Raw genomic sequence first — 115,343 nt, forward strand, 5'->3', positions numbered from 1 at the left:
TCAATGGTGAATCTTACACAGTCTGCATTGAGCAGGCAGATTATGTCACTGGAAAAAGAATTAGGCTGCAGCCTTTTTGAGAGAAATAAACGCAATGTAAAACTTACTCCTGCTGGACTTTTTTTGAAAGAGAAGTGGTCAGTTTTATTAGATGATCTCAATTACGTTCATGTCTTTGCCAAAAATATTGGAGCGGGAGAAAATGGGATTGTCAGAATAGTGCATCCTGATTCTGTATCATATTCTCTTATACCTACAGTTTTATTTCATATCTCACAGGATTATCCGGACTTATCCATAGAACTTATCCAATTGCTCCACGAGAATGCACAGGAATCGTTGAGAGATTATAAAATAGATATTGCATTTACCCGCCAAGTTAATATTTTATCAGGTATAAGTTCATTTAAAATAAAAAGTGAACCTGTTGCCTTTTTTGTTCAGACGACACATCCCTATATGAATTTTAGTGATATTACAGCAGAGAACTTAGCAAAACAGAAATTTATAATGCCAGTAGAAGATCGCAAAAGCAGTTACTTTTTCTTAGTGCAACAAATTTTCATCTCTTATGGAGTAGTGCCACGTTCTCAGTATCAGTCTGATTTTGGTTCCAGTATACTAGGCTTAGTATCTAAAGGCTTGGGTATAGCTCTGCTGCCATTAGGATTTGCCAAACATAATATAGAAGGAGTAAGATATTTTGAAACACCTTTTATGACTGATCTTTATATTAACTGGCGTACTAATGAAAATAGCCCTGCTGTACTTAATGTATTAAAGGCGATCCAAGGCAAATCCGGTTATTAAAGATTTCATAAAGAGCATTTAGACGCTGTTAGCCCTTTTGAAGGAGGTTACGTAAATGGTCATAACGAAATAAGAGAATATTGGACGAGACAATGGACTGAAATTAATGGAATTGTTGAGCCAATAACTATTATTGAAATATATAAACAAAAATGAAGTTACACTTCATCAATTAGTGAAAGATTTACAAGGAAAAATTTTATTTGACGGAATAATTAAACATATTTTTACAGTTAAAGATAATTTACTTTCAAGAATGGACATTGAACTTGAATAAATAATAATTAACTTTAGCTAAACCTAAAAAGAAAAAACAAGACCGCTAACGGCTTGGCAAGATTGCGAATTTTGTAGTAAATTCACGTTTGAGTTTCGTGAAAAAAAAATAATCTTTAGTGGAAAATAAACGGTTACGAAGTTCTCGACCTCGCCAACAGTCGGGAAAACATCGTTGCTCTCGCACGACGTTCTCCCAACCGCTAACAGCGGTTTTGCGCTATTGCTGCTTTAAGTTATGAACCTACGTTCAGAATTCTTGACTTCGTTTTGTCCATCCGAGAGAACTCATTTCCAATTGCGCAACAGGCGTTAGCACTGTTTTGTAGGTAAAAAGAAATATAAAAGATTATTATCCTTTAAAATATTGTTTACTTGGTATTTCCTGTACTGCTAAAATTAGAAGGAATCCACTTGTAAGCGTCACCATCTTTTTTTAATCTGCCAAATCCAGGAAATGCAATATGATCGGCTGCTATAAGATAATTTTCAGTAGAAGCCTCATTATATATCTTTTCTCGCTGCTCTATTGCTTTAATTTTATCGAAATCAAATTCGTCGGACAGCGTAGGTGCTCGGAACTGAACTGCACCAATATGTACTAAGTCCCCAATAAAGACAAGTTTTTCATGATTACTTTTTAGTACATATACACAATGCCCGTAAGTATGCCCGTAATAAGGAGCAGAACTAATGCCTGGAAATAGTTCTGTAGCTCCTTGAAATGTCTTAACACTACCTTTATCTATATAAGGCTTCAAAGCTAAAAAGGCTGAGCGATTTGCGGTGTATCCTGCAGGTTCATCAACAGCAGGTTTTTCGTGTTGTAACCAGAAGTCTATTTCGTTTTTATCAACATGCACAACGGCATTAGGGAACTGAATATTTCCTTTGACTGTCAATCCTCCCGAATGGTCCAAATGGATATGTGTAAGGAGTACATCTGTTATTTGTTCAGGCTTGTAGCCTGCATTTTCAATACTTTCAATTAAATTTCCAGTTACAGGATTTTTAAAAAGTTCTCCTGCACCGGCATCAACAAGTATAAGCCTTTGCGGCGTTTTAATTAAATAGGCGTTTATAGACGTTTCGACAGGATTATTTATAAACGACTCGTCTAGTAGTTGATCTACTTGTTTCTTATAGCTGGAGACCAATAATTTGTTAGCATCTACAGGTACAGTCCCATCAAGTAATGCAGTAACTGTAAATTCTCCAACTTTGATGACATAATAACCGGCAGTATAATTTTTTTGCTGAGCAGATACACCTACACAACCAGTTACGAGAATTAGAATATTAAAAAAAAGATTTTTCATTTTATCAGATTTTAAATTAGTAATACAAAGAGACTAAAAATAGTTTATTTTTGTAACCATAATGTATCAATACTGGTAACCTAAAAGTAACCACTTATGAATAAAGATTTTTTTGTCTGCAGCAACTGTCCTATGACAAGGACAATGGCAACTATAGGATCTAAATGGAAACCCATTATTATTTATGCACTTGGAGAGCGTACCCTTCGTTTTGGACAGATATTGGTACGTATCGAAATAATTTCAAAGAAAGTTTTAACTGACCAGCTTAAAGAGCTTGAACAAGACGGTATAATTCAGCGGACGGCTTACAAAGAAATTCCTCCCAGAGTAGAATATCATTTAACTCCAAAAGGTTTAGATCTTTTACCTATACTAAACCTAATGACTGTATGGAATACGAAACATTCTGAAGCAAAATAACGGTAATAAAATCGTGTCTGGGATTTAAAAGGCTGTAGTTATTCACTGCTATTATATAACATAACCCTACTTTATTACCTTAATTCAATTTCCTTTTTTGCCAGTAATTGCAAGCTTTATTACTTGATCATAAATAATATACTGCAGAGACTGCTGCAATTTTATTTTAATTACAAGAAAAGTTTAAGCTTTTTAAAACATAATTATTACTTGGCGTGACAAGAAATACAGAACCTCCAAAAGGAGTAGATACATAACGACGGGTAGTATTTTCATAGTTCACTCTCTGCACTGTTGGAAATCCTTCAGCATCATAATCATACGAATAGTCAATTTTGGTAGTGTCGCGGGTATTATAACGATACGCTATGATTTCAATATTTTTAAGCATCTTATTTTCTAAAGAGGTCTCTCGGGCGTAAAATAACTGATAACTGCTTTCATCAGCGAGATACTGCAGCGATTGTTTATTTGTTAAATCTGAAATAAAAAGTAATCCGATTGGTCCTTCGAAATAAGTTTTTATTTTATTTTCCTTGTCAAGGAAGTAAGTATAGCTATAATCTGCATTATAATATTCCTGTGAATCCAGGTCGTAAAGATTTTGGATGGATTTTTTTATTAAAATACCATTCTCATATTGATATTCACATGTCACATCTGCAGAGGTATTTTCGTTATGTGTTATTATACCTGTCAATACGCCTTTACCATCATATTGTGCTGTAGTGTATGCTGTTAAGACTCCCGTGGCATTGAACTGGGATTGCTTTATTAACTTACCGCTGGAATTATATTCCAGTTTGTATTGCGATTCCTCATGATTGTCGATAGATTTGGATATTTTCTCAGCATTTCCCTGGGCATTATACTCTATTGTGTAAACTCTCTTCATAGGAGGCTCCTTTGGGCCAGCAGGATTAAAAACCGTTGTGATTATCTTTATGGGCTTGTCCTGCGCATTATAAATTATTTCACTGTTATCGCGTCCAAAATCAATTTTGCCAGGCCTCTTTTTACATGCAGTTGTATTTACGGCTTCAGCATCTTCTTGGGCAGAATTATCACTGCTGCAGGAAGAAAATAAGATTAAAAGCAGCGCAATGCTGCAAAATAGATGAAACGGATTATTTTTTTGTATTTGATTTGAAAGGTTTGATGCAATATTCTTAAGTACTGTTTTTTTCATAATTTATTTTAAATTAGTAAGGCTGGTATCCAATTTTATTAAGGCTTTGATAGTAAAATGTAATGTTTCAATATAATAAACTTCGTAACAAAACCAATTTGTGCTACGCAAATTATAGGAACCAGTCACAGTTTTGAAGATCTATGAGACGATGCCATAGCAGTGACTGGTCGCCAGAATGAATTATTTAGCAGGCCTTGCGAGCGGTTCACCCTTCGCAACGATGTAAGTTACCACCACCTTAAGCGGTACGCTTCCAGTAGGCTTGGCCCGGTGGACCGTACCCGCCGGGATCGCAAAGCTGTCACCAGCTCTAATAGTGCGTGATGGCTGTCCCTCTACCTCGAGTTCAGACTCACCCTCGAGAACGTAACCAATCTCATTTTCCGCGTGACTATGTTTCTCGGCTGGTGTGCCAGGCTGAATCACCGCAACGCCGATGCTTTCTTCCTTCGAGGGATCGGAAGCCAGCGGCAGCTTCTCTAGCTCTTTCCAGACTATTCCCTTAATGTCGGTGCCGCCCGAAGCCATTTCAGCTGCAGGTGTTTCGGATGTGCTAGCTGAATCGGCTGCAATTACCGTGCTGCCAGCAATATCTGTTGCACTTTCAGAATTGTTTTTGCAGGACTGCATCGCTATGGATGCAGAGATTGCTAATAGATAAATTATTTTTTTCATATCTGTGTTGGTTTAATTGTTACAACGATCTTAAAAGCATTGGATGTGTAAAAATTTCTATCCAGGTATGCTTCATATCGTCATGATTTACATCTAAAGAATCCATATTGATTCAAAAAAACTAAAATCATTTTATAGAAATTTCTTGGTTTATCAATTATTTTACGACAGTAGCTTCTATTTCTACTTTCAATGACTCAATGAAGAGTCCTTTTACTTCGAGCATCGTGCTTGCCTGTTTCACATCGTGCTTAGCTGCCCAGTCAGTAAAGATCTTCCAGCAAGCAAGTAATTCCGGAACTGATGTCGTATAAAAATTCAGCCTTACAATATCCTTACTATTATACCCCGATTTAGCAATGACTGTTTCCAGATTTTCGAGAGACTGCGCCAGTTGGCTCGGCATATCGGCCGAACTAGGCTGTCCTTCTGCATTCAATGCAGCCTGCCCTGCACAGTACAAGGTTCCTTGTTGGTTGTTAACTTCAACTGCCTGAACGTATCCAAAATTGTCCTGATAATCCCAAGGATTAATAATTCGTTTTTCCATAATTTGTTTTTTTTTGTTATTGACCGCAGTTGCTGTGCTGTCGGAATTGTTTGTTGAACTTTCAGAATTGTCTTTGCACGACTGCATAGCTATGGATGCAGAGATTGCTAAGAGATAAATTAATTTTTTCATATTTATTTCGGTTTAATTGTTAGAACGATAGTGAAAGTATATGGGGTAGGCTTAAGTTGCTATTCGTATAGAGCTGCAAACCTTCATATCGTTATGATTTATATTTAAATAATTCCAATTGATAAAAAGATTCTAAAAAAATAATTATATCTGTCAGCAGGGCCGACGTGTGTTAATCTTCGGTTTTATTTTGCTTTGAGCTGCATCAGAAGTCCCAGAGTGTTGTAAAGCGTGTGCACATGCAGCAACTTTCCTTCAGGCGAAAAATAGGCAAACTCGGTGACCTCCAAATGCACTTTTTTTCCGGTAGGCTCTATTACACCGTCGGGGGTCTGAATAGGACCGGTATGTGTTCCTTCCATATAAAAGCGAACTGCAACCTCACGCCCTTGGGTAATCAATTGAAGATGGGTCAGTTTGCCATCCTTAAACATACGTTTGTCACGTTTTAAAAATTCAACGAAGGCTTCTTTCCCCTTGAAAGTCTCGCCGTTAATTTTATTTTCTGCCCCGCCGTTGACCTCAATTATAACATTAGGGTCAACCATTTCCCCGTTTGCCTCAACAAGCCCTTTGGAATAGTTGTCATGGAACTTACGGACTATTGCCGCATAATCAGGTGTTTTTTTTGTTTCCTGAGTGAAAGCGAATAAAGCGATGCCCGAAATTAAGAGGGCCAGGATTGTGATTTTGATTTTCATGATTTTCATTTTTATAAATTAGTAAATACTTTTATTATAAGGCAAGAGCGCTTAACTGTGAAGTCCCTGTACTCTTTTGGTAGTTATTTGTTGATAATTCGTTTTCCCATATTACTCGTTTTAAATATGTTATTATGATTATATCGTTAATCCCTTAGTCGGAACAGTAGCTAACTCCTTACAATTATTTTGATTTTTTATTTAGTAAAATTCAAATTTTTCCAGATCACGTATCTTCTGAGAAAAAACTGCCTCATCATTTTAAATAGCAGAACATGAAAAATCTATTTGTTACATCAGCTATATTGTACATCCAACACTGTTTTTTATGCGCATTGAGTAAAGGTTGGTTTTGATATTTTAGAAGCCCGCTGCGTTAACGGCTTTACAAAGTGGCTTATTAAACGGGACATCCGCAGCATTCCGGCTTGGTCAATAGGTGTGACCGTTATGATTGCCTCAAAGGAATCTATGTTCATTGCTGTAAATGTTGGCAGAAACTAAGATTATGTGCAAGATTGGTGTTCTAAATGTTTATGAAAAATAAAACCCTATGTCGTTTTGGACATAGGGTTTGTCTTAATCACTAGGGAATTATTTTATTTTTTGAATGACAAAAGTGGATTGTGATTTGTCGCCGCCCAGTAGTTTTCCTAATTTAGAACTGATAACATACACATTGCCATCTGAAGCAAGAGCTGCTGTTGTAGGAAACTCGTCCTTTCCGATATTTGTTTCGCTGACGTTCGAAGCACTTGTCCAGTTGTCAGTGCTTTTAAATGTGTAGCTCTTTCCAAGTCCAAGTCCATTTTCAATCACAATAAGGTTATTGTTCCTGTCCAGTTCGATTCCATCGGGCGAGGTAAACTGCATACCTGAAACTTCAGTAATATTTTGAGGGTTGGAAAGTGGTATCTTAAATATTTTTGCACTGTCAGATTTAGCAGCCAGCAGGTAACCGTCAGGATGGAAAACAATTCCATTAAGACCAAATGCACCAGCTGCAGGCTGAAATAAGGCATTATTTAGAAATACAGATGCAGTGTAGTTGCTGTCAATTTTATAGATAACCGGGGAGAATGAATCGGTAACATAAATAATTCCATTAGAGTCCACAGCAATATCATTCAGGCAAGATCCGGCACCTGGAGTGAAATTTTTCAAATCAATTTCTTTAATTAGAACACCAGTATCAAGATTAAATATAGCTACAGTTGCGACTGAACCGGCGCTTCCCTCAGTACTTTTCTGAGATATTCCCAAATCGGCGTTGGCTACGATAAGTCTGTTTCGCACCTCGTCTGTAAATATTCCAGTTGGTAAAACCAATTTGCTGCTTGTTGCAAATGATTTAATTTCTCCTTTTGGGCTCAGAGAGTATATCGTACCCTTATACATGGAGCCATATACAAATTTTTCATTTTTGGAGTCATAATCAATTCCCTCCGGATAAACTCCAATTTCATTGATTGTGTATTTTTCTTGCAGTGTTGGGTGCGCAGGCTTTGAATCTTTATCGTCGTTGTTACATGCTATGGAAAGAATGGAAAAAGCCGAAAGCAGGATGTAATTTTTCATTTTTATTATATTTAAATTAATTGTCCTTATTGACATTGCAAAGTTTGGACAGAATAATAAAAATAAAAATGAACTGGTTTAGGAAATAAGGTTGAACTGGTTTAACTTTTTAATCCTTTTCGGTTTCTAATCTTGCTTAGGTATTCTGTAGTAAAGCCCAGATAAGATGCCAGTGTATATTGCGGAACACGTTTTGCAATTGCTGAATATTTGTCCATAAAATCATCATAACGCTCTTCGGCTGTTTTAGTCAGATTAGACAATAACCTCTTTTGGTGGAAAGCCAAAGACCGCTGGGTAATAATTCTTTCGAACTTTTCCAGTTTTGGAATTTCAGTCATGAATTGCTGCTGGTGTTCATATTCTATTTGAATTAGTACCGAATCTTCAAGCGCTTCAACAAAGAGGGTTGCGGGCTCCTGCGAGATCAGGCTGCTGTAATCCGAAATCCACCAGTCTTCAATGGCAAAGGCTAATGTATGTTCTTTTCCTTCCTTATCGATAAGATACCCTCTTAATGCTCCCTTTACTACATAGCTCTTATGCATGCACACGAAACCCGGCTGGACAATAAATTGCCTTTTGCGCACCTTGGTTATCTTTAGGAAGGATTTGAAATGCGCAATTTCATCATCACTCAGATCAACATATCTGGATACGTATTCTATAACCGGGGAAAAATCATTCATTATTAATTCGCTGTTTATTTATTTTCTAAACTCCTCATTACATCTATGAATTTATGTCACCATTTAGTTTTATCTGGAGACATAATCAGAGTTGAATTCTCCGATACCCACTATACTTCAAGGTTTAAACCGAAAAGGATCAAAAAGATTCAAGTGTATCTAACTGGCTGGAGCATCATATAATAATTACAAGTTTTGAGATAGTGCTATTAAATCCACTGGGGCAATGTCAACAGCTACGTGCATGTCATTTTTATCCGTGCTGCCTTTGTAGGGCAGTCCTTTAGGGGGAAGGGTCAAAATTTTAGTTTCCTGCGCATTGCGGATGATGCCTTTTTCAAAGCCGCCGGGTGTGTACATATTTAATGCCTTGCAGGGAATTTGGCTGGTTATCTTGAAATAATGTACAGTTTCTCTAGGTACCATTGCAAAGCTGCCGGCAGTCAATTTGTGAATCTTACCCTCTATCCAGATTGTCATTTCTCCATCAATGATATAGAACATTTCGTCCATATCACTGTGGTAATGAGGTGGCGGCCCACTATTGAAAGGCATCGTTTGTTCTATAACACTTAAGTTATTATCAGTTTGGGATGCGTGAGCCTTAATTACCCACAGGATGTCTAACATCCAATAGGCGGCGGGATTTTCATCATTAGTGATGAAAGGAAGTTGAGGATTATTCATGGTTTCTAGTTTTTTATGTTGTTAATGCATCATCGTGCACCGCTTCATAGTAACAGATTCAAATGATAAATTACAATTCATCTCTTCTCATTTGGTCGGGAAAAACCTGAAAACCTTACAAAAATAATCTTCCCGGAGGTTTTGATATACAAACAAGAGACGGCGGATACAAGGAGAGGGAGTTATATCTGCGCTTTTACTTACTGGTAATGAGTAATAATTTAAAGTTTTCTGGAAGTTTAAAGAATAAAAACAGCTGTAATTTTTATAAAATTATTCAGTGTTTACAGGGATTATAATGAAATGATGAAAAAAATATTGCAAAATATTTGTTTAAATGAAACTTTATTTGTTACATTTGTAAAAAGATTTACTAACGATGAAAGCTGACGCAAAATATACTACTGCCATTCATATCTGTCTTTACCTGCATTTCAGGGGAGAAGCGCTCTTGTCTTCAAAGGAGATAGGGGTGAGTGTTAATACTAATCCGGTTGTAATACGCCGCATAACGTCAGAATTGCGTGCTGCCGGCATATTGGGGAGCGTGGCAGGAAAACAGGGGGGATTTCATCTGACCAAAAACGTAGAGCAGATCTCGCTGTGGGAAATTTACCTTGCTGTAAGCGACCGTGAGCTTTTCAATAAGCCTAAGGTAAACCCGGAGTGCCCGGTAAGCAGGAATTTATCGAAATTGGTGAATGCACCATTCAGCGCCGCTGAACTTGCGATGCGTCCTGTCCTTGAGAAACAAACCATAGCAGATCTTTATACGAAACTTCAACATGTCCTTGATTCAGAAAATCAAATAGTCAGTGTAGCGTGTAAATAAAAACACCTGAAAGAGCAGCGATAGCTCAGCTCTTTAAATGTAACTTTAAAAGTTTTATATTATATATTTAATCATATTCCATATTAAAAAGTACATCTTTAAATGTAACAAATAAAGTTTTATTAATCATTAAATTTAAGTATTATGAAAAATTCATCATCCACTTACCAAGGTAATTCCTTTCAAACTGAGAGCATTTCCAAAACTATTTTTTCCAGGATTACTACAGATCAGCTTAACACTGTTGGTACAGTAGCTACCCGCTATTCGCTTGTTGTACTGTTATTGAGCTTTGGGTTATTTAAATTTTATGCCTTTGAAGCTGAGGCAATTCAGCCCCTTGTAGCAAACAGTCCGCTTATGTCATGGCTGTATATATTATTGAGTGTGGGACAGGTGTCTGCTCTGATTGGTACTGTCGAAATTGTCCTTGGCATTCTGATAGCCATAAAGCCATGGCAGCCTAAACTCTCTGCTTATGGCAGCCTCGGAGCTGTGCTTATGTTTATCACGAGTCTTACTTTTATGATTTCAACACCGGGAATGTGGATAACCCAAGAGGGCCTTCCGGTACCGAGTGACGGAGGTTTTATACTCAAGGATATTGTACTTCTTGGCAGTGCCATCTGGACTGCAGCTGACGCGCTTATTACCTACAATAAGAAAAAGTTACAGCATTAAAGAATTTCCTCGCTGCGGTGAAGGTTCCCTAATAAGCCAATCATAAATGTATTGGGAGGTATTTCAGTGAGAATATGCTCCAGATATTGAATCATATAATTTCCCGCGCAAGAGCAGATCATACATCAGATATTTTTTTTTGTAAGGTTCTCAGATTTTCCCCGACTAAGCGGTAAAAGAACAAACAATTTATAATTGAGCAGAACCTTAACCGTAACGAAATATTTATGCCATGCATGGGAGCGACAGAAGATTTGACATAGAAGAGAAAAAGAAACTGGACCCCAGTAATTGGGTGGAAAAGTATGCCGATTATCTCTACAGCTATGCAGCAGTCAAGTTATATGACGACGAACTTGCAAGAGACCTTGTTCAGGAGACCTTCCTTGCAGCCCTTGAGGCTCAAAAGGGTTTTAATGGGCTGAGTTCTGAAAAGACCTGGCTTACTGCAATCCTTAAGTATAAGATTGCGGATATATACAGGAGCCGGTCGTCGGGATTACGCAACAATGCACAGCGGGCTGCGCCAGAGCAGGAAGAGGATTTTTTTGATCATGATAACGGACACTGGAATAGTGGCCACGATCCTGTTGACTTCTTTTGCGAGCAGCCTGATATTTTGCAGGACAATGAATTTCAGGCAATACTTCAGGCATGCATGAAGAAGCTTCCAGCGCTTTGGCTGTCGGTATTTACGATGAAGCATGTCGATGAAGAACCCAGCGAATCAATTTGTAAAGCCATGGGGTTATCCTCATCTAATTTCTGGGTTATTATTCACAGGGCAAAGGTCAACCTAAGGTCGTGCCTTCAAAAAAATTGGATATAATCAAATGGAGATGGAGATATTAAGTGAGAGGGAATTAGAGAAAATAGCCTACAATTGCAAAAAAGCGACGATGCTTATCGAAAAGCAGCAAATAGAACGCATTTCGGCTATGGAGAAGTTTGAACTTGAGTTGCATCTAAAGGGCTGCCTTGCCTGCATCATATATATGAAGCAAAGCATCCTGATTAATGAATTGGTGCGGAATTTTTTTAGGAAACATCATCCGGATATAAAGCTGGATGAGGGTTTTAAGAAACTGCTCAAAATCCGCATCGAGGAGCATCTCAGGCAAAGCTGAGATTTCCAAATTAAATTAACGTGGGTAGTGCCAAAAGTATAACTGCAATTATTAATATAAAATGTGAACTTATGAAAATCAATCCAAACCAATCCGTTTCGATGCTTTTAATGTTTAGCATGCTAACGGCCGTACTGTATTCTTGTCAGGATACAAAAAACAAGAATGAGCAAAGTGAACAAGTTGAAAAGGAAACAGTGTACGCCGAATTTGATGCTGACAATAATCTGATCCGTCCCGTAAATTATAGACTATGGGTTTTCGCAGGAACAGCCACTACCCCAAAATCACATGACCCTAAAGCCATATTTCCTGATTTCCAAAACGTTTACATAGATCCGGCGGGCTATGCATATTGGAAAAAACACGGAACTTGGAAAGAAGGAACTATTCTTGTAAAAGAACTATTGCATGTTGGTGATACAACTTCATCCGTAGGAAATGGCTTTTTTCAGGGCGCGCATTTTGAACTCGCAGCTGCCGTAAAAGATAGCAAACGATTTCCAGACATGCACGATGGATGGAACTACTTCGGCTATGCGGATTTCAAGAAAAATAAGTTAAATGAAAAATCTGCTCCATTAGGCCAGCAGTGTGCGTCATGCCATGTTCAGAATGCCATTGACGGCGACGTATTCTACCAATATTATCCTGTTATCCTTGCCGCAAAAGGATATGGCGATGGGAATCCTGAGAATGAGAATACCCGTGAAGGCTTAGTACCGGATTATAAATACAAAAGCCCGGTGATAAGTCCAAAACCGATCAGTAAATAACTGATTTTGGTTTGCCAATAAAACTATATCCAAAAACATTGCACAACATACTATGACAGTCTACGACTCACTTTATTTGGATATTCTAAAAATAGGCAGGGCTAATGTTGAAAGTGGCCTATCATTTGTAACGCTTCGGGAGAAACTGGAGCAAAAGGGCTATGATTTTGACAATTATTATATTGAGGTAGCTGTCAAAACCTGGTTCTACGATACTTTTCATCATGCCCTCAGCGATCATGGACCTATAGAATACCATGAGCTGGACAGCCATCTGGAATGCAATTTCGTAATGAAGGGGGACGCCTGCCTAAAACTGGTCTCTTATAACAATTCATCGCTTAATAACAGGCTCACCCTATACTCAGTCATACTAGCCGGGATAGCACTTATAGCATCAATAATAGCCATTATTGTAAGCCTTTACTATTACTAAGGGCATGCCGTAACAGTTTACAGCAATAGTTGCAAGCGTCCGGTACAAAAGAAAACCTATGGAAAATATAACTAAACTGGGGTTTGGAGGCGGCTGCCACTGGTGTACCGAAGCTATTTTTCAGGCCCTGCACGGCGTAATTAATGTGGAACAGGGATGGATAGCTTCGATTTCACCCTACGATGATTTTTCTGAAGGTGTTATTGTAAGTTTTGACAACAATATTATTCCTTATGATGTTCTCATCGAGATACACCTGCTGACTCATAGCAGCAGCAATGAGCATAAAATGAGGACCAAGTACCGATCGGCACTATATTATTTTGATGATAAGGACAGCGCAGGCCTTGCTGATAGCGTGGCACGACTCTCCAGTGAAAACAAAACCCATTATATCACTCAAATATTGCCTTTTCAGGAATTTAGGCTGAATGCAGAAAGTCAGCTGAACTATTACAGTAAAAACAAAAGCGGACCTTTCTGTCAACTTTATATCAATCCAAAAATCAGCTTATTAAGGAGCAGGTTTGCTGTGAGGGTCAGAGAAGATTTTTAATTACACCCAAAAGGATTTTAACCTTACATCTTAAAGCAAAAAACAATGAAAAGAATTGATATGACCTATGAATTCGACGGTCTACTCGTGCGATATGGGAGCCATTCCATACCGCTTTTCCTTGTCCGCAATAAGGAAATTATCGACCAGCTAACTGGCATGCAGAGTATGACCCAGCTAGAAGATCGAACAAATACATTTCTGCATTATGAAAGAGGAAAAGGTTAATGCGGCATCCTATGATGCACAGCCGACACGCTACATCCTGGTTGACGGTCACAGCGCAGGCGCACCGAGCTGCCCCTTTGGGAATATAAAGCAACTGGTTGGATATGACACTAAAGATAAGGTATATGTAAGATTTACTAAGTCAGTATACCAAAGACTAAGGAATCAAATACTGGTTGCACCAGTTTTAAATACAGATGTTACAATTGAAAATAACCTTTAAATTAATATGTTATGATTGACTGGAATGACGTTATCAGGTTTGCTTCGGGCGAAAATCCAAAACCACTTACAAGGGTAGAGATGACCGATGAGAAGTGGAAGGAATTATTGACGCCCGATTCTTATTTTGTAACCAGGCAGAAAGGAACAGAGAGGGCTCACAGCTCGGAGATGTGCAGCCTATTTGAACCTGGAAGGTATAAGTGCATTTGCTGCGGTACACCTTTATTTGACGCATCAGAAAAGTTTGCAAGCAAGTCGGGATGGCCTTCTTTTACCCAGCCTATAGCAATAGAGAATATATCCCATAAAAAGGATAAGGGCTATGGAATGGAAAGGATAGAGGTTTTGTGCAATGTATGTGACGCACATCTTGGGCACGTCTTTCCTGACGGACCCGCACCAAGTGGTCTACGATACTGCATAAATGCAGTTGCCATGGAACAAATCAACGAATGATTCACTATTTTTAAAAACGCATTTAAAATCTAATACTATGGAAAATATACGAAAAGCATATGTGGCAGGTGGCTGTTTCTGGGGCATGGAAGACCTCTTCAGAGTACGCCCTGGAGTTATAGATACGGAAGTGGGCTATCTGGGAGGGCAAAATGATGACCCAACCTACAAGAATCACCCTGGCCATGCTGAAGGTATCGAGATTACTTATGACGAAGATATTACTTCTTACAAGGAACTGCTGGATTATTTTTTCACCCTACATGACCCAACGACTGTTGACAGGCAGGGCAATGACAGAGGTGCAAGTTATCGCTCGACATTATTTATACAAAATGAACATGAGGCAGAAGTTGCCATGGAGGTTATCGGTATAGTTGATGATTCGAAACGCTGGCCTTCGAAGGTAGTTACTACCCTTGAGCCATTTACAAAGTTCTGGCCGGCAGAAGAGTACCATCAGGACTACCTGATTAAGAATCCCGGAGGTTATAGCTGCCATTTTGAACGCTTCGGAAGTTACCTATAAGTTGACAAATTTTTTAACAAAATCAATATCCAATAATTAATTTATAAATATATGTTTGCAATAGCCTTTTCCCTTATCGCAAGCCTGAGTTATGGCAGCGGCGACTTTATGGCAGGTCGTATTGCCAATAAGCTTCCTTCTGCTCTGATTGTGCTTATTACCCAGGGGATGCAGGCAATCCTTGTTCTTGGGTTGGCACTTTTGAGCGATCAGCCTTTTGTTATGACGGCCCTTGTCTGGGGAATAGTAGGTGGCATTGCAAACGGAACAGCTTACATGTTGTACTACAAGGCGCTTACTCTCGGGCATGCAGGAGTAGTGGCGCCATTAGTAGCATCCAGCTCTATAATTCCTGTAATCATTTCACTGCTTTCAGGATCAATTCCCAACGCCTATGTGTTTGCTGGTCTTACTGTAGTACTAATTGGTGTTGTTGGAATGACCTACAACAATGAAAGGGAGGTTGATGCCTCAATTCCCATGTGTCGCGGCGTTGTAATGTTGATTTTATGGAATCGACCCCGGATTGTTATCCGCCCTGCCCAGTGTATAATGCTGGCTTTAGGTTCTGCCATTACATTCGGACTGGCGTTCACCATTGCCAGTCATGGTGTAGAGATCTCGGGCAGCAGTGTCAACTGGATGGTCTGGGGTTTCCAGCTCGGGACTTTGCCAATAAGTATTACCTCTTTGCTAATCGGAAAATTTCCATGGAGAAAGTCCCTGAACAGCGCTGACACATTAAAGGCTTTGTCTTTTGTCATGCTGCTGAACATGGGCGGCGACTTTCTTGTTGCATACGCATTCCGAAGTGGTGTTTTAGGAATAGTAAGTGTCCTGGCCACCTTGGGACCGGTAGTTACGATACTCCTCTCTAATATGCTGCTCAAGCAGCGTCTTTCTTTGCGCCAAAAGGTAAGTGCAGCTGTCATCATGTGTGGAACACTCGTAATTGCCTATTGCAGATAGGATGTGTAAACAAAATAATTAATTATGTTAGAAGCTAAAGCATCCCTGCTTGTAATTGCAGATATCAGCGGATTTACCCGATTTGTCAACGAGACTGAGATCACCCATAGCCAGCATATCGTTGCTGAACTGCTGGAGGCTGTGATTGCTGCTGATTTTTTGGGTTTGACCGTAGCAGAGATAGAAGGCGATGCTGTGCTCTTCTACCGATATCAGCGCATGGCCTCGCGTGCTGAAGTGTTGCAGCTTTCAGAGCGTTTTTTTCTGGCTTTTCATAATCACCTGTCACGATACCGGGAGTCAAGAATATGCCACTGCGGGGCATGTGCCACTGCTGAAGATCTTACCATTAAAATCATTGCTCATGCCGGTCCGATAGAACTGTTGAAAGTACGAGGGTTCCGCAAGCCATTCGGTATTGAACTCATACGCCTGCACAGGCTGCTGAAAAATTCTATTCCTCACCAGGAGTACCTGATGCTGACATCACAGTTCAATACCTACACTGAATCCAAATCGCTTACCGATCCCACGTGGCTGGATACCTTCCAGGATCAGTCGTACTATGAAGATCTGGGAAACCTAAACTACACGTTCCATCCGCTGTCGTCGCTGCGTTCAAAATTGCAGCCCCCTAGACAGTTTAATAAACCATTTATAATGCCTAATCCTGTTGTGCGGGAGAAATTGCTGAACCATGCTGCAGAAAAGCTTCATAAACTTCTTATCAATATTTCACTGCTTCCCGATTGGGACAGAGAAGTGAAGGAGGTATTTTCCATAACACAACAGCTCAATCGGGTTGGCACAAGGCATGTATGCGTTCTTGATTCCCACAATCTTAAAATTGAAACAGTGTCTAATCCCTGGCCGGATAAGATAGTCTATGCCCAGCAAATACTCAATGCGAATATTGTAAGGAAAATGCTTTATTACATTATTCTCGAACCTAGAGGCAATGATACCTATACTCGCGTAGAAGTACATTATTCACACTTTCCAGTTATTGGCAGGTGGATTAATAAGTGGGTACGTAAAAAAGCAGACGTACATGCTGAAAATATACTTTACTCGCTTAAGATGTATAACTTTTAATTACATTATGGAAATGCATTCGTTACCAGATTTCGACTACAACAAGACCGTTTTTGGCTACAGTTACTGCCAGATATAAGATGATCTTTACAATCTTAAATCACCATATTATGAAAAATGTTTTAGTAATCGGCGCATCAGGATTTGTAGGGAGTTATTTAACAAAACAATTGCTGGCAGACGGCTTTAAAGTGCGTTGTCTGGCGCGAAGTCCTGATAAAATTAAATATCTTGCTGATCAGGGCTGCGAAATAGTTAAAGGGGATATGTCAGATTTTACGTCTGTTAAAAACGCTCTTGTATCAATTGATGCTGTTTATATCTGTATTCATACCCTTGCACCACAGCATGAAAATACTTCGGGAAAGGAATTCATGGACATAGAGTTAAATGGCTTGCAAAATATAGTAAATGCTTGTAAAGCCAATGGAGTAAATCGTATTGTTTATTTGACATCATTAGGAATTTCAGAAGCTAACAGGGACGCATGGACATCAGGACGATGGAAAACCCAGCAGTATTTACTGAATAGCGGCCTCAATGTAACAGTCATACAACCAGGGATGATTGTCGGCATTGGAGGACAAGGATTTAATATGGTATTGGCAAACGCAAAAAAAAGCATATCTTTTGTTCTTGGAAACGGGAGAAACAAATTTCGATGTATCGCTATTGATGATCTTACCTACTACCTTGCTGGAGTACAGGATAAACCAGAGGCTTACGGAAAATGTTACGAGGTAGGCAGTGATGATGTGCTTACTGCTGATCAGCTAATTGATTTGGCTGCCGATGTGCTTGGCCGCAGACATCCTTCAAAAATTCATATTCCATTTGCGTTGCTGCGTTTTTTTTCACCGCTCATACAAGTAATTTCCAACTCGCCAAAGGGAGCAATTAAAGGAGTACTTGATGGACTAGGGGCCGATATGGTAGGAAACCCTTCAGACATACGCCAATTATTGACCCGTCCCGCACTTTCTTATAAACAAAGTGTAGAACGCGCGCTCAAAATATATTTTAAAAACTAAGTTATTTATCCAATGGAAAGAAGAGAGCCTTATCAAATTAAATCGATTAGTGAGTTTCACAAGCTGCTGCACCTGGATAAACCTGAGCATCCAATGATCAGTGTAATTGAGATCAAGCCTTTTAAAGAAATTCCGGTAAATCTGCCCGAATCAATTGTTTACGGATTTTATAGTATATCTCTAAAGAAAAATTTTAAGGGACCTGTAAAATTTAAATACGGCCAGCAGGAATATGATTTTGATAATGGTGTCTTAAGTTTTATGGCTCCCGGCCAGATATCCAGTTTAAATCCTGAAAAATACAGCAGTGCTGAACAATCGGGCTGGATGCTGCTTATTGATCCTGATCTGCTTTGGAATACTTCGCTGACCCAAAAAATAAGAAAATTTGATTTCTTTGGATATTCTGTCAACGAAGCGTTGTTTCTTTCAGACAAAGAAGAATTGATACTGACTCAAATTATTCAAAATATTGAACGAGAATATTATAATAATATGGATAAGTTCAGCCATGATATTATAATAACGCAGATTGAATCACTTTTAAGTTATTCAGAAAGGTTTTATCAGCGTCAATTTATGACTCGCAGAATAACTAACCACCAGATTTTAGACCGTCTTAATGAATTGCTTACAGGCTATTTTGATGGATTGGATAATAGTCAAAAAGGACTACCTTCAGTAAGTTATCTTGCTGAGCAGCTTCATGTCTCTTCCGATTACTTAAGCGGAATGCTAAAATCTACAACGGGATTAACTACACAGCAGCATATACATGAAAAGCTAATTGAAAAAGCCAAGGAAATGCTGTCGATTACAAACTGCTCGGTTAGTGAAATAGCCTTCCAATTAGGTTTCGAGCACTCTCAATCTTTTAGTAAATTATTTAAAAGCAAGACTAATCAGTCACCCATAGCATTCCGTCAATCTTTCAATTAAGGTTATAAACTGATTAATATAATATCATGAAAAAAGAAGATACACAAACCCCTTACGAAATCACTTTTATAACATCCAATGCTTGTTCCAAGTTTGAGCAGCGGCATAATTTTATTGAACTGATCTTTATCCGTTCAGGAACAGGTAAGCATTATCTAAATCATTCAGAATGCGATTATTATCCTGGCCATCTTTTTTTGATCACACCTGAGGATACACATCATTTTGAAGTGGAAAACCAGACTGATTTTTTTTTCCTAAGATTTAACAATATTCAAATCGAGAAAAATAATTTCAGCAGACAAAATTTACAAGGATTGGAATATATTCTAAAAAATGCCAGCCATATTAATGAGTGTATTCTAAAGAACGTTTTTGACAAGGGTTTTGTACCTTGGGTAATTGAGGCAATTTACAAGGAACAAACGGTAAAGGATTTATATACAGAGGACATGGTACATGAGATGGTAAACACCATGCTCATTATTGCTGCAAGAAATATTGCAAAGTTATAACCAAATTATATTTTTATAATATCGGAAACAAAGCAATTAATATGCTGCAGTAGATAATGAAACTGCATTACTATGGCGTTTGACAACCGTATTGACTGCAGCTTTTTGGCTCTGTAACCGCACATAAAAAAGCAGTAGTCCACAAGGTAATTAAAATTAAGTATTTTAGATATAAAGCAGATTATGCAGGGAGGTTAATATATACAGGGAAATGTAGAATGGCCTTTAGAAATTAAGAAAGGAATACGCGCTCATCCTTTTGTCATTCCTGAAATGATACGTTTTCTATGACTCATTCCCCAATCTGCTATTGTATTGGTAAGTTCTTTAAGAGAATTGCCGTATTCTGTAATGCGATATTCTACGGCGATAGGCGCAGTGTTTAACACTATGCGTTCAATGAGTTCATTTATTTCCAAATCCTTCAATTCACGGCTGAGCACTTTGCCGGAAATGCCATTTACTTCTTTCAGTAATTCGGAATAGCGCATCGGTTTATAACACAAACATGCAACGATAGACATTTTCCATTTTCCATTTAAAATATCCATCGTATCGCTTATTGCTAGTATTTTATGGCTGCAATCTTTAACCGGGTTGTATTTTAATTCCATAATAATAGAGTGGTTACCTATTTGTTACTATAACTTTTTGTCACTTAGTGACAAATATACACATAACAATTATAGCTTTGCAATTAAATTATATAAATATGAAACTAATCAAAGATTTACAATGGCGTTATGCTGTTAAGAAATACTCAGATGAATTGGTCAATGAAGATAAGATTGACCAAATTATCGAAGCCATCAACCTTAGTGCTTCTTCCTGCGGGATACAGCCTTATCGCCTAATTGTGATAACGAATCCTGAAATACGACAAAAATTAGGTGAAGGATCCTTCAATACACAAATTCAGGATTCTTCTCATTTGCTTGTTTTTGCCGCCTTTAACAAGATAACTAAGGAATACATTGCAGATTACGTGGCAATGATGGAAGAACAACGCGATTTAGAAAGTGGAGCTCTAAATCCTTTAAAGGATGCCGTGACTTCGTTTTTTTCCACTCAAACCCCAGAGCAACACGCGATTTGGTCGGCCAAACAAGCCTATATTGGCCTTGGAACTGCCTTAATTGCAGCTGCTGAACTTAAAGTCGATGCTACTCCTATGGAAGGTTTTGATCCGGAATTATTTAATAATGTATTGGGTTTGTCAGAAAAAAATCTTCACGCTTCGGTAATTATTTCTTTGGGCTATCGCGATGCCGCAAATGATTATCTGGCTTCAATGCCAAAAGTTCGCCTGCCAATTGAGCAATTTTCTACAAAAATAAAATAATTTGCCCTCGAGATTATTTAATCGGCGAGCGCATGTTTCAAGTCGATACGCCGCTCGCCGTCTATTATATTATGTCATCTTTAGATAAAAGCTTATTAACTTTTCAGTTTAACGCCGGGTAACTTCATTTTGATAGAACATCTTTACTTTTTTTTTGACTTTTTTAGATTGTTGGTCCTACTTGATCTAAATGTTAGAATAATAAGTGTTTCTATTCAAGGTAAAAGACCTTTTCTACACTATCTTTTACCTTGAATTTTTAATAGGTTGTAAAACCCAGTGATATTGATTGGAAAGATTTTTCGAATCTAAGACGTCTGTTTTGCGATAGAGCTCCTTGCCTCCTGTCTTGACATCAGAAGGGTGATTACCAAAACATGCCAACCTAAATTTAAAAAACAGCGAACTGCACAAAATCGACAACAACCTGCTTCGTAAACTAAAGTAACTTCGTGATCAGGAAATGTTTGCTCCATATATTGAAATAAATCCTTGGCAACAACAGGCATCGAGTACGTCCTGAGAAAAAACAAATCAGTTTGAATGGAAATGGTCCAGCTTTTTTTTTTGTGAATCTCTAAACCAATGAATATCTTTGGTTGTATTAAGGCATATTGTAATCGTATAATCTTCGTTTTTAGTAACTCTATGTTATGCTTTTACATAGATACTACAACATATTTGGTCAATAGAGATCATTGTGCCGGAGAACTATAAAAAGCGTAACAAATAAACCTCACCAACTTTTTTATTAGATAACAATGTTCGAAATATTACGAAAACAATTTGAAACCATAGTTAATCTTAATGATGATGAATTTGAAATAATTAAATCACATTTTACTGAAAAATCATTTGCTAAAAATGAATATGTATTTGTAGAAGAAGATTATGTTGAAAATTGTTATTTTGTGGTAAATGGAATTTTAAAATTGGTATTTGTAAATGATTTAGGCAAAGAATTTATTTTTTCTATTGTTAATGAGAATCGTTGGGAAAGTGATTTTACAGCTTATTTTACCAAATCAAAAGCAACAATGTATTTAAAGTGTGTCAAAAGCACACATCTTTTTTGCCTTTCGCTGACAAACTATAATAAGTTATGTAGCGAATTCCCTAAAATGCAAAGTTTTTTCCACCAAAAATCGACGTTAGGATTTATAACAACCCAACAACGCTTATTGTCCTTTCTCACAACAAACATTCAACAGCGATATGAAATGATGTTGAAAAATCAACCAGACTTACATAATAAAATTTCTAAAACATTACTTGCATCTTATCTTGGAGTATCACGAGAAACATTAAGCAGGTTAAATTCAAAAAAAAGTGATGTAAATCACAAAACATAGTTTGATTACATTTTAGTTTTGCTAAATAACCTTAAAAAAAATAAAATGGAAAATCAAATTCACAACTTAATTAAAAAAGCATATTTAGCTTTTAATTCAAGAGACATTTCAACTGCATTATCAACATTTCACGAAAATGTAGAGTGGCCAAAAGCATTTGAAGGAGGTTACGTAAATGGTCATAAAGAAATAAGAGAATATTGGACGAGACAATGGACTGAAATTGATGCAATTGTTGAGCCAATTAGTATTATTGAAATATCTAAACAAAAATATGAAGTTAAACTTCATCAATTAGTGAAAGATTTACAAGGAGAAATTTTATTTGACGGAATAATTAAACATATTTTTACAGTTAAAGATAATTTACTTTCAAGAATGGACATTGAACTTGATTAAACAATAATTAGGTTTAAACTAATCTAAAAAGATAATCAACGACCCCTAACAGCAGCTAATTGAAATTGCTGCTTATGTGGTCGTTGAAACTTACTTTTTTCATAACTTCTTTTCCGGTCACCGAAAGTTCTCGGCTCCAAAATTCCGCAACTTCGTTTAGCTACGAACATTTATCTATAATTTATTGCAGAATCAAGAATCTAGTAATGTTTCGAACTTAAGGTTCCAAGTGATTGTATAACAGTATTTTAAATTTGTTCGCAAAATTGATGCACCGATTCTGCACCCAGAATATAGTTGCTCCATTTTGAATATTTTATTATGGCAAATATCATTCTAAGACAGTTTCGAACTAAGGCTCGCCAGCAATTGATTTTACTGAGTTTTTAGTTTTGAAAAACACCATGTGCCACGATTTTGCCACAAAACGTTTAATAGAAATTCGTGACATTTTTTAATTATAAAATTATGTTTTATTTGAGACTAACGGGAGAATTTTTGAACCTTTTATTGATGAATATAGAAGGTAAGTGCCATTAAATAAATAATTTAGTTGTTTAGTTGATTTTTCTATCACCCCAATAATGTATAGATGGAGGAAGTACTTCATTATTTTTTCCTAATGTAAAAAACATACCATGCGGAATTCTTTTGTTTCTCTTCATATCATCACTTAATTCGAACAGTAATTCACTTGTCGTAGTTATAGTTTTATCAATTAGCCATAGAGCAGAATATTTAATTGTCATCTTTTCATCAGCAGTGACTTCAACTATTTCAGGAAAATTAGTTTTAAAAAGATCTGTAGACATAAATTTTGCTTTACACTTCGTATCTTTTATATTTATTGACAATGTAAATTCACCAATATCTGTACTAGTGTGAATTAGGTGGGATCTGTGTTGAATTAAGGGATAAACGAAGCATTTGTCAAATTGTTCCATCACTTCAACCATTTCTTTACTGCAGTAAGGATAATTTTTTTTAATATTGCTGTCATATTTAAATAAATTCCATTTTGGACTTTGCACAATTGTTTGTGAATGGCAATAATTTATTATTCTAAAGATATAGTCAAATATGGAACATAGATGGTAAATCATACTGTCAAATATCGAGTAAACTTCTAGAATAGCTCTACGCTCAAAAGCGATGAATTCTATATTATTTTCAAAAAAATCGCTAAGATTATTTTTATATCTTTCGTTTAACTCAAACTCAACTCGATCATGATATTCTAATAATAATTGAAAATGGAAACTTGCGCTTGTCAATTTGTACATTACATTATCTCTTAATTTAAAGATTTCATTATCCGTTATTAAATCATTAATATAATATTTATAGTCCATTGCAACCGCAATAAATCTATTGTTTAATAAATTGATTCGTTCTGAGAGTTTTCTAAATTCTACTAATGGATTTACAATGTCTTTTTCTTCCATTTTTTTATTTTAAAAAGTTTATCATTTCTTGGGTTTTACCAGAACTGATTAACTGAAGTTTTTCACATTCATTATAACATTCGATAAGTGACTTTTTCATTGATATTAAATTAGTTTTCCAACTTGGTTTCAAATGCTTTTGCCATAAACTGAGTGACAATTCATCAGTAAATAATTCGTCCTTATTAAGACTAAAATTTGCAATATCAATAAAACGTTTAGCATCTTCTTTTTCAAGTAGATTATCTGGATTTGACCATTTACAATTAGTGAATGCATCAGAATAAAAACATAATTGTTTTAGATTATCTAATGTTTGAGGATGATCTGAATTTTTATCAACGATTTTTTCTAAATCATGAATAGTTGTACCACCATTTAAAATTAATTCGGGTGCGATCCACATGTTGTTTTTATCAGTATGTTTTCTGTACGATTTCCAGAGATTATTTATTTCTTTTAAATCATCTTCCAACAATATAGATCGCAGTATTGAAGGTTTTCCTGACTCTTCTATGGATAAAATAGCTAATGCTGTAGCTCTTGCAAATCTATTATTGTCATATAGTAAAACAGCATCATCAAGTAATGATTTTGCATTCTTATTGGCTGTTTTTATTCCTTCAGATGCTTTCTTTAAGTCTAATTTCTGTTTGAATTGTTGCTTTCTCATTGTATATGTTATGTAGATTTTACTTTCTGTAAAATTATATGGATTTCTTGTTTAAAAATTCGTAATATTTTATTTACAACAATGTTGATGGAAAAAGACATTACATTAACTACTATTTTTAATCAGATTTCTTTGCAATAAACACTTTTAATTTCATTAAATAGCAGGAAACAAATACTTGTCAACGAACCCATTAAATTTTCCAAAATGTCATAGTAACTGTCGAAAGCATCATTTTTTGATTCAATCTCTAAAAGTCTAATTGCATCAATTGCGTCTTTGGATTGAAAAAATGAAGATATAAAATCAATTTTTTCGCTATCAGGCTTTCCATTATTCCAAAGACCTGATTTCTTCAAAATCTTTTCGATAAATAACGGTTTTTCAATAGTTTTCCCACCACAATGGACGATTAAATGTCGAAAATGCTCTATTAAAATTATTTCAAAGTTTAAATTTTTGTTGAGCTTGTTATTAATTTCGAGATTTTTATATTGAGGAAAGATTGTTCTAAATCTATTCAGTATACTGTCGGGAATGTCTTTTTTTATTTTTGCCTGTGCTAAAAAGTACGTGTAATCTTTGTTGCTAAGTTCGGACAAAACTATATTGCCATAATCTTTAAGGGGCCAACTATTAATGTCTTTGTAGCCTATATAGGCATAAAGTTTTATAATAAATTCTCTAAAAATTTCGAAAGATTCTGATAGTATCCACTGATATTGTTTATTTTTCTGAAGGATTATTTGTTTAATATTTTCATCAATTGTGCTTTTAATATAATTATATCTAATAATTTGGCCACTTTTTGGATCTTCAATAAAAAAGAAATCTGTAGAATGAGAAAAATTATTGTTTCCAATTACTTTTAATGTTTTTTCTTTTTTTTGATTTAATCTGTTTATTTCATTCACAGCAATCTCCTTCATTGACCTTTTGGCTATTGTAAGCTGTTCCAATTTACAAATATATTCGTCAAATATTTCTTCTAGCTCCATACTTTTAAAATTTTTTCTTTACTTCTCAAAACCTACTCTAAAATTTTATTTAATACTTTAAAATTAGATATTATTTTAAAAGCGAAACTATAAACTTAGTGCGCAGTCTTTTTGCGTAGCTAGTAAGCTGAGATAAAATTTTTAATGTCTCGAATCCCAGGTAATCTTATTTTGGTATGTTAGCAAAAAAACATGTAATTAAACAATGTTTTTCATAGCTCAAACTGTGGAAGATGTAGATAAGAAAAAAATAGGGTTAATTTGATTTAATTTGATATTTTTGCTTTGAAGAACTATCATAGCATTTATTACATTTATAAGCTGTTTATGGCAATCTGACAAAAAAAGAAAGCGCACGATGCCTTATTCCCTTAAGCTTAGAGCTTTAAATGTCAACTGCCTTTAATTTGTAATAATTGTAAGAGTGACAAAATATTCCAAACAGCATAATTTCAGACTAAAATTTCAACGAAATGGCAACTAATCCGATCTACATAAAATCTTTAAACCTAAAAAATGTCAGAAGATTTGAAGAGGTAAATATAAATTTTCTAAAAGAAGACGGCGTGCTTCCGCAATGGACACTGATTCTGGGAGACAACGGAATCGGAAAAACGACTTTACTGCAGAGTATCGGATGGATGAAGCCACTTGTTCATAATGCCAGAGATTCTGAAGGCGAAACACTTAAAAAAGAAAATATTGAGCCCTCGATAAACAATGAAACCAATGAAACCTTGGAAGAATTGGTAAATAACAACAATTTTTCATCGGCGAGAATTCATGCGACTTTCATAGCAAACTCAAAGATTAATGAGAAGGCTGATCTGCCGAATGAAAAAATATGCACCTCCGAAATAGAAATTGAACTTGATGGTGGCAAGAAGCTTAAGGACGTTAAATTATTATTTGACACAAATGCAGAGGAAATTTTTTTCGAGGATGAAGTTTTGATTCTCCCTTACAGTGCGTCCAGACGTCTGGGCAAAAGCAATATCTACGAACCTGATCTGGCAGACCCATTTCTGCTGTTCAGTTTTGATGATACCAAACTTTTTGACATTGAAGAGATTCTCCATACAGTCAATTACGCTTCACTGGGCAGTGACAAGAAAGAAAGCGCCAAGCATAAAAAGTATAGAAGCACTGTCTTGGACATGCTCAAATCAATGCTGCCCTCACACGATGAAGTGAAAAATATAGAAATTTCCGTGCCTAAGATCGTAAACAACGTTCTAAGGGCTGGCACTATAGAAGTTGTGTACAAAAACAGAAAAAGAGTTGCGTATTCCAATCTAAGTCTTGGGTATAGAAGCGTGCTTGCACTCAGTGTCGATATTTCATGGAGGATGTTCAACAGCTATCCAAATTCAGAGAATCCTCTGGCAGAGCCTGCCATTGTCCTGCTGGATGAAATCGATCTTCATCTGCATCCGCTATGGCAGAGAGAAGTAATTGAAAAACTGTCCCTGAATTTTCCCAACGTACAGTTTGTAGCCACTGCGCACAGCCCGCTTATCGTGCAATCGGCAATTAATGCCAATTATGAAATTGTAAAAGATGCAGATGGCAAGGTCATAGTGATCAGCGATACTGAAAATATAGAGGGATGGCGTATAGACCAGATTCTCACCAGCGATTTTTTTGGACTATCGACATCACGAGGACCGGAGATTGAAAAAAAGATAGCACAAAGAAGGGAGCTTTTAAAAAAAGGAAATCTGAACGAGACGGACAGTAAGACCCTTCGGGAATTAAATGAAAAGATATATGATCTGCCTGTTGGAGATAATAAAGACGAAATTGATGCAATGTCGGTGCTTCGAAATTTTGCAAAGGAGTTAAATCAGATTAAAACGGGTAAAAATGATAAGAATAAATAAAACTGCATCAGCTCCGCAAAAACTAACCGATGAAGGTTCAAATCTGAAAGATGCTTTACAAAGAGATTATGCAGCTGATCCGCTGCTTTATACCTCAAGGGCTGGAGTAGGCAACAATTCCTTGACAAAAATGCCTTTTGATACATCTGTTTACGGCGATCAAACCGTAAAGGATCTTCTCATTTCAGATCAGAACGAGAAGTGCTGTTTCTGCGAGGCGAAATTTTTGGACAACAGTTATGGGGATGTGGAGCATTTCAGGCCAAAGGGGGCCTATAAAAAAGCAGGAGCAAACAAATTGACTTATCCAGGCTATTACTGGCTGGCTTATGAATGGAGCAATCTTATGTTTTCATGCGAAAAATGCAACCGGTCATTCAAAAAGAATGTTTTTCCGCTAAGCAATGAAAACACCCGAAAGCCCTTCCATAACCATCCGAATGCCCTTGAAGATGAAGAAAATCTGCTGATAGATCCCTCTGCCGAAGATCCACGTGACCACATCGTTTTTAATGAAGAGGTGCCTATAGCGGTAAACGGCAGCAATAAAGGAACTAAAAGCATTGAGGCGTACGGTCTTGAAAGGATGAACAACACGCGAATTGAATATTTAGTAATGCTGGACCTGGCACTTACTTGCAGTCAGATAGATATTCATGATGATGAAGAATTGCAGGCCGCCATGCGTGCTTTTAAATGCTCGCGAAACGAAGTGATAGCTAAAATTAACGACTCATTGAGACTTGCCAATACCGCAGCTAAGGACTCCGCTAAATTTGCCTCTTGCGTGCGAAGCAAGTTTCCACACCTTCCTACGGTTTAAATATATTTGTTAAGCAGGGAGGCTGCAAGAGATTTTCCGGAAGTGGTCAGGCCTGGATTTTGGGGAAAATCTGTCAAGAGATTAAGTTCATCTTTAATTGAGCATATGCGCATATCGATGAATGAAACTGCTTCACAGGTGAAAGCTTTCAGCCGCATTAAGGTTTCGTACATATCAAGGACGGCGCAGAAAACAAATAATCCGTGAAGAACGCCTTTTACTGGCCTGTTTTCATCCCTCCAAGGAGAATAGAAAGTTTCTGCAGTATCCAGAATTGCGAGCTCTTCATGTTTTTCAATCAGAGTCAGTTTTAGATGCATGGCCTCATGAACAATAGATTCGGCAACCCGAAGGCTTGAGATTTCAGAGGAGTCGGGACATATAGTGACAAATATCGAAAAAGCAATCTTGGGATCGCTGTGGCTGGTGTCTATTTCAGGATCATGTTGCTCAACGATCTGGATGTTTTTCACGATCTTCACTAAAAAAGACTGCAGATTTTCAATAGTACCCGCCAGCGCGAATGCTTTTGAAAGTTTTTCTTTTGCATCATTGCTGTTCAAAGATTCTTTTTGGATCATTTCGAGACCGCAGGAATCATAAAACGGATCCATCTGCTGCTGCGGCATTTCAAGCTGTGTTGATACCGAAGCGTCTGACTGAAAGATCAAAATCTTATCGCTGTCAGGTAGGCTTGCGTCCCAAAACAAAGCTCTTGCAGTCGAATAGTTCGAAGGCCAGATATTAAGCCTGCCGAATTCCGTCCACTGGTACTCTATAAGGTCTTCCGTGAGACTGTCTTCCCACAGCGGATAAGGAGATGCGATAAACGCATTTATTTTATGCTTAAGGGACATAGGTTTTAAACAGTTTTGAAAGTATAGACAAGAGTATATCTGGAATAATTGCGGACAGCAGAAACGGCGTGATATGACCGGGGCGATATTTCAAAACCAAAAGCGGTATTATTGAGAGGCATCACTAGCTTGGCAAGATCTTCCGGATCAGAAGAATTGAAGATCATCAAAAAGCCACCATTATCTTCATTCCAGCCTGGGTTTATCTGCAGCACCATTCTATGGGTTTCCTCCCCTCCAATAAAGTCATTGTGGACTCCTATCTTGTGTCCATTGATCAATTTGTGGGCTGTGATTCCCGATATTTCCAAATTATCCGCATCAAAGCATGCGGACATCTTTTCTTTGATAATATTTATCGTGCCGATAGAGGAAAGGGGCTTAAGGTTTTTGGGAAGTTCAACATCGAACAGGCTGAATTCAAACTGCGTGTAAAAATCCATTTCGGTAAGTCCCCACGAATCGGTTTTTTCAAACCAATCAAAAAGTTCTTTCTCCAAACCGCCCTTCAGTACATCTGTACAAGAAAAATGGGGGAAAGGGAGCATTTCAGATTCTATGCTGTTCAGGCTAATATGGGCTGGTTTCTGCATCTTTAAGCTGTTTTTCTATGATTTCCTGCATTGCGCTTATCAGATAAAGCTGATCGGCGCAATAGATTGAAGGGTTGTTAAAGCCGGTGTCTTCCTTCCAGCGGTGCAGCATCATTCCCCCGCCGCATATATTCAAAACTGGGCAATTTAGGCACTGCTCGCATGCGGGCTTCTGCATACTGCGATATTCACGGAAAATTTCGGAGGATAAGAACTCAATAAGATTTCCATCCTTAATGTTTACCGTGCTGGAAAATTTGTCGGCGCCGTTGTAAGAACTCTTCAGGGTGTCATTTTTCATTACCGTCCCATCGGTATCTATGATTATGATTCCGAAATCGGTAATTCCCATCCCTTCTTTAGATACGACCCCGCCCAATAAAGCTTTGAGCATATCATCCAGAATTCTTATGGGAAGGGGATCAGGATCTTTTAAATATGACTTAAGCAATTTCGCCATCCAAATGCCGTATTCTACAGAATCGGATGTGCCTTTTCCAGCAGGCAGCTTTGAGTGGTTTCCGTCCTTGTAAAGAAAATCGACACTGGCCGGCGCCAGTTTTCTAAAAAAGCTGTAAATCTCTTTAGGATCAGATTCTACGTCAATCACGGCCAATAATCCAGCATTCAAAAATGCTGCATCGCGATGATTCTGCAGTTTGCGTATACCCTGCATAACTTTATGGTATGTTCCTGTGTTGGCGTGCGTGACCCTGTACTTGTCGTTTATTTTTTCCGGACCATCCAGACTTACTGCAACGCTGGTTCTATATTGCGAACAGATATCCAGGAGTTTTTCGCTAATCAAAATTCCATTGGTCTGTATGCTTATCGGATATTCTTCCCCAAGCACAGAACGAAGTGAGCTCAGAAGAAATTCCAATCTTTTTTCGCCAAGCAGGAAAGGCTCGCCTCCATGCAGGACAATGCTGAAAATCTTATCCTGAATCTGGGTTATGCTTTTCAAAGAGGAAACAATCCCCAGGATTGTCTGGTCAGAAATAAGTTTTTCCAAACGCGACCAGTTGTCATCCCCCATATTATATACATAGCAGTAACTGCAATTTATATTGCATCTGCTTGCTACTTTAATCAGGATGGTATCAAGTTCAGGACTTTCTATATACTGGAAATCCAAAATACTATCTGCCGCGGTTATGGCGGTTATGGGTTCTGTTGTAGGCTGTTACGTTATTGTTTTTCTCGATTTTAACTTCCTCTATAAGCCTTCTTAAAACCGGATTTGGAATGTTTTCAATTTTGATATTAACGCTTGGTGTTTTTGCCTGGATATTCATATTCGGATGAATTTTATGGTTTTTGTATTTTAGAGAATAAAAATAGTATGCAAATGTATTGAAATGATATGAGTAAGTGATCTTTGTTTTGTATTTATTTTAATTTCCGCAATGATTTTTATCAAAAGCATTATATTTTTTAAAATAATACAAATAAAATAGAAAAGCTTTTTTTTTTGGGATATTTTGATTTAAATTACTGTTTATTAATGTTTTGACTTTAATAGGTAAGCTTTTCTATCTTTGTTAATAATATAAGCACTGCATTTGATTTTATGCAGTGCCACCGCTGCTGGGTGCAATGTAAGCATCAATTTTTTTTAGAGCTTGAATTTGCGGCAGCTGGGTTTTTATTTTTCGCTCTGCATGTTGAAAATTTTATGAAAAATATTACAGAAATAGTTTTATATTGGACTAAAATAATTTCACCTAAAACAAACTGCAAACCAAAATCCATATACAAAAAAAGAAATGATAAACCAGTTAAAATTTGATGAATTCCTAAGGTCTGTATCTATCAGTAAAGACAACACCTATTCGCTGTTTTTAGGTGCAGGCTGTTCTATCACTTCAGACATACAATCAGCTAACGACTGCATCTGGGAGTGGAAAAAAATTATATACAAGAGTAATAACCCTCACGTTCAGGACTGGATCGAGAACTACAAAAGCGCAAAGACGCAGGAGGTAATTCAGAAATGGCTGGACAATCAGGGAAATAATGTCGAGAAGGGTGATGTTGAGGAATATACTTTCTACGCAAAGAAATGTTTTCCTATTGAAGAAAACAGACGGCAGTACTTTCAAAAAATATGCTCCAATAAAAAACCGTCAATCGGATACAGGACCATTCCCCTGCTTGTGATGCAGGGTATGCTGGATTCGGTATGGACAACCAATTTTGATGATCTGATTAATGTGGCCTGCATCGGAGGAGGAGTGCAGGGAATCGATATCTCTTTGGATACTGTGGGCAGGATCAATAAAAGAAATCAATCCAGGAATGAACTTCCAATTATAAAGATTCATGGGGATTTCAAATATGGCGAATTGAAGAATACGTCCGATGAGCTTCAGGAGCAGGATGAGACCCTGCGAAACAAACTCCTTGAGTATCTATCGGACAAAAATCTGATTGTAATGGGCTACAGCGGAAGAGACCTATCGGTAATGCAGTCATTAAAAGATGCCTATTCAAAGCCGGGAGCAGGAATACTATTTTGGTGCGGCTACGGGAATAATCCGTCTGAAGAAGTTAAAGAGCTGCTGACATTCATAAAAGCCCAAGGCAGAAGCGCTTATTTTGTATCTACAGACGGATTCGACAATACCATGCTGAATCTTACAAAGCATGTGATTGAAGATGACAGCTCCTTAAAAGAACAATTTGCAGAACTAAAGAAAGGCATTGCAAAAGCGGATGAATTCACGCCTTTTTCACTTAATCCGGATAGAATAAATAAAGTATTGAAAAGCAACTTATTTCCTGTAGCTTTTCCAAAGGAAGTTTTTGTATTCAATGCGTCTTTAAGCGATAATCCTTGGGATTTATTGAAAGAAAGAACCTTAAGCGATTTTGACATTTCAGCAGTGCCATTTGGAAAAGACATTTGGGCTTTTGGAACGGCGGCTGACGTATATGAGAGATTTAAAGACGTAATCAAAGGGGAACTGCAAAGAAAACCCCTTACGGATGTGACGCTTCATAATCACAATATGAAGTTTCTGCTGCTTTCATCGCTTTGCAAACTGCTTGCCAAAACGCATAATCTAAAAACAGATTTCAGAAATAAAATATGGGATGAGGCGGCGATAAGGATATTCCAAGGCAAGAAAGTCTTTAATGCCATCAAACTGGATCTGGTAAAAATTCAGGGACAGTACTATTTATCGCTTAATCCGGATTTTCAGGCCCAGGATCCAAATGTTTCCCGAGAAGCCAACCAGCTTATCGGCATGGAGTTTTTTCATAAGATATGGAATGATAAGTTCAATGAGTATGTCAATATGTGGAGAGGCAAGCTGCTCAAGACGACGTCATACGAGCTTCCATTAGCTTCCGGCACAGGATTTCTGTTTAAAATTTCAAAAAATCCAGTTTTTACAACCATTTGCGATTTAAGCGTAAACTATCACAATGAGCACGATATTCCTGAAAACATGATAAAGCTCAAAGGCGTCCAGTTTAAGGAAACAAGCCTGCTGTTTTCTAGCAATCATGGCGATAAGGAAGTCAAGGACATTCATCCCATGAGGGGACTGGTGAATCACAGCCCTTTTGACAAAGGTCTCAGCACTTTCCAAAGTTCGACCATAAATCTCGGGGTGATATGTCCTCAGGCGGATTCAGATAATTTCTACAAATTTTTAAACAAGCAAAATCAGGAAATTAGAAACCCAAACGTAAAAGATCAATATGTAGTGGATTATAAAGGATTCCATTCCACTTATGGCATTAGCCTGAACATTCCGACCATGGAATCATCTAATTGGGAAATGGCCAATGAGCCTGTAAGCAGAAATCCAAAAGATATCATACATGAAATCAAGAATATCATATGCGATAGGATTAACAGATTGTGCTCTACAGGCGGACAGAAAACTGTAGTAATTTTCATTCCCAAACGATGGGATAATTTTCTGCATTACAGCGATGAATTCGAGACTTTTGACCTACATGATTATCTTAAGGCCTTTTGTACAGAAAAGAGAATCACATCGCAGATCATTAGAGAAAAGACCGTAATTGATACGGCTTTGGAATGCCAGATAAACTGGTGGCTTTCGCTATCGTATTTTGTAAAGTCGTTCAGAACACCTTGGGTGATCGAGAATACAGACAAGACCACTGCTTTTGCAGGAATCGGTTACAGCGTGGAGAGCAAGAAGGATGACAAAGGGCACATCATTCTGGGCTGCAGCCATATTTACAGTTCGAACGGGGAAGGACTAAAATATAAGCTTACAAAGGTGAACGATAAGATTGAATGGATTAAAAAGAAGCCCCATTTAAGCTATGATGACGCATACGAGTTTGGAAAAAACGTCATTAATCTATTTTATGAATCTATGAATGAAGTTCCGAAAAGGGTAGTGATCCATAAGAGGACGTTTTACACCGAAGATGAGAAACAGGGAATTTTAGACAGTCTCTATGATAATAAAAAGATTGAAAATGTAGATCTGATTGAAATCAATTTTGAGGAAAATATTCGTTATGTTTCAAGTAAAATAATTGACAGGGAAACAAAAATAGATGGTTTTTCGGTATCTAGGGGAACGTGCATCCTTTTAAATGATAGAGAGGCATTACTTTATGCGCATGGGGTGATCCCATCGGTAAAAAATCCAAATTACAATTTTTATCCAGGCGGGCGTTATATACCAAAACCTTTAAGGATAATCAAGCATTATGGAAAAGGAAGCCTAGAGCAGATCGCAAATGAAATATTAGGACTAACAAAAATGAATTGGAATTCTCTTAATATGTACTCTCAGATGCCTGCAACCATAGATTCTTCAAACAAAATCGCGAAAATTGGAAAATTAATAGCCAACAGGGATAAGGTTGAATACGATTATAGATTTTTTATTTAGTGCGGAATATCTACTATCTTATTTCATTATTTAATATGAGGATTTATGTTATTAAAATCCCATTTTATGCCTCGGCAGATTAATTTCATGCTCCTGCGGATAAGGCTGGCGGTGTGTGCTGCTGACATCCTGTTTGATATTGTGCTGTGTGGTATACCTTTTTTCCGAATCCGAATATCTGGGATCGGGAATAAAGGGCATTTTTGCCATTCTGGAAATGGTGATGGTCGGAAAATGATAGTCGATTTCGACGGTTCCCAAAAGCAGGTAGCAGCCGCCTCCCTGAAAAGGATTCTGGACGAGACTGTCAGGAAAATGCGCCGTATCGAAATAGGCTCCTTCATGATCGATCCATGTCCCGAAATACATATTGCCCCTTTTGGTCGGCACCTGTTTGGTTGAGATCAGGTAAGCCAGCATGCGGACCTGTTTTTTATGATATTTTAATAAATCCCTGACCATCACGTCCCCGCGGTGTTTTGTCTGCAGCAGATCAAAAACGTTGCAGGATACAGGGAAATTCAAAAGCTCTATCTCATCAAAGGCATCCTCAAATACCGAGCGCTCCAGAACAGGCAGCTTAAATTCTTTTGCGGGCTGTTCAATGAGCATAAGCCCGCGGTTTTCAGGCTTGAAATTATTCATCAAAAGGCTGACCTGCACCAGCAGCTGGTTTTTGGTTTTTCCCGTATAGCGGAAAGCGCCTATAAAAATAAGCACCTTTATATTCTCAATGCCCATGGGAACCCTGCTAATGAAATCCTCCAGTGATTTATAAACGCCGTTTCTTTCTCGTTCAAAAGAAATGAACTGCGAGAGTTTGGAATCCAGACCCTGCAGATGCATGAAACCCAGATAGATATCGCTGCCGTAAAGAGCCGTTTCATATCCGCTTTTGTTAACGCAGGGAGTATGGATAACGGCGCCGGCCATTCTGGCTTCATGCACATAGATTTCAGTTCTGTAAAACCCTCCCTGATTATTGATCACAGCAACCATAAATTCAACAGGGTAGTGCACCTTCAGGTAAAGGCTCTGGTAGCTTTCAACGGCATAGGATGCCGAGTGCGCTTTGCAGAAAGAATAGCCTGCAAAGGATTCTATCTGGCGGTAGATTTCCTGGCTCAGCTCTTCGGGATGCCCTTTTGCGGCGGCTGAAATAAAGTAATCATCCTTTACCTTCTGAAGTGCCGCTTTTGAGCGTCCTTTACCCGACATGGCACGTCTTAAGATATCTCCGTCGGCGGCTGAAAGCCCGCCGTAATGCAGGGCAATTTTGATCACGTCTTCCTGATACACCATAATGCCGTAGGTTTCTCCGAGCTCCTTTTCAAAAACCGGATGGAAGTATTCAAATTTTGACGGGTTGTTATGGCGGAAGATATATTCCTTCATCATTCCTGACTGAGCCACTCCGGGACGGATGATCGATGATGCCGCCACGAGGGTTTTGTAGTTGTCGCATTTCAGGCGGCGCAACAGTCCGCGCATGGCCGGGCTTTCAATGTAAAAACATCCTATTGTTCGTCCCTCGGCAAGATACACGTTTGCGGACTGTTCGTTTTTTGATAATGAGGTATCCCGAATATTGATTCGAAGGCCTCTGTTTTTCTCAATTAGTTTTACCGTATCATCAATATGACCGATGCCTCTCTGGCTGAGGATATCAAATTTTTCAAATCCGATATCTTCAGCTGTGTGCATGTCAAAGAGCACTATGGGAAATCCTTTTGGAGGCATTTCCAGCGGGGTGTAATTGGTCAGCGGTTCTTCCGAGATCAGGATCCCGCAGGAATGCATGCTGCGCATATTGGGATATTTCTCGAGCATCATGCCGTATTCCTGAACCAGCTTGACAATAGAATTGGGCTGATGGAATTTCATGGGATTTTTGGCCAGCAGGTCAAGCTCATCTTTGGGAAGTCCGAATACCTTGCCGACCTCTCGGAAAATGGAGCGGTATTTGAATTCCACATTGGTGCCGCAGAAAGCTACGTTCTCATAGCCGTAGCGGTCGAAGATGTATTTCAGGATCACATCCCTTTCCTTCCACGACCAATCGATATCGAAATCGGGAGGGCTCTTGCGGTTTTCATTCAGGAAGCGCTCGAAATACAGGTCAAGTTCCAAAGGGCAGATATCTGTAATTCCCAGACAATAGGCAATTATGCTGTTGGCGCCCGAGCCCCTTCCGATATGAAGGAAACCGCGGCTGTTGCTGTAGCATATGATATCCCAGGTAATTAGAAAATAGCCGCTGAATTCAAGGTCATTGATGATCTTGAGCTCTTTCTCCATACGCGCTTTTGCCTGGTCATTATGTCTTCCGTACCGCCATACCAGACCTTCTTCAGCAAGGGTGGTTAAAAGAGCAATATCCCCTTTTTTATTTTTGGTGTAATATTTTTTGTTTTTCGGACTCTCGAAATCATATTTAAAATTACAGTGCTCGATGATGTATCGGGTATTCTGGATGATCTCGGGATAATCTTTATACAAGGCGATAATTTCAGCTTCGGGCATCATCATATTCGATTTTCTGCAGCAGTCCTCAGGTCCGAGTTTGGACAAAAGCTCATTGAGGTCAACGGCTCGCAGGATTCGGTGCAGGTTGTATTCCCTTTTGGTACGAAATACCACCGGCTGCAGGATAACCATTTTGGAAATCTTCTTTTTAAGTTCTGGCATAAAAAGCCTGCCGAGCTGGTCAGGCTCAATGCCGATAAATTCGTTTTCGTCGAGCTGTACAGGCGCATTTTCCAGCGTATAGATAAAATATACTGATTCAAAAGAAGGTGCCTTTTCCGGCAGGGGATTTCCGCTGAAATTATGATTGGTCAGAAAGCGGTTCATCCGGGCAAGCCCTGCAGCATTTTGGGCAAGACTGATATATCGCAATTTGTGCCTGCATCGGAATTCTATCCCGACAAGCGGTTTTATGCCTTGAGCCTGGCAGCCTTTTATAAAATCATAAATCCCTGTTACGGTGTTGATGTCGGTCAAGGCTGCTGCCGTGACACCGCAGTCCGCTGCCTGTTTTATCAGATCATCCAGGGGAATAGTACCGTAGCGCAGGGAATGATAGGAGTGGCAGTTGAGAAACATGATTTATTTTTTGCGTTTTAAAATTTCGTCTTTATTGTTGGGTTTGAAAGATGCACCGGCGCATCTCATCACGGCATCAAATCCGTAACGGGTCTTCATTTTGTCCATAGCCTGATAAAGGGAAAGCATTTCTTCGGTATCATTGAAAAGGTCAATCTGATAGGTCCCCCTGACAAGGCCGCTGAAGCGCACTCCGATCAGGCGCAGCCTCATCCGGCGCTGGTAGAGTTTGGTAAAGAGATCAGTGACGGTCTGGGTCAGAAGATGATCCGCTGAGGTATACTGGACTCTGGACTGTTTGGTTTCGGTATCAAAATTGGCGTATCTTATCTTGACGGTCACCGTTGAGGTGAGCCACTGCTCGGCCCGCAGCTGATAGGCCAGTTTTTCCACCATGCCCTGAAGGATCCTGTTTAGTTTTAATACATCAATGGTGTCCTGGGAAAAGGTATGTTCTGTTGAAATTGATTTTCTTTCCGTGTAAGGCTCCACAGGATTGTTGTCAATTCCATTGGCTTTTTTCCAAAGCTCGGTTCCGTTTTTGCCAATCATCTGCTGCAGGGATTCGGCAGGCATTTCAGAGAGTGTGCGGATGGTGCGGATGCCGATGCGGGAAAGAAGCTCAAAGGTTTTCTGGCCGACCATCGGGATTTTTCTAATGGAGAGCGGATTTAAAAAAGACTGCACCAGATGCTCGGGAATTTCAAGGTTCTGCTTCTGTTTACCTTCACCGGTGCCGATTTTCGATACGGTTTTGTTGACCGAAAGCGCAAAGGTTAGGGGAAGTCCAGTTTCTTTGGTAATGCGCTGGGCGAGCTCATCGGTCCATCTGTAGCTGCCATAGAATTTATCCATGCCTGTGATGTCCAGATAAAATTCATCGATGCTGGCTTTTTCCACCACAGGCGCTTTTTCCTGAATGATCTCTGTAATGTCATGGGAAAGCCTGGAGTAGAGTTCCATGTCGCCTTTCATGATTTTTGCCTGAGGGCAAAGCTTCATGGCCATGTGAATCGGCATGGCCGAGCGCACGCCGAATTTTCTGGCTTCATAGGAGCACGAAGCCACAACGCCTCTCTCACCGCCTCCAATGATAAGCGGTATGCCGTTAAGTTCAGAATTTGTGAGTCTTTCGCAGGATACGAAAAACGTGTTCATGTCGATGTGTACAATAGCCCGGCTCATAATCTTAATCATTTTATACCTGTCAAAATTAGTACAGATAGCGACAATTTTTAAAAATAAAATGTTCTAAATAATAACAAAAATAAAAAAACCTTATTTTTCGGGGCATAAAAAAAGCACCCAAATCGGTGCTTTTTTCCTTTATTAAGAATTTACGGAAGGATCAGAATTATTCTGAAGCAGGTTCTTCGCCGATCGGGTTGCCTGCTGTTTTCTTCATGAGAATGTAAAAATCCCTTAAATGCCACCATGCAGGGCAGCGGTCTATCGGGCCGTTAAAATTTTTGATGGTGGTATAACAGCTGTTGAGAAAAACCTGAGTGTCGGTAATCTTCGCCCATTGGGTCCACACTACTTCCTTCGGCGGCGGATTGTTCTCAAAATATCGTTTTATTTCTTCATGATTCATAGGGCAAAATTAATTAAAAAACCAGAACAGCACAAGGGCATGAAAGATGGAAACGCCCTTAAAGGGCGTCTTCATCTGCAAAAGAGTAATAGGTTTCGGGTGTGACGATCAGGTGGTCGAGCAGCGGAATATCCAGCAGTTTCCCTGCTTCTCTAATTTTTCGGGTCATATTTCTGTCGGCCTCGGAAGGTGATGTTTTTCCTGAGGGATGGTTGTGGGTGATGATGATCCCGACGGCGGCGGCTTTCAGGGCTGCCGCGAAAAGCAGGCGCATATCCACCACAGTTCCCGAGATGCCTCCTGAGGAAACCTCGTAGATTCCCAGAACCCTGTTGGACTGGCTGAGCAGCAGCACTTTGAACTGCTCAAAGAATTCTATTTTGCCGGGATCCCAGCTGTCGAGCAGTATGCGGTAAGCATCTCTGGAAGAAGTGATACACGGTCTTTCAGTGCTTTTTACTTTGGTTTTATAGATCAGTTCGATTTCTGATACTTTTTGCCATTCTGTGTTTTGATGTTGATTTTTCATAATTGCTGTAGTTTTAAGATTAATTACAGCACCGCTGCGCGGGCAGGGACGAGCGAACGCAGAAAGCAACGCAATAAAGCAGGAGCGCAGCCCTGCATTTATGGGGGAATTTTTTGCGGAGAACCGAAGGACGTGCCCTAACTTTGTGATGAAATTGACTTAACATTCCACAATAGCCCCTAAGCCGGAACTGCTCCGTGAACCTTAAAGTGTCTGCGCGCCAAAAAAATACCGCAGTTAAAAATCTGCGGTATCAATAGTAAAATGGGTTAAGCGGGAGCAGTCTGCTTTTTGTGCTTTTTCAACCGCCCGGCAATCTCAGGCAGGTTTTTATTTATAATCTTAAGAATCCTGCTGTGATATTTAGTGGCTTTATTGCGAAGCCCCCTGCACTGGATAATTTCCATTCTCGAAAGGGAGACTTCAATGGTTTCCACGGGTCTGTTTTCAATCTGCGCCGAAAGGATCAGGGAATCTTTCTTTTTATAATACTCATTGGTAAATACGCAGTGGTGGAGCGTGTCGCCCTCATAGAGAAAATCCTGCACACAATCAAGGACTTTTACGGTAAGGTCATTATCGGTGAAAGAAAGTCCGAAGAACTGTTTTTTATCATTTTCATAAATCGGCTCTGCTTTCTGTATTTCTGCACGCAACTGCGCAAGATGCTTTCTGCGCTGGATGTCCCTTTTTTTGGCAACAAGCCTGTCATGTGCCTGGTCTAAATTTTCGGGGCAGACAAGCGCAGGGGAGCTGAGGTCTTTTTTAAACCATCGGAGCAGGGCAATATAATCCTCCCAAATTTTTATGTCCTGAATCTGATAACGCTGTTTTAGGCAGGTTTTTACTGCCTGCCAGTTTTCGCGAAGGTGCTGTTCATGGGAGGTGAGGTAATGCTTGAGCAGAGAGGTCTGCGAACTTTTTAAAAGGGTTTCTGCAATGCTGTTTTTTAAAAGAGCAGTAAAGAGTATCTGCGGTGCGATGCCGTGCACTGAAGTCTTAAAGCCATTTCTTTTCAAAAGCGGAATCACTTTCATGTGCGGATAAACCTTGTAGGGATTGATGCGGTATTTTGGCGAGTTCTGAAAATCCTTTGGACGGATTTCCAAAGGGGAATAGTACTGCCATGCATCATAGGCATTGGAAAAAACATTGGTGCTTCTTGAGATGGTGCGCACTTCCCCTTTGGGATTTATCCAATGCTGCATGACTTCGGTATGGGAATAGGTAGGAAGAACATTTTTTTTCATGTTCTTGTGCGAGCAGATGATGCGCACCACCTGATACCCAGAGCAGGTATCGGTGAGGGCGAAATATTCGATTTCTTTGAAATGCACCTGATTGTGCTGATGCATTTTAAGTTTGCCCTGACAGGCGGTGCAGTTAATATAATTTTTGCAGGACTGGCTTTGGCTGTCGGGCTTCCACGAATGGGTGCATTCCAGACAATGGAATTTTCCCCTTGAGAGTACCGCCCATTTCAGGAAAATGTTTTTTTCCGCCCACTGATGCATCTGCGCAGTAATGGGCGCAAGGGTGGTGCTTAAGGCGCTGATTTCTTTTTCTATAACTGTTTTGGGTATCATAAGTCAAAGAGTGTTAAGGTTTTCTGTACAGGCTTCACGGGTTGCACTATTTCTGTTTTTTGAACTGTGCTTTGAGATACTGCGGTGGCAGTTGAGAATAAATCAGGTTTGGCAGGGGGGCTTACTGCAACTCTGCATTGAACAGGGGCAGGCGTTCCAATCGTGTCGTCTGTATAGTACTTCACAGCCATGTCAAAGATTTCCTGATTGTCAAAGGCGCATTCCCCTGTTTTTTTGACCTCGCCGAAAATGTAATGGAAACAACTTTCAAGGTTTTTGCTCTCTTTTTTATAGTCCGCTGAAAACAGGGCATCATTCTGCGCTTTTTCGCTCAGGTAGCTTTCTATGGCGGTTTTAAATTTATCTGATGCTTTCATAAGGGAAGATTTAAGATTGAAAAGCGTTATTCAAAACTGTTTCTGTAAATGTCAAAACAGTATTCTTCAAAGCAGAGCCAGCATACAAAGGTGTAATGGGGCAGTCGGTGGCGGTTTTTGACAGATTCCCCAAGGGAATCTTCAATTTCATATCGGATATTTTCCAAATCATCCAAATGCTGTATATAGAATTTCCTGCAGTCCGAGTTGTAGACAAACTCTGAAATCATCCCGCAGATGCATCCGTTTTTCTGCAGGTCTTCCAAGAAAGATTTTAACTGCTCTTTTTTTGTCCCGTCATAGGAATCCATATTGGAGAGGACTATTTTTTTGAACTGGGCGGATACGGGATATTCTATGTAAACTGATTTTTCAAAGGCTTTCATGGCGTATAAATTTTGATGTGAAACGGTATATATTCCAATTAGAAAGGCAGGTCGTCAGGGGTGTCTTGATCCGTATTTTTCTTTTGAACTGCGGGAAGAGAAGAACTGTTTTCTGTTTTTGGGAACACCAGTATTTTAATATTACTGGTGTGAAAGGTCAGCGAACCGAGCGCTTTGCCATCGGCATTATTGTAGACATTCAGACCTATACGCCCGAAGAGTTCAACCACAGTGCCTTTTTTAAGCCACTGCGCCATTTTGGAACCCATCCAATAGGAGCAGTCGATATAGGTTACAATCTTTTTAAGCTCCTCAGAGCCTTTTGGTCTGTAGCTGTCGTTTATGGCAATGGAGAAATTTACCACCTCCCTGTCATTTGAAACTTTTGCCGTTATGGCATCTTTTGTAATTCGTCCTGAGATTTCCATGATGTAAAATTTTAAAGTGAGTATTTTTTCTGTTTTTCCTCATGCCCGCATAAAATTTTTCAAAGAAAAAACGGGAAAAAAGAAAGCACAAAATCAAGCGCCCGATAAAGGATCCGGAGTGCTATAAGTCCCGAAGGGCGGCAAGGCCGTTATGCGCATGCAGGAGCCTGCGGGTGCTATTTTCGCGGCTCTTTTAATCCGTTTTTATTGAAAATTTCCTTATCAATCTTTACAGCAGGCTGAACTATTTCAGACGCCTGTTTTGGGATCGGCATTACAATATTTTGTAATTTCAGGTGAGAAAAAAGTAATGCAATGGAAAAGCAATATGATCTGGACCGTTTTTTAGAGGCACAAAGGGAAACGTATGAGAACGCACTGCGCGAGATCAGGCAGGGCAGCAAACAGACCCACTGGATGTGGTTTATTTTCCCCCAGCTAAGAGGACTGGGATTCACGGATTATAACATCTTTTACGGCATTGAAAACCTAAAAGAAGCCTCACTGTATCTAAATCACCCCATACTGGGAAAACGTCTGGTGGAAATTACCCAGGCAATGCTTGAGATAGAGAATAAAACGGCACTGGAAATTCTGGGAAGGCCAGATGAAAGAAAACTGAAATCCTGCATGACACTGTTCGGACTACTGCCTGAAACGCCTGAATGTTTCAGGCAGGTGCTTGTGAAATATTACAATGGAGAGCAGGATGAAAAGACACTGCAGCTTATTAAATAATCCAGCAGCTAAAAAATATTTTTCTTTCACTGCCTCAATAGAACACTTATATATCAAGGGAAAAGATAGATTTTAAAGCAGCGGACGGAAATGGTAATTTGGTATACAGTTTCGAACCACTTCTTATACATTTAGGCGCACTTCTTTGAATAACAAATTCGTTTAATTGGATTTAAAATTCAGCGCAATATTTATTAAATTTGGAAATTAAGATAGTATCATAAAGAAGAATGTCAAACCAGCAAAAAGAAGTCAGCGAAATTAAGGAGTACATCAAAAAGTGGATTTACGAGATTGAAATTTCAAATTCTCTGAATTACTTTGACATTAATAAAGTATCGGAAGGAGTCTGTCTTAGGCTACTTAACCTGATATATAAATATAATCTTAGAGATTTAAATAAAGAAAAGAAAAATTTTCCAGGTGTTGACCTTGGAAATACAGTTTCTTCGAAAATTGCCTTTCAGATTACATCGGATAGCAGCGCAAACAAAGTAAAGAAAAATCTTAAAACCTTTAAAGAATTAGGGCTTTCCAAAAAATTCACAAATGGAGTCAGGTTCCTTATTTTGAGCACAAAGAAGAAAAAGTTTTCCAAAATAGAAGGTTACGATGAAATTTTTGACCAATCCCAAGACATCCTTTTTGTATCAGATCTCATTTCAGAAATTGAAACAATTTTCTGGGATGATAATGTGCGTTTCAATAAAATAAAGAAATTCCTGGAAATTGAGTTTGGGAATAGGACCAGGAACCAAACAGCTGTGCCTGTTGATTCCGGCGCACTGATAAAAAACTTTACTGATGCAGCAAAAGCCAACCTGCCCTCACCTGATGGCATCGTCTATATCTATCTGGGAGAGGACCAGGTACATTATGATGTGCGTAAGCTTTTTGGACTGCCTTTTAATAAGCAGGGAAAAATTATTCTTGGAAGATCGGGATGCGGAAAGTCGCTTCTGGCGAAAGCATGGGCCCTGAATAACAGTGATGGAATGGTTCCGCTGATACTTGGTGCCAAATATTTTGATACGGGACTTATAAGGATGATTGATGATGAAGTCATTAAAAATGGCTTTAATTCAGCTTCTGATTTTTTTGAAATCTGCAATTCAGCCGGAAAAAAAATATTTCTTGTTTTAGATGGAATTAACGAATGTGATTCGTCAAAAGCAGCAGTATTACTAGGCCAGCTTGCCGAAATCTCAAACAAGCACGACATACTGTTTATAATAACAGCTCAGGACTATAATGCAAATTTTGAAAGTCTAGAGGCTGATTTTCTTAGAATGGCACTGCCAGATATAGAGCTTAAAGCAGCCATTGCAGCAAAATATTCAAATTATTCTGAGAAGCTAATGCCTGTCTTAGCGAATGTTTCCACAGCGCAAGAAGCAAAAATGGTTGGAGAAATAGGTGAGTTTGGCGCTGATAGGATAAGCAGGTTCAGTCTGTTTGAACTCTACGTCAGAAAAAAGCTTGCCGGATTTGAAACGCAGGCAATGCTCCTTCTTTCACTGGCTGCTGACTGGATGTCCCAAGAAATTAACTTTTCTATCTCCCTGCGCCAGCTAAACATGATAATGCAGGAGAATAACATATCCGACCTCGTTTTGGAACACTGCCTAAAAGAGCATATTCTGGTTAAGGATTTTACAAAAGTCAGTTTCGAACATGAGATGATTCTAAATTTTTTTACTGCTGATGCAGTTATAAGATTTAGTAATAAAGCTGAGGAATTGATTTCAGAATTTAATGCACCTAGAAATGATGAGAAGAGACTTTTAATAATAGGAGCGGTTGACGAGCCTGTGGTCACAAACAGCCTTCTGGAAAGCGTAACTGATATTGCGCTTATTCAAGAAATTATTAAAGGCGAAGCAGGGGAGTACTGCAGGAATTGGGCAGAAGAAAGCATAGGGAGAGTTATTGAAAAATTGCGTCTTGATGCGGAGGGAATCACCTTTGTACTTACTGCAGACGAGTATTTTTCGGTAGAAGCTGCTTCAGATTCTGAGGTAATCTGGACAAACAGCGATAAATTATTTCTGCAGGTCCTCGCTTTTAAATTATCGGAAGCGGAACATCTGCAGGAAATTCTTTCCATTATCGGGATAGTAGAAAACAAAATTAAAGAATATTATAAGGCGCTATTTGAAGAGGCTAAAGAAAAAAAGGTTAATCTGAAAAATGGTTTGTTTGCAGCGGTATATGTTTCATTTAGAAATTATGAGACTGTACCAGCAATTTCACAGCTTTTCAATCTTGTCAATTCAGGGCTTTTTGCTTTAGGCAATGAATCTAAAATTCCGGACCAAAAGATAAGGCACCAGCTGCCTTCAGAAATTACTTCAGGACAGCTGTATTTTCTACTGCACCTGCTGCGCTTCAATTTAAGCCCGGGCATTTTGTATCCTATCATCCATCAGGCGCTTACATCATCATGGAACATTATTCCCTATCATCTCAAGGTGGAAGTATTGTTTATTGTATCGCACTGCGCCTCTGATGGTATGCAGCAACAGGCATTGATAAGTGCTTTGGAAACGATCCACGAAGAAACGAGAAACGGCTGGATTTCTACTTTAGTTCTTGAAGCTCTTGCTGATTTAGATGCTCTTGATGAAGATACAGAATCTCATAAAGAAAGCGTAAAATGGCAGATTAGCAAATTGCTTGAGGAGCCGGAAGCTGAAGAATCATGGCGGGAAGCATTTAGTTTATATTCGAACCAGTTCGATCATCCCTATAATAGAGCCTATTTTGAATCACTGCAGGAATTGGAGGAAGCTTCCAAAAGAACCTTTTATTCGATGGCGGTGCGCTATCATAGCGAGAATTCACTTTTTGTTCCCGGTCTTATATTTATGTCCGAGCAGCTTCTTGGAGAAGGATGCTGCAAGTATCTTCTGCATTATCTGGACAAGCCGCAGAGCCAGTCAGTACTGCGTTACGAACAAGTCAAAACCTGGATAGCGACTTATGTGATTTTGGGCAGATATAATTATGAAATTGAAAATATTACCGCACAGGATGGGGAGCCGAATTTTCAGCATACATGCACCGAACTCTATTATTGGATAAATAGGACCCATATCAGTGAACAGGAAATAAGAAAGAATTGTGCACCAATATTCCAGCTTCTATTTGAATCTGAGGCCCTTTATGCCATTTATATACTGAAAGAGCTAGAGTTTTCTTATTACCAGACACATTTTCCTGTCCGGTTCTATGAAAATGAGAATACATCCATCAAAGGAATTTATGATCTGTTTGCGGATAAACTGCTTGAAGCTTGCAGGAAAGGCGTTGCGGAGCCAGTCGCTGAAAATGGGAGATATGGGTTTGACAGTGCTGATGCAATCATTAGATTCGCTATCGATAAGATTGGGGCTTATGGAAATGTAGCAGACCTGCCTTTGCTGCAGCAAGCAGCTGGCAACCCGGTTTTTGGCAAAAATGCGGTTGCCGCATTAAAGCAGATTAAAGCAAGGCTATAACTTGAAAGCAGAATACTCAAACTTAAAAAGAAATATATAATGCATTACCTAGAGGTTGATTACAGGGCAAGCAGCCTGAATATGGTCATCAACGGCCTGAGCAGTTCTATCAAGGAGTTCCAGCGCTTTGGCGAAAAGAACCAATGGTATGACGCACTTTTTTTTCTGGAAGACTCCGAACATATTTTTGGACTTGCATTTATCGCTTTTCAAAATTATATAAATGCCTCGATAAAGGACCTCACAGAACAAGGAGGAAAGCAGCTTCAGCTGCAGCATTACAGGCACGGAGATATCTTGTCTACTTCCGGCTACACAAAGATTGAACTCATAATATGTCTGGCCAATTATATAAAACATAAAGAAGATGATAATGAGGAGTTCCACAAACATACCAAAAGAGTGCTTTCCCAGTTTAATCTAAATACCGATAAACAGTGTGATATTACAGAGTCTGCCGTTTTTAGGGGATTGGATCTTCTTGATGAGAACTGGGACCTAATTGCTATTAAAGACTCAGTTCTCAGATGGAGAAAATCAGCCGCCACTCAAATTCTCGGCACAAGCGATTCCGGATTATAAAAATTCGATTTATAAAAAAGATATTACTTTCTAACACATAAACAGCAAAAACAAGAAAAATAAAATCAATCCATTTTATTTAGCAATGTGTATTTTGTTTTTACAGTAAATCCATCAAAGCCATCTCTACGATGATACTGTTGTACTTTCCATGTTCAATAACCTCTTTGACTGTCACCAGATAATCGGCATCATTAATGTCGATTTCAGCTGAAATAACCTTGCTGTACTCTGCAGGCACTCGCCCAATGCGATACCCTTTGTATAATAAATAAATGGCATATGGATTATTCTTGCCTCGTACCCTCCTATATTCAAGAACGGCGCCTTCACGAACCCTGCGGGAGTTTATGCGATAACCAACAAATTCCGAGGTTGCTTCTACTGTAAAAGAAAATACATCGGGAAGAGCGTTGAAACGGTGAGGTGTAAGTTTTCTGCTTATACTGATAATATTTTCCGTATCAAACACAGAAAGCTCCAAACTATTGATTCTGCCAATACTCAAATTTGAAAGCCATTTTATAAAATCAGGACCTGTTCGTCCAGATGCCAGTTTGGTAAGCACAACGACCGCATCCCTGTTCTTAATTCCAAGCGATCTGGCCAAGCAGCCTGCAGAATCAGGCAATCCATATTTCAGGTAGGATGATAGGTTTGCGATATTGTACGGCACGTCATCCCTTTCAATTCCGAGCCTGTAAATCATAATGTTGGTAAAGGCAGTAAATGCCCACGGATATAGATAATAAAGACCCTTTGAAAGAAACAGATGGAAACTGTCTACGCTTTGATTCTCTTTCCACTTGTCAATAATTTCTTCGAGAGGCTCGCCCGAAATCCACATTTCTATGATTGGATAATGCATCTCGGTAGTAAGACCGATATTTGTCAGCTTGTGATCATCCAGTTCCTCTAATCCTGCATCAAGCAAAAACTCAAAAACAAGCCTGCAGAAATCAAAATGATTGTCGTCTTCCAAATAGCCGTTCAGCACATCCAGATGTTTGATGATAAATTCATCTATTATAATATTGCTGTCAAAAGTAAAACCGGACTGCTTATATATTTCAGCATCAGAGACGTCGAGATTTTCCTCAAATTTCTTAAAAGTACTGCGGAAAGACCTTTTTATCAGTTCAAGATCATCTTCATCGAGCTGGAATTTGAAAAGGCTATTTTCTATAATATCGTTTATGATTTCTTCATAATCAGTCCCAATGATTTCCTCTGTAAACATTTCCATCAGAAATGTTTCCGATAAAATTGATAAGTGCCGGTCACGAACTATGCGGGTAATCCTCCTGCGGTTATATGTATTAATTACTTTAGAGAAGAGGCTGTCTGCTTCCTCCAGATTATCCCTATTGGTAAAATCTGCATAATTATTCAGATCAGTAGGAGTATTTATTACAAAAATTATTTTTCCTTCTGTTTCTTTGCCAGCGCGTCCAGCTCTTCCGACAATATTCCAAAAGTCCCTCTTTGAAATCAATATCTGTCCCTGGTCGCCATGTCCAATCGCCAGATTGTAAAAAATTAAGTTCTTAATTGGAAAATTAAGACCCTGTCCGACCGTATTGCTCGACAGCAGCAGTCTTAATCTGCCTGTACGGTAATCATGCTCTACAGAATTCCTTACCTGTTCAGGCATATCTCCGAAGTGAATTCCAATACCATGTCTGATAGACTGCGTTATGGGATCCTCTTCTCCATACCACATTTTTGCGTAATAAAAAGATTCTTTGTCCTCATCGGCCTCAAACCATTCCGGCAGATCGATATCAATGCCCTGTAATATCAGCAATAATTGGTTTGCAATGGTAAGGGTACGTCTAGGCTGTCCGCAGAAAACCAGTGTATTGCCTTCGAGAGACATTCTGTAGGCAAGAGCTGCAGTAGTTGCAGGTTTTGTTTGTACAGCAGGATACTTTCCTCCAATTTCTTTTTGGATGAGGTAATTAGGTACAAATGAGTTCCCGATTGCAGCGAGAGTTTCAGTTTCTTCAAAATTTTTAAATCCGATCTGGCTGCCCCCTTTCGTCCAGGTGAAGCTTCCAATCAATTTGCGTGTAGGTTCCCATTCTTCAGTTACGGGACTGTCAGGAAACTGAAGGGACCGCAGCACATTCTCCTGCTCGCCGCTTAGCCACTGCGCGTATTGGTCTGCATTTTTTGGAGGCATAACTGCCGAAATGAACAAGTATGCTATTTCTGGAAATTTAATTTTCAATCTTATGATCAAAAACTCCAGTAAGGCTGCCCTTGTGCTCACTTCACCGATAATGTGGCCTTCATCCACAACCATCAGGGAAATGCCTTTAAAGAGCTCGGGATTGATTCGAACCAGCATATCGATTTTTTCGGGAGTAGCTATCAGGACATCTGTCTGGGAGATGATTACATCCTGGAAGCTGTCCACTTCATAGCTCCCGGAAAGGGCTGAGACTGAGTAGCCGAGCTTGGAGAAGTATCTGGCAAGCTCAATCTCTTTTTCGCTTGTAAGCGCCCTGAAGGGTGCGACATAAATGCATTTCTTATCAGGAAACTCGGTAAGGTTTTTTAATATGGAAAGTTCAGCAATGAAAGTTTTGCCGGCGCTAGTGGGCATTTGAACGACAAAGTTTTCATTTCCTTCAAGAAGCCCCTGCTCGATAGCCCTATGCTGGGAAGTCCAGAGTTCAAATACTGATTTGCGGTTCCCGATATTTTTTATAGAATTACTGTCATAATAGTCATGCGCTAAAAGTTTTACATATTTTCTCCAAACTTTGCTCTCAGCAATATGCCCGTTTTTTTTGAGCGTGTTCCAGATTGATTTGTTCTCAAAAACAGCAATGCGTGTCTTTAAAAGAGAAAGAAGATGCGAGATAAAAATATTGTGCCTTTTTAGATAATATCGGTAGACTCTCTCGAAAGCTTCTTCATATCCTGCCTCTTCAGAAAGCTTGAAAATAGCATCACACCATTTTGACAATGCATCATTAAAAAGCGTAATGCCGAGATCATCCGTAGCCTGGATATTTGCCTTTGCCTCGGGTATTTTTTTTAAAAGAATACAGGTAATCTGCCTAACGATGTAGCTCTCAGATTCAGTGCTTGTTTCGGATCTTTCGTCATGAAATATGAATTCACTAATCTGTTGCGCAATACAATAAGCATTTGCCTGATATCCGGACAGATCATAGCACAATGCAGAGAGAAGAAGGACAGAATCCTTATCATACAGCTCAGCTAATTCTTTGAGCTCGCTTAGATATTCAAAGATTTCCGCGCTGGATTTCAATCCTGTCGTAATTATTCTTGTGTCGCCATCCTGCTCCAGCAAATATGCGCAGCTGCTTGAAAGAAATACTGCACGGTTCCACAAATAATCAATTTGGAACGATTTTGTAAAGGATGCATTAAGGCGCCAGGCGAAAATCTGGTTCTTGTAGCTGGCAAGAGTAGTGTCTTTCAAGACATTCCTAACTTCGCTGTCAATAAACTGGGTATATTCCTGTCTAGTCATTTTATGTTTTTATCATGTCCACCAAGCGCTGTTCAATATCTTGCCATGTTTCATCAATAATTTTTTGCAGGTCATTAACGATAATTACGGTAACGCGCAAAGGGGCAAGCTGAGGTGGAAGGTTATGAAGCTCATCAAAAATTGTGTCAGTGTAATTGTTCTCTTCCACAATAAAAAACAATTCAAAATTTCTGTTATAAGCTGAAGGATTCTTAACGATGTCTTTAAATTTTGCGGCAGACGCATAGTCGTTCTGCGCGACATAATACCTCATAAGAAAGTCAGCCAGCATTTCATTGGGTACATTGTTTTCTTTTGCAAGGCTATTGTGGGCAATAATTGAGATATAGTTGCGATTTGGGTTTGTGCCTTCTTTTTGATGCGAGGCTACCCGGGTCTTTATTTCATAATAATGTATATCTGTTATCGGATCCCCCAGATTAAAGGCGATCAAGTCTGTGCCAAATACGGATTTGTTTTTATTTATTTTCCATCGCAGTTTGTGGATCGGTATGCTAAGTTTTTGAATATTTGCCACGATCAGTCCTGCTACGATTTCTCCCCAGTCCCCCTGCCTTACAATACGGTCAATGATGCCGGCATTTTGAGGTATTACATAGTCTGTAACATATTTTTTAATTTCGTCCTCTGTTGATTCGCTCAGATGAAACTTCAGCGCCTCGATCGAGCGATATGATAAGAGAACCTTCTCTTTCAGATCTTCAAGAAATGCCGCATCCACTTTTTTATTTTGGGTAACATAGAAAAATTCAAAACAGAAGTCTTTTCTGTCCTGGTTGTAGTCAAAGTAATGCTCAATCATAATTAGAATTGGATTAGGGGACTAATTTAAGCAAAGAAGCATATAGAAAACTACAGTAAAAATACGTGTTTACATCCGCAAAAACTGCCTGTTTTCTCAGCTTAAATTATTCTAAAGCGCAAAGTAGAAAATGTTTTCAAAAGTATTCTACGGGTTTCCGTAAAGCATAAGAAAATCGTCCCATAATTTCTGTCACTAACTTTGGAATAGGTATTCAAATATTTTATAATTTCAAGAATTTCAAAAAAACATTTCAATGGAAAGCATTGGGAATCCTGTGGAGACCAGATGAAAGAAAACTGAAATCCCGCATGACGCTCTTCACCCGCGTGACTGATGTGCCTGAATTTTTTTGGCAGAGGCTAAAAAATATTAACATGGAGAGCAGGATGAAAATACCCCAGAAATTATAAAATGCCCCTGCAGCTAACAGCCACTTTTCTTTTTTCTTCTGCTGAAAAACAAATCTATTTTAAAAGCTATTTTTCTTTTTTGAGAACCAGCGATGAAAGTGCTGGGTTTTTGATTATCCGTTCCATTTCGCTGTGTATTATTTCCTGAATCTCAATTTTAATCTGCAGATAATTTTTCTGGATGATAACATTATCAATTGTCCGTATGATCGGAATTTCTTGGTAATTATCTGTTTCTTTTTTAATTTTTTCGTGATCGTTGATGATCTCGCAGTGAAAGGTTTTAAGCTCAATTCTGCAGTCCGGGTTATCGGCTGTCATGCCCACGAATTCTCCCGAACTCAGCGAAGAAATCTTCGAGGGCGGCACTGCGGATTCCAGCTGTCGCGAACGGCTGATGGAGGTGTCGCTGCTGTTGATGGAGAGGCTTTCGCGGTCCTGCATTATCTTTCCGAAACGCTCTGAGAGCTGTTTGGCCGTATCTCCGCTGACCTGTCCGCAGACAATATTTCCGACTATATTAATAATCACATCAGCCTGCTCGCGGCCGTAGTCTTTACGTAGCTGGCTGAAGTCCTGAATTCCAAGACAGGTGCTTACTTTGTTGCTTCTTGCCGTTGCAATCAGACTGTCAATATTATTGAGATAGATAGTGGGGAACTCGTCAAAAACAAGACTGCTTTTAAGCTTTCCCTTCTGGTTTACCTGTTTGATAAGACGGCTGACAAAAAGGGAAAGGACTGCCCCGTATGTCTGTATTTTCTGCGGATTGTTCCCCATTGAAACAATTTTTGGATCAGATGGATTATTAATATCAAGGGTAAAATCACTGCCCGACAGCACATAATAAAGCTGCGGGGAGGAAAGTTTCGCCAGTGAGATTTTAGCCGAAGCGATCTGGCCCTCCAGCTGGTCGACTGCCTCTTGAAGGAACGCACTGACAAAGGGATTGATAAGCACTTCGATCTCTTTTTCTGTTCTCAGAATCGTGAAAAGGCTTTCATAGTCGGTCTGGATCATTTCAATGACATGGGGCAGGGTACAGAACTCGCCATCGTTGTATTTTCGAAGGTACCAGATGACGGCTGTCATGAAATTTATAGGGGATTCCACAAAGAAATCGCCCTGTTTTTTAATCCATTCCCGGTTGAGTCCCATAAGGATTGTGCGGGCAGATTCAGCGGCATCGGTAATGTCTGTCATTGCCGCAGGATCAAGAGGATTACAACGGTGGGTTCTGGAGAGGTCATCAAAATTTATGATGTAAAATTTTGGCTCCACGGCATAAAGATGACGGAATTTCAGCCAGGCATTATAAGCGATAACGGTGAGGTCGTCGAACTTGAAATCATAGATGAACATAGAAAAGCCCTTGGCAATATGCTGGGTGATTATATGGCGGATTACAAAGTATGATTTTCCTGAACCCGGCGTGCCTGGAACCAGAATACCTCGGAAGGGATTTATAATGTTAATCCAGCTTCTTCGCACTTTGTCTTTGAGGTGATAACGTGCGGGAAGGTTAACGGAATATTCGTTTTCAATAAGCCTTTCTTCCTGAGGGAAAGTTTCATTTTCCTTATTGAATATATCTGCTGAACCCAGCTTTCTTCGGATAATGCGGGAGAGCAGGGTGCCCCCGGAAAGCGTCATCAGATAGCCCAAAGAACACAGTGAGATATATAGTACGGAGCAGACCTTAGCATCTGCAAATATTACAAAAGCCAGATAGGATCCAAAGTAAAGCAGGAGACCCATTGAGATATAATAAAAAGCAGTTCTAAAATGGAGTTTTTCATCTTTTCTTCCCCTGGCCCCCATGAGGGAAATAACCAAGAGGCCAAGTGCAAAAAGCTTTGATTTATGGAAGCTGTCCAGAAGCCCCGTACGATGAATATTCTCCAGTATCCTGCAGGCAAAATCCGGTGCAAGATTCCACTGCCTGAAGGAATCGAAGCAGTAATAATAAAAATGGATCAGCAGTACTGCGATGCCCATCAGTCTAGTCATATCTAAAATTTTTCTAAGCGCCTGTTCATTTTCTCCCGTCTGCATGCTGATGATTTTTATGTGTTAATTATTATCTGACTGTCCTTTTCTCTTTCTTTTTTTTCGCTTGTTTTTAAGCTGTTTGGGAACGTAATCTGACGGCGTTCCGGCGTAAAGCACATCATCTATTATCCGCTGAACTTCCCCTGCGGAAATAAAAGAGCCGTGCTTCTGAGCGGTACCATCAGGAACTGTATACTGCTTCTCAGAATGAGAGGAATGGCCCAGACGCTGCAGGAGCCCTTTGGCTGCATATTCAGGTCCGAGACTGCTTCCGTTGAAAACGCATTTGGTGTTATGATCTATGTAGGTCATGCCGTATATAAACCCCTGTTCATTTTTTCTGACAACTGCCGTAATGCCCTGGTTCGCCAGCCGCGTTTCAAGCTGCGAGAGCGTAATGTTTGGGTATTTCAAAAGGAGCAGATCCACCGCGTTTCGGGTTCTTTTCATGTTTATCATGCGAGAAGTTTTGGAGGCGGCAAAATTAATTTCAAGCCGGGAAAGGGTAGGCTTGGAATAAAAACTGCTGGCTTTTATAGGAACTCCGACCGTCTTTTTGTTCTCATCCAGAATCTGGTAGATCAGCCCTTTATTCTGAAACATTTTTGAATTTTCCTTTCCCCTTTCCGCCTTCACGTTATAGAGGTTCAATACTGCGTTCAACTCACCGAGGGTTGTGTATTTGTAGTGCGGAATAACTGCATTGAGTACACTTCCGATGGCTCTCTTGGAATCTATTGCCCCATATTTTATTTTTTCCGCATCAATTGCATTAATAAGCGCCGGACTCTGTTTTTTTCTCGAGTCCGCCCGAACCAGATTAAAAGAAATCTCCAATTCTTTGCGAGCCGTTTCGGACTGGTTTCTTCCAATATTGTGCATGTTAATCCTGGATCCGTCTGCTCTCACATTTATGGCCGCGATATGCAGGTGTGGATGTCCCGCATCGTGGTGCTGGTAGACCAGATAAGGCTGTGCGCCGAATCCAATTTTATCCATATAAGAAGAGGCAATCTGCATGAGTTTCTCTTTTGATAAATCCTTGTCCGAACGGTCGAAATTCAGCGAGATGTGCACTGCGCTGCGCTTGACATTTTCATTGAGCTGGAGCTGATTTAGAAATACGCTGAGCTTAAAAGATTCTGACATTTTTTCAATATCGATGGGATAATTTCCCTCGCCGATGCACACGGCACTTCCCTGGGAAACTTTATTCTCATTATAGATGAGGATGCCTCTAATCAAGTGTCCTGTGTTTATGACTGCAACCATTTTTGGGCGAGATTTTCAATGTGTTTTTTTATTTCTTCAACCAACGAAAAATATTTGTTCCTGTCGGAATCAAAAGCCAGAATCCAAATTCTGAAATCGGCAATTTCAAAAAGGGTGTGGAGTTTTTTAACGCTCTGATTGAAATTATTTCCCATGAAATTCAGCTGTGTTCTGAGCTGGATAAGCTCCTGAAGCAGCTTATCCAGCGACTCGTTTCTATATCTCATTACAATGGGTTTTCTCAGCAGATTTCTGCGCACAAAATCACTTCGTTTGCGGCAGACTGAAGCTTTAAAATTTCTGTCTATCTGCTCGAATTCGTCTTTGGTCAGCCGGATGTGCAGCCATCTGTTTCTGCCGCTGTTTTTCTCTTCCATGATCTTTTCTTTTTCATTGTTTCAATTTCATTCAATCTTAAAGTTTCACTGCCAGCGAGTTCCGAGCAGAGGGGCAGCAAGATTTTTGGTTGTGATACAACCAGACATCTTGCTGACTGCAGAAAACCGCAGTCCGAAAGCTTCGAAAAAACATTTTTCAGCTTTTCCAATCAGTTTACTGGTACTTGTCATGCCTATTAAAATCTAAAGCAAGACCAATTCAAAACCTTTCTTGAAATTCCAAAAAATGATAATGAGGGAATACTGAAGAACTGACTGAGAGCTAAATTAGAAAAGGCTTCCAAGTCCTGCAATCCTCCCCAAATTTTGAGTAGGGTAAATAGGGTTGATCCTTCATAATTTTACAATGAGTCTAGTGTTAATTTTAAAATGAAGAATTATGATTACAGCAAATGATGCGGCCAGAGTTTTTGATACGGTCCTGAGTATCCCTGGCATGAATGAGCCGGTGAAAATGGATCTGAAAATTTCAAGAAAAAATGTACTGCTTTTAAGCCACCTGATACAGGATGGGCTGAAGATAAGAGAAGGATCTTCGGTCCTATTGGAGAGCATAAGCGAGCAGGGAAGGACAGAACTGGAGAGTCTTTCACAAGAGTGCCTGCAGAAAGCGGGGCTTATAGAGCTGCATGAAAAACTTGCCGGAATCAGCGCTTCGATAAAAGGCTGATTTCAAAACAATCGCAATGATTTAATGCCTGCATAATTCTTACAAAGTGCAGGCATTTTTTTTTAATATTAGCTAAAACGTAAAACTGCCTGATTTTCAAAGTTTTTGGATTGATTTTTAAAGTATGTATAAGAATTATCTCATTTAAATTTGTAGTGGATAATAAAACAATCAGTTCTAAAAAACAAAGTTTAATACAAAATTTTTGAGATATGAATTCAGGCGGCTCCATAAAGAAGAATATTATGATTGAAATCATCTGTCTGTTGTATATACTACTGTTTGTTTATGCGGCATCCAGTAAACTGCTTGATTTTGAAAACTTCCAGATACAGCTCGGGCAATCGCCTTTAGTAAGCGCATTTACTCTTTATCTCTCATGGTTTATACCGGTCCTGGAGCTGCTGATCAGTGTGTTTTTAATAATCCCTTCAACAAGGCGGGCAGGGCTTACAGCATCCTATTTTCTTATGGTGATGTTTACGGCTTACATCTTTGTAATTCTCAACTACAGTTCTTTTGTGCCGTGTTCCTGCGGAGGGATACTGGAGAAGATGAACTGGACACAGCATCTGGTTTTTAATTTTGTTTTTCTCTTTCTGGCTCTGCTTGCCTTGTATCTGGAATTTTACCGAAACTGCACAGGTTCCTTAAGGTATTGCATTTTAAAATATACGGCATTCCTTTTTCTGATCACAATTCTGGCATCAGCCATTGTCACAGTACTTTTTATATCTTCAGAAAAAATAATTCACCATCATAATAACCAGATCAGAAGGTTTCCTCATACCCCTATGAAAAAAGGCATTAAACTGGATCTCGGTGTAAGCTCCTATTACATTGCGGGAGCAGAAGAGGATAAAATCTATCTGGGCAATACAACAGCTCCTACGCTTATTACAGTTGTGGACAAAAGCATGAAGATCGTTGAAAAGAAAAGGATTGAAATTGAGACTGGCAGCTACAGATTCAGAGGGCTTAAAATAACTGTCAGACCGCCTTATTTTTTTGTGACTGACGGGACAGTCCCAATTATTTACAGAGGCAGGATTTCGGACTGGAAAATAGAGTATGCAAAAAAAATAAAAGAGTATTTTGCCGCAGCCGTGCCGATAGATTCCGTGACGCTGGCAATCCGTTCACACAGTTCGGTTACAGGAGAGGGCATACTGGGCATGGCAGACATCCGAACCGGTGAAACCGCTTTAAATCCTGCATTGCTTGTCAAGCAGTTTGACGGCGTTTTTGATCTGGACGGCCACCTGCTTTATGATAATGTGCTGGGGGAGGTTCTGTATGTGTATGCTTACCGCAATCAGTATACAATTGCTGACAGAAAGCTCGGTCTGATAAAAAGAGGCAATACAATCGACACGATTTCAAGGGCGCAGCTCGAGGTGGTCGCAGTTGAAAAAAACCGACTAAGAAAACTGGCAAAACCGCCATTATTTGTAAATAAATCAAGTGCTGTGTCCGGTTACAGGCTGTTTATAAACTCGGCAGTGCCAGGGAAATATGAAAAGGATGCGTTATGGAGATCAGCCAGCATAATTGATGTGTACGATCTTCGGGATTCAAGCTACCGCTACAGTTTCTGCATCTATGATATTGAAGGGAAAAAAGCCAGAAGTTTTATTATATCTGGTGATCATCTGTACGCGTTGATAGGCAGCCATCTTTTCCGAGGCACCCTCAATGAAAAAAAAATGCAACAGTATGAAAAATAAAGCTGCATGACAGCATAAATCTATTGGCCAAATAGCAGGAGAAGATCGAAAACCTGTGAGAGAGTAGATCATTAACTAAATACTTACATTATGAAAACCAAATTTTTTAATTATTTGTTTCCGATGGCTGCGGCAGTGATCGGACTAACGAGCGCCGCCAGTACAAGTTCTATCGGCAGAAGCACTACAGCCCCAATCATGGGATACAAGCAGATTGAAAACGAAAACGTCTGCGAGCGAGTACAGGAATGTAATAATAATGCAGGATTTGCCTGTACAGCGTCTTCTGATAATTCGCAGCTGTATGAGTATTCAAACGGAACATGTCTTGTTCCTTTACAAAGGGATACTCCAAATTAATTTATAAAAAGGAAGATGCCGCATAAAGCGGCATCTTTTTTTTAATCCATTTTAGGCACCATCCAGTCCTTAACCGGGCCGTTTTTAAGATAACGGTCGAACCACTGCTGCACTTTTTGAGTCAGATCTTCCTGGCTCAGCGTGCCATTCAGATTGTGAGCTTCATTGGGATACACCAGCATAATGTGCTCTTTGTTTAAACGCCTCAGTGCAAAATAAAATTCATGGCTCTGAAGGGCATTGACATGCGTATCATTTTTACCGGTCCACGAAAGAAGCGGTGTTGAAACATTTTCTGCGTGTAGCACCGGGGAGTGGTCGAGATAAACGTCTCTGCTTTCAAAAAGTGATTTTCCGATCCGCAGCTGGTCCGACTCAGCGCGGTAATAATCTGCAAGAGCGAGAGTGGTGCCCATATAGAGGTAAGCACTTACAAGGTCGCTCCATCCTGCTCCTGAAATTGCTGCGGCAAAACGGCCGGTCTGGGTTATGATGAGATTGGTCTCATAGCCGCCGAAAGAATGTCCTATCAGACCCAGCTTTGAACCATCAACACTGCCCTGCTCCAAGACCTTATCAACAGCGGCGAGCACACTGCCAGGAACAGATTTATTTAATGCAGCCGACTTAAAGTATATGTCAGGAAGCAGGATGAAATATCCCTTTGAAAGCAGATGGGGTATGTTAAACCCGTCACTGTTGTGAAGAGTAGGGTTGTGATACATGTTGAGCGTGCTGGACTGTTTTTCATAGATATATACTATCATAGGATATTTATGACCTTTTTGAAATCCCGGGGGTGTATACAAGACGCCTGAAAGCGGCTGTCCATTATAAAGATATTGTATCAGTTCTGCTTTTCCCCACTGATACTTCTCGTGCTGGGGATTGGTTTTTACCTCTGTTTTGTAAATACCTTTTCGGTCTATTCTCATAATTGCGGGCGGAATGTCAAAGCGCTGCGCCAGATAGAGATATTCTCCCTTGCCAGTGCTTACAGGAAAGGTAATTCTCATGTCCGTCCATACAATTTTGCTGGGCTTTTTTTTAGCCGCCAGTGAGTAAAATCCTGAAAGGCCTCCGCTGTCGTTCCTCACAGTTAAAAGCACTTCTTTATCGAGCATCACTGGAGGCTTGTTTTGAAGTTCGTGATAGGCAGGTCCGGTTTCTTGCAGAGGCTTAGTGAGACGAAACACCTGTCTGTTTTCGCGGCCGAAAGTAAGTCTTTTGATTTTAAGAGAGTTTATTTCGATCTGCCATAAATCAAATTCATCATAAATTAAAAGCAGACGGCTGTCTGCGCTCCATCCGGCAATACCCCAAAGCGAAGGATCTCCGGGCATTTCTTTTTTTTCTTTTAAAAATTGTTCTGCGCAGTGATTTAAAAGCGGGGAAGCTTTCCTTTTTGCAATGCTGTACACCCAGAACTGCCCGTCTTTAAAATAGGCAAAGTATCTGCCGTCGGGCGAAGTGTCCGGATAATAGGAGAAAGGTATTTTGACTGCAGCTTCCCAATGTTCTCCACTTTGAAGATCCACTGCATAAAGGTCAATCGGGCCGAAAATTTCCATCTGGGGTTCATATGCCGCAGGGTTATAAACAAAAGCATGGGTCTGTGTGCCATTTAAAAATAATTCAGGATTTTTTCTTGTGGTAATCTGATGCACAACACCACTTTTAATGTTCCATACTGCAGTCTTTAGGGAGGTATTGTCACTTCCGTATCTTTTTCTTTTCTCGTATAATCTTCTGTCGGCAGCATTCCAGATTTCAGCGATACTGCCCTGCCCATTTTCTGGCTGGGAGGGCTCGGAAATACGGAAAAATATTTTACTTCCGTCTTGGCTCACCAGCATATTTCTGTAGGCTTCATAGGAAATTTTCATTCCAGAGAGGCTAGCTTTTGAACTGCCGAAAGGACACTCTTTCAGCAGCTGTCTTTTTACATCATAGCTATATAGGACGGCGCCTTGATTTTCTTTGAGAATAATAGCGATCACATCGTTTTTCCACGAAAACTTCGGCATGCCTGCTGTCTGGGTTTCAAGAATTTTTTTAGGAGAGCCGGTCTTATCAAGATCCATTAAGCTGATTATAAACCTATTATTAGCAATAGAACTAAGGACGATCCGGCCTCCCTTATCTGAGATGTCAAAATCGCTGATATTATCTCCGCTGTATACTGTAATGCCTTTACTGTTTTCTGCCAGCAGACTGTAAGTGCCCGTGCCTGTTTTTCTTAGCAGCACCAGGTATCTACCATCAGCAGTCATCTTGAACTTTTTGATTCCTGGCAGCGTCCTGCAGGTGCCATTTTTGAGGTTCTGTATTACAAGCGAGTCATTTTTCTGGCAGATAAAATTACTGTCCATAAATTCTCCCTGCCTACTGCGGGGAAAGCTGAAGGTCTTTGAGCCGGAGAGCGATTTTACAAACAGGGTATCCTTTTTGCTTTTATACATCAGCAGGCAGCTGAACCAGTTCCCATCGGGAGAAACCTTACGTATACTGATTTCATTCCACATATTGTATTTTGAGGAGTCTAGAGCCTTTGGCTGAAACTGACTCATAAGAAGTGCAGGGACCAGGTAAATAAAAAATAAAATGATTCTCAAAGTTTTCCGTGTCGGATAATTATATGCTGACGTTTTAAATTTAATAGCCTTCATTCTGCGGTTTAAGGTTATGATTCAATAATAATTCAGATTCAGGTAACGGAAGTAGTTTTCCATTGGGAGTCCAGTTCGGTTTTACTCCTTTCAGGACAGTATCCAGCCTGCCTGTCCTTTTGAGATCAAAGAACCTGTGCCCGAATTCGCAGAACAGTTCCAGTTTTCTCTGTTTAAGAATTTCCTCGATCAGTTCTGCCTCGGTCACTGCCTCGGTATTGGCCAGTCCTGCATAATTTCTTATGGCGTTGATATCTTCCTTTGCTCCTATAAGGTCACCGCTCATCAGTCTTGCTTCGGAACGGATGAGGTACAGTTCGGAAAGCCTGAGGACTATGGAATATTCGGAAGAAGCCGCTGCATTGCTATCCTGCCTGTATTTGTAAGCATGATACCAGCTTGAAGTTCCATTGGTAACCTGCCTGATCCAGTTAGTCTTTCTAAGATCAGCAGCTGTGAAGCTGTTTACCAGAGTGTTGCTTAATGCCATTGAAGGCGGAGGGCCGCTTTTAAAAATAAAAAGATTTCCTTCAGCGGTCGGAGCACCTGCTGCGGCAGGCATCAGCTGCCATAATGTTGACGGACTGCTTTTTAAAAACAGCTGTGACGGGCTGTCTGGCAGACGGTAAAGGCTTTTTTCGTTTAGAACCGACGACGCGGCATTGGAAGCCTCATCCCACTGGCGCGTGTACAGCAGCACACGTGCCAGCAGTGCATTGACAGCCCATTTGTTAGGGCGGGTGCGCTCAGGGTCGGTGTATGCGGTCGAGAGAAGTGATGATGCCTGAAGAAGGTCCTGCTTAATTTTTCTATATACAGTTTCTACAGGCATGCGTTCTGCTTTCCTGTTCTGAATATAGTCGGTCGTTTCAATATATGGGATATCGCCGTAAAGACCGGTAAGGTAGAGATGCACAAGACCTCTTATAAATAGCGCCTCTCCGATAATGGTTTCCCTGTCCTTCTGGACTAGGGAGACCGATTTTTCCACTCCCTGAATTACCGCATTCGCCGCATAGATCTGATTGTATCCGGTTCTCCACAGCAGCAGGACATCCGAAGTGGAAGCCACCAGTGCATTGTTAAAAAAGACGGCATTTCCTGTGTTGGGCGTACCGTAAAAATCAAGTTCATCTGTATAAAGACCCAGCTGGGCCGAAGTGCCCGAAGCAGAGCCGTTCAGAATTCCATTTGTTCTCAGACTGGTGTATATTTCCACCAAGGCCGCCGTGGCGGTATTTTTGTCTTCAAAAACATTATCTGCGCTCAGCTGTGAGGCAGGCAGTTCAACGTCGGTAAAGTTACACGAGGCAGCAAACAAAGCAAGTGCAGCCATAGTAATTCTAAGGCAGGGCGCCTTGATACAATATTTTATTAAATTATTTTTCATGACGTATTTTTTAAAATTAGAATGACAGCTGCACGGAGGTGCTGAATATTTTAAGAGGTGGCAGGAATCCTGCTGAACTAAACTCGGGATCCATTCCTTTGTAACGGGTAAATGTCAGCACGTTCTGTCCTTCGACAGAAATGCGGCAGTTAAAATTCTTTGTCCATTCTTTGGGAAGATCATAGGCAATAGATATGTTTTTCAGCCGTATGAAGGAAGCATCACTGACCGCAGCGTCACTCTGGATGTATCTGGAGTATGCCGCGCTTCGCAGGCTATTTGAATTGCTGTATGCCTGATAAGCAGCATTATCACCTGAAACCTGCCAATGGTCTGCCACTGCCGCAGGCTGGTTGGAAAAGGTGCCGGGCATGGTAAAGCGGTAAGTCTCGCTGAAATTTTCCTGGCGGACAAACTGGAAAAGAAAGTCCAGCGTCACACTTTTGTAGGATAAGGTATTCTGGATGCCGCCGTAAAAATCGGGGTTGAGGTCTTTAATGACTTTTTTGTCATCTGCAGCCGAAAAGTTTCCGTCTCCGTTAAAGTCAGTAAAACTGTAATTACCTGTCTGAGGGTCAATACCCTTGAACTGGTATACTTTCAGTATATTTACGGACCTTCCGATTACAAACTGATTGGCATAGGAAGAACCTTCAAGTCCAGGAAAGGAGAGCAGTTTGTTTTCTGCTTTGGTCAGGTTAAAGCTGGTTGTCCATGTAAAAGCCGGGTTGCTGATGTTTCGGCTTTGCAGGGTAAATTCCAGACCGCTGTTCTGTACTTCCACATCAAGATTAGCTATAAGTTGGCTGAAACCTGTGGTAGCGGGCAGCGGAATCCCGATCAGCTGGCTGGAAGAACGATTTCGGTAGGTACTCAGAGATACGGCTATACGGTCATCGAGAAAGCCCAGTTCAACAGCGGCTTCAAGCTTTCTGTTTGTTTCCCATCCAAATTCAGGGTTGAAAAGCCTTGAAGGGGAAAGCCCTTTAATTCCCTGATAGCTGTTTGCGGATACCGTGTAGGTGTCCAGGTACTGGTAGTCTCCGATCTGGTCATTGCCGGCAGATCCGTAACTCGCCCTTAATTTTCCAAAGCTTAGCAGTCCTGTTTTTTTGATGAAAGGTTCTTCAGCAAACAGCCAGGCTGCCCCGACAGCTCCGAATGAGGCATACTGTTTTCCGGGTCCAAATCTGCTTGAGCCGTCGCGCCTTCCCGTGATGTTGAGGATATATTTTCCGTCCCATTTAAAATTTACGCGTCCAAATCCGGCGCTGTATTTATAGACGGTCTGACTGCTTTCAATAATCCTGTATATGGAAGCTGACGCAGGATTGTCCATTAAGCTGTTGCTGGCAAAGCCCTCGCCTGTGCTTACCAACTGCGCTCCGCTCTGCTTTTGGAATGTAGTTCCTGCCAGTATTTCCAGCTGCGCTCTGCCATATGTTCTGTTCCATGCCAGCTGGGGTTCAATTATCCATGATCTGCGGGAAACGACATTGCAATAAACCGATGAGAATTCGCTGCCGCGTCCAAGGGACGGATTAAAAGCCGTATGGGGCTGGGCTGTAAGCTGGTCCTGTCTCAGATCGGTATATCCCAGATTGAGTTTTGCCTGCAAGCCTGAGCCGATATTATAGGAAACAACAGTATTTGCTATCATGTCATAAGTACTGCTGCTTATGGTGCGCAGCAGTTTTGCCGCGGGATTGCTGAATGTGCCGTTCTCCCAGTTAAGTGTTCCGTCCGCATTAAATAATGCAGGAGCATTAGGGGCAAGTGCAAGCGCATCCCTTGTAATGTCAGTTGACGGCATCAGGCTTTTTTGATAGGTATAGCCGGCAGTAAAGGATATTTTAAACTTCTGGTCCTCTGAGGTATGATTCAGGCTCATTCTCGTATTGACCCTGCTGGATTTAAATTCTGTAGGGAAAACGGTGGTTTCCTGGTTCCAGCTTCCGGAAATAAGGTACTGTGTTTGCGCCGATCCTCCCGAAATCGAACCCTGCAGCATATTGTACTGTGCAGTGCCTCCAATAATTTCTTTCTGCCAGTCGGTGTACCGGTCCTGTTTCCATGCGCCGTTTATGTCATAGGCTGCGGCAGGGTAGGCGGATAAACCGTCATTTGCGTAGGCCTGTCTTCTCATGGCCAGATAGTCCTCTGTTTTCAGAAGGTCCATATGCCCGGAGGCCTGTCCGATGCCGCTGGTATAATTCAGGGAAATGGTAGTCTTTTGCTGCCTGCCTTTTTTTGTTGTGACCAGCACCACTCCGTTTGCCCCGCGTGAACCGTATATGGCTGTTGCATCGGCATCTTTCAATACCTCGATGCTTTCTATATCATCGGGATTGATACTGCTCATCGGACTGTTCTGAGCCGGCATATTGGTAGATGTGTAAGTGCTTCCGATGGACTGGGAGGAAAAGGGCACTCCGTCAATAATATACATAGGAGCATTTGCGTCTGCCCTGAGGCTGTTCTGTCCGCGGATCTTGATCTGAAAGCCGCCACCGGGCATTCCTGAGTTCTGTATGACACTAACTCCAGCCATACGGCCCTGCATGGCGGCCAGAATATTTGTTACGGGCTGTTTTTCAATATCTTTTGAAGTGATCCTGGCAATGTTGCCCGTGCGCTCGCTTTCCTTGACCGAATAGTACCCTGCATTCACTTTCACTTCCTGCAGGGCGGTGGTGTCGTATTCCAGTCTGATATCGACCACAGTTCGGCCTGCAACAGCTATCACGGCAGTTTTAAATCCGATAAATGATACAATCAGCACATCATCAGTAGCTGCGGTTATTGTGTACTGTCCGCTGTAATCGGACACAGCGATGGAAGGCTTATTTTTTACGGAGATTGTAACACCGGGAAGGGGATCTGAGCCGTCGGTGACGACTCCTTTAATCTGAAGCTGCGGATTGAAATTCTGCCGAAGGGAAATGTTTGCGTAAAGAGATGAAAAAGACAGCATAGTGCCAAGAAAAAATAGGCAATAAAGTGCTTTCCCATCCCTGTAAAATGAAAAATAATTCATAATATTGGGATTGGTTAGTTAAATATGGATTTGATTAGCTAAGGTCCTCTGCTCAAGTTTAGTCGCTGCAGCTGAGGGCCATTTTTTATTCATTAAGTAAACGGCTTAATGAAATAAATGAAGTTTTTTTAGGACACGGGCAGTAAGGATTAAACAGTTCTACTTTTGATTTAAAACGAAACTTAAAAAAAAAAGAATTATTAACACTATGAATTAAAGAAAAGTTTATGACATAAAAAAGGGCATGGAACTCAGCTTATTGTTTCAAAGGTACTTGGCATACCCACCCACAGATAAGTGAGCCCACGCCCGTAAGCGTGAGCAATTTACTTATCATCCTGTGGGTTTAAACTGCCAAGTTTTTTGAAACAGGATTCAAAGCGAAATGCTTCAAATATTTTATATGAAGAATCGCAAAATTACACTTCTATTTAGAAGAATTAAAACAAATATAGTAAAAAAAATATTATGATACCTTATAGGGTACCAATTATTTTGTTTTTTCCTATGAATTTTAACAAATGAATGAAATTGACTTTAACGAGGAAAGAATAAAATTTGGGAAACATGTCTTGAAATTAAGACGAAAAATTAAAAGTGTCGAATACCAAAATCGGTCCATCTCGCAGCAAGAGCTTGCGGATAATAGTGACTATATAACCAAAAAGACTCTTGGACAAATTGAGCGAGGTGAAGTTAATTTTCAATTTGAAACATTAGTTGCTTTAGCTCAGGTATTAAACGTTTCATTAAAGGAACTTTTAGATTACTAAAATTAAAACCGTTCATCATTTATAATTAAAAAAAAATTAATAGAAAGATGTTTCGGCATCTTTTTTTATGCGTAATAAAAAATCTAAAACCGGTATTTATACGGTAGCATTTCCATAAATAAAATAATTATTTTGCAGTCCTTATTGCTTAAATCGCTATAGATTATAGAAAGCCGTAAACTAAACATAGGCGGTTTTGTATTTTTAATAAATAAAAAGTAATATAACAATCAAAGTAAAATTAGATTTATCTAAGCCTTATAATTAGTGTTTTAAGTCTGCTAGAGAGGATTTTGTTACACAAATTAGCTAAAACAGAAAATTAAATGAAAAAGCCAGTTTTTTTTATATCATCTACAATTTTTGATTTCAAAGATTTAAGGTCATCAATAAAGTGGTGGCTTGAAGAAAATGATTATATAGTGAATGCCTCTGAATTTAACGATTTTGACAAACCACTTGATGTAAACTCCTACGATGCTTGTTTAAATGCAATTGATAATTCAGATTATTTTATACTCTTGATCGGGGACAGAATTGGAGGAATGTATGATGATGATATTACAATAACTCAAAAAGAATATCAGCATGCTTACTCAAGAATGTTAAAAAATAATTTGAAAATAATTGCATTCATTCGTCAAGATACATGGACAAATTTTAATGTAATTAGAGAAAAAATAAAAGAATTAAAAAAAGATCCTAAAATTGATGAAAGTATAGTTGAAGATATTCTGAAAAAAGAAGAAAAAATCAGATTTAAATTTATCGATGAAGTTCGAAGAGTTGAAGAGATGAGAGTTGGAGAGCGTCCGAAAAACAATTGGATTCATAATTTCAATACATTCAAAGACGTAACTGAAGTTTTTAGAAGAGAACTTGGCGGCAGATTCGATTTAAATTTTAAACAAAATAGATTTGTAGTTCTAAATGATCTAAAATTAAATTTACAAAGAATTAGCTCTAAACATGAAGAAGGACTTTTTCCAATAGGTTTTATGAGCACTGACCTATGGAAAGACTTTAAATTTAATCCTGATAAACTACAAATTACTTTAACCCAAGGGCAATACATAAACTATGCAGCCTTTTATGCTTCATGCTGGCAAATTAAGCCTTTAATAGGAAGTCGAATTGAGTCATTTTATAGATCAGGTTTCTTTTTAGAATATGATAAAAAAGTAAATGACTTTACTAGTGGCCATATTAACCAAATGGTTGTGAAACTATTAAACAATTACGAAAGGTTGAATAAGTTGCATCTTTCAATTTTTAAAGACAGTAGTAAAATGCTTAAACTTAGAAAAAAAGAAGATCTTTCACATTTAAAAGTATCACCTTTAGAAATATTCCTTGCACTTGAATTCTACGATGAAATGCATAATTGTTTTAATTTATCAAAAAATTTAAATAAAGCACTGAAAGGAAAAAAATATGAAACACCGTTAATAAGAAAAAATGAGAGATTGCCAGAAGAAATGATTGTTAAAGAAAAAGATCTTGTCACGTTAGCTGATATAGAAAATTATTTAGACTCATAACTTGGATTAGCGTCAATATACCACTGCAACAGACTTGCTTAAATGGAATTGACTAAAAATTCTTAATGACTTAGTAACTTAAATAGATAGACTATGGAGAAAGAAGAACTAACAGAAAATCTAAAAAGCTTTACCGATAATAATTTTGCCATAAGTGAAGATGAAACCAAGTATTTGAATTCCTGGACAAATTTGGGGCTGCAGATTTTGGAAGCTAAGCATTCGCTGCAACTAGCAAAAACATTCAACGAAAAACATCCTTTCGAAAAGTGGGAAGAATTTGTTCTTTCGCATGGGATGTTCAAAAATTCTGTTCTCTCTTATGTAAAATGCTTTTCCAGCTCTGGAAGCGGAAAAGTATCATTGGATCCAAAAGATGTTTTCAAAAATGAACCAGATATGAAAGAAACCCATCTTGCTTTAATGGATATGCGAAACGAATATATAGCGCATAATGGTAATAGTGATTTCGAACTTGCGATAGTTTTTCAGAAAAAAAAGGGGAATGAATTAACTCTAAAGCAGACCATAACATTTAAATCACCCAATGGCCAATTTGAAAAATTCTCTGCTCTTTTTGAACATTGTTCAAACTACATAATAGAAAAAGTAAATAAAAAAGCGGACAAGATGGAACAAAGGTTAGGTGTCAAAATAAAATTTAACTAGCTACTGACTCTAAAAAGAAGACATTTTGCTCGAAAGCACATAGTTTACTTTCCAGCCCCGATTGCAGTGGAAATCCTTTTCTGCCAGCCTTTGACATAAAAGATTGCAGCGTAAAGCGGGAGAGGCTGCACACAGCACGTTTAATAAAAAACAATGGGGCCAAAAGCCCCATTGTCCAACCTTTTATAGCAAGCAAGTCGCTTTCTGCGATACTTATTTCTTTGACTCCTCAATAGAAACTTTTCTAAACTCTTTTAAAAGTTTCTCAATTTCCAAAGATGATTTTCTAGCTCGAGCTCCTGCAGCTTTAACTCCTTTTTCAGCTACTGCTTCAGATTCTGTTTTAAATGTTTCGATTTCAGCGTTGATTTTTGCAACTAGGTCTTTCATTATACATTTTTTTAAATTAAGTGGGCAAAAGTAAAATTTTGCTATAAATGAAAACGGTATTGCTAACAAAATATTTTCACGAATTCTCTTTCTTCAGCTCTTTGAGGAAATAACTTACAGAAATTCCTGTTTTAGAGTGAAATGCATTGGTGAATCGGGGAGTGGAAGTAAAACCGGCTTCCTCCGCCAGCGATCCTATAGAGTAATTTCTATGCATGCTTGAGTTTTGGAGCAGTTCAACAAGATAATCGATTTTTAGGTCATTGATATAATCGGCAAAACGCTTGCCGCTACGATGGTATATCACTTTTGAAAGGTATTTGCTGTTTGTATTAAACCGTACAGTTAAAGTAGCTAGTGTTGCCTCTTTGTGCAGGAATTTTTTATCCCTTTCAAATTTTTCAAGGTGTCTTATTATCTGCTGTACAGTCTCCTGCGAAATATCTGTTATTTCGAATTTGTCGGTTGCCTGTTTCTGGAAGGTGCTCTTTTCATTTTTTTCCAGAAGCAGATCAAATTTGATCTTATTGCGCTTTTGGGTTTCAAAGTGGTTATAGGTCCCGTAAATGACAGCGGAGAACAGAACGACAACCACGCTGATCAAAATAACATCATAATATTTCTCTTTTACAAGCTGCTGCTGTATTTTTTCTTTTTCCAGCAGAATTTCCTTAGTATCATACTGCTTGTGGATTTTTCCCACCAGATACGTATTGGCATCTGTTAATATAGAGTCCGCTTTTAAAAGTTGGTCTATATAATACAACTGGGATTTCAGATTATTTTCCTTTTTGTAATATTTAATCATTAATTCAAAAACTTCCTTTAAATCCAGACGGATGTATCCTTTCTCAATAAAAGCCTTTTCAACCTTTTTAAAGTAGGGAACTGCTTTTGCAGGAAGCTGAAGTTTCCAATAGCTTTTTCCTATATAAAAATTTGCAATGGATAAGTTGGCAAATTCTGTGATGCTGTTCAACTCGGGTATTATCTCCTGAAGCATTTGTATGGAAGTATGATAGTTATTCAGGAAGAACTGGTTGATTCCTTCGGAGTGTTTGAAAAACAATTCCATTTCCGGAATCTTCAGCCGCACACATTCTGCAAGACCTAACGCATTAGTCTGTGAACATCTGCTGTAATCACCAGCTTTATTATAGCAGGCACTTAGTGAATGCAGTGAATTCAAATAAGGGCGCGCCTGATTTTTTTTAAAATATGCAAGGCAATCATTAAAGAGTGAAATGGCCTCATCATAAAAACCCAGATAATATTTAATCTGCGCGATATGATATTTGGTTTTGTAGATCAGGTAATCATTTTCGGTTTTGGAAATGTTTTCATTTGCATTTATATAACAATCATATGCTTTTACATAGTTTTTCTGACTGTAATAGACTATTCCTTTGGATAGCTGAGCAGATCCGATCAGTTCAGGACTTCTTGACTTTACAGCTGTCTGTACCATGCTGTCAGCGTATTTTAAACGGAGAGTCATAGGTGACTGATGCAGCATATTTTGATATGCATTAACTAACTCTTCATAATTTTTTTCCCTGCGCGCTTTTCTTAAATAGGCATATAAATATGGAGATGCTTTCAGGCTGTCATTTTTGTATTGATAAATTTTATCATCCAGATATCCATAACTTTTAAAAATAAGGGAATCAAGAATTGTGTCGGGAGTATTCTGGGCAGTTAAAGATTTAATTAGAAATAGCAGCAGCAGTACAGGTAAATTACATTTCATAATACATAGAAATTTTGAGTTTATGCTCTGATGAAAGCATAAATCAGATTAATAAAAAAAAAATGTAGAAGTCGCTATAGAGCAACTTTCAAAAATAATGTAATTATTTGAATTTCAATATTTAATGTAAGAAAAATACATTGTTGATTTCATGGAAATCGACAGTGGATTTTCCGAAAATCCACATACATGCACTTGATTTATGATTTTTTGCAATTTAGATTTGCCTTGAATTCAACAGCAAAAGATTCAGTAAAGTACTGAGCAAAAGTTCTGCTGGCCCGGGTAAAATGGACTGAGACAAGTTCTCAATTAACCAAACCATTTTGTATTATGAAAAATTTATTATTAACTGGTTTAATTATTTTATTAGGTTCATGTTTAAATGACGATTTTGACAATTCTGATTTAAGATTGGTTTCCAGCCAAGCAATCAGCGAAGAGAAAACTGCAGATTTTAAAAATGGGTCTGCTTTAGAGGAAAACTTTAAGGAAGTTCAGGCGGGAGATTACGTACTTCTAGTTCCTGCCCTATTAAAAGAAAAGATCATTTCAGTATTAAAAGCCCAACCTGGGCGAAATGAACTAAAGACTTTTGAGAAAAACAGTTCTGCATTAGATACAATTTCTTCTACGGAGGATCCTGTCTCAACATTATTTATAATTGTTGATGAAAGTACACTGGGATCATCACTGAAACTTGATGTGAAGGGGTATATAATTAATCTTGGAAATCTTCGTGGAGAGCAGTACCACATTGTGGATGATTTTATAATTCAGTACGAAATTTCAAAACGACAGGATTCAACACTTCTAACAGATGAAAAGGAATCCATTTTATCTATTTCCTCAATTTCGGAAGCAGTTTTATTTAGTGAAAAGGACAGAAAGGACAGAGATTGGGAGACATCCACCACCAGTAAGAGTACCAGGCATTAATGATGTAACGACGTAATTGAAGTTGAATCACTTCCTACTTTAATATAGTTGATTAATAATTTTCTAATCTATCGGATTTATGAAAAAGAGAGCTTTGTTTTATATTTTATTGTTCCTTTTTAATCTTTGCAGCCTTTATTTTATAATGAAGCTTTTTGCTGCTGATCAGCTGGTACAGTACGTACTTTACCAGGACAATATAATTGAGAGTCCGAGATTAACAGCGTATATTTTATACGTCTGCTGTTTGTCTAATTTATATTTCCAGTTTTTTACATGGATGGAATATTTTTTCAAGGATGAAATCTAAAAGGAGATCTAAACTAAAAGAACAAAAATGATTAGAGAAATCTTAAATACTGAGATTAAAAGCATTGAAAATGATGGTATTGATGTAGTATACATTACAGACTATAGGGCAAAAAAAACTGTACCGGTCCCATTTTCCGTTTCAAATTTTTCAGTGCTTTTGATCAAAAGTGGTAAAATGAATATCAGATTTCATGACGAAACTAATATAGTAAATCGGAAAGATTTACTGGTAATACCATTTAATTCCATTTGCACCAGCCTTGAAGCGACGGATAATATCCAGCTTTATCTTGTAAGGACAAATTTTGATTTTGCATTTAATAATTGTTATGAGAAAGAGCTTTTAGATGCTTTTAGTTTTCTAATGTTAAAATCAGATCGAAAGATTAGTCTTCAGGAAACGGATTTTAAAGTTTTGTCGATTATTTACAAATTAATGTATGTATTGCAGAACAGCAATGACAAACCGGAAGTAATTACTAAGCTGCGCCGGATATGCTTTAATTTATTTATATATGAACTCAAGTTTATACATTCGAAATATAAACCTGACTTAAATCTTGACTTTTCAAGAAGAGAAAGCATTGTATTACAATTCCTGACTATACTTTCAATTCATTTGAGAAAACAGCATCATGTCCAGTTTTATGCAGGTGCTTTATTTATCACGCCAGGACATTTGAATAAGATGGTAAAAGAAAGCACAGGTAAAACAGCGAAAGCCTTTATAATTGAAGCTCTTGTCAATGTTTCAAAAAATCTTCTCACGGATTCAAGCTATTCCGTGGCTAATATTGCCGATGAATTAGAATTCAGCAGCGCTGAAAACTTTGGCGTGTTTTTCAAAAGACATACAGGTATGCTGCCAACCGAATTTCGTTCAAGTAAAAAATAAGCTGCCTAATCGCTCCTCATTCTGCCAGAGATTGTTTAATTAAAACGATAAGAAGATGATTAAAATGTATCCTTTGGAATGGTTTGATTCGTTAATTATAAATTCATTTGATACTGATAATTCTTCTGTAAAAGTATCGGAATATGAACTGGAGAATTTGAGTAAAACAATAGTATCTGAATCAAAAAAAATTAAAATTCATATTAAAGATTCTTTTTTCGAGCTGAAAAGTAAAAGACAGATTAGACTTCTTATAAGAAAATATCATTCTTCGTTGGTATTTTTAATAGATAGAGTAGTAGAAATAAGAATGATCCAAAAATTCAATTCTCCTGAATTTTTTAGAATATTTGACCTGATCGTTAATTCGCTGGACGATTTGCTTTCATTTGTAGAAATCAGATATTCGTCCTTCATGAGTTTGGACCAGAGGGTGTCATACAGCTATTTTTCAATTTGGAAAAAAGAGACACTTGAGGTTTTAAAAAATGTGATTAAAAAAAAAGAAAATACTGAGGAGAATGATCTCGAATTGGAATTTGTTGTTAATCTTCTTGCGGCGCCACTTCAAAACAGCAGAAAGAGTAAGTATACCTATCGCCAGATTTTGTATTATAGAGAGATAATCATCGAACTTGAAAAATTAAATTATCCAGTTACGGAATCTGAAGGTTTTTCAAATCTTGATATTATGCTTATAAGAATGAATTTTAATTCCAGAGAATATACCGAGAGACTGGTTACTAAAGTAGGCAGGTATTTAGAAGGTTTTGAGAATTTATCTGAAAGACTTCAAAAGCTGCTATACTTCTGCAAGAAACTGTCTAAAATAAACGCAGATTTAAAATTAACCTTTAATCCATCTCAACAGAATCTTATTTCATTTTTGGAATACTGGTTCTCCAGCGAAATCAGATTTGCTGAAAAAAAGGCTGCAATTCTAATGCAGGAACAGAGTGATGCTTCTGTCGGAAGTGAATTTGTACAGCAGGCAGATTCAAAACTTGAATGTATACTTTCAGGAGATCAGATTGGACTTATTTTAAGGGCGACAGATGAGGCGAGAATTATTAAGGCCAAGTCTATGAACTACATATTTAAAAGTATAGTGCCTTATCTCTCTACTCCCGTAAAGAGAAATCTTTCGTACCAGTCAGTCAGAAGCAAATCATATAATGCGGAAGAGCGGGATAAGGAAATTGCGATTGAAAGTCTTGAGAAAATAATCCGTAAGATAAAAACGTATTAGATTTTATTGTCGGTGTAATCTGATAACCCTTTAAATTCGGGCATTTTGATAGGGTACAAAAAGGGTACAGAAAAGTTGTACTTGTAGAAAACTCATACTAATCGTTCCTTTGACTTGTGGAATAAATCCCACCAACATTTAACTGGTGGTGATTTTCATAGAGGAGATAAAATGTTGAACGATAAAATGAGGAGCTATGTTTACAAATATTTCATGGGGCAGTTATCTGACCGCGGTTGGTATTGCTATAATTTTCTGGTATCTAATAATCTTACTGAAATTTCACAGTCGTGATTTAAAAAGAATCTTATCAGGTGAAAAGAAACTGCAAATACCATTTCTAAAAAAAACTTCTAAAAATTTACAGGAAATAAAATCGATATCCGATTCATTTCCGAAATCTTTTGATACCCTGGAAGATGCAAAAAATCTATCGCTGCGTATTAAAGAAGCAGTTAAAGAAAGTGCAGAAAAACGACTAACAAAAGAGCAGTTTCAAAACTACCTGCGAATGCTTCTGGATGAATATCCTTATGTCAAAATTTCCTCCCTCAGAGAAAACATTAACCAACAAATAGTCTTTGAGTCTCAAAAGCATCCCAATCTGCTTTTAACGCTCAGCGAAGCAGACAGTCTTTGGGAAGGACCGGTATTTTAAAAAATTCAGAGGAGGAATATTCCCCGTTCTCTCTGGTGCGGTATGGCTTTATGTGACAGGAAAAATAGAGCAGCAACGGCGGTATTCCTCTTCTTTTTATTAAAGAATAACTTTAAAAATGATTTGTGATGAAAAAATGGAGATGGAAATTTAAAAGTCTTTTTAGAAGATTTAGAGCTATGGGATCGTCGCTCCTGATGATTCTGGTTAGTAATGTTATTTACAGCCAGGATGGTGTGGCGGGAATTAATGAAGCCAACCAGAAAGTGAGAAGTTACTTTGATGCCGGCACTGAGTTAATGTATGCAGTAGGAGCGATCCTCGGGCTGATAGGGGCAGTAAAAGTCTACCAGAAATGGAATGCCGGAGATCCTGATACCGGAAAAGTCGCAGCCGCCTGGTTTGGAAGCTGTGTGTTTCTGGTGGTAGTCGCTACGGTCATTAAATCCTTTTTCGGGGTTTAAACGATACAGAAGATGAGTAACAGTGTTTATTCTATCAATAAAGGAATCAATCAGAGTATAGAATTTAAGGGACTTAAAGCGCAGTACATCTGGTATTTGGGCGGAGGTGTTGTAGGTCTTATGATTCTGTTTGCTGCCCTGTATATAATTGGAGTGCCTTCCTTGATATGCATTGGCTTTATTGGAACGGCGGGAGGTTTTCTTGTTTTTAAAATATACAGAATGAGTAATACCTACGGAGAATACGGCATGATGAAGGCTCTGGCTAAAAAACAGATTCCAAAGTGGATTAAAGTCTACAGCAGAGAGGTTTTTATGAAAGTATAGCTACAGAACGTTAATGACATAATGAAGAAAGGATGGAGAAGAGGATGGAAGAGCAGCTGCCGGTTATGGCAGTGGAGCATGATTGTATTTTATCAAAACAGGGCGATGTAACTATAGTTTTTAAGGCAGAACTGCCTGAAATTTTTACGCTGTCAGACCAGGAGTATGAAGCTTTCCACCAGTCATGGATAAAGGCGTTAAAGGTGCTGCCGAAGTTTTGTGTTTTTCATAAACAGGACTGGTTTTTAGAAAGTGCTTATAGAGCTGATTTTTCAAGTGAAGACAGCAGTTTTCTGACCAGAAGCAGCGAGCGTTTCTTTAACGAGAGACCATTTCTGGATCATTCCTGCTATATCATGCTGACCAAGAAACCGGCGGGAAGAAGAAATGCAACCTCATTGTTTTCTAATCTGCTTAGAAGTTCCATAGTACCCGAGGAAACCTTAAAACCGCAGCTTCTGCAGGATTTTGCAGATACCTGCGGCCAGTTTAAGAGAATTATGGAAGACAGCGGATTTATAAAGCTGGAGCGTCTGCAAAATGAATCGCTTAGAAGCGAGAGCAGAAGAATAGGGCTGGTGGAAAAGTATTGTTTTTTGTCAGAGCGTGAAGATTCATTCGTATTTAAGGATATAAGGTTTGATGAGGGATTAGCGGTAGGGGATAAACACTGTCAGCTCTTTACTCTTGGTGATGCAGCTGATCTTCCTGGATTATGCGGATCGAGAATCAATTTTGACCGCTATTCAACCGATAAGACCAAATTCAGTATTGGTTTTGCGTCAACCCTCGGCCAGCTCTTATCCTGTAATCATATTTACAATCAGTATATCTTCATTGAGGATTCACAGAAAACCATCCAAAAGCTGGAAAGCAAGCGACTCAGACTGCAGTCACTCTCTGCCTACAGCCGGGAGAATATGATTGCCAGGGATGCGACGAATGATTTCCTGAACGAGGCAGTATCACAGCAGAGGCTTCCGGTTAAAGCCCATTTTAATGTACTGGCCTGGAGCACGGATAAGGAAGACTTGAAAGAGATTAAAAACAAAGTGTCATCAGCTCTTGCGCAGATGGATGCGGCTGCCAAGCAGGAAACTGTCGGAGCTCCTCAGATCTATTGGGCTGGAATGGCGGGAAATGCTGCGGACTTTCCCATGAATGACACCTTCGACACCTTTACTGAACAGGCGGTATGCTTTCTGAATATGGAAACGGGATATAAATCTTCGCTGAGTCCCTGCGGTATCAGGCTGGGAGACAGGCTTACAGGGAAACCAGTTCATGTTGATATCAGCGATGAGCCTGTTAAGATGGGAATCTGCACCAATCGCAATAAGTTTATATTGGGACCTTCGGGCAGCGGCAAGTCCTTTTTTACCAATCATATGGTGAGAAGCTATTACGAGCAGGGAACGCATATTGTGCTGGTGGATGTCGGGCACAGCTATAAAGGGCTCTGCGATATGGTAAACGGGTATTATTTCACTTACGATGAAAAGAATCCTATCCGTTTTAACCCATTTTATATTTCAGAAGGAGACAGTCTGGATACAGAGAAAAAAGAGAGTATTAAAACGCTTCTGCTCGCACTCTGGAAAAAAGACGACGAAACCTTTAACCGGAGCGAGTATGTAGCGCTCTCAAATGCCCTGCAGCTGTATTACGAGAAATTGGATAATAATGCAGAGATATTTCCCTGTTTCAATAGCTTCTATGATTTCCTGAAGGTGGATTTTATCTCAATTTTGGAAGGAGATAAAGTAAAGGAGAAGGACTTTGATGTGAATAATTTTCTTTATGTACTCAGGCCTTATTACAAGGGAGGCGAGTTTGATTATCTGCTGAACGCGACAGAAAATCTGGACCTTCTAAAAGAAAGGTTTATTGTCTTTGAACTCGATAATATCAAAGATCATCCGATTCTTTTTCCTGTAGTGACCATCATTATAATGGAAGTTTTTATCAATAAGATGAGAAAACTCAAAGGAATCCGAAAAATGATACTTATTGAGGAAGCATGGAAAGCCATAGCAAAAGAAGGGATGGCGGATTATATAAAATATTTATTTAAGACTGTGCGTAAATTCTTCGGGGAAGCGATAGTGGTCACGCAGGAGGTAGAGGATATTATTTCTTCGCCAGTGGTCAAGCAGGCAATTATCAACAACAGCGACTGCAAGATACTTCTGGACCAGAGCAAATATCAGAATAAGTTTGACCAGATTCAGGAGCTGCTTGGACTTACAGACAAAGAAAAGGCACTTGTACTTTCTGTAAATAAAGCCAATGATCCAGCCAGGAAATACAAAGAAGTGTTTATCTCTCTGGGAGGGATGCTTTCAAAGGTCTATAGAACCGAAGTTTCGCTGGAGGAATACTTAGCTTATACAACAGAGGAAAGCGAGAAAGTGAAAATGAATGCCTATGCGAAGAAGTTTGGCGGGGACATAAAGAAAGGAATAGCCGCAATGGCTCAGGATATGAGAAATGGAATTAAATGAAAAGGAATAATGAAAAAGAAATTAATAGTCTTGATGGTTTGCCTGCTGCTAGTCGGCACCTCGGCAAGACCTGCGGAAAAAGTTGCGGTATTGCCGATACTGGAAATTGTAAAAGCTGTTACGAAAAAGGTGATTAAAGCCATTGACCTGAGAATCCAGCGGCTACAGAATAAAACGATATGGCTTCAGAATGCACAGAAGCAGGTGGAAAATGTACTTTCCAAATTGAAGCTCGATGAGATCTCGGACTGGACTCAGAAACAGAAAGATCTTTACAAAGGCTACTATGAAGAACTCGCAAAAGTAAAGTCAATTATTACCTACTATCAGAGGATAAGAGAGATTACCAAAAAGCAGACACAGCTTGTTCAGGAATATGAAAGAGCCTGGAATCTTTTCAAACAGGATACCCATTTTAAAGACAGCGAAATCCAGTATATGGAGAGCGTTTATACAGGAATACTCGAGGAAAGTGTGAAGAATATCGACCAGATTTTTTTGATTCTGGATTCTTTTGCCACCCAGATGAGCGATATCAAACGTCTTGAAATCATCAACAAGGCTGCTGATCAGATTGATGGGAACTACGATGACCTTACAATGTTTAACCAGCAGAACATACTGCTGAGTCTTCAGAGGGCCAAAACAGAAGCAGATGTAAACCAAGTGAAACAATTTTACGGAATTCCATAATTCAATAAAAAAAACATGAAAAAGATAGCTGTACTACTAGTAGCGCTCTGTGTTTTTAATCAAAGTATGAGCGGGCAGGCAAAGCAGAGGAAAGAACTAATCCTTCAAATAGCGGCACTTCAGGTTTATATTGACTATGCAAAGAAAGGATATTCGGCAGTATCAAAGGGGCTTAATTTCATAGGTGATGCCAGAAAAGGAGAGCTAAACCTGTACGGTGATTATTTTACCTCACTTTTAAAAATCAATCCAAAGGTTAGGAATTATTATAAAACTGTTGAGATCATTTCCATGCAGTTTAAAATAATAAAACTCTGTAGAAAGACTTTGGCAGATCTTAAGACTGTTGATTTGTTTCATGGTAATGAACTGGACTACATTGAAAGGTCTTTCGAAAAGCTTCTTTGGAGCTGCAACCAGACTCTCGACCAGCTGCTGGTTATTACCACCGATGCAGAATTGGAACTAAAAGATGATCAGAGACTTGAGCGCATTGATCTTCTGCACAAAACTATGCTGGAGGATTATAATTTCTGTCTTTCCTTCAGCAGGGATGCCAGACTGCTGTCGGTTTCAAAATCTGCCGATAAAGAGGATTCTAAAGGATTAAGTGAATTGTACGGATTATAAACTTGCAATGATGAAAAAGATATTATTGTTTATGGCAGTTATCTGCCTATTTCTGACTCCAGTTAAATCAATGGGGCAGTCAGCAGAAATTCAGCAGCTGATTTTGAATATTGAAAAGCTATCCCAGTTCAAGAAAATTCTCAGTGATATGAAAAAGGGATATGAGCTGCTTTCTGGAGGATACAAAACGGTGAAAGATATGACTGAAGGAAACTTCAGCCTTCATAAAACTTTTCTGGACGCACTCATGCAGGTAAGTCCAGCGGTAAAGAATTACAAAAGGGTAGCAGAGATAGTGGAATATCAGATTTCAATAGTAAAGGAAAGCCGCAACGGAATGAACCGATTTATAAAAAGCGGAAATTTCAGCGGACAGGAAATAAATTACTTTGAGAAAGTTTACGGAAACCTGCTTAATCAGAGCCTGCGAAATCTCGATGAACTTACTATGGTCATAACAGCAGATAAGCTCAGGATGTCGGACGACGAAAGACTAAAGGCAGTTGACGATATCTATGAACAGATGCAGGATAAACTGCTTTTTCTCAGAAACTTTAATGCCTCATCTAATGTGCTGGCCCTTCAGAGATCAAAAGAGAAAAATGATGTTTATGTCTCAAAGAGTTTTCAAGAATTTAAAGAGTAGAGTATGAAATGCCTATTAAACAAAAAAGCAGTTTGTGTGATGCTTATCATATTACTCCTTCCTTGCAGAATAATAGCACAGGGACTAGGGGACGAGATGGGTAGTCTTCATGGGGTCTTAGACCAGCTTTATGATGAAATGATGCCGTTGTGTTCTAACCTAATTGCTGTAGGGCAGGGAATAGCAGGCTTTGGAACTATATGGTACATCGCTTCACGCGTGTGGAGACATATTGCAAGTGCCGAGCCCATTGATTTTTATCCGCTCTTCCGTCCCTTTGTTATAGGATTCTGCATTATGATTTTTCCGTCGGTTCTGGCACTTATTAACGGAGTTATGAAACCGACTGTTACAGCTACTGCAGCTATGGTAACAGGCTCTAACAATGCAGTTGCTGTTCTGCTTAAAGAGAAAGAAAAAGCAATTAAAGAAACCGATCCATGGAAGATGTATGTCGGGACTGCAGGCACGGGTGATCGTGACAGATGGTATAAGTATACGCATGACGGTGCTGATCCATCGGATGAGAGCATGCTCGCAGGCATAGGCAATGATGTCAAATTTGCGATGGAAAAAGCTTCTTACAGTTTTCGAAATTCGGTCAAGGAATGGCTGAGCGAGGTGCTGAGGGTTTTGTTTGAAGCTGCCGCCTTATGCATTGACACCCTTCGGACCTTTCAGCTCGTGGTGCTTTCCATTTTAGGTCCGCTGGTATTTGGAATCGCAGTATTTGACGGCTTCCAGCACACGCTCACTGTCTGGCTTGCCCGATATATCAATATTTACCTCTGGCTTCCTGTTGCCAATATATTCGGAAGCATAATCGGAAAGATTCAGGAACTCATGCTCAAGCTGGACCTCTCGCAGGTGCAGGCAACAGGAGACACTTTTTTCAGCAGGACCGATATGTCATATTTAATTTTCATGATAATAGGCATCATAGGATATTTTACCGTGCCTTCTGTTGCCAATTATATTGTTCACGCAGGAGGAGGAGGAGCCCTGGGGCATAAAGTGACAAGCATGTTTGGCAATTCAGCCAATTCTGTTGTGAGAACCTCTTCAAACGCGGTTGGAATGGCTGCTGATGCGATGGGAGATGCGGATCGCAGAATGACCAGCAGCATGGCTGCGACAGCAGGAAGCAGTCCTTATTTTACTGATAAAGGAAACTATATGAATGATAGGCTTAAAGGAAATTCTAAACAGACTTAATAACAGGAGCATATGTTTACCAAAATGAAAAACGTCGATACGGCATTTAGATATGTGAGAGGTTTCACGATGCTTGTAATTGCAGGCTGCATCATAATTAGCTGCTATGCTGTCTATAAAAGTTTCCAGACAGTGAGCCTTATGCAGGATAAAGTATATATTCTGGCAAACGGCAAAGCGCTGGAAGCTTACGCTTCGGAAAGAAAAGATAATATTGCTGTTGAAGCAAGGGACCATGTGAAAACCTTTCACAAGTTTTTCTTTACCCTTGATCCTGATGATAAGGTCATTAAAACCAATATCACAAAAGCGCTGTATCTGGCAGACGACAGTGCAAAACGGATTTATGATGACCTGAAGGAAAACAATTTTTATTCGGGTATTATATCAGGAAATATCAGCCAGACCATCCAGATTGACAGTGTGAGTATTGATATCCGTGAATATCCCTACCGTTTTAGATGTTATGCCGGACAGAACATTATCCGTACTACCAGTATTTTAAAAAGAAGCCTGCTTACGGAAGGTGCGCTTCGCAATGTATCAAGAAGCGATAATAATCCGCATGGTTTTCTTATCGAGCGGTTTAATACGATTGAAAACAAAGATCTTTCCGCAGAAACCAGAAAATAGAGATTTATGAAATCCTTTTTTACAAGACAGACTGAGCCTTTTGTGTATCACAAGTATTATCTGCTATTGCAGAAAAGATGGGCAGAAAAAATGAAGAGAGTCACAGATGGGCTCTCTAAAACAAAACTGATCTGGGGACTTCTATTCTTTACGGTTTTGACATCGGGTTATTTAATTTATAACCTGTATAGGACATTTTATAAACAAGCTGAGGTTTCAACAGCTTCAAAAATTAAGACAATCAATTTAAAAAACTAAAATTATGCAAGAGAAAACATTATCTCCAAAGGAATTTAAAAAGAGAAAGATGCTTTTAATGCTGCCTCTTATAACATTTCCATTTCTCACATTCTTATTTTATTCATTAGGCGGCGGAAGAATGGAATCCAAGATGGCAGGGAACGATGAAAAGAAAGGATTCAATTTTAATCTGCCTCTGCCTAAATTTAAAGAAGATTCAGCACTGGATAAGATGAGCTATTACGATCAGGCGGCAGTTGATTCGATAAAACTGCGAGAGCAGATAAAAAAAGATCCTAACTATATTGATAATAAAGTCTCGGAAGATAAAGCAGATTCTTTTTCCACAAGTGATTTTGAATCCCGCATGCTTCCAAAAAACAGATCGGCTTTTAATTCTGAGTCTTTTCAGGACCGCAATGAACAGAAAGTTTATGAGAAGCTGAGGGCTCTTGAAAAAGTAATCAGCCAGCCTGCTGTCCCTGCTTACGGTCAGGACATGAGGGAATTTGAAAATTACGGCACTTCTGGTGGAGAATCGGAAGAGATTAAAAAACTTGAAGGGCTAATGTCGACGATGAGCACGCCCCAGGAACCTGATCCGGAACTTCAGCAGTTAGGCGGTATGCTGGAAAATATTTTGGATATACAGCATCCGCAGCGCGTGCAGGATAGACTTAAACAGACATCTGAGAGCAAAAAAGGAAAAATATATTCAGTGCAGAAAAAAGAAGCAGAGAATAACATAAGCTCACTTCAGCGGAATGCCGATTTGCAGACCTCTTTCAAAACAAATGAATTTTATTCTCTGGACGAAGCACAGCCTGCTGAAGAAATTCAAAATTCTATTGAAGCAGTTGTGCATCAGACGCAGACTATTGTCAATGGCTCGGTGGTTAAATTAAGACTTACGGATGATATTTTTCTTCAAGGAACAATTATACCCAGAAATACTTTTCTGTATGGTACGGCGGCTTTAAAAGGAGAGAGGCTGGAGGTGAAAATCACAAACATCCAGTACAATAATTCGATATTTCCCGTCGAGCTGACAGTCTATGATATGGACGGGATTGACGGCATCTATATCCCCGGAGCAATTAACAGGGATGTGGCTAAGGCATCAGCGGACAGATCCATTCAGACTCTAGGTCTTACCGGGATTTCGGATTCATGGGGAGCACAGGCCGCTGGTATGGGCATCGAGGCAGCCAAAAGTCTTATGAGCAAAAAGGTAAAACTCATAAAAGTGGTTGTAAAGGCGGGGTATCAGGTACTTCTGTATGATGAAAAACAAAAAAAAATAAAACCTTAAAAGAGAGAAAATATGAAAAGAGCGAATTATTTGTTTTTAATCAGCTTGCTGCTGGTTTGTGCTTCAGTTAATCCACAGTCAAACGCAAGGGAAACTGTCTTTTACGAAGAGCAGTATAAAAATCTACAAATAGGTTTTTCTAAAACCACAAGCATTATTTTTCCTTATACAATCAAGAGCATAGATAAAGGAAGCGCAGAAGTGCTTGTACAGAAAGCAAAAGGAGTTGAGAATATACTACTTGTAAAAGCTGCTAAACAGCATTTTTTCCAGACCAATCTGACAGTTGTAACATCTGATGGGAAATTGTACGTTTTTGTACTGAATTATGACGATTCGTGCCCTGACTTAAATTTTAAGGCTGAAAATGCAGTGGCTGCAAGCAGGGATGTGCTGTTTTCTTTAGAAAACGAAAATCAGAAAAGAACGGAACAATGTGCTTGGGCAGCGTATTCCAAAAAGAAAAAAATCAGTGGCCTAAAAAAATCAAAGTATCAGATCAGACTGGAGGTGAACGGCATCTTTATCCAGCAGAATGTTTTGTATCTGCGTGTTGTTTTTGAAAACAAATCAAAGATTAATTACGATATTGATCAGTTTCGTTTTTTCATCAGGGATAAGAGAAAATCAAAACGAACTGCGTCACAGGAAATTGAATTGGAGCCTTTGTATGCAACTTCATCATCTTCAGTAATTCCTTATAAATCTGAAATAATAAAAGTTTATGCTCTGGAGAAATTTACTATACCTGAGAATAAGTATCTAACGATTCAGATGATTGAAAAAAGCGGCGGAAGACATTTGGAAGTGGATATTAATAATAATCTGACTGATAAGGTAATTCCGATTACAGAATTAAGCAGTGACACTTTTTAAGCTTTAAAATAAATTATGATAATCAATTTAGCTGACACTGAAATGATGCTGTCATTTGCTGAGGAAATGGCTTATAACGGCCATCGATTTGCCGCCTTTAATACCGATGAGGTGACTGATACCGACACAATTGAGTTTTTTAGAAATCCATTGGATGCGAAGGAGTACTGTCTGGTTATGAACAATGATGCGAATTATTTTCAGAGCCTGACGATTGAATCAGTTATCGACGACTTGCGAGCAGTTTTGAATAGCGGGGCAGATACTTCCGAAAATGAAGCAATAGAACTTACTGGATTTGCCAAAAGGGAAATAGATAGGAGAGAAATTTTAGAAAATAATTTAAATGAAAACGCAATGAATGAGAAAAATTTAGAATACCTGAAAGACCAGTTAAAATATACTGGATTTGGAGAAACGTTCGATGCTGAACTGCGAGAGAACATAATGAAGGGAGATAAGGATTTTAAAATTATGCACACCGGCATTATGAACAATGGTCTGCCAAATAAGGATACCTTAACTGTAGAATTAAATTTCAAAAGGTCTGAGCAGACAGATATGTACTTTTTTAATTCCTATCATGTCAATCTTCAGAAAGAAGAAAACAAACCTGGTCTGGAACAGACCTTCTACATCAACAAAGACAGCGCCAGCATTACAATGAAAGAGGCTTATAATTTGATGGAAGGCAGATCTGTCAATAAAGATCTTAAAAACAAAGAAGGGGAGAGCTATAATTGCTGGCTGAAAATCGACTTTAAACAATCTGACAATGGTAATTTTAAGCTGAACCAATACCATCAGAATTATGGGTATGATTTGGAAGCAAGTCTGGCAAAACATTCAATCAAAGAGCTCAATACTCCGCAGTATAAAGAAGACCTTTTAAATTCCCTTAAAAAAGGAAATCTTCAGTCAGCGACTTTTGTTGTCGGCGGTACTGAAAGTAAAATGTTTGTGGAGGCAAATCCTCAGTTCAAGACTGTTAATGTTTACGATGAAAATTTACAAAGAATTAATCATCGAGAGAGCAAGGAAGAAAAAAAGGCTGAATCTCAAAAAGAATCCGTTTCCAAAGATCAAAAACAAAATCCAGATTCAGATGAAGGTGATGCTGGGAGGAAAGATAATAAAGTAAAGAAAAGAAAAACTCCTTCACTTTAAAGTTATGGAAAAATTAAAGCCTTTATCGGATTTTTTCACCGCAATAGAGAATGATTACCGGATTAGTCCGATGCATATTGCCATTTATGCAGCTCTATTACAATTTAGATCCGTTAAGGGCTTCATTAATCCAATTTTTGTCTTTAGCTCGGAGATTATTGTTATTGCTAAAGTTTCTTCAGCAAATACGTATCATAAATGTGTCCAGGAACTTCATCAGTATGGATATATAAAGTATAGACCATCTTTTAAAAAAAATCGTGGAAGTGAAGTATATTTTTTGTTTTCAGCTGACACGGACATCTAAAGATTCTGCAATTAATAATTTTATGAAATTGTACTATGAATGAAATTGTAACCAAGGAAGATCTGAGACAGTTTGGTCTTCTTCTAGTAGATAAAATACAGGCTTTATTTAAAGATAAGGATTCTGGACGGAAAGAAACTTTGGAACCAGAGTGGATTAAAAGCAAGTCTGTGAGAAAACTGCTTGATATTTCAGCAGGTTCAGTACAGAATCTTAGAACAAGCCAAAAAGTCCGTTTCAAAAAAGTGCTTGGGTCGTACTACTATAATAAAGAAGATCTTCAAAAATTATTTGATGATGATAAACACTAAGAGATTAAAAGAAAGCTATATAATGAGTTATCTGTCAATGTATAGTAATGATCCTAAACTAAATGTCTGGCATCTATCAATTTTGACAGCAATACTAGGATTAGGCTATAGGCAGGGCCAAAGAAGAAGGATTAAAGTCAGCCGCAGTAAAATTATGGAGCTGTCACATGTGAATACGCTGCCGACGTATCATAAGTATTTTAAACAGCTTCAGGATTTAGGATACATTAAGTACACCCCATCTTATCATCCAGGATATAAAAGCGAAGTTAAGTTGTGTAAAAGGAGGCTATCTCAAAATATTTGAGATAGCCTCTTTTAATTTTAAATATATTTTGAAATTTATTGATCACGAAGAAATGTTGTATTTCTTTTTGATTGCCTGAATTTCCTTTTCGAGCCTGCTGAGAACCGCCAAATCAGGTTTAGATATTTTGGATCCAGTTTTATTGAGTTTTTTATTGAGAATAGACATTTCACGACCGATTGTAGCCTGCTCAGTTATAGCATATGCCTCAGTCTGTTTTACCGATGCATGACCCAGCAGTTCTTTAACTACATTAATAGGGACGTTGTTATTTAATGTCACAGTGCTTCCAAAAGTACGGCGGGCCATATGCGTGTTTAATGTAAAAGGAAAGCCGCACAAGACTGCCACCTCTTTTAGATACTCATTCATTTTCTGGTTGGATGAAACAGGAAGCACGGTTCCACGCTGGATACACAGCGGGTGCTCTTTATATTTTTCAACTATTTTCAGTGCTTGGGGAAGAAGAGGTACATTAAATGATGAGTTTGTTTTCTGCCTTTCGGACATAATCCATAGATTTCCATCAATGCCTTCTTTGATATCAGTTTTCTTTAATTGATAAGCGTCTATGTAAGCCAGGCCAGTGTAGCATTGGAAGACAAATACATCCCTTACGACATTGAGCCTGTCAGTTGTGAAATAATGACTTTCAAGTTCGTACAATTCCTGTGCGGTGAGTGGTTTTTTTACCAGTTTTGTTTTACGTCCCTTAAAGTTCTTAAATGGGTCCTTGGTGATTAATTCCTTATCAATGGCGCGGATTACAATCTTTTTGAAATTTGCAATATACTTTAGGGTGGTGTTGTTGCTGCAGTCGCGTACAGTTCTAAGGTAAAACTCGAAGTCCTTTACAAACTCAAGATTCAAATCTGCAAATTCAAGATCGTGCTTTTTAAGTTTGAATTTTATAAACGCAGTCAAATGGTTTTTAGTAATGGTAAACCGGTCAAGGGTGCCTTTTGCATAACCTCTTCCCAGAAGCGCCTGCATTTCATCATTATGCTTTTGAAATTCTTCCAACACCTTAATCTTTGGAGCTGTCCTTCCCAGGACCTCGTCCATAATTTTCTCAGCGGTTATAGTTTTACCGCTGTACATCATTTCGGTTTTGATTTCATTGATTTTTAAAGTCAGCGAATCCAGAAAGAAGTTCAGCGACTTAGCATCTTCCTTTGAGCCGACCGCTCTTTCGAACCTTTGATCCCATCGTGTATTATCCCATCTTCTCTTAGTTGAACTTTCCTTGCGGATACCGTCAACAGTTATTCTGAAATATACGATCCATTCTCTACTTTCTATTTTGGGTCTTTTTAAAAAGAATCCCAAACCAAAACTGCTTTCCAACATAATCCTACTTTTTAAATTAATAAATGTAGAATAATATAACTGCCAAATCAAGTCGTTAATCTCGTTAACCCCTATAAATTAAGGAATTTTTGCTGTTTCTGGTGCACTTTTCTGCGCGCCTGAAAGTGCACCGATTCTGCACCTTTAATTTTGTGAGCATTTATAAATATTGAAAACAGGCCTAAAACGAAAAAGACCCGCAAATCGTTGAATTTGCAGGTCTTCAGACATTTTTTGTGACTTTTTAAAAAGATTGAAAACTTAAAGTTTTCCGTCTTTTTGGCCTTTCCGTGGGGAGAGCAGGATTCGAACCTGCGAAGTTCACACAGCAGATTTACAGTCTGCCCTCGTTGGCCGCTTGAGTATCTCCCCGATCTCAGCATTGATGCGCTTTGTTGTTCTAAGCGGTTGCAAATATAGGAACGTTTTTCATGTTTACAAACAAAAAACGAACTTAATTTTAAGTTATTTTAAAGTTATTTTTTAATTCATTGGAATTGAATAAAATAAAAAAATCTCCACTAGGGAGATTTTTTAAGTTTTTTTAAAAAGTAGGATTATTTTGCTAATAATTCTACGATTTTTGCTTTCAATTCAGGACCTCTTAAGTCTTGAGCAACCACTTTTCCTGACGCATCAAGAATAAAAGTTGCCGGAATAGATTGAACTCCGTATTGAGCTGCAATTGGCTCGTCCCAAAATTTTAAGTTCGAAACGTGTGTCCATGTTAAGCCATCTTTTGCGATAGCTTCTGTCCATTTACTTTTTTCTTTATCCAAAGAAACCCCAATAATATTTAAGCCTTTAGAATGTAATTCTTTGTAAATGGCTACAACATTCGGATTTTCTTTTCTGCATGGTCCGCACCATGAAGCCCAAAAGTCAACAATAGTTACTTTTCCTAAGCTTTCCTTAAGCGAAATTACTTTCCCTTCAGGATTGGGTGCAGAAAAATCTGATCTTCATTTAGCGTCACCAACAGGAGGAGCTGTTGCACCAACTGCAGGCATTTTTGCTTGACCAAGTTTTGTTTTAATTTCTTTACCAGGAGCTGTGTTTTTCAAAGACTCATCTAAAGAGTTGTATAAAGCTTCTGCTTTTTTAACATCTGTAGAAGGATCTCCTAACATACCTTGAATAATCAATGCTGAAATATAAGATTTTGGATGACCTTCAGCGTAAGCTAAATATTTCTTTTTAGAATCTGCCTGAACCTCAGTTTGAATTTTCATGTATTGTTTCATCAAACCGTTGATAGTTGCTGTATCTTGAGCTTGTTGAGCTGCCTGCATTTTTTGAGTGTTGTTTTTTTGAAAATCAACTAATGCTTTTTGAGTTTTAGTAAGCTCTTCGTTGAATTTTACATACTCATCATTATTGTAAGTTCCAGAAATTTTAGATTTGTGGATACTGTCTTTATCGATTGCAATTTTAATTTCTCCTGTTTCTAAGATAAAAGGAATTGGCCCGTTTGCACCTTGAAGAATTAAAGTATGAAATGCTGGTTCAGTTACTTTTCCTTTAATTTCAAATTTTCCATTTTCTACTTTTACTGTATCAAGAGCTAATGGCATTTTTGTTGTTGGATCCTGACCTTGAAGAATGATCGTTTTTCCGTTTTCAATTCCAGTTGCAGTTCCTGTAATTAGGTATTCTCCGTCTTTAACTTTGCTGCAAGAAATTATCGCTACAGAAGCGGTAAGTAAAAAAAGTATTTTTTTCATTATAAAAAATTAATTAGTTAATTGATTTGTGCAACAAAAGTATCTAAAAATATAAAACTTAAAGAATTTTGTAACCTAAAATTTTGTTATAGTTTTTTTATGCTTAATTCTCATGTTTTCAGTGTGTTTGCTGGCTAAATTTGACTTAAAACTTTTAATTATATTATTATTTGGAAATAAAACATACAATTTTCTGATTTTTAAGCATAAAAAAAGCATCCTGTTGTCAGAATGCTTTTATAAATATTTGGGTATAAATCTATTCCTGATTTGTTTTCTTTCTCCAGGTAAAAGAGTTTAAAATGTGTCTTTTTGCGAATCTTCCAGGAGAATCAGCGTTTACCATTTTTACGTAAGTTGCTTTAGGAACACTGATGTATTCGTAAACACTTCCGTTAGAAAAATCGATAATTAAACGACCTTCAACAAATTTATAATCGGTAATTGAACAAGTTGAAATCGTTTCAGTATACTCAGGTAAATTTGCTTTAATTGTCTCAGGATTAATACTAACCAAAAAGTGGTAAGCCTCAATAATAGCTTTACTTTTTTCTTCTGCAGCTTTTAAACCAGCATCATCACCTTGAAATTTATCAGGATGAGATTCTTTCATCGCATTACGATAAATGGTTTTCAAATCTTTTAACTCTGCAGTTTTATCAACGTTTAGTAACTTGCGGTATTCAACTATTTTTTTCATAAATAAAAGGTAACTTATTGTCTATTAGTTTGAAATGAGTGTTTTTTACTTCAAAACGACAAATTTTTTGCAAAGGTACACTTTTTTTTAACTTTTTACTTTTGAAGGAAAAAATATTGTAAAAAATTAAGAGTTAGTGTTTAAGTGAGAAATTTTATCGCAAAGGTGCAAAGTTTTTATATATAAATTACCTGTAAACAGCATCCCGAAGCCTCGGGACGCAAAGCTATGTGTTATAACTTTGCGAACTTTGCGAAACCTTTGTGGACTTTGTGGTTAAATTCTCATTTCAAAACCTGAAACCTGAAACAAATAAAACCAGGAACAAAAATTACTTATTTTCCGGCTTATGATTTGCCTTATCAAAGTTTTTGGACTTTTTAGGATATTTATCATAACTAATATCGCTTGGATTTTCAATTACAGATTTAATTGTAATCCAATCACCTACGTTAAAATTAGTATGTGCAATTTTATAATCTAAAAGATATTCACCACAAAAATAATTGTTGTTTTCATCTTTTTCGATGATACCGGTGTAAACTCCTTTTTGGGGCATTTTTTCTTGTGAATCTTTAGACATGACTTTTAAATTTAAAATTAAAGCAGCAAAGTTAATCAATTAATGTTTGTTTTGGGGAGTTCGCAACAATCTCAGTATATTTGCATATGCAAAAAAACTTTAAGCCACATCCTAATTCGTTTAAAAATACATTCTGTGTTTTTCATGAAGTACTTGCAGATGAAATTGAAGGATTAAAAAAACAGTTCGAAAGCAAAGCCGGAAGTACCTATTATTATACCGAAGCCGGAATGTATCGCGTTTCGAATCATTGGGGAAGACTTGCCAACAGTAAATGGCGTTTGGTAGCGCGTGAGCCTGAAACGGAATCAAAAACTAAAATAGGTTTTGCCGCATGGAGTGAATTTTACCCGGATAATGTTGAAGAAAAACTATATTATATAGATACTGATTTTGATAAAAATACCGTAACCTATCAGCATAAAAATAATCCGGATTGGGATAAAAAAGCAATTTTAAGAACGAGTTTCGAAACGACAAAACGCATCAAACAGATTAGAAATCTGCAGCAATTAACTTCCTGGGCTAAACATTTCGATTATGATGATATTGCCGATTTACGAAAGCAAATTATTACCGAATTGATTTACACCGAGAAAACTTTAGAAGAAATTAAAAGAGAAATATAATGGGACGCAACAACGAAAGGAATATCAAAAAACACAACGACAAATTGCACAAAGCCCAAAATAAAGTAAAACAGGCTGAAATTGCACGTAAAGAAAAATTAAAAGAAATTATAAAAAAGTTCAACGAAGACAAAAAAGAAGAATAAAAAAAAAAATGTTGCCACGAATTTCACGAATTAATTTTTAAAATTTGTGTTCAATACAAATTGAAATTAGTGTCAATTCGTGAAATTCGTGGCGAACAAAAACAATAAAATATGAAATTCGAAGATTTAAAAGTAAGAGTGCAGGAGATTATTGATTTGATAGCTGCAAAACAAGAGAGAGAAGCGAATAATAAATTGCTTGAAGTGAGTGATACTTTAGACGAAATGCTGGATCACGCAGAAGAAGATGAAGATTTGAGAGAAATTAGCCGTTATCAGGTTTTATTGAATCAATTGCATGTAAAAATTAACGGCGAAGAGCAGGTTGATGGAGAATAAATGTTTTTGCGATACAGGTTTATTGTTTAAAGATTGCTGCGGATTGTATCTGGAAAACAATCAAAATGCGCCAACAGCTTTAGCGTTAATGCGTTCGAGATATTCGGCATACGCGACTCATAATGCTGATTATCTTTTGGAAACTACTTATGTTTCGGAAAGAAAGTATTATTCAAAAACTGAAATTTTAAAATGGGCAACAAGTAATAAATGGCAAAAATTAGAAATTCTTAGTTCATCAGAAGATACAGTTGAGTTTAAAGCCTATTTTTCAGATGCTAATAATAAGCCTCAAACACATTATGAATTTTCGACTTTTAAATTAGAAAATAATGTTTGGTTTTACGTTGACGGAAAGTTTGAATAATTGCTAAATTTATAAGGGAATTCAACCTCTTTTGTTTGAATATTTTAACTAAAAATTAATAAACGTTTCTTTTTTCGTAATTCTAAAATAGCTTAATTTTAGAATTATGAAAAACGAATTTAAAAAAGGTTTTTATTTTAAGACGTACGAAGCCCCATTTCAGTCTCCGTTTGAAAAGCTTTTTGGAATTTTTAAAGAGCTAATCACCCATACTTCGGGCGATTTTGATGAAGCAATAGACTGGCTTCGGGAGTTGGATAAAGAATATAAACTGACCGACGAAAACTACACAATCGATGATTTTATCGAAGATTTAAAAAAGAAAGGTTACATAAAAGATGAGGTTAAAGAAGATGGAACAGGAGGTTTTGGTATTACTGCTAAAACAGAACGTGCCATTCGACAACAAGCCTTAGATCAGATTTTTGGAAATTTAAAGCGTTCCGGAACAGGAAATCACAAAACTAAGCATGCCGGAAATGGCGATGAACATACAGGAGAATTTCGCGAATTTAATTTTGGCGATGGTTTAGAACGTATTTCATTGACAGAAAGTTTGCGAAATGCACAAGTCAATAATGGAGTTGAAAGTTTCATGTTGACCGAAAATGATTTGGTTGTAGAAGAAACGCAATACAAAGCCCAAATGAGTACGGTTTTGATGATAGACATCAGTCACAGTATGATTTTGTATGGTGAAGACCGAATCACGCCTGCCAAAAAAGTAGCAATGGCTTTGGCCGAATTAATCACAACGCGTTATCCAAAAGATACGCTTGATATTTTGGTTTTTGGAAACGATGCCTGGACGATTCCCATAAAAGATTTACCGTATTTGCAAGTTGGCCCGTATCACACTAATACCGTTGCAGGTTTACAATTGGCGATGGATATTTTGCGCAGAAAACGAAATACAAACAAGCAAATCTTCATGATTACCGACGGAAAACCAAGCTGCGTGCGCGAACGCGATGGTTCTTATTATATGAATAGTAATGGTCTCGACGAATATATTGTAGATAAATGCTACACACAGGCACAGCAAGCCAGAAAACTCCATATCCCGATTACGACTTTTATGATTGCAAACGATCCGTATTTACAGCGTTTTGTAAATCATTTTACAGAAGCCAATCAAGGAAAAGCATTTTATACCGGACTAAAAGGTTTGGGCGAAATGATTTTTGAAGATTATGAAACGAATAGGAAGAAGAGAGTTCGTTAGTTAGGTTTAAAGTTGCAGAGGTTCAAAGGGACAAAGGTTTTTATAGACAACGTAAAAAGATTTAGGTTCAAAGTTGCAGAGGTTCAAAGGAACAAAGGTTTTTATAGACAACAGATATCGTAGAGACGCACAGCAGTGCGTCTCCCGCAAAGTAATGACACAATCCTTTGTCATTAAAACAAATAAATAACAAAAAGACATTTCAATAAAATGAAAATAGAAAACATAAACACATTAGGTCAATTAAAAGCCGCAGGATATAAAACGATAAGTATTAAGGACGAATTGCGAAATAATTTGCGTGAGAAGATAAAATCCGGAGCTCCTGTTTTTGAAGGTGTTCACGGATTCGAAAACACCGTAATTCCGGAGCTGGAGCGTGCTATTTTATCTCGTCATAATATCAATTTATTAGGACTTCGTGGTCAGGCAAAAACACGTTTGGCGCGCAAAATGGTCGAATTGTTAGACGAATATATTCCGTTTGTTTCAGGTTCGGAGATTAATGACGATCCGTTGAATCCAATTTCTCGATTTTCAAAAGATTTAATTGCAGAAAAAGGAGATGAAACGCCAATTTCATGGCTGCACAGAAGCGAACGTTTTTTTGAAAAACTAGCCACGCCGGATGTTACTGTAGCCGATTTAATTGGAGATGTTGACCCAATAAAAGCTGCCAATTTAAAATTATCTTATGCAGATGATCGCGTAATTCATTTCGGAATGATTCCGAGAGCGAATCGTTGCATTTTTGTAATCAACGAATTACCTGATTTACAAGCCAGAATTCAGGTAGCATTATTTAATATTTTGCAGGAAGGCGATATTCAAATTAGAGGTTTTAAATTAAGAATGCCACTTGATATGCAATTTATTTTTACGGCCAATCCCGAAGATTATACCAATCGTGGAAGTATCGTAACGCCTTTAAAGGATAGAATTGGCTCACAAATTCTAACGCATTATCCTGAAAGTGTAGCCATTGCAAGAACAATTACGGAACAGGAATCCAAATTGGATCAAAACCAAAGCGACATTGTTTATGTGCCAGGATTAGCGCGTGATATTTTAGAACAAATTAGTTTTGAAGCCCGCGAAAGCGAATACATCGACAATAAAAGCGGTGTAAGTGCGAGAATGAGTATTACGGCTTTCGAAAACTTAATAAGTACAGCAGAACGCCGCGCTTTAAAAGCCGGAGTTGATAAAACAAATTTACGTTTGTCTGATTTTATCGGAATTATTCCGGCTATTACAGGAAAAGTAGAATTGGTTTACGAAGGAGAGCAGGAGGGAGCAGCGTATGTGGCTCAGAGTTTAATAGGTTCTGCAATTCGAACATTATTCCCGACACTTTTGCCAAAAATAGAAAAGCTCGAAAAACCGGGAGAAAAAACACCATATTCTGATTTGATCGAATGGTTTTTTGCCGAAAGTGGTTTCGAATTATTAGACGATGCTTCGGATGCTGAATATCAGGGAATTTTGGATGAAGTAACTCCGTTAAATATTTTGGTGAAAAAATACCAGCCAGAACTGGATAAAGAAGATATTTATTTCTTCAAAGAATTTATTTTATGGGGATTGGTTGAATATAAAAAATTAAGTAAAGATCGTTTTGCACAAGGACATCAGTTTAAAGATATGTACGGAAGTTATATTAGTAAACTATAGTTTAATATAAATTATAAATTAAGTTACGTCTTATAAATTTAAATCCGACAGGTTTTTAAAACCTGTCGGTTTTTTTATGCGCAACTATCTTTGCCAAAGTTTAAAACTTTGACAAAGATTTAGCAATCAACTATCATAATAGGTTTTTTATTTTATTGAAATTAAACCCATTACCATTTTTATTTCGTCTACCTTGCTCCGTTGGCTGCAATTGTAGTCTTCCCTAAAACAAAATGGAAGATAGTTTCGAAGATTTGATTTCGAGTTATATTGAGAATAAAGTAGGAATATCAGAGCATTTTTTAAGTGCTGAACTAGCAAATCATTTAAAACAAAATTTATTTGATTTAAACGACAAAAGTTTGTTGCTTGCTGCCGGAATTGGTAATTCAGAGAAACTATCTTACGACGGCGCCATCAGAAGTGATTCCATTTATTGGCTTGATAAAAAGCACAATAATGTTTTCGAAAATGAATTCTTCGATAAAATAGACGCTTTCATATTATACTTAAACGAAAGCTGTTACGCTGGAATTACCGGTTATGAATTTCATTATTCATTATATGAAGCCGGTGATTTTTACCTGAAACATTTAGATCAATTCAAAAATAATCCAAGTCGAAAATATTCCATGATCAGTTATTTAAATAGTAATTGGAAAGAAGCAGATGGTGGCGAATTAATGATTCATCAGGAAAACAACAATCAAAAAATTGCCCCAACTCAAGGAAAAACAGTTTTTTTTAAAAGTAATGAATTAGTTCATGAAGTTTTAGTTACGCAAAACACAAGAATGAGCATTACTGGCTGGTTAAAGAGCGACTAAGAGATCCTTATAAATATTTAATTGTTTGGAGTTTGAATATTTTTAGAAATTATATTGATATATCAATTATATTTGTATCAAATAAAAGAATATGAAACTTGAAAATCCAACCGGAACCGCGCTTTATTCAATAGAAAAAGCGATAAAGGAATATCGAAAACTGGCACAAAAAAATATAACCAAAGTTGTAAAAGACATTACGATAGATCAGTGTTTAGTATTAATTATACTAAATGATAATCAGAATATTTCTCAGAAAGAATTAGCAAATCTAGTCTTTAAGGACAATGCTTCGATTACAAGAATGATTGAATTAATGGTTAAAAAAGAATATCTAAACCGAACAATTCATCTCGAAGACCGCAGAAAATTTAATCTAGAAATAACAAATAAAGGAATAACAACTCTGGAACTAATGAAGCCAGTTATCAAAATTAATAGAGAAACGGCACTCGATGGTTTATCATTAGAAGAAATAGCATTGTTAAACAAAACCCTCAATAAAATAATTGCGAATTGTAAAAAATAATAATTATGAAATTAAGATTAACACTAATTGCATTGTTGGTATTTACTTTTGGATATTCACAAAAAGAACTTGCGGGCAAATTAGAAAAATATATGGATGCTCAATTTGTCATTAATAATTTTAGCGGTACTGTTTTGATTTCTAAAAATGATTCTGTAATGCTGGAAAAAGCATATGGTCTTGCTGATTATGAGTGGAATGTAAAAAACACAATAGACTCTAAATTCAGTTTAGCTTCGGTTTCAAAGCAATTTACTGCTGTTGCTATTTTGCAATTAACAGAAAATAAATTGCTTTCATTGGATGATCCTCTTAGCAAATATTTTAGTGATTTTCCTAAAGGAGAAAAAATAACTTTAAAAATGATGTTAACCCACAATTCAGGTTTACAAATGGATTTTGACGAGTTGTATCTGTCTAAAACAAATCTTAATAAAGATTTTGTTTATAACTATTTAACCAAAAAACCATTGTTGTTTGAGCCTGGAACAAGTACGGCTTACAGCAATATTGGTTATTATTTTCTGGGGCGTATTATAGAGAAAGTATCTGGAAAATCTTATGCCGAATACCTAAAAGAGAATGTATTCGATAAAGCAAAAATGTATAATTCAGGTGTTTCAACTAATGATGCAATAGTAGATAAAATGACTCAATTATATTATTTAAAAAACAATAAATTGGTAAAGAATCCCTATATCGATTGGAGTTGTAATTTTGGGCATGATGGTATTTATGCAACTGCTGAAGATTTATATTTATGGAATAAGGCGCTTTTTGATAGTGAAACCATTTTATCAGAAGAATCTAAGAAAGAAATGTTTACGTCTTATAATGAGCAAAATTTTGGTTTTGGAGTTGTAATAAATCCTTTCTATAATCAGGGACATCAATTAATTGCGCACGATGGAGGTTTCTACGGTGCTATGACTTCTTTTAATAAATACACACAGGATAAGGTTTTTATAACCGTTTTGTCTAATAATCAGTCAAAATCATATTATATCGCTTATGGTCTTGCCGGAATCTGTTTTGGAAAAGAAGTAGAGCTTCCGTACAAACACATTGAATCAGTAATAGATACAAAAGTTTTTGATGAGTATGTTGGCGATTATGATGGCATCAAAATTTTAAAGAAAGACAATAAACTCTATTATCTTGATTACAATATCGAACTGTTGGCGGAATCTCAGACGAAATTTTTTAGATCAGACAATAATAATATGACATTGGAATTTATTAAAAATAAAAAAGGAAAAATTACACAGTTAGAAATCAAAAAAGCGGGAATAAAAGAAGTGAAAAATAAAACTAAAGGAGTTTAAAACCTTATTTTTGTAGTTAAAATATAATTCTATGTTATTTCTTCTTTTAAGTATTCTTTGTAGCGTAACTGTTGGTGTAATTTTCAAAATAACCCATAAATATAACGGAAACCCAATTCAAATTGTAGCCTTCAATTATGTGTTTGCCCTCCTATTGTGTTACCTTACTTTTAGTCCGGATATTTCTGAAATTCACACAACTGCGCCGTGGAATATTTATCTTGCAATAGGAATTCTGTTGCCAGTTGTTTTCTTGTTTTTGATTGCATCCATAAAACATATGGGAATCGTAAAAACTGATGCAGCACAACGATTATCACTTTTTATTCCAATACTGGCCGCATGGTTTATTTTTAAGGAAGAATTTAATACATATAAAGTTCTGGGAATCATAATTGGTTTTTTAGCGCTGTTGTTCATCTTAAAAAAACAATCTCAAAATAAAGAAAACAAATGGATTTATCCCGCTGTGGTTTTAATAGGTTTCGGATTAATCGATATCCTTTTCAAACAAATTGCCCTTTATACTAATTTGCCTTATACAACTTCTTTATTTATTGTTTTTGATATTTCATTAGCAGTTTCTTTGCTTATAATTATTTATAATGTTGCAATTAAAAAGATGAAATTAGAAGCTAAAAATATCCTTTTCGGAAGTTTGGTTGGACTGTTTAATTTCGGAAATATTCTGTTTTACCTAAAAGCACACAAAGCATTTTCAGAAAATCCCTCTACCGTTTTTGCCGGAATGAATATGGGGGTTATTATTTTAGGAAGTCTTGTTGGTCTGCTTTTTTTCAAAGAAAAACTATCCAAAATTAACTTTATCGGTATCTTTTTGGCCTTAATTGCCATTATTTTGATTGTTTTTTCTCAATTTAAGTAATTTTTTTGTCCCCTTAATACGTTAATTTACAGGTTCTTTTATGTTAAGTTTTAAAATAATTAAAATAAACTCGACTAATTCTATAGAATTTATAAAATATATTTATAAATTTGCTTCAACAATGAGAAACTCTAGCCAAAATATCATTCAGGTCATGTGCAGCTTCACGATGTGTTGCATGATGAACTATGTAATGAAATGGCGTTAATAGAAAATGGAACTTGTTAGTTATTTTTTTTTTTAGCCTTTCATGCACAATGAAAGGCTTTTTTTTAGAACTATTAAAAAATCAATAAAATGAGATCAAATAGAAATACCAACATAATGATGCAGTGCTGTCTTATCAAAATTCCGTGTTGTAGACAAGGCAATTGTTTGCAATAACAATTCTCTTGGAAAAGAGTCAGGTAAAATTCTAAATCAAAAAAATAACCCCAATTAAAAATATAAAAATGAGTACAGAAATAATTAAACAGAATCCCTTTCAGTCTATGATTGATCGTTTTAATATCGCAGCAAATATTCTTAATCTTGACGAATCAATCAGGCAAAAACTGCAAAGACCTGAAAAACAAATTGTCGTTAATTTTTCTATTGTTTTGGATAACGGAAACGTACAAAACTTCGAAGGATACAGAGTAATTCACAACACGGCATTGGGCCCATCAAAAGGCGGAATACGTTACGACAACGGCGTAAATCTTGACGAAGTAAAAGCATTGGCAGCCTGGATGACCTGGAAATCTGCAGTAACAGGAATTCCGTTTGGAGGAGCAAAAGGAGGTATTATTTGTGATCCGAGAACACTTTCTAAAAAAGAATTAGAAAAAATTACAAGAGCGTATACAAAAGCTTTATCAGATATTTTTGGTCCGGAAAAAGATGTTCCCGCACCGGATATGGGAACCGGTCCTGACGAAATGGGCTGGTTAATGGATGAATTTTCATTACTTCACGGCAAACCAATTCACGCTGTTGTAACTGGAAAACATTTGCATTCCGGAGGTTCTTTGGGCAGGGTAGAAGCAACCGGAAGAGGTGTAAGCATTATTACACTTTTGGCACTTCAAAAATTAAAATTAAGACCGGCAAGATCTACGGTTGCTATTCAGGGATTTGGAAATGTAGGATTGCATTCCGCATTGTTTTTACATCAAAAAGGATTGAAGGTAGTCGCAGTAAGTGATGTTTCAGAAGCATTTTACAACCCGGACGGACTTAATATTCCGGAACTGATTTTGTATTATAATCTCAATAATAAAAGTATAAAAGGATATCCCAATTCTGTTGCCATAAAACACGAAGATTTATTGCTTTTGGAAGTTGATGTCTTAATTCCGGCGGCGAAAGAAGATGTAATTACACAAAAAAATGCAAATGAAATTAAGGCGAAAATAATTGTAGAAGGCGCAAATGGTCCGGTTTCTTCAGATGCTGATCAGATTTTGCATGAGAAAAATGTTTTGGTTGTTCCGGATATTTTAGCAAATGCCGGCGGTGTAACGGTTTCTTATTTTGAATGGCTTCAGAATTCGCTTTTAGAATCCTGGAGAATTCACCAAATCAATACGCGTCTTGAAGATATTTTGGAAAAAGGTTTTGAAACTGTTTTCAGGATTGCTGCAAAACACAACGTAACGCCACGTATTGCGGCTTATATCATCGCTTTGCAAAAAGTTGCCGATACGCAATCTGTAAAAGAAGTAGCTTTGAGTGCGCCAAAATTCAAACAGAATTAAAAACTGATTTTTTAAATGAATAGTATATTTTCATTGGTTATTCGAAATAGTAACTGATGAAAATATCTTTTTCGTTAAAATTATACCGAATTAAATACCTAATTGTTTAGCAATTAAAAGTAATTTTTAAAATGGAACATATTAATTTTTTAGCGTTTGCTATGCCAGCCTTTTTCATTTTTTTGTTTTTGGAATATAAACTGGCACAGCGCAAAAAAAGACCTGAGATTTTCAATTACGAAAGCTCTGTTTCGAACATTAGTATTGGTATTGCCGAAAGATTAATCAATCTTTTTGTAGCCGCAAGTTTTTATCAGCTCTATTATTTTATCTATAATAATTATCGATTTTTTGATATTCCCAGCAATGTATTTGTCTGGTTTGCCTTAATTCTCGCGACCGATTTTGTCTGGTATTGGTACCACAGACTGGGTCACGAAGTCAATTTTTTCTGGGCAGCGCATATTGTACATCATCACAGTGAAGAATTTAATTTTACAGCTGCAGCCAGAATCACTACTTTTCAGGCAGTTGTACGCACTGGTTTTTGGTGCATTTTGCCACTTGTTGGTTTTCATCCTACAATGGTAATCACGATGCTTATTGTGCACGGCGCTTATTCCTTTTTTACACATACACAGCTTATTGGTAAAATAAAATGGTTAGAATATGTTTTTGTAACGCCATCCGTTCACGGCGTTCATCACGCCTCTGACGAAAAATATCTGGATAAAAATTACGGAGATATGTTTACCTTTTGGGATCGTATTTTTGGAACTTTCCAGGAAGAAGAAGAAAAACCAAAATACGGATTAACGCATCCGCTAAAAAGCTACAGTTTCCTTTGGCAGCACTTTCATTATTATTTTGAAATTTACGAATTATGGAAACGCTCTTCAGGATTTAAAGCCAAATGGAAAGCCGTTTTTGGAAGTCCTGCGCATATGGATCAGGATATTCGACCGATATTAGAAAAACGCTTTTTGCAGGACAAAAGCAATCCGCATCAAAGGTTGAGATTCCGTAATTACCTTTATATTCAATTAGGAATTTGCACTTTATTTCTAACTGTTTTTACTTATTATTTCGATTTTTTAAATCTCTTTGATAAGATTTTTGTGTTGACTTTTATTCTGGTAACGTTAGTCAACTGTGGTGCTTTATTAGAACAGCGCAGATGGATTTATTATCTGGAATATGGAAGAATTTTTATCGTAAGCAGTTATTTTTTATACGAAGAAGATTTAAAGGCATTTTTGTTTGTTCCGCTGGCGATTATGATTTTTGCAGAACAATTGTTTTCGTTGAGCAAACGTTATCAAAATGTAGTATTGCAATTGGAATCAGAATAAAAATAGGCCACAGATGACGCGGATGATACGGATTATCACAGATTTTTTATTGTATAAATTTGTATGATCTGGGCAGAATAAAATTATGAAGATCGCCACGAATTCACGAATTTTTATACATGCAGATGTAACAATAATTCGTGAATTCGTGGCGTTTTTTTTTGACACAGATTAAAATGTTTTTTCTAATCTGTGCCAATCTATTTTAACCCGTTCAATCCGTGGGCAAAAAATTAAATTGTTTTAAAATTCGTGAATTCGTGGCGTTTTTTTTTGACACAGATTAAAATGTTTTTTTCTAATCTGTGCCAATCTGTTCTAACCCGTTCAATCCGTGGGCAAAAAATTAAATTGTTTTAAAATTCGTGAATTCGTGGCGTTTTTTTTTGACACAGATTAAAATGTTTTTTTCTAATCTGTGCCAATCTGTTTTAACCCGTCCAATCCGTGGGCAAAAAATCATATCGTTTTAATCGCCATAATTTTCTCCTCAAAAGTGTCTTTAAAATCTGATTTGCTTTTGATTCTCGTTTTATACGTGTAAATTGTAGCTACAGAAAGTTCCAGAAATTCTGCCATTTGACTACTATCCTGAATTCCTAATCTGTACAATGCAAAAATGCGGAGTTCGGTATTTAAAAGTTCTCCTTTTTTAACGATGCATTTATGATCATTCGGGAATAAATTATTAAAATCGGTTACAAAAGTGGGGAATAATTTCAGGAAGATTTCATCAAATTGGTGAAAGAGATTTTCCCGTTCTTCCTTTACATTATAACGCTTTAAACTCGCGATAACTTCATCTGTTTTCTTGGTGATAATTTTATGAAGCGTACTTTTCTGTATGTGATCAATCTTATTAATAAATGCCGAAGTCGCCTTAATAAAATACGTAATATATTCTTCCTTAATTGCATTGGCTTCGCTTAAACTCACATTCATTTCCTGCAATTGCGCGTAGGAAGAAGCCATTATTTTACGGGCTTTATTCTTTTCTTTTAATTGTTTAAAGATGATAATCAGAAACAAAATAATAATCAAAGTCAGAATCGTTAACAGAATAATGATTCTTTCCAGTTTGTCATTTTTATCTTTTACATTATTCAGTTGTGCTTTTTCTATAATAGGCAAAATCGACGAAATTTCGATTTTTCTATGCCTTGCATTATAAAAAGTCGCATCGTCCATAGCAATGTTAATGTACTCATTTGCCTTGTCTAATTCGCCCATTTTAAAAAGTTCATTGGCGAGATTTCGTAAAGCAACGGTTTCTTTCGTGGCATTTTTAACATCGGCAATAGCGGCGAGAGCGAGATAATAAATGGCTTTTTTGGTATATCCTCTTTCCGAATAAATATAGCCGAGACTAGAAGTCGCGATTCCATAATAATCCGGCGGAAGATTATAGTTGTTTATCCAGTAACTGAAGGCAAATTCGGCACCACGCCAATCTTGTTGTTTTAAGCGTTTTAAACTTTCTGCCGCCCAATATTCATTGCTGTTAGGGCCAATTAATTCCAAAGCTTTTTTTAAAAAATGATTTCCCTGCTGGACATAATGAATGTTAAAACGCTGATCTTTATTATAATCTCCGAGATCATAATAAGCACGCGCTTTGATGGAATAAAATTCGATTTTATGTTTCTGGTCGAGTTTTTGGTCATCGATAACATTCAAAGTGTCAATCGCTTCCTTAAATAATCCGGAGGAAAGCAATACGAAACCTTCTTTAATTCGGCTTTTAGCCAAAAACTTCGGATCTTTTAAAACAATGGCTTTGATTTTTGCTTCTTCCAGATAATAATAAGCAGAATCATATTTGAAAGATTTATATTCTTCAAACAACGACATATAACAATTATATAATTGCTCGTTGTTTTGGTTCAAAGTAAATTTTGAAACGTCTTTTTTTATGGCTGCAATTTTATGATATTTCTTTTTTAAATAAACTTCCTTTTTCAGAAGCACTCTATCCAATTCTTCCAACACAGGATTTTTCTCTTTCGCAGCCAGAGAAAAACCTGCAATAAAAAAATACAGAATCAATAGTATTCGCATAGTGTTTTGGTTAGGTAAAGTTATTTTTTGATTTGTAGTGTTAATTGGTTAATTCAGAATAATTTTAAAAGAGTTGATGATTGAGCAACTTTAAAATTAGCTTTTTGTATTTAGAAATGTGTGATTTATAAAGTCAAATCACTCTTAAATGTTAAAAGTAGTCTAATAATTTGCAATTATACAATAAAAAGCAATTATATATATGCATAGTGAAAAAAATACATGTATAAATTTAGATATTGTTATTATTACCATTAAAAAAACCTATAATTTGATCTAAACAACGTCTTGATTTTTTGAATCGTTATAAGATTGTAATATATTGATTATTAGAATTTTGACTTCTTATTAACTCAAAATATATCTTGATTTTTCTCAGATGTTTTTTTTTAGATTTATTTAACATCTAGTTTCGTTCTGTCTTTAAGAAGACAAAAAAACTAACGAAACAAACCACAAATTTATGAAATGTAAAAGTATTTATTGGTTAGCTGTTTTGATGTGTTTCATGGCCATTGGTTGTGATAATACAGAAGACGGAAGCTACGTTGATCCGATTACCCTTTACGAGAAAGTAAACGGAAATTGGGGATTAACAAATTTGAAAATGGTTGATGAATCTGCTAAGGCAAATGCCATCGAACCAAGTGAACAAAACTTGAGTACGTATTTTAACTACGAAGATTTTAAGATCAAATTTAACGTAGATGAAAATAGGAATCCAACAAGTTATGAAGTTCTGGGAGACGTTCCTCCATTGTTTGCCAAAACAGGGTTTTGGAGATTAAGTTCAGATTTTCAGCCAACTAACGCAAGCGGTCCGGTTCGAATTTATTTGTATAGTGACGCTCAGAAAACGCAGAAAACAGACGAACTCAGACTGACTTCAGTTCCTGGAAACAACGACGAAATGGAACTTCAATTAGTGCATTCTTCAGGCGGAATTGCCTTTGTATCTTATGTATTCAAATTAAATGCTATTAACTAAAAGTAATATGAAAAAATTTCTATATACAATTTTACTTGCCCTTTTAATGGCTCCGAATTTTATGCAGGCTCAGGAAGCCGCGGGAGCTGTGGGACCAATATCATCGTTTCCCGTAGTTTACAAATATGATGAGCAGGTTACGTGGTATTTTGACATGTCAGGATCAACTTTTACCGAAAACGAAGATCTGTATATGTGGATGTGGTCACCATCTGAACCGGACGCGGGCAATTGGGAAAACTCTTCTGATTTTGCAAAACTGCATTATGAAGGCAATAAAGTATGGAGTTTTACTTTAACACCAACAGTTTATTTCTCCAGAACGGTGGCACAAATTACGGCAAGCGACGGATTTTGGTTTCGTTTAAAAAACAAAAACGGATCTAAACAAAGTGAGGTTGCCAATGTAACTTACACTGATTTCTCTTCGTTTTACACTGCAAATGAGTTAATCAGATCATACCCAACAAAACCAACAATTGATAAACCGGTTAGTATTTTATTTAACTCAAACTTGAAAGACGGTTTTGCCGGAGTTCCAAGTGTGCATTTCCACAGTGGATTAAACGATTGGGCGGTTAAACAGGAATATCAGGCATGGCTTCCGGATGTATCTGAAAAAACAAAACTGAAAGATCTTGGAAATGGTTTTTACAGAATGGATTTGATTCCGCAACAATATTACAATCCTGAGCCTGGCTTTGTTATGGAAAACATTACGTTTCTGTTTGTAGCAAAAGACTGGACAACTAATTCTGGTGATCAGATTATTTATGCAGGTGCTTATGAGCCGCCACCGCCGCCGATATTTGGATTTTTTCCTTTGCAAATTAGCCAAAAAGATTTTCTGGGTATGTACAGAAAAAACAATGAACCAGGCGTAAACAAATTACTTTACACGATTACAGCCGGAAGCAAAATAATTGCGGGTGAGTTTTCAGGCGGAACTGCTGAAATAAAAGGATTTGTCAATTTGGTTTCAGAGCTTCAAGGAATTCCGAATTTAAGTGAAATACATGTTTTGGTCAAAGACAATAAAGACAAAACAATTTCGGATACCACAATTCCGCTTAAAACTTTAGACAAATAACTATCAAACCAAACACCAATTCTAATGAATAGTAAAAATAAAAAAATAGTCCTGCATCAAATGTGGACTACTAAATCGGTGGTATTCATGATTTTCATGCTTTTCCTTTCGGCAGGAATATTTGCGCAGGGAAAAAAGAAAATATCAGGTACCGTTTATGACAATACAGGAAGTGTTTTGCCTGGAGCTTCGATTATTGAAGTAGGCACAAAAAATGCAACCACAACAGATTTTGACGGAAAATTTTCACTGGATGTAGCCGTAGGAGGTGCTATCGAAGTATCGTTCATCGGTTCATCAACACAAAAAGTTCAAATCACTTCAGCATCTTCAAATATCGATGTTCGTTTGCAAAATGACGGATATCAACTAGCAGAAGTTCAGGTTGTCTCTGTGGGATACGGAACTCAGAAAAAATCAGATTTAACCGGAGCCATTTCGACCGTTGGTGCAGATGATTTGGTTAAAGGAACAATCTCTTCGACAGAACAAGTTTTGCAGGGAAAAGTGGCGGGATTGAATGTGATTCGTCCTTCCGGAGATCCTGCAGCGGGTTCTACTTTACGCTTGCGCGGAGGAACATCTTTAACGGCAAGTAACAGTCCGCTTATTGTAGTTGACGGAATTGCAGGCGTTGATATCAACGTGGTTCAGCCTTCGGATATTAAATCGGTTGACATTCTTAAAGATGCTTCGGCGACAGCCATATATGGTTCAAGAGGAGCAAACGGAGTTATAATTATTACAACAAAATCGGGTACAAAAGGAGTTTCTGTTACGTACAGCGGTTTATCAAGCGTAGGTTATGTGGCTGATAATTTAGATCTTTTGTCGGCAAACCAATGGAGAACACAAGTTCGTCAAACAGGAAATATGGACGCTGTTGATTACGGCGGAAATACCAACTGGCAAAAAGAAATCGAGCAAGTTGCCATTTCGCAATCGCATACTTTAAGCATCAATTCTGGAAAAACAGACAGCGGTTTTAGAGCGTCTCTTTCGTACTTAAATAATGAAGGTGTTATTAAAACAAGCGGTCTGGAAAGAATTAGCGGAAACTTAAACGCCTACCAATATCTTGGCGAAAATAAAGCCGTAAAATTTGATATGGGGTTATTTGCCAATATCGATAAATGGCACCCAATTGATTACAGGATTTTTGAGCGTTCTTATAATTTGAATCCAACAATTCCGGTTTATGATGCAAACGGAGATTTTTCTTCAGTAGGCGGAAATATCTACGAAAATCCGGTTGAAATTTTAACCAACAGAACCGTTGATAATGAAAGACACAGACTTTTAGGTTATTTTAAAACTGAGGTTAAATTTCTAAATGATTTCATGGCAGTTGCCAATATTTCATTAGAACATAATGCGATGCAGGGAAGTACATACAAACCTTCGTACGCTGTTATGGAAGGAAGAACAGAAGGCGGTTATGCTCAAAAAACTTATGCAGAATATACAAATGCACAAGGAGAATTGTATGTAAATTATACTAAAGTTATTGATAAACATAATATTAGCGCACTTGCAGGATATTCATACCTTGAAAATATTTACAATGGTTTTGGCGCACAGCGTTCCGGTTTTGTAACAGATGCTTTTGGCTACAACAATTTAGGAGCAGGTTATAATTATCGTTTGGGCGATGTGTACTCCTACAAAGGAAAATCGAATTTGGTTTCATTTTATGCACGTGCCAATTACGGTTACGATAGCAAATATTTGTTGACTGCAACAGTAAGACGTGACGGTTCAAGCCGTTTTGGAGAAAACAATAAATGGGGAACTTTCCCATCTGCATCGGCAGCGTGGAGAATTTCTAACGAAGATTTTATGACTTCTTCTAAAGATTGGTTAGGCAATTTAAAACTAAGAGTAGGTTGGGGAATTACCGGTAATCAGGATGGAATTGGTGAATACAAATCACTTTCGATCTTAGGAGTGGGTAACGACAGTTATTATGATCCTGTTACAGGAACGTGGAGTTTGGCTTATTCGCCAAAACAAAACCCAAATCCTGATTTAAAATGGGAATCTACAGAGCAAGTAAACGTGGGTATAGACTTTAGTTTATTTAACAGAATTACAGGTTCATTCGAATGGTATTCTAAAACTACAAGAGATTTATTATATACTTATGAAGTGCCGCAACCGCCTTATTTAGTGGGAAATATGCTGGCAAACGTAGGTGAAATGTCAAATAAAGGAGTTGAGCTTACGCTGAATGCAGACATCGTAAAAGGGGATAAATTTACCTGGGATGCGAATTTGACTTTAGGACACAACGTTCAAAAAATAGAAAAACTATCGAATCCTACTTATAAAACAGATGTAATTTACAGCGGATCTTTACACGGATTAGCGGGTATGTCAGGACAATATTCTCAAATTATTGCAGAAGGATATCCGGTTGGAACTTTCTGGGGATTTGAAAGTGCAGGGCTTGGCGCCGATGGAAAAATGTTGTACTACAATGCCGCCGGAGAAAAAGTTCTGGACGACGTTTTAGTAGATGCTGATAAAAGAGATTTAGGAAATATTCAGCCGGATTTAACTTTAGGGATCGGAATGAATTTTACTTATGGAAATTTTGATTTAGGAATTTCCGGTTACGGAATGTTTGGTCAAAAAGCATTAAATGCCACAAACATGATGTTAAATGACCCAAACAGATTACCAGCTTTTAATGTTCCTGATGATTTCCTGAATACAGGTATTACTTCTGCACCAAAATACTCAAGTTACTGGATCGAAGATGCTTCTTTCTTTAGACTTCAAACCGTTTCTGTTGGATATACATTACCATTGAAATTAAAAGGTTCAAAATTGAGAATGTATTTAATGGGCGAAAATCTTGCCGTGTTTACAAAATACAAAGGTGTTGATCCTGAAATTGGTCTAAATGCACAAGACGGAATCAACCAAACCGGAGTAATGGATCAAACCGGATTGGCAGCGCCTGGAATTGACAGATATAATAATTATCCTCGCCCAACAACGATTTCTGTTGGATTAAATTTCACGTTTAACAATTAAGCGAATTAACTCAAAAATATAAAAAATGAAAATCAAAATAACAGCAGCAATATTGATGAGCATGCTTTTTACGATATCATGTACAAACTTAGATGAAGATTTGTACGATAGAGTAGAAGATGGAAACTTCGGAAATACGCCAAAAGAAATTGATGCATTGGTTGGTGGCGCTTATTCTTCGCTAAGAGGATTTGCCGACGGAATTTCAAACAATTACCCAACTTGCGAATATGTTTTCTTTTTAAATGAAACCGTTTCAGACGAAGCCACTATTCCAACAAGAGGAACAAACTGGTACGATGGCGGACAATATCAGGATGCACAAAAACACACCTGGAAACCAGACAACCGTATGATTCTTTCGGCATGGCGTTATAATTATACCGGAATAGCAAAGATCAATTCGATCATTTATCAAATCGATAAATCGTCATTGACAGATGACGCAAAAGCACCAATTTATGCCGAATTAAAAGCATTGAGAGCGTATTATTATTACAATCTTCTTGACATGTTTGGAAATGTGCCAATCGTAGTAAATTTTGAAGATACTTCGTTGCCGTCAAATTCTACCAGAAAACAGGTTTATGATTTTGTAGAAAAAGAATTATTGGATGCGCTTCCGCATTTAACTTCGAATGTGGTGTATTCTAAATTCACTAAAAATGTGGCATATTCATTATTGGCAAGATTGTATTTAAATTCAGAAGCATTTGTGGGAACGCCGCGTTGGCAGGATTGCATCGACATGTGCCAGAAAGTTACGGGTTATACATTAGCGCCTGATTTTTTTGCCAATTTTGCGACACAAAACGAAAAATCACCAGAGATTATTTTTGCAATTCCATATGATTCAAAAGCGGGAACTGTTGGAAATTATATGAGTTCAATGTCATGTCATTATTTGCATAAATTAACGCTTTCTGCCATTGGAGATTATCCTTGGAGCGCCAACGGAATGTGCGCACAGCCAGGCGTTTATTCAGCTTTTGAAGCAACAGACAAAAGAAGAAAATGTATGGTGGCCGGAGATCAGATTAATTTAGCAACCGGACAAGTGATTATGATGGATAACGGAGAACCTCTAACCTATACAGAAGCGGTGACAAGTGTTGCCGATGCCAAAGAAAATGAAGGTGTTCGTTTGGGAAAATACGAAATGAAAGCGGGCGAAATGTGGGAACGCGATCACGATCTTGTCGTAATTCGTTATGCAGAAATTTTGATGATGCAGGCAGAATGTTATGTTCGTTTAGGATCTGCAGATTTAGCAAAACCATTTTTACAGCAAATTGCAACTCGCGCCGGAACAGAATTACCAGCTACGATTGATCTTGCTTATGTCGATAAGGAATTGCTTCGCGAATTTACTTTTGAAGGAAGAAGAAGAGCAGATAACATTCGTTTTGGAACATTCTTCGATTCATGGTGGGAAAAAGGAGCGACAGAAAAATACAGAGCGATTTTTCCAATTCCGAGTACTGTAATGACCACAAATAAAAACCTTAATCAGAATCCCGGATATCCTGTAAACTAGATTCTGGAATGTCAGTCTTCCATGTTGGTTAGTCGTGGAAGGCTGACATCTTTTATTGTTTTTTTACAGATTAAAAGGATTTTTTTTCACGCAGATTTGGCAGATTAAGCAGATTTATTTTATCTGTGTGAATAGTTTTTGTTTCACGCAGATTCTGCAGATTAAAGCAGATTAAAAAAGATTTAATTTAATTAAAAGATCTGCGGAATCTGCTCAAATCTATTTTAAATCTGCGTGAAATAATTTTAGCCAAAGATTTTCAAATTAAAATGATTAAAAAATCAGCTCAATCTGCCAAATCTGCGTGAGAAAAATTAAGTGGCAAAAAAACAAAACAAACAACACATTAATATGAAAAGATATATCACATTATTGTTTTTTGGGATTTTGAATATTTTAATCGCCGCCGGTTGCAGCAGCGATGACAAAGGTTCAGATACACCTGCAGAACCAGAAGTAATTGCGCCCGTTGCGATTGAAAAAACAAATAGCACCAAAATTTACGTGCATTACATGCCGTGGTTTGAAACCAACGAAAGCAGTGCCGACAAAAAATGGGGATATCACTGGACAATGGCCAACAAAAATCCGAACACGATTGGCGCAAACAATCGCAGAGAAATTGCATCGTATTATTATCCACTAATTGGGCCTTACCATTCAGGCGATAAAAATGTGATCGAAAACCATTTATTACTAATGAAATACTCCGGAATCGATGGAGTTTTAATCGATTGGTACGGCACTTATGATGTTTTTGATTACAGAATGGTCAAAGAAAACACAGAACAATTAATTGCCATGCTTAATAAAGTTGGTTTAGAATATGCCATCGTTTATGAAGACAGAGTAACCAAAAGTGCTGTTGATGCCGGAAAAGCAATTTCTGTAACCGCAGCAGCAAAAACAGATTTGGCTTATATGGAGAAAAATTATTTTGATGATGCAAACTACATCAAAGTAAACGGAAAACCATTGTTGCTAAACTTCGGACCAATTGTATTGCAAACACCAGCAGAATGGACAAACGTTTTTAACACCATAACAACAAAACCTACTTTTGTCACCCTTTGGGATCAATCTGTAGAGGCTGGAGTAAATGCTTCTGGAGAATATGCGTGGGTGTATAAAGACAATTCTTACCTGACGAATTTTTATACCAATACAAAACCAAAACTAAATGTTGCAATAGGAAGTGCTTATCCCGGTTTTAAAGATTTTTATGCCGAAGGCGGGGGCGGAGCAGCGATTGGATGGACAATTGAACATAACAATGGAGCGACTTTGGATGAAACTTTAGCTTTGGCTAAAAATGCAAACCTAAACTTTTTGCAATTAATTACTTGGAACGACTTTGGCGAAGGAACAATGTTTGAACCAACGGTAGAATTTGGCTACACCTATATCGAAAAAGTAAAAGCTTTTGCCGGAGTAAAAAGTACCGAATCGGTTTTTCCTGAAATCAGTAAAATGTACAATTTAAGAATCGAAAAGAAAAGTAATGCCGATGTGCAGCAAAAATTAGATCAGGCTTTTAATTATTTTGTTTCTGCACAGCCTGCAAAAGCAAAACAATTGATAAATGAAATTAAATAAAGAGTTGTAATTAATACAATTAAATAATGAAAAACATAAAATATAGATACTGTTTAATTGCTTTAGCGTCGATATTGATTTACGCGTGCAGTGCTGGTACTAAAAAAACATACACAATCAGTTCGCCTGGAAAAACGACCCAATTGGTTTTTGAATTAACTGTTTCCGGTCAGCCGCAATACAGTTTTTCATCGAATGGAAAATCGGTTATAGAACCTTCTTTGATGGGTTTTGAATTTCAGGGAATTCAGAAAATGACCGAAGGTTTTGAAGTGGTTTCCACCGAAGAAAAAACGTCTGATGAAACCTGGGAACAACCTTGGGGCGAATTCAAAAAAGTTCGTGACCACCACACCGAATTGATTGTTCATTTGAAAGAATCAAAAGGAGAAGAACGTTTGGTTGATATTATTTTCAGGGTTTTTGATGATGGCGTTGGATTTCGCTATTTCTTTCCGAAACAGCCTCATTTAAACAAAGTAAAAATTGCCGATGAAGCAACGCAGTTTACTTTTAAATCAGAAAATGAGGTTTGGTGGATTCCTGTTCACAGAGAAAACAGTTATTATGAAAGTACCTATCGTAAAACGCCTGTTAGTAAAACAGATACTATAAACACGCCGGCCACTTTTGAAACCAAAGAAAAATTATTTGTTGCGATTCACGAAGCCAATTTGACTGATTTTGCCTCAATGACGTTATTAAAAGTAAACAATAAACAATACAAAAGCGAATTGGTGCCTTGGGCAGATGGCGTAAAAGTATATGCAGAAACACCTTTTACAACGCCGTGGAGAACGATTATTGTAGGCAAAAATCCGGGAGATTTAACAACTTCTACGATTATGCTGAATTTAAATGATCCTTCAAAGATTGAAGATCTTTCCTGGATAACACCTTCAAAATATATTGGAATCTGGTGGGGAATGCACCTCGAAAAATTCACTTGGGGACAAGGACCAAAACATGGTGCGACAACAAAAAACACCAAAGAATATATTGATTTTGCTGCAAAAAACAATTTCGACGGTGTTCTTGTCGAAGGCTGGAATGAAGGCTGGGATGGCGACTGGACTGCCGACGGATCTGCGTTTAGTTTCGTAAAACCTTATCCTGATTTTAATCTGGAAGAAATTACCAAATACGCGGCTATGAAAAATGTTCGCTTAATTGGACATCACGAAACCGCCGGAGCCACAAAAAATTACGAAAGTCAGCTGGAAGATGCTTTTAAATTATATCAAAAAATGGGCGTAAATACCGTAAAAACAGGCTACGTAAACAAATATCTGGACAAAAAAGAATGGCACGACAGCCAATACGGAGCGCGTCATTACAGAAAAGTTATGGAAACGGCAGCGAAATACCATATTATGATTGACAATCACGAACCTATAAAAGGAACGGGTTTACAGCGTACGTATCCGAACTTTATGTCTCAGGAAGGTGGAAGAGGTCAGGAATACAACGCCTGGTCTGTAGATGGCGGAAACACGCCGGAACATTTAACAACTTTGCCTTTTACAAGAATGCTTTCAGGACCTTTTGATTACACGCCGGGGAATTTCAATTTTGATTATAAAACACCATCCGGAGCGCGCGTGCAGACGACTTTGGCCAATCAATTGGCATTGTATGTAATTGTTTTTAGTCCGTTGCAAATGGCTTCAGATTTACCGGAGAATTATGAAGGAAAACTGGAATTTCAGTTTGTAAAAGAAGTTCCGTGCAATTGGTCAGACACAAAAGTTCTGGATTCTAAAATTGGAGAATACACCACAATTGTCCGCAAAGACTGGGACGAGAAAAACTGGTATTTGGGTTCTATAACAAATAAAGAGGCACGGGATTTAAAAGTAGCATTATCATTTTTAGATGCAGGAAAAGAATACGAAGCCGAAATTTATGCCGATGGAGCAGGAGCAAATTATAAAACAAATCCGTATCCGGTGGCGATTTCAAAACAAAAAGTAAATAGTAAAACAGTTTTAGATATTAAACTCGCAGCTGGCGGAGGAACAGCTATAAAATTTTCTCCGGTACAGAAATAATTGTTTGAGTTTATTTTGAGTTAAGTTTGAGTAAGAAACCCGATATCTTTTAAGAAGATATCGGGTTTGTTTTTTACAATGCGAAAAATCTTTGCGAGGAACGAAACAATCTCACATTGACAAAAGTTTATAGGAGCGATATGGAACGCGGATGACGCTGATTCGCAAGCGAAAACACGGATTTGCCACGGATTTTTTTTTGATTGTCTTCCTGAGCGAAGTCGAAGGATCACAAAGAAACTCCGAAAAGTAAAGTCTTTGCGAGGAATGAAGCAATCTCACGTGCTCAATCGACAAAAGTTTATAGGAGCGATATGGAACGCGGATAACGCTGATTCGCAAGCGAAGACACGGATTGTCGCGGATTTTTTTGTTTTGTCATTTCAAGCTTCAAGGATAATAACTTAAAACTTTAGAACCTTAGTATCTCAGCAACTTAGCACCTTTAAAAAAATCTAATGTTTATAAAGCTTAACATGATTTCCAAAGGTATAGGCTGCTGTTAAAGTTGGGCCATTGTAACCCCATTTTAAATATCCGTTTAGTCTCTCTCTTACGGTATCAATTTTAAAATTAAGTCCTGTGTATCCGGCTGTTAAACTGAAGTTTTTGTGTACATTATATAATAGAGATAAATTATAACTCAGAATTCTACCGTCAATGTTGTCAATTTTTACAGCGAGGTAATTAGCATTTACATAAAGACCAAAGCGTTCTCCCAGAACAAATTCTCCCCAAACTCCAACATCCGGTAATGGTGCAGTAAAATTAAAACTATCTCTATATTCAACACTCTGTCCTTCTCCTTCAAGACGTAGACCTAAATCTACAAACATAACGTGTGATCCTATTAATAAACCGGCTTCGTATTTTGGTTTAGATAAAAAGGCATATCCATAAGCGATTCTTGCAATCTGAACATTAAAAAAGGCAGTTATTCTGGC

General features: G+C 37.9%; 109 protein-coding genes and 1 tRNA gene (2 of these 110 cut by a window edge). 68 read left to right on the forward strand and 42 right to left on the reverse strand.

Annotated features, from left to right (window positions below; translation table 11 throughout):
* On the forward strand, window positions 1–810 hold the 3' portion of the coding sequence (locus RT99_RS13750; protein ID WP_256365472.1) for a LysR substrate-binding domain-containing protein. The gene continues 51 nt to the left of window position 1, outside the view; the window shows 810 of its 861 coding nt (coding positions 52–861); its start codon lies off the left edge, out of view; the stop codon is at window positions 808–810.
* Between the two features lie 133 nt (window positions 811–943).
* On the forward strand, window positions 944–1,087 hold the full coding sequence (locus RT99_RS25715) for a hypothetical protein (protein WP_242607208.1): 144 nt from the start codon (window positions 944–946) through the stop codon (window positions 1,085–1,087).
* Between the two features lie 370 nt (window positions 1,088–1,457).
* Here RT99_RS25715 and RT99_RS13760 read toward each other — a convergent pair whose 3' ends face one another.
* The gene (locus RT99_RS13760) at window positions 1,458–2,405 is read right to left on the reverse strand and encodes an MBL fold metallo-hydrolase (protein ID WP_042565327.1); all 948 of its coding nucleotides are present in this window, start codon (window positions 2,403–2,405) and stop codon (window positions 1,458–1,460) included.
* Window positions 2,406–2,549: 144 nt separating this feature from the next.
* Between RT99_RS13760 and RT99_RS13765 the strand changes: the two genes are divergently transcribed.
* Window positions 2,550–2,828, forward strand: coding sequence for a helix-turn-helix domain-containing protein (locus tag RT99_RS13765; protein ID WP_242607209.1), 279 nt, complete (start codon window positions 2,550–2,552; stop codon window positions 2,826–2,828).
* A gap of 166 nt (window positions 2,829–2,994) precedes the next feature.
* On the opposite strand, the gene RT99_RS13770 is transcribed toward RT99_RS13765, so the two are convergent.
* From RT99_RS13770 to RT99_RS13800, 7 genes are all read right to left on the reverse strand, one after another.
* Window positions 2,995–4,017, reverse strand: a complete 1,023-nt coding sequence (locus tag RT99_RS13770; protein WP_042565329.1) for a hypothetical protein — start codon at window positions 4,015–4,017, stop codon at window positions 2,995–2,997.
* 183 nt (window positions 4,018–4,200) lie between these two features.
* Complete coding sequence (locus RT99_RS13775; RefSeq protein ID WP_052483678.1) at window positions 4,201–4,695, reverse strand: cupin domain-containing protein; 495 nt, start codon at window positions 4,693–4,695, stop codon at window positions 4,201–4,203.
* A gap of 157 nt (window positions 4,696–4,852) precedes the next feature.
* Window positions 4,853–5,245 carry a RidA family protein gene (locus tag RT99_RS13780; protein WP_042565459.1) on the reverse strand — a complete coding sequence of 131 codons (393 nt, stop codon included), beginning with the start codon at window positions 5,243–5,245 and terminating at the stop codon, window positions 4,853–4,855.
* Between the two features lie 317 nt (window positions 5,246–5,562).
* Complete coding sequence (locus RT99_RS13785) at window positions 5,563–6,078, reverse strand: ester cyclase (RefSeq protein ID WP_165587206.1); 516 nt, start codon at window positions 6,076–6,078, stop codon at window positions 5,563–5,565.
* Window positions 6,079–6,672: 594 nt separating this feature from the next.
* Entirely contained in the window at window positions 6,673–7,692 is a 1,020-nt protein-coding gene (locus RT99_RS13790) for an SMP-30/gluconolactonase/LRE family protein (RefSeq protein WP_042565331.1), read from the reverse strand.
* A gap of 65 nt (window positions 7,693–7,757) precedes the next feature.
* The gene (locus tag RT99_RS13795) at window positions 7,758–8,345 is read right to left on the reverse strand and encodes a Crp/Fnr family transcriptional regulator (RefSeq protein WP_042565332.1); all 588 of its coding nucleotides are present in this window, start codon (window positions 8,343–8,345) and stop codon (window positions 7,758–7,760) included.
* Window positions 8,346–8,531: 186 nt separating this feature from the next.
* Window positions 8,532–9,032, reverse strand: a complete 501-nt coding sequence (locus tag RT99_RS13800; protein WP_052483679.1) for a cupin domain-containing protein — start codon at window positions 9,030–9,032, stop codon at window positions 8,532–8,534.
* 379 nt (window positions 9,033–9,411) lie between these two features.
* Here RT99_RS13800 and RT99_RS13805 point away from each other — a divergent pair, with 379 nt between their 5' ends.
* The 15 genes from RT99_RS13805 (at window position 9,412) to RT99_RS13880 (ending at window position 19,427) form a co-directional block, all read left to right on the forward strand.
* Complete coding sequence (locus RT99_RS13805; protein ID WP_042565333.1) at window positions 9,412–9,864, forward strand: Rrf2 family transcriptional regulator; 453 nt, start codon at window positions 9,412–9,414, stop codon at window positions 9,862–9,864.
* A gap of 144 nt (window positions 9,865–10,008) precedes the next feature.
* Complete coding sequence (locus RT99_RS13810) at window positions 10,009–10,545, forward strand: YkgB family protein (RefSeq protein WP_052483680.1); 537 nt, start codon at window positions 10,009–10,011, stop codon at window positions 10,543–10,545.
* Window positions 10,546–10,777: 232 nt separating this feature from the next.
* Window positions 10,778–11,374, forward strand: coding sequence for a sigma-70 family RNA polymerase sigma factor (locus RT99_RS13815; protein WP_042565334.1), 597 nt, complete (start codon window positions 10,778–10,780; stop codon window positions 11,372–11,374).
* A gap of 10 nt (window positions 11,375–11,384) precedes the next feature.
* Window positions 11,385–11,672 carry a hypothetical protein gene (locus RT99_RS13820; protein WP_042565462.1) on the forward strand — a complete coding sequence of 96 codons (288 nt, stop codon included), beginning with the start codon at window positions 11,385–11,387 and terminating at the stop codon, window positions 11,670–11,672.
* Window positions 11,673–11,692: 20 nt separating this feature from the next.
* Complete coding sequence (locus RT99_RS13825; RefSeq protein WP_131494920.1) at window positions 11,693–12,448, forward strand: cytochrome P460 family protein; 756 nt, start codon at window positions 11,693–11,695, stop codon at window positions 12,446–12,448.
* Between the two features lie 52 nt (window positions 12,449–12,500).
* Window positions 12,501–12,884, forward strand: a complete 384-nt coding sequence (locus RT99_RS13830; protein ID WP_042565335.1) for a hypothetical protein — start codon at window positions 12,501–12,503, stop codon at window positions 12,882–12,884.
* Window positions 12,885–12,942: 58 nt separating this feature from the next.
* Window positions 12,943–13,440: a peptide-methionine (S)-S-oxide reductase gene (locus tag RT99_RS13835; protein WP_042565336.1), complete on the forward strand. Its 498-nt coding sequence runs from the start codon at window positions 12,943–12,945 to the stop codon at window positions 13,438–13,440.
* 208 nt (window positions 13,441–13,648) lie between these two features.
* Window positions 13,649–13,891: a hypothetical protein gene (locus tag RT99_RS13845; RefSeq protein WP_042565338.1), complete on the forward strand. Its 243-nt coding sequence runs from the start codon at window positions 13,649–13,651 to the stop codon at window positions 13,889–13,891.
* 11 nt (window positions 13,892–13,902) lie between these two features.
* A complete protein-coding gene (msrB, locus tag RT99_RS13850) occupies window positions 13,903–14,349 on the forward strand; it encodes a peptide-methionine (R)-S-oxide reductase MsrB (protein WP_042565339.1) in 447 nt (148 codons plus the stop codon).
* Between the two features lie 37 nt (window positions 14,350–14,386).
* Complete coding sequence (gene msrA, locus RT99_RS13855; RefSeq protein WP_042565340.1) at window positions 14,387–14,878, forward strand: peptide-methionine (S)-S-oxide reductase MsrA; 492 nt, start codon at window positions 14,387–14,389, stop codon at window positions 14,876–14,878.
* Between the two features lie 51 nt (window positions 14,879–14,929).
* Window positions 14,930–15,847: a DMT family transporter gene (locus RT99_RS13860; RefSeq protein ID WP_042565341.1), complete on the forward strand. Its 918-nt coding sequence runs from the start codon at window positions 14,930–14,932 to the stop codon at window positions 15,845–15,847.
* Between the two features lie 24 nt (window positions 15,848–15,871).
* Window positions 15,872–16,942, forward strand: coding sequence for a DUF2652 domain-containing protein (locus RT99_RS24730; RefSeq protein ID WP_052483682.1), 1,071 nt, complete (start codon window positions 15,872–15,874; stop codon window positions 16,940–16,942).
* Between the two features lie 110 nt (window positions 16,943–17,052).
* Complete coding sequence (locus RT99_RS13870; RefSeq protein WP_042565342.1) at window positions 17,053–17,973, forward strand: SDR family oxidoreductase; 921 nt, start codon at window positions 17,053–17,055, stop codon at window positions 17,971–17,973.
* A 12-nt stretch (window positions 17,974–17,985) separates the two neighbouring features.
* A complete protein-coding gene (locus tag RT99_RS13875) occupies window positions 17,986–18,912 on the forward strand; it encodes an AraC family transcriptional regulator (protein ID WP_042565343.1) in 927 nt (308 codons plus the stop codon).
* A 26-nt stretch (window positions 18,913–18,938) separates the two neighbouring features.
* Window positions 18,939–19,427 carry an AraC family ligand binding domain-containing protein gene (locus RT99_RS13880; RefSeq protein WP_052483683.1) on the forward strand — a complete coding sequence of 163 codons (489 nt, stop codon included), beginning with the start codon at window positions 18,939–18,941 and terminating at the stop codon, window positions 19,425–19,427.
* A gap of 251 nt (window positions 19,428–19,678) precedes the next feature.
* Here the strand turns inward: RT99_RS13880 and RT99_RS13885 are convergent, their stop codons facing one another.
* Complete coding sequence (locus tag RT99_RS13885) at window positions 19,679–20,041, reverse strand: helix-turn-helix domain-containing protein (protein WP_042565344.1); 363 nt, start codon at window positions 20,039–20,041, stop codon at window positions 19,679–19,681.
* A gap of 98 nt (window positions 20,042–20,139) precedes the next feature.
* Between RT99_RS13885 and RT99_RS13890 the strand changes: the two genes are divergently transcribed.
* The 3 genes from RT99_RS13890 to RT99_RS13905 all read left to right on the forward strand — a co-directional run bounded on the left by RT99_RS13890 (window position 20,140) and on the right by RT99_RS13905 (window position 22,520).
* Window positions 20,140–20,769 (forward strand): nitroreductase family protein, encoded by a 630-nt coding sequence (locus RT99_RS13890; RefSeq protein WP_042565345.1) that lies wholly within the window; start codon window positions 20,140–20,142, stop codon window positions 20,767–20,769.
* Between the two features lie 761 nt (window positions 20,770–21,530).
* A complete protein-coding gene (locus RT99_RS13900; RefSeq protein WP_042565347.1) occupies window positions 21,531–22,121 on the forward strand; it encodes a Crp/Fnr family transcriptional regulator in 591 nt (196 codons plus the stop codon).
* Window positions 22,122–22,166: 45 nt separating this feature from the next.
* Window positions 22,167–22,520 (forward strand): nuclear transport factor 2 family protein, encoded by a 354-nt coding sequence (locus tag RT99_RS13905; RefSeq protein WP_042565348.1) that lies wholly within the window; start codon window positions 22,167–22,169, stop codon window positions 22,518–22,520.
* Window positions 22,521–23,077: 557 nt separating this feature from the next.
* Here RT99_RS13905 and RT99_RS13910 read toward each other — a convergent pair.
* The 3 genes from RT99_RS13910 to RT99_RS24735 all read right to left on the reverse strand — a co-directional run bounded on the left by RT99_RS13910 (window position 23,078) and on the right by RT99_RS24735 (window position 25,636).
* Window positions 23,078–23,965, reverse strand: coding sequence for a hypothetical protein (locus RT99_RS13910; protein ID WP_042565349.1), 888 nt, complete (start codon window positions 23,963–23,965; stop codon window positions 23,078–23,080).
* Between the two features lie 4 nt (window positions 23,966–23,969).
* Window positions 23,970–24,638, reverse strand: coding sequence for an AbiV family abortive infection protein (locus tag RT99_RS13915; RefSeq protein WP_052483684.1), 669 nt, complete (start codon window positions 24,636–24,638; stop codon window positions 23,970–23,972).
* Window positions 24,639–24,760: 122 nt separating this feature from the next.
* Complete coding sequence (locus RT99_RS24735) at window positions 24,761–25,636, reverse strand: hypothetical protein (RefSeq protein ID WP_052483685.1); 876 nt, start codon at window positions 25,634–25,636, stop codon at window positions 24,761–24,763.
* Window positions 25,637–26,109: 473 nt separating this feature from the next.
* On the opposite strand from RT99_RS24735, the gene RT99_RS13925 reads away from it, so the two are divergent.
* Window positions 26,110–27,519: an AAA family ATPase gene (locus RT99_RS13925; RefSeq protein WP_042565350.1), complete on the forward strand. Its 1,410-nt coding sequence runs from the start codon at window positions 26,110–26,112 to the stop codon at window positions 27,517–27,519.
* Window positions 27,503–28,342, forward strand: a complete 840-nt coding sequence (locus RT99_RS24740) for a hypothetical protein (RefSeq protein ID WP_052483686.1) — start codon at window positions 27,503–27,505, stop codon at window positions 28,340–28,342. The genes RT99_RS13925 and RT99_RS24740 overlap by 17 nt, the downstream gene beginning before the upstream one ends.
* On the opposite strand, the gene RT99_RS24745 is transcribed toward RT99_RS24740, so the two are convergent.
* Genes RT99_RS24745 through yhhA form a run of 4 tightly spaced genes read right to left on the reverse strand, consistent with a single transcriptional unit; the run spans window position 28,339 to window position 31,090 of the window.
* Window positions 28,339–29,199 (reverse strand): HEXXH motif-containing putative peptide modification protein, encoded by an 861-nt coding sequence (locus RT99_RS24745; protein ID WP_052483687.1) that lies wholly within the window; start codon window positions 29,197–29,199, stop codon window positions 28,339–28,341. The genes RT99_RS24740 and RT99_RS24745 overlap by 4 nt on opposite strands.
* Window positions 29,200–29,204: 5 nt before the next feature.
* Window positions 29,205–29,792, reverse strand: a complete 588-nt coding sequence (yhhC, locus tag RT99_RS13940; protein WP_042565351.1) for a cyclophane-containing peptide 2OG-Fe(II) oxygenase YhhC — start codon at window positions 29,790–29,792, stop codon at window positions 29,205–29,207.
* Entirely contained in the window at window positions 29,770–30,930 is a 1,161-nt protein-coding gene (gene yhhB / locus RT99_RS13945) for a cyclophane-forming radical SAM/SPASM peptide maturase YhhB (RefSeq protein WP_165587207.1), read from the reverse strand. The genes yhhC and yhhB overlap by 23 nt, the downstream gene beginning before the upstream one ends.
* Window positions 30,931–30,934: 4 nt before the next feature.
* Window positions 30,935–31,090 (reverse strand): YhhA family cyclophane-containing RiPP, encoded by a 156-nt coding sequence (gene yhhA / locus RT99_RS25355; protein WP_165587208.1) that lies wholly within the window; start codon window positions 31,088–31,090, stop codon window positions 30,935–30,937.
* Window positions 31,091–31,561: 471 nt separating this feature from the next.
* Here yhhA and RT99_RS13955 point away from each other — a divergent pair, with 471 nt between their 5' ends.
* On the forward strand, window positions 31,562–34,687 hold the full coding sequence (locus RT99_RS13955; protein ID WP_042565353.1) for an SIR2 family protein: 3,126 nt from the start codon (window positions 31,562–31,564) through the stop codon (window positions 34,685–34,687).
* A gap of 51 nt (window positions 34,688–34,738) precedes the next feature.
* On the opposite strand, the gene RT99_RS13960 is transcribed toward RT99_RS13955, so the two are convergent.
* From RT99_RS13960 to RT99_RS13990, 8 genes are all read right to left on the reverse strand, one after another.
* Window positions 34,739–37,792, reverse strand: coding sequence for a DNA polymerase III subunit alpha (locus tag RT99_RS13960; protein WP_042565354.1), 3,054 nt, complete (start codon window positions 37,790–37,792; stop codon window positions 34,739–34,741).
* Between the two features lie 3 nt (window positions 37,793–37,795).
* Entirely contained in the window at window positions 37,796–38,977 is a 1,182-nt protein-coding gene (gene dinB, locus RT99_RS13965; RefSeq protein WP_207384895.1) for a DNA polymerase IV, read from the reverse strand.
* Between the two features lie 169 nt (window positions 38,978–39,146).
* Window positions 39,147–39,386 (reverse strand): hypothetical protein, encoded by a 240-nt coding sequence (locus RT99_RS13970; protein ID WP_042565356.1) that lies wholly within the window; start codon window positions 39,384–39,386, stop codon window positions 39,147–39,149.
* Between the two features lie 58 nt (window positions 39,387–39,444).
* A complete protein-coding gene (locus RT99_RS13975; RefSeq protein ID WP_042565471.1) occupies window positions 39,445–39,915 on the reverse strand; it encodes a JAB domain-containing protein in 471 nt (156 codons plus the stop codon).
* 269 nt (window positions 39,916–40,184) lie between these two features.
* A complete protein-coding gene (locus RT99_RS13980; RefSeq protein WP_042565357.1) occupies window positions 40,185–41,501 on the reverse strand; it encodes a PcfJ domain-containing protein in 1,317 nt (438 codons plus the stop codon).
* The gene (locus tag RT99_RS13985; RefSeq protein WP_012026358.1) at window positions 41,498–41,878 is read right to left on the reverse strand and encodes a Cas9 inhibitor AcrIIA9 family protein; all 381 of its coding nucleotides are present in this window, start codon (window positions 41,876–41,878) and stop codon (window positions 41,498–41,500) included. The genes RT99_RS13980 and RT99_RS13985 overlap by 4 nt, the downstream gene beginning before the upstream one ends.
* Before the next feature lie 26 nt (window positions 41,879–41,904).
* Window positions 41,905–42,264: a hypothetical protein gene (locus RT99_RS25010; protein WP_012026357.1), complete on the reverse strand. Its 360-nt coding sequence runs from the start codon at window positions 42,262–42,264 to the stop codon at window positions 41,905–41,907.
* A 38-nt stretch (window positions 42,265–42,302) separates the two neighbouring features.
* Complete coding sequence (locus RT99_RS13990; protein WP_042565358.1) at window positions 42,303–42,692, reverse strand: single-stranded DNA-binding protein; 390 nt, start codon at window positions 42,690–42,692, stop codon at window positions 42,303–42,305.
* Window positions 42,693–43,007: 315 nt separating this feature from the next.
* Between RT99_RS13990 and RT99_RS13995 the strand changes: the two genes are divergently transcribed.
* From RT99_RS13995 to RT99_RS14005, 3 genes are all read left to right on the forward strand, one after another.
* On the forward strand, window positions 43,008–43,430 hold the full coding sequence (locus RT99_RS13995) for a DUF1810 domain-containing protein (RefSeq protein WP_042565359.1): 423 nt from the start codon (window positions 43,008–43,010) through the stop codon (window positions 43,428–43,430).
* A 230-nt stretch (window positions 43,431–43,660) separates the two neighbouring features.
* Window positions 43,661–46,930 (forward strand): SMEK domain-containing protein, encoded by a 3,270-nt coding sequence (locus tag RT99_RS14000; protein WP_042565360.1) that lies wholly within the window; start codon window positions 43,661–43,663, stop codon window positions 46,928–46,930.
* Between the two features lie 39 nt (window positions 46,931–46,969).
* Complete coding sequence (locus tag RT99_RS14005) at window positions 46,970–47,512, forward strand: hypothetical protein (RefSeq protein ID WP_042565361.1); 543 nt, start codon at window positions 46,970–46,972, stop codon at window positions 47,510–47,512.
* Between the two features lie 100 nt (window positions 47,513–47,612).
* On the opposite strand, the gene RT99_RS14010 is transcribed toward RT99_RS14005, so the two are convergent.
* The 5 genes from RT99_RS14010 to RT99_RS14030 all read right to left on the reverse strand — a co-directional run bounded on the left by RT99_RS14010 (window position 47,613) and on the right by RT99_RS14030 (window position 55,960).
* Window positions 47,613–51,023, reverse strand: coding sequence for a DEAD/DEAH box helicase (locus RT99_RS14010; protein WP_042565362.1), 3,411 nt, complete (start codon window positions 51,021–51,023; stop codon window positions 47,613–47,615).
* Between the two features lies 1 nt (window position 51,024).
* Window positions 51,025–51,846, reverse strand: a complete 822-nt coding sequence (locus tag RT99_RS14015) for a hypothetical protein (protein WP_042565363.1) — start codon at window positions 51,844–51,846, stop codon at window positions 51,025–51,027.
* A gap of 479 nt (window positions 51,847–52,325) precedes the next feature.
* Window positions 52,326–54,314: a conjugal transfer protein MobC gene (mobC, locus tag RT99_RS14020; RefSeq protein WP_042565364.1), complete on the reverse strand. Its 1,989-nt coding sequence runs from the start codon at window positions 54,312–54,314 to the stop codon at window positions 52,326–52,328.
* 18 nt (window positions 54,315–54,332) lie between these two features.
* Entirely contained in the window at window positions 54,333–55,583 is a 1,251-nt protein-coding gene (locus tag RT99_RS14025; RefSeq protein ID WP_042565365.1) for a relaxase/mobilization nuclease domain-containing protein, read from the reverse strand.
* Entirely contained in the window at window positions 55,568–55,960 is a 393-nt protein-coding gene (locus RT99_RS14030; RefSeq protein WP_042565366.1) for a hypothetical protein, read from the reverse strand. The genes RT99_RS14025 and RT99_RS14030 overlap by 16 nt, the downstream gene beginning before the upstream one ends.
* Window positions 55,961–56,360: 400 nt before the next feature.
* Here RT99_RS14030 and RT99_RS14035 point away from each other — a divergent pair, with 400 nt between their 5' ends.
* The 3 genes from RT99_RS14035 to RT99_RS14045 all read left to right on the forward strand — a co-directional run bounded on the left by RT99_RS14035 (window position 56,361) and on the right by RT99_RS14045 (window position 58,738).
* Window positions 56,361–56,651: a hypothetical protein gene (locus RT99_RS14035; RefSeq protein ID WP_042565367.1), complete on the forward strand. Its 291-nt coding sequence runs from the start codon at window positions 56,361–56,363 to the stop codon at window positions 56,649–56,651.
* A gap of 212 nt (window positions 56,652–56,863) precedes the next feature.
* Complete coding sequence (locus tag RT99_RS14040) at window positions 56,864–58,378, forward strand: MauE/DoxX family redox-associated membrane protein (RefSeq protein WP_042565368.1); 1,515 nt, start codon at window positions 56,864–56,866, stop codon at window positions 58,376–58,378.
* 90 nt (window positions 58,379–58,468) lie between these two features.
* Complete coding sequence (locus RT99_RS14045; protein ID WP_042565369.1) at window positions 58,469–58,738, forward strand: hypothetical protein; 270 nt, start codon at window positions 58,469–58,471, stop codon at window positions 58,736–58,738.
* Window positions 58,739–58,779: 41 nt separating this feature from the next.
* Here the strand turns inward: RT99_RS14045 and RT99_RS14050 are convergent, their stop codons facing one another.
* Genes RT99_RS14050 through RT99_RS14060 form a run of 3 tightly spaced genes read right to left on the reverse strand, consistent with a single transcriptional unit; the run spans window position 58,780 to window position 65,834 of the window.
* Complete coding sequence (locus RT99_RS14050; RefSeq protein WP_042565370.1) at window positions 58,780–61,407, reverse strand: prolyl oligopeptidase family serine peptidase; 2,628 nt, start codon at window positions 61,405–61,407, stop codon at window positions 58,780–58,782.
* Window positions 61,394–62,797 carry a RagB/SusD family nutrient uptake outer membrane protein gene (locus tag RT99_RS14055; RefSeq protein WP_052483690.1) on the reverse strand — a complete coding sequence of 468 codons (1,404 nt, stop codon included), beginning with the start codon at window positions 62,795–62,797 and terminating at the stop codon, window positions 61,394–61,396. Before RT99_RS14055 ends, RT99_RS14050 begins: the two co-directional genes overlap by 14 nt.
* 16 nt (window positions 62,798–62,813) lie before the next feature.
* A complete protein-coding gene (locus RT99_RS14060) occupies window positions 62,814–65,834 on the reverse strand; it encodes a SusC/RagA family TonB-linked outer membrane protein (RefSeq protein WP_042565372.1) in 3,021 nt (1,006 codons plus the stop codon).
* Window positions 65,835–66,355: 521 nt separating this feature from the next.
* Here RT99_RS14060 and RT99_RS14065 point away from each other — a divergent pair.
* From RT99_RS14065 to RT99_RS24750, 3 genes are all read left to right on the forward strand, one after another.
* Complete coding sequence (locus tag RT99_RS14065; protein WP_042565373.1) at window positions 66,356–66,607, forward strand: helix-turn-helix domain-containing protein; 252 nt, start codon at window positions 66,356–66,358, stop codon at window positions 66,605–66,607.
* Window positions 66,608–66,933: 326 nt separating this feature from the next.
* Entirely contained in the window at window positions 66,934–68,148 is a 1,215-nt protein-coding gene (locus tag RT99_RS14070; protein ID WP_042565374.1) for a DUF4062 domain-containing protein, read from the forward strand.
* A gap of 93 nt (window positions 68,149–68,241) precedes the next feature.
* The gene (locus RT99_RS24750) at window positions 68,242–68,817 is read left to right on the forward strand and encodes a hypothetical protein (RefSeq protein WP_052483691.1); all 576 of its coding nucleotides are present in this window, start codon (window positions 68,242–68,244) and stop codon (window positions 68,815–68,817) included.
* A 213-nt stretch (window positions 68,818–69,030) separates the two neighbouring features.
* Here RT99_RS24750 and RT99_RS14080 read toward each other — a convergent pair whose 3' ends face one another.
* The gene (locus tag RT99_RS14080; protein WP_042565375.1) at window positions 69,031–69,207 is read right to left on the reverse strand and encodes a histone H1; all 177 of its coding nucleotides are present in this window, start codon (window positions 69,205–69,207) and stop codon (window positions 69,031–69,033) included.
* Window positions 69,208–69,283: 76 nt separating this feature from the next.
* Entirely contained in the window at window positions 69,284–70,957 is a 1,674-nt protein-coding gene (locus RT99_RS14085; RefSeq protein ID WP_042565376.1) for an AraC family transcriptional regulator, read from the reverse strand.
* Window positions 70,958–71,290: 333 nt separating this feature from the next.
* On the opposite strand from RT99_RS14085, the gene RT99_RS14090 reads away from it, so the two are divergent.
* The 17 genes from RT99_RS14090 (at window position 71,291) to RT99_RS14175 (ending at window position 86,335) form a co-directional block, all read left to right on the forward strand.
* Complete coding sequence (locus RT99_RS14090) at window positions 71,291–71,896, forward strand: hypothetical protein (protein ID WP_042565377.1); 606 nt, start codon at window positions 71,291–71,293, stop codon at window positions 71,894–71,896.
* Window positions 71,897–72,233: 337 nt separating this feature from the next.
* Complete coding sequence (locus RT99_RS14095) at window positions 72,234–73,103, forward strand: AraC family transcriptional regulator (protein WP_042565378.1); 870 nt, start codon at window positions 72,234–72,236, stop codon at window positions 73,101–73,103.
* 55 nt (window positions 73,104–73,158) lie between these two features.
* Window positions 73,159–74,352: a hypothetical protein gene (locus RT99_RS14100; RefSeq protein ID WP_042565379.1), complete on the forward strand. Its 1,194-nt coding sequence runs from the start codon at window positions 73,159–73,161 to the stop codon at window positions 74,350–74,352.
* A gap of 196 nt (window positions 74,353–74,548) precedes the next feature.
* Complete coding sequence (locus RT99_RS14105) at window positions 74,549–75,010, forward strand: hypothetical protein (protein WP_042565380.1); 462 nt, start codon at window positions 74,549–74,551, stop codon at window positions 75,008–75,010.
* A gap of 179 nt (window positions 75,011–75,189) precedes the next feature.
* Window positions 75,190–75,474, forward strand: coding sequence for a DUF4134 domain-containing protein (locus RT99_RS14110; protein ID WP_223704658.1), 285 nt, complete (start codon window positions 75,190–75,192; stop codon window positions 75,472–75,474).
* A gap of 12 nt (window positions 75,475–75,486) precedes the next feature.
* On the forward strand, window positions 75,487–75,801 hold the full coding sequence (locus tag RT99_RS14115; RefSeq protein WP_042565382.1) for a DUF4133 domain-containing protein: 315 nt from the start codon (window positions 75,487–75,489) through the stop codon (window positions 75,799–75,801).
* A 32-nt stretch (window positions 75,802–75,833) separates the two neighbouring features.
* On the forward strand, window positions 75,834–78,305 hold the full coding sequence (locus RT99_RS14120; RefSeq protein WP_042565383.1) for a TraG family conjugative transposon ATPase: 2,472 nt from the start codon (window positions 75,834–75,836) through the stop codon (window positions 78,303–78,305).
* A 9-nt stretch (window positions 78,306–78,314) separates the two neighbouring features.
* Window positions 78,315–78,998: a hypothetical protein gene (locus RT99_RS14125; RefSeq protein WP_042565384.1), complete on the forward strand. Its 684-nt coding sequence runs from the start codon at window positions 78,315–78,317 to the stop codon at window positions 78,996–78,998.
* A gap of 15 nt (window positions 78,999–79,013) precedes the next feature.
* Window positions 79,014–79,628, forward strand: a complete 615-nt coding sequence (locus tag RT99_RS14130; RefSeq protein WP_042565385.1) for a hypothetical protein — start codon at window positions 79,014–79,016, stop codon at window positions 79,626–79,628.
* 10 nt (window positions 79,629–79,638) lie between these two features.
* A complete protein-coding gene (locus RT99_RS14135; RefSeq protein WP_042565386.1) occupies window positions 79,639–80,274 on the forward strand; it encodes a hypothetical protein in 636 nt (211 codons plus the stop codon).
* A 3-nt stretch (window positions 80,275–80,277) separates the two neighbouring features.
* Entirely contained in the window at window positions 80,278–81,489 is a 1,212-nt protein-coding gene (gene traJ / locus RT99_RS14140; RefSeq protein ID WP_042565387.1) for a conjugative transposon protein TraJ, read from the forward strand.
* Window positions 81,490–81,513: 24 nt separating this feature from the next.
* Window positions 81,514–82,122 carry a conjugative transposon protein TraK gene (gene traK / locus RT99_RS14145; protein WP_235023051.1) on the forward strand — a complete coding sequence of 203 codons (609 nt, stop codon included), beginning with the start codon at window positions 81,514–81,516 and terminating at the stop codon, window positions 82,120–82,122.
* A 262-nt stretch (window positions 82,123–82,384) separates the two neighbouring features.
* Window positions 82,385–83,674, forward strand: a complete 1,290-nt coding sequence (traM, locus tag RT99_RS14155; protein ID WP_042565390.1) for a conjugative transposon protein TraM — start codon at window positions 82,385–82,387, stop codon at window positions 83,672–83,674.
* A 12-nt stretch (window positions 83,675–83,686) separates the two neighbouring features.
* The gene (gene traN, locus RT99_RS14160) at window positions 83,687–84,550 is read left to right on the forward strand and encodes a conjugative transposon protein TraN (RefSeq protein WP_042565391.1); all 864 of its coding nucleotides are present in this window, start codon (window positions 83,687–83,689) and stop codon (window positions 84,548–84,550) included.
* 15 nt (window positions 84,551–84,565) lie between these two features.
* Window positions 84,566–85,717, forward strand: coding sequence for a hypothetical protein (locus RT99_RS14165; RefSeq protein WP_052483692.1), 1,152 nt, complete (start codon window positions 84,566–84,568; stop codon window positions 85,715–85,717).
* 4 nt (window positions 85,718–85,721) lie between these two features.
* Entirely contained in the window at window positions 85,722–86,024 is a 303-nt protein-coding gene (locus tag RT99_RS25720; RefSeq protein ID WP_042565392.1) for a hypothetical protein, read from the forward strand.
* A 35-nt stretch (window positions 86,025–86,059) separates the two neighbouring features.
* On the forward strand, window positions 86,060–86,335 hold the full coding sequence (locus RT99_RS14175; RefSeq protein ID WP_012026320.1) for a hypothetical protein: 276 nt from the start codon (window positions 86,060–86,062) through the stop codon (window positions 86,333–86,335).
* 349 nt (window positions 86,336–86,684) lie between these two features.
* Here RT99_RS14175 and RT99_RS14185 read toward each other — a convergent pair whose 3' ends face one another.
* From RT99_RS14185 to RT99_RS14210, 6 genes are all read right to left on the reverse strand, one after another.
* A complete protein-coding gene (locus RT99_RS14185; protein ID WP_042565394.1) occupies window positions 86,685–87,992 on the reverse strand; it encodes a site-specific integrase in 1,308 nt (435 codons plus the stop codon).
* A gap of 291 nt (window positions 87,993–88,283) precedes the next feature.
* Window positions 88,284–88,364 (reverse strand) — tRNA-Tyr (locus RT99_RS14190).
* A 185-nt stretch (window positions 88,365–88,549) separates the two neighbouring features.
* On the reverse strand, window positions 88,550–88,915 hold the full coding sequence (locus RT99_RS14195; protein WP_082036966.1) for a TlpA disulfide reductase family protein: 366 nt from the start codon (window positions 88,913–88,915) through the stop codon (window positions 88,550–88,552).
* Window positions 88,916–88,954: 39 nt separating this feature from the next.
* Window positions 88,955–89,716 (reverse strand): DUF4369 domain-containing protein, encoded by a 762-nt coding sequence (locus tag RT99_RS14200; protein ID WP_042565396.1) that lies wholly within the window; start codon window positions 89,714–89,716, stop codon window positions 88,955–88,957.
* 259 nt (window positions 89,717–89,975) lie between these two features.
* A complete protein-coding gene (locus RT99_RS14205) occupies window positions 89,976–90,416 on the reverse strand; it encodes a KTSC domain-containing protein (protein ID WP_026983258.1) in 441 nt (146 codons plus the stop codon).
* A 331-nt stretch (window positions 90,417–90,747) separates the two neighbouring features.
* Window positions 90,748–90,999 (reverse strand): hypothetical protein, encoded by a 252-nt coding sequence (locus RT99_RS14210; RefSeq protein WP_042565397.1) that lies wholly within the window; start codon window positions 90,997–90,999, stop codon window positions 90,748–90,750.
* Between the two features lie 86 nt (window positions 91,000–91,085).
* Here RT99_RS14210 and RT99_RS14215 point away from each other — a divergent pair, with 86 nt between their 5' ends.
* From RT99_RS14215 to RT99_RS14265, 12 genes are all read left to right on the forward strand, one after another.
* A complete protein-coding gene (locus RT99_RS14215) occupies window positions 91,086–91,628 on the forward strand; it encodes a hypothetical protein (RefSeq protein ID WP_042565398.1) in 543 nt (180 codons plus the stop codon).
* Window positions 91,628–91,774: a hypothetical protein gene (locus tag RT99_RS25360; RefSeq protein ID WP_089075917.1), complete on the forward strand. Its 147-nt coding sequence runs from the start codon at window positions 91,628–91,630 to the stop codon at window positions 91,772–91,774. Before RT99_RS14215 ends, RT99_RS25360 begins: the two co-directional genes overlap by 1 nt.
* 111 nt (window positions 91,775–91,885) lie before the next feature.
* Window positions 91,886–92,113: a hypothetical protein gene (locus RT99_RS14220; protein WP_042565399.1), complete on the forward strand. Its 228-nt coding sequence runs from the start codon at window positions 91,886–91,888 to the stop codon at window positions 92,111–92,113.
* Window positions 92,103–92,480 (forward strand): YchJ family protein, encoded by a 378-nt coding sequence (locus RT99_RS14225; RefSeq protein ID WP_042565400.1) that lies wholly within the window; start codon window positions 92,103–92,105, stop codon window positions 92,478–92,480. Before RT99_RS14220 ends, RT99_RS14225 begins: the two co-directional genes overlap by 11 nt.
* 106 nt (window positions 92,481–92,586) lie before the next feature.
* Entirely contained in the window at window positions 92,587–93,705 is a 1,119-nt protein-coding gene (locus tag RT99_RS14230; protein WP_042565401.1) for a VWA domain-containing protein, read from the forward strand.
* Between the two features lie 210 nt (window positions 93,706–93,915).
* Window positions 93,916–95,379, forward strand: a complete 1,464-nt coding sequence (locus RT99_RS14235) for an AAA family ATPase (protein ID WP_042565402.1) — start codon at window positions 93,916–93,918, stop codon at window positions 95,377–95,379.
* 233 nt (window positions 95,380–95,612) lie between these two features.
* The gene (locus RT99_RS14240) at window positions 95,613–96,206 is read left to right on the forward strand and encodes a 2OG-Fe(II) oxygenase family protein (RefSeq protein WP_042565403.1); all 594 of its coding nucleotides are present in this window, start codon (window positions 95,613–95,615) and stop codon (window positions 96,204–96,206) included.
* Window positions 96,207–96,297: 91 nt separating this feature from the next.
* The gene (locus tag RT99_RS14245) at window positions 96,298–96,735 is read left to right on the forward strand and encodes a MarR family winged helix-turn-helix transcriptional regulator (RefSeq protein WP_042565404.1); all 438 of its coding nucleotides are present in this window, start codon (window positions 96,298–96,300) and stop codon (window positions 96,733–96,735) included.
* A 5-nt stretch (window positions 96,736–96,740) separates the two neighbouring features.
* Entirely contained in the window at window positions 96,741–98,060 is a 1,320-nt protein-coding gene (locus RT99_RS14250) for a serine hydrolase (RefSeq protein WP_042565405.1), read from the forward strand.
* Between the two features lie 31 nt (window positions 98,061–98,091).
* Window positions 98,092–98,946, forward strand: a complete 855-nt coding sequence (locus tag RT99_RS14255) for a DMT family transporter (RefSeq protein WP_042565406.1) — start codon at window positions 98,092–98,094, stop codon at window positions 98,944–98,946.
* A 452-nt stretch (window positions 98,947–99,398) separates the two neighbouring features.
* A complete protein-coding gene (locus tag RT99_RS14260; RefSeq protein WP_242607211.1) occupies window positions 99,399–100,685 on the forward strand; it encodes a Glu/Leu/Phe/Val dehydrogenase in 1,287 nt (428 codons plus the stop codon).
* Between the two features lie 131 nt (window positions 100,686–100,816).
* Entirely contained in the window at window positions 100,817–102,037 is a 1,221-nt protein-coding gene (locus tag RT99_RS14265) for a sterol desaturase family protein (protein ID WP_042565407.1), read from the forward strand.
* A gap of 459 nt (window positions 102,038–102,496) precedes the next feature.
* Here RT99_RS14265 and RT99_RS14270 read toward each other — a convergent pair whose 3' ends face one another.
* Entirely contained in the window at window positions 102,497–104,095 is a 1,599-nt protein-coding gene (locus tag RT99_RS14270) for a DUF6377 domain-containing protein (RefSeq protein WP_042565408.1), read from the reverse strand.
* Window positions 104,096–104,558: 463 nt separating this feature from the next.
* Here RT99_RS14270 and RT99_RS14275 point away from each other — a divergent pair, with 463 nt between their 5' ends.
* From RT99_RS14275 to RT99_RS14300, 6 genes are all read left to right on the forward strand, one after another.
* Window positions 104,559–105,083 carry a DUF5004 domain-containing protein gene (locus tag RT99_RS14275; protein WP_042565409.1) on the forward strand — a complete coding sequence of 175 codons (525 nt, stop codon included), beginning with the start codon at window positions 104,559–104,561 and terminating at the stop codon, window positions 105,081–105,083.
* Window positions 105,084–105,090: 7 nt separating this feature from the next.
* On the forward strand, window positions 105,091–106,173 hold the full coding sequence (locus RT99_RS14280; protein WP_042565475.1) for a hypothetical protein: 1,083 nt from the start codon (window positions 105,091–105,093) through the stop codon (window positions 106,171–106,173).
* A 24-nt stretch (window positions 106,174–106,197) separates the two neighbouring features.
* Window positions 106,198–109,215 carry a TonB-dependent receptor gene (locus RT99_RS14285; protein WP_165587209.1) on the forward strand — a complete coding sequence of 1,006 codons (3,018 nt, stop codon included), beginning with the start codon at window positions 106,198–106,200 and terminating at the stop codon, window positions 109,213–109,215.
* A 25-nt stretch (window positions 109,216–109,240) separates the two neighbouring features.
* Window positions 109,241–110,752, forward strand: coding sequence for a RagB/SusD family nutrient uptake outer membrane protein (locus RT99_RS14290; protein WP_042565410.1), 1,512 nt, complete (start codon window positions 109,241–109,243; stop codon window positions 110,750–110,752).
* 351 nt (window positions 110,753–111,103) lie between these two features.
* Window positions 111,104–112,348, forward strand: coding sequence for a glycoside hydrolase family 71/99-like protein (locus tag RT99_RS14295; protein ID WP_042565477.1), 1,245 nt, complete (start codon window positions 111,104–111,106; stop codon window positions 112,346–112,348).
* Window positions 112,349–112,374: 26 nt separating this feature from the next.
* A complete protein-coding gene (locus RT99_RS14300; RefSeq protein ID WP_042565411.1) occupies window positions 112,375–114,399 on the forward strand; it encodes a glycoside hydrolase family 97 protein in 2,025 nt (674 codons plus the stop codon).
* A 455-nt stretch (window positions 114,400–114,854) separates the two neighbouring features.
* Here RT99_RS14300 and RT99_RS14305 read toward each other — a convergent pair whose 3' ends face one another.
* On the reverse strand, window positions 114,855–115,343 hold the 3' portion of the coding sequence (locus tag RT99_RS14305; RefSeq protein ID WP_042565412.1) for a hypothetical protein. 432 nt of this gene lie beyond the right edge of the window; the window shows 489 of its 921 coding nt (coding positions 433–921); the start codon falls outside the window, past its right edge — the gene reads right to left on this strand; its stop codon occupies window positions 114,855–114,857.

The organism is Flavobacterium sp. MEB061 (assembly GCF_000834715.1).
GTDB lineage: Bacteria > Bacteroidota > Bacteroidia > Flavobacteriales > Flavobacteriaceae > Flavobacterium > Flavobacterium pectinovorum.

Excerpts from the sequence above, each read along its gene's own strand:
- RT99_RS13760 (WP_042565327.1), bottom strand. The coding sequence starts at position 2,405 with ATGAAAAATCTTTTTTTTAATATTCTAATTCTCGTAACTGGTTGTGTA.
- RT99_RS13765 (WP_242607209.1), top strand. The coding sequence starts at position 2,550 with ATGGCAACTATAGGATCTAAATGGAAACCCATTATTATTTATGCACTT.
- RT99_RS13770 (WP_042565329.1), bottom strand. The coding sequence starts at position 4,017 with ATGAAAAAAACAGTACTTAAGAATATTGCATCAAACCTTTCAAATCAA.
- RT99_RS13775 (WP_052483678.1), bottom strand. The coding sequence starts at position 4,695 with ATGAAAAAAATAATTTATCTATTAGCAATCTCTGCATCCATAGCGATG.
- RT99_RS13780 (WP_042565459.1), bottom strand. The coding sequence starts at position 5,245 with ATGGAAAAACGAATTATTAATCCTTGGGATTATCAGGACAATTTTGGA.
- RT99_RS13785 (WP_165587206.1), bottom strand. The coding sequence starts at position 6,078 with ATGAAAATCAAAATCACAATCCTGGCCCTCTTAATTTCGGGCATCGCT.
- RT99_RS13790 (WP_042565331.1), bottom strand. The coding sequence starts at position 7,692 with ATGTCAATAAGGACAATTAATTTAAATATAATAAAAATGAAAAATTAC.
- RT99_RS13795 (WP_042565332.1), bottom strand. The coding sequence starts at position 8,345 with ATGAATGATTTTTCCCCGGTTATAGAATACGTATCCAGATATGTTGAT.
- RT99_RS13800 (WP_052483679.1), bottom strand. The coding sequence starts at position 9,032 with ATGAATAATCCTCAACTTCCTTTCATCACTAATGATGAAAATCCCGCC.
- RT99_RS13805 (WP_042565333.1), top strand. The coding sequence starts at position 9,412 with ATGAAAGCTGACGCAAAATATACTACTGCCATTCATATCTGTCTTTAC.
- RT99_RS13810 (WP_052483680.1), top strand. The coding sequence starts at position 10,009 with ATGAAAAATTCATCATCCACTTACCAAGGTAATTCCTTTCAAACTGAG.
- RT99_RS13815 (WP_042565334.1), top strand. The coding sequence starts at position 10,778 with ATGCATGGGAGCGACAGAAGATTTGACATAGAAGAGAAAAAGAAACTG.
- RT99_RS13820 (WP_042565462.1), top strand. The coding sequence starts at position 11,385 with ATGGAGATATTAAGTGAGAGGGAATTAGAGAAAATAGCCTACAATTGC.
- RT99_RS13830 (WP_042565335.1), top strand. The coding sequence starts at position 12,501 with ATGACAGTCTACGACTCACTTTATTTGGATATTCTAAAAATAGGCAGG.
- RT99_RS13835 (WP_042565336.1), top strand. The coding sequence starts at position 12,943 with ATGGAAAATATAACTAAACTGGGGTTTGGAGGCGGCTGCCACTGGTGT.
- RT99_RS13845 (WP_042565338.1), top strand. The coding sequence starts at position 13,649 with ATGAAAGAGGAAAAGGTTAATGCGGCATCCTATGATGCACAGCCGACA.
- msrB (WP_042565339.1), top strand. The coding sequence starts at position 13,903 with ATGATTGACTGGAATGACGTTATCAGGTTTGCTTCGGGCGAAAATCCA.
- msrA (WP_042565340.1), top strand. The coding sequence starts at position 14,387 with ATGGAAAATATACGAAAAGCATATGTGGCAGGTGGCTGTTTCTGGGGC.
- RT99_RS13860 (WP_042565341.1), top strand. The coding sequence starts at position 14,930 with ATGTTTGCAATAGCCTTTTCCCTTATCGCAAGCCTGAGTTATGGCAGC.
- RT99_RS24730 (WP_052483682.1), top strand. The coding sequence starts at position 15,872 with ATGTTAGAAGCTAAAGCATCCCTGCTTGTAATTGCAGATATCAGCGGA.
- RT99_RS13870 (WP_042565342.1), top strand. The coding sequence starts at position 17,053 with ATGAAAAATGTTTTAGTAATCGGCGCATCAGGATTTGTAGGGAGTTAT.
- RT99_RS13875 (WP_042565343.1), top strand. The coding sequence starts at position 17,986 with ATGGAAAGAAGAGAGCCTTATCAAATTAAATCGATTAGTGAGTTTCAC.
- RT99_RS13880 (WP_052483683.1), top strand. The coding sequence starts at position 18,939 with ATGAAAAAAGAAGATACACAAACCCCTTACGAAATCACTTTTATAACA.
- RT99_RS13885 (WP_042565344.1), bottom strand. The coding sequence starts at position 20,041 with ATGGAATTAAAATACAACCCGGTTAAAGATTGCAGCCATAAAATACTA.
- RT99_RS13890 (WP_042565345.1), top strand. The coding sequence starts at position 20,140 with ATGAAACTAATCAAAGATTTACAATGGCGTTATGCTGTTAAGAAATAC.
- RT99_RS13900 (WP_042565347.1), top strand. The coding sequence starts at position 21,531 with ATGTTCGAAATATTACGAAAACAATTTGAAACCATAGTTAATCTTAAT.
- RT99_RS13905 (WP_042565348.1), top strand. The coding sequence starts at position 22,167 with ATGGAAAATCAAATTCACAACTTAATTAAAAAAGCATATTTAGCTTTT.
- RT99_RS13910 (WP_042565349.1), bottom strand. The coding sequence starts at position 23,965 with ATGGAAGAAAAAGACATTGTAAATCCATTAGTAGAATTTAGAAAACTC.
- RT99_RS13915 (WP_052483684.1), bottom strand. The coding sequence starts at position 24,638 with ATGAGAAAGCAACAATTCAAACAGAAATTAGACTTAAAGAAAGCATCT.
- RT99_RS24735 (WP_052483685.1), bottom strand. The coding sequence starts at position 25,636 with ATGGAGCTAGAAGAAATATTTGACGAATATATTTGTAAATTGGAACAG.
- RT99_RS13925 (WP_042565350.1), top strand. The coding sequence starts at position 26,110 with ATGGCAACTAATCCGATCTACATAAAATCTTTAAACCTAAAAAATGTC.
- RT99_RS24740 (WP_052483686.1), top strand. The coding sequence starts at position 27,503 with ATGATAAGAATAAATAAAACTGCATCAGCTCCGCAAAAACTAACCGAT.
- RT99_RS24745 (WP_052483687.1), bottom strand. The coding sequence starts at position 29,199 with ATGTCCCTTAAGCATAAAATAAATGCGTTTATCGCATCTCCTTATCCG.
- yhhC (WP_042565351.1), bottom strand. The coding sequence starts at position 29,792 with ATGCAGAAACCAGCCCATATTAGCCTGAACAGCATAGAATCTGAAATG.
- yhhA (WP_165587208.1), bottom strand. The coding sequence starts at position 31,090 with ATGAATATCCAGGCAAAAACACCAAGCGTTAATATCAAAATTGAAAAC.
- RT99_RS13955 (WP_042565353.1), top strand. The coding sequence starts at position 31,562 with ATGATAAACCAGTTAAAATTTGATGAATTCCTAAGGTCTGTATCTATC.
- RT99_RS13960 (WP_042565354.1), bottom strand. The coding sequence starts at position 37,792 with ATGTTTCTCAACTGCCACTCCTATCATTCCCTGCGCTACGGTACTATT.
- dinB (WP_207384895.1), bottom strand. The coding sequence starts at position 38,977 with ATGAGCCGGGCTATTGTACACATCGACATGAACACGTTTTTCGTATCC.
- RT99_RS13970 (WP_042565356.1), bottom strand. The coding sequence starts at position 39,386 with ATGAATCATGAAGAAATAAAACGATATTTTGAGAACAATCCGCCGCCG.
- RT99_RS13975 (WP_042565471.1), bottom strand. The coding sequence starts at position 39,915 with ATGAAAAATCAACATCAAAACACAGAATGGCAAAAAGTATCAGAAATC.
- RT99_RS13980 (WP_042565357.1), bottom strand. The coding sequence starts at position 41,501 with ATGATACCCAAAACAGTTATAGAAAAAGAAATCAGCGCCTTAAGCACC.
- RT99_RS13985 (WP_012026358.1), bottom strand. The coding sequence starts at position 41,878 with ATGAAAGCATCAGATAAATTTAAAACCGCCATAGAAAGCTACCTGAGC.
- RT99_RS25010 (WP_012026357.1), bottom strand. The coding sequence starts at position 42,264 with ATGAAAGCCTTTGAAAAATCAGTTTACATAGAATATCCCGTATCCGCC.
- RT99_RS13990 (WP_042565358.1), bottom strand. The coding sequence starts at position 42,692 with ATGGAAATCTCAGGACGAATTACAAAAGATGCCATAACGGCAAAAGTT.
- RT99_RS13995 (WP_042565359.1), top strand. The coding sequence starts at position 43,008 with ATGGAAAAGCAATATGATCTGGACCGTTTTTTAGAGGCACAAAGGGAA.
- RT99_RS14000 (WP_042565360.1), top strand. The coding sequence starts at position 43,661 with ATGTCAAACCAGCAAAAAGAAGTCAGCGAAATTAAGGAGTACATCAAA.
- RT99_RS14005 (WP_042565361.1), top strand. The coding sequence starts at position 46,970 with ATGCATTACCTAGAGGTTGATTACAGGGCAAGCAGCCTGAATATGGTC.
- RT99_RS14010 (WP_042565362.1), bottom strand. The coding sequence starts at position 51,023 with ATGACTAGACAGGAATATACCCAGTTTATTGACAGCGAAGTTAGGAAT.
- RT99_RS14015 (WP_042565363.1), bottom strand. The coding sequence starts at position 51,846 with ATGATTGAGCATTACTTTGACTACAACCAGGACAGAAAAGACTTCTGT.
- mobC (WP_042565364.1), bottom strand. The coding sequence starts at position 54,314 with ATGCAGACGGGAGAAAATGAACAGGCGCTTAGAAAAATTTTAGATATG.
- RT99_RS14025 (WP_042565365.1), bottom strand. The coding sequence starts at position 55,583 with ATGGTTGCAGTCATAAACACAGGACACTTGATTAGAGGCATCCTCATC.
- RT99_RS14030 (WP_042565366.1), bottom strand. The coding sequence starts at position 55,960 with ATGGAAGAGAAAAACAGCGGCAGAAACAGATGGCTGCACATCCGGCTG.
- RT99_RS14035 (WP_042565367.1), top strand. The coding sequence starts at position 56,361 with ATGATTACAGCAAATGATGCGGCCAGAGTTTTTGATACGGTCCTGAGT.
- RT99_RS14040 (WP_042565368.1), top strand. The coding sequence starts at position 56,864 with ATGAATTCAGGCGGCTCCATAAAGAAGAATATTATGATTGAAATCATC.
- RT99_RS14045 (WP_042565369.1), top strand. The coding sequence starts at position 58,469 with ATGAAAACCAAATTTTTTAATTATTTGTTTCCGATGGCTGCGGCAGTG.
- RT99_RS14050 (WP_042565370.1), bottom strand. The coding sequence starts at position 61,407 with ATGAAGGCTATTAAATTTAAAACGTCAGCATATAATTATCCGACACGG.
- RT99_RS14055 (WP_052483690.1), bottom strand. The coding sequence starts at position 62,797 with ATGAAAAATAATTTAATAAAATATTGTATCAAGGCGCCCTGCCTTAGA.
- RT99_RS14060 (WP_042565372.1), bottom strand. The coding sequence starts at position 65,834 with ATGAATTATTTTTCATTTTACAGGGATGGGAAAGCACTTTATTGCCTA.
- RT99_RS14065 (WP_042565373.1), top strand. The coding sequence starts at position 66,356 with ATGAATGAAATTGACTTTAACGAGGAAAGAATAAAATTTGGGAAACAT.
- RT99_RS14070 (WP_042565374.1), top strand. The coding sequence starts at position 66,934 with ATGAAAAAGCCAGTTTTTTTTATATCATCTACAATTTTTGATTTCAAA.
- RT99_RS24750 (WP_052483691.1), top strand. The coding sequence starts at position 68,242 with ATGGAGAAAGAAGAACTAACAGAAAATCTAAAAAGCTTTACCGATAAT.
- RT99_RS14080 (WP_042565375.1), bottom strand. The coding sequence starts at position 69,207 with ATGAAAGACCTAGTTGCAAAAATCAACGCTGAAATCGAAACATTTAAA.
- RT99_RS14085 (WP_042565376.1), bottom strand. The coding sequence starts at position 70,957 with ATGAAATGTAATTTACCTGTACTGCTGCTGCTATTTCTAATTAAATCT.
- RT99_RS14090 (WP_042565377.1), top strand. The coding sequence starts at position 71,291 with ATGAAAAATTTATTATTAACTGGTTTAATTATTTTATTAGGTTCATGT.
- RT99_RS14095 (WP_042565378.1), top strand. The coding sequence starts at position 72,234 with ATGATTAGAGAAATCTTAAATACTGAGATTAAAAGCATTGAAAATGAT.
- RT99_RS14100 (WP_042565379.1), top strand. The coding sequence starts at position 73,159 with ATGATTAAAATGTATCCTTTGGAATGGTTTGATTCGTTAATTATAAAT.
- RT99_RS14105 (WP_042565380.1), top strand. The coding sequence starts at position 74,549 with ATGTTTACAAATATTTCATGGGGCAGTTATCTGACCGCGGTTGGTATT.
- RT99_RS14110 (WP_223704658.1), top strand. The coding sequence starts at position 75,190 with ATGGGATCGTCGCTCCTGATGATTCTGGTTAGTAATGTTATTTACAGC.
- RT99_RS14115 (WP_042565382.1), top strand. The coding sequence starts at position 75,487 with ATGAGTAACAGTGTTTATTCTATCAATAAAGGAATCAATCAGAGTATA.
- RT99_RS14120 (WP_042565383.1), top strand. The coding sequence starts at position 75,834 with ATGGAGAAGAGGATGGAAGAGCAGCTGCCGGTTATGGCAGTGGAGCAT.
- RT99_RS14125 (WP_042565384.1), top strand. The coding sequence starts at position 78,315 with ATGAAAAAGAAATTAATAGTCTTGATGGTTTGCCTGCTGCTAGTCGGC.
- RT99_RS14130 (WP_042565385.1), top strand. The coding sequence starts at position 79,014 with ATGAAAAAGATAGCTGTACTACTAGTAGCGCTCTGTGTTTTTAATCAA.
- RT99_RS14135 (WP_042565386.1), top strand. The coding sequence starts at position 79,639 with ATGAAAAAGATATTATTGTTTATGGCAGTTATCTGCCTATTTCTGACT.
- traJ (WP_042565387.1), top strand. The coding sequence starts at position 80,278 with ATGAAATGCCTATTAAACAAAAAAGCAGTTTGTGTGATGCTTATCATA.
- traK (WP_235023051.1), top strand. The coding sequence starts at position 81,514 with ATGAAAAACGTCGATACGGCATTTAGATATGTGAGAGGTTTCACGATG.
- traM (WP_042565390.1), top strand. The coding sequence starts at position 82,385 with ATGCAAGAGAAAACATTATCTCCAAAGGAATTTAAAAAGAGAAAGATG.
- traN (WP_042565391.1), top strand. The coding sequence starts at position 83,687 with ATGAAAAGAGCGAATTATTTGTTTTTAATCAGCTTGCTGCTGGTTTGT.
- RT99_RS14165 (WP_052483692.1), top strand. The coding sequence starts at position 84,566 with ATGATAATCAATTTAGCTGACACTGAAATGATGCTGTCATTTGCTGAG.
- RT99_RS25720 (WP_042565392.1), top strand. The coding sequence starts at position 85,722 with ATGGAAAAATTAAAGCCTTTATCGGATTTTTTCACCGCAATAGAGAAT.
- RT99_RS14175 (WP_012026320.1), top strand. The coding sequence starts at position 86,060 with ATGAATGAAATTGTAACCAAGGAAGATCTGAGACAGTTTGGTCTTCTT.
- RT99_RS14185 (WP_042565394.1), bottom strand. The coding sequence starts at position 87,992 with ATGTTGGAAAGCAGTTTTGGTTTGGGATTCTTTTTAAAAAGACCCAAA.
- RT99_RS14200 (WP_042565396.1), bottom strand. The coding sequence starts at position 89,716 with ATGAAAAAAATACTTTTTTTACTTACCGCTTCTGTAGCGATAATTTCT.
- RT99_RS14205 (WP_026983258.1), bottom strand. The coding sequence starts at position 90,416 with ATGAAAAAAATAGTTGAATACCGCAAGTTACTAAACGTTGATAAAACT.
- RT99_RS14210 (WP_042565397.1), bottom strand. The coding sequence starts at position 90,999 with ATGTCTAAAGATTCACAAGAAAAAATGCCCCAAAAAGGAGTTTACACC.
- RT99_RS14215 (WP_042565398.1), top strand. The coding sequence starts at position 91,086 with ATGCAAAAAAACTTTAAGCCACATCCTAATTCGTTTAAAAATACATTC.
- RT99_RS25360 (WP_089075917.1), top strand. The coding sequence starts at position 91,628 with ATGGGACGCAACAACGAAAGGAATATCAAAAAACACAACGACAAATTG.
- RT99_RS14220 (WP_042565399.1), top strand. The coding sequence starts at position 91,886 with ATGAAATTCGAAGATTTAAAAGTAAGAGTGCAGGAGATTATTGATTTG.
- RT99_RS14225 (WP_042565400.1), top strand. The coding sequence starts at position 92,103 with ATGGAGAATAAATGTTTTTGCGATACAGGTTTATTGTTTAAAGATTGC.
- RT99_RS14230 (WP_042565401.1), top strand. The coding sequence starts at position 92,587 with ATGAAAAACGAATTTAAAAAAGGTTTTTATTTTAAGACGTACGAAGCC.
- RT99_RS14235 (WP_042565402.1), top strand. The coding sequence starts at position 93,916 with ATGAAAATAGAAAACATAAACACATTAGGTCAATTAAAAGCCGCAGGA.
- RT99_RS14240 (WP_042565403.1), top strand. The coding sequence starts at position 95,613 with ATGGAAGATAGTTTCGAAGATTTGATTTCGAGTTATATTGAGAATAAA.
- RT99_RS14245 (WP_042565404.1), top strand. The coding sequence starts at position 96,298 with ATGAAACTTGAAAATCCAACCGGAACCGCGCTTTATTCAATAGAAAAA.
- RT99_RS14250 (WP_042565405.1), top strand. The coding sequence starts at position 96,741 with ATGAAATTAAGATTAACACTAATTGCATTGTTGGTATTTACTTTTGGA.
- RT99_RS14255 (WP_042565406.1), top strand. The coding sequence starts at position 98,092 with ATGTTATTTCTTCTTTTAAGTATTCTTTGTAGCGTAACTGTTGGTGTA.
- RT99_RS14260 (WP_242607211.1), top strand. The coding sequence starts at position 99,399 with ATGAGTACAGAAATAATTAAACAGAATCCCTTTCAGTCTATGATTGAT.
- RT99_RS14265 (WP_042565407.1), top strand. The coding sequence starts at position 100,817 with ATGGAACATATTAATTTTTTAGCGTTTGCTATGCCAGCCTTTTTCATT.
- RT99_RS14270 (WP_042565408.1), bottom strand. The coding sequence starts at position 104,095 with ATGCGAATACTATTGATTCTGTATTTTTTTATTGCAGGTTTTTCTCTG.
- RT99_RS14275 (WP_042565409.1), top strand. The coding sequence starts at position 104,559 with ATGAAATGTAAAAGTATTTATTGGTTAGCTGTTTTGATGTGTTTCATG.
- RT99_RS14280 (WP_042565475.1), top strand. The coding sequence starts at position 105,091 with ATGAAAAAATTTCTATATACAATTTTACTTGCCCTTTTAATGGCTCCG.
- RT99_RS14285 (WP_165587209.1), top strand. The coding sequence starts at position 106,198 with ATGAATAGTAAAAATAAAAAAATAGTCCTGCATCAAATGTGGACTACT.
- RT99_RS14290 (WP_042565410.1), top strand. The coding sequence starts at position 109,241 with ATGAAAATCAAAATAACAGCAGCAATATTGATGAGCATGCTTTTTACG.
- RT99_RS14295 (WP_042565477.1), top strand. The coding sequence starts at position 111,104 with ATGAAAAGATATATCACATTATTGTTTTTTGGGATTTTGAATATTTTA.
- RT99_RS14300 (WP_042565411.1), top strand. The coding sequence starts at position 112,375 with ATGAAAAACATAAAATATAGATACTGTTTAATTGCTTTAGCGTCGATA.